Source organism: Variovorax sp. GW823-FHT04B03, assembly GCF_058796495.1.
Map to the genome: position 1 here is coordinate 557,339 of NZ_JBXAIT010000002.1, position 114,877 is coordinate 672,215.

100 protein-coding genes and 1 tRNA gene (2 of these 101 cut by a window edge) are annotated in these 114,877 nt (G+C 68.2%); 59 read left to right on the top strand and 42 right to left on the bottom strand.

What is annotated here, in order from left to right:
• From AC1RAD_RS11410 to AC1RAD_RS11420, 3 genes are all read right to left on the bottom strand, one after another.
• On the bottom strand, positions 1-518 hold the 5' end (the start) of the coding sequence (locus AC1RAD_RS11410) for a propionate--CoA ligase (protein WP_492734841.1). The gene continues 1,396 nt to the left of window position 1, outside the view; 518 of the gene's 1,914 nt are visible here — the first part of the coding sequence; the start codon lies at positions 516-518; its stop codon lies off the left edge, out of view.
• Between the two features lie 149 nt (positions 519-667).
• Positions 668-1,273, bottom strand: a complete 606-nt coding sequence (locus AC1RAD_RS11415) for an isochorismatase family protein (protein WP_492734842.1) — start codon at positions 1,271-1,273, stop codon at positions 668-670.
• 12 nt (positions 1,274-1,285) lie between these two features.
• On the bottom strand, positions 1,286-1,972 hold the full coding sequence (locus AC1RAD_RS11420) for a TetR/AcrR family transcriptional regulator (protein ID WP_492734843.1): 687 nt from the start codon (positions 1,970-1,972) through the stop codon (positions 1,286-1,288).
• Between the two features lie 128 nt (positions 1,973-2,100).
• On the opposite strand from AC1RAD_RS11420, the gene AC1RAD_RS11425 reads away from it, so the two are divergent.
• Both AC1RAD_RS11425 and AC1RAD_RS11430 read left to right on the top strand, forming a co-directional pair.
• Positions 2,101-3,735: a 4-hydroxyphenylacetate 3-hydroxylase family protein gene (locus AC1RAD_RS11425; protein ID WP_492734844.1), complete on the top strand. Its 1,635-nt coding sequence runs from the start codon at positions 2,101-2,103 to the stop codon at positions 3,733-3,735.
• A 10-nt stretch (positions 3,736-3,745) separates the two neighbouring features.
• Positions 3,746-4,546 (top strand): alpha/beta hydrolase, encoded by an 801-nt coding sequence (locus AC1RAD_RS11430; protein ID WP_492734845.1) that lies wholly within the window; start codon positions 3,746-3,748, stop codon positions 4,544-4,546.
• A gap of 8 nt (positions 4,547-4,554) precedes the next feature.
• Here the strand turns inward: AC1RAD_RS11430 and AC1RAD_RS11435 are convergent, their stop codons facing one another.
• The gene (locus AC1RAD_RS11435; RefSeq protein ID WP_492734846.1) at positions 4,555-5,688 is read right to left on the bottom strand and encodes a PQQ-dependent sugar dehydrogenase; all 1,134 of its coding nucleotides are present in this window, start codon (positions 5,686-5,688) and stop codon (positions 4,555-4,557) included.
• A gap of 241 nt (positions 5,689-5,929) precedes the next feature.
• Here AC1RAD_RS11435 and AC1RAD_RS11440 point away from each other — a divergent pair, with 241 nt between their 5' ends.
• Positions 5,930-6,505, top strand: a complete 576-nt coding sequence (locus AC1RAD_RS11440; RefSeq protein WP_492734847.1) for a C40 family peptidase — start codon at positions 5,930-5,932, stop codon at positions 6,503-6,505.
• Positions 6,506-6,593: 88 nt separating this feature from the next.
• Here the strand turns inward: AC1RAD_RS11440 and lpdA are convergent, their stop codons facing one another.
• From lpdA to aceE, 4 genes are read right to left on the bottom strand one after another with little or no spacing between them, the layout of a single operon-like run.
• The gene (lpdA, locus tag AC1RAD_RS11445; protein WP_492734848.1) at positions 6,594-8,420 is read right to left on the bottom strand and encodes a dihydrolipoyl dehydrogenase; all 1,827 of its coding nucleotides are present in this window, start codon (positions 8,418-8,420) and stop codon (positions 6,594-6,596) included.
• A complete protein-coding gene (locus AC1RAD_RS11450) occupies positions 8,417-9,010 on the bottom strand; it encodes an MFS transporter (protein WP_492734849.1) in 594 nt (197 codons plus the stop codon). Before AC1RAD_RS11450 ends, lpdA begins: the two co-directional genes overlap by 4 nt.
• Positions 9,007-10,668, bottom strand: coding sequence for a dihydrolipoyllysine-residue acetyltransferase (aceF, locus tag AC1RAD_RS11455; RefSeq protein WP_492734850.1), 1,662 nt, complete (start codon positions 10,666-10,668; stop codon positions 9,007-9,009). Before aceF ends, AC1RAD_RS11450 begins: the two co-directional genes overlap by 4 nt.
• A 49-nt stretch (positions 10,669-10,717) precedes the next feature.
• Positions 10,718-13,447, bottom strand: a complete 2,730-nt coding sequence (gene aceE, locus AC1RAD_RS11460; protein WP_062479935.1) for a pyruvate dehydrogenase (acetyl-transferring), homodimeric type — start codon at positions 13,445-13,447, stop codon at positions 10,718-10,720.
• Between the two features lie 183 nt (positions 13,448-13,630).
• Between aceE and AC1RAD_RS11465 the strand changes: the two genes are divergently transcribed.
• The 5 genes from AC1RAD_RS11465 (at position 13,631) to AC1RAD_RS11485 (ending at position 20,602) form a co-directional block, all read left to right on the top strand.
• A complete protein-coding gene (locus AC1RAD_RS11465) occupies positions 13,631-16,171 on the top strand; it encodes a PAS domain-containing sensor histidine kinase (protein ID WP_062479933.1) in 2,541 nt (846 codons plus the stop codon).
• Positions 16,168-16,803, top strand: coding sequence for a response regulator transcription factor (locus tag AC1RAD_RS11470; RefSeq protein ID WP_056580071.1), 636 nt, complete (start codon positions 16,168-16,170; stop codon positions 16,801-16,803). Before AC1RAD_RS11465 ends, AC1RAD_RS11470 begins: the two co-directional genes overlap by 4 nt.
• An 80-nt stretch (positions 16,804-16,883) precedes the next feature.
• A complete protein-coding gene (gene folD / locus AC1RAD_RS11475; RefSeq protein ID WP_062479931.1) occupies positions 16,884-17,735 on the top strand; it encodes a bifunctional methylenetetrahydrofolate dehydrogenase/methenyltetrahydrofolate cyclohydrolase FolD in 852 nt (283 codons plus the stop codon).
• Between the two features lie 129 nt (positions 17,736-17,864).
• The gene (locus AC1RAD_RS11480) at positions 17,865-19,913 is read left to right on the top strand and encodes a M3 family metallopeptidase (protein WP_492734851.1); all 2,049 of its coding nucleotides are present in this window, start codon (positions 17,865-17,867) and stop codon (positions 19,911-19,913) included.
• 59 nt (positions 19,914-19,972) lie between these two features.
• Entirely contained in the window at positions 19,973-20,602 is a 630-nt protein-coding gene (locus AC1RAD_RS11485; RefSeq protein WP_307693132.1) for a glutaredoxin family protein, read from the top strand.
• Positions 20,603-20,642: 40 nt separating this feature from the next.
• On the opposite strand, the gene rpiA is transcribed toward AC1RAD_RS11485, so the two are convergent.
• The gene (gene rpiA / locus AC1RAD_RS11490) at positions 20,643-21,347 is read right to left on the bottom strand and encodes a ribose-5-phosphate isomerase RpiA (protein ID WP_070061029.1); all 705 of its coding nucleotides are present in this window, start codon (positions 21,345-21,347) and stop codon (positions 20,643-20,645) included.
• Between the two features lie 40 nt (positions 21,348-21,387).
• Here rpiA and AC1RAD_RS11495 point away from each other — a divergent pair, with 40 nt between their 5' ends.
• Positions 21,388-22,467 carry a quinone-dependent dihydroorotate dehydrogenase gene (locus AC1RAD_RS11495; protein ID WP_319355874.1) on the top strand — a complete coding sequence of 360 codons (1,080 nt, stop codon included), beginning with the start codon at positions 21,388-21,390 and terminating at the stop codon, positions 22,465-22,467.
• 28 nt (positions 22,468-22,495) lie between these two features.
• Here the strand turns inward: AC1RAD_RS11495 and AC1RAD_RS11500 are convergent, their stop codons facing one another.
• The 4 genes from AC1RAD_RS11500 to AC1RAD_RS11515 all read right to left on the bottom strand — a co-directional run bounded on the left by AC1RAD_RS11500 (position 22,496) and on the right by AC1RAD_RS11515 (position 24,973).
• Positions 22,496-23,197: a phage holin family protein gene (locus AC1RAD_RS11500; protein ID WP_062479920.1), complete on the bottom strand. Its 702-nt coding sequence runs from the start codon at positions 23,195-23,197 to the stop codon at positions 22,496-22,498.
• An 84-nt stretch (positions 23,198-23,281) separates the two neighbouring features.
• A complete protein-coding gene (locus AC1RAD_RS11505; protein ID WP_056580064.1) occupies positions 23,282-23,578 on the bottom strand; it encodes a glycine zipper domain-containing protein in 297 nt (98 codons plus the stop codon).
• Between the two features lie 133 nt (positions 23,579-23,711).
• On the bottom strand, positions 23,712-24,815 hold the full coding sequence (locus tag AC1RAD_RS11510; RefSeq protein WP_492734852.1) for an NAD(P)/FAD-dependent oxidoreductase: 1,104 nt from the start codon (positions 24,813-24,815) through the stop codon (positions 23,712-23,714).
• 35 nt (positions 24,816-24,850) lie between these two features.
• Entirely contained in the window at positions 24,851-24,973 is a 123-nt protein-coding gene (locus AC1RAD_RS11515; RefSeq protein ID WP_062479916.1) for a hypothetical protein, read from the bottom strand.
• A gap of 1,247 nt (positions 24,974-26,220) precedes the next feature.
• Here AC1RAD_RS11515 and AC1RAD_RS11520 point away from each other — a divergent pair.
• From AC1RAD_RS11520 to gmd, 19 genes are read left to right on the top strand one after another with little or no spacing between them, the layout of a single operon-like run.
• Positions 26,221-33,432: an amino acid adenylation domain-containing protein gene (locus AC1RAD_RS11520; protein WP_492734853.1), complete on the top strand. Its 7,212-nt coding sequence runs from the start codon at positions 26,221-26,223 to the stop codon at positions 33,430-33,432.
• Complete coding sequence (locus AC1RAD_RS11525; protein WP_492734854.1) at positions 33,429-38,435, top strand: amino acid adenylation domain-containing protein; 5,007 nt, start codon at positions 33,429-33,431, stop codon at positions 38,433-38,435. The genes AC1RAD_RS11520 and AC1RAD_RS11525 overlap by 4 nt, the downstream gene beginning before the upstream one ends.
• Before the next feature lie 2 nt (positions 38,436-38,437).
• Positions 38,438-39,211, top strand: coding sequence for a 4'-phosphopantetheinyl transferase family protein (locus tag AC1RAD_RS11530; protein ID WP_062473277.1), 774 nt, complete (start codon positions 38,438-38,440; stop codon positions 39,209-39,211).
• Positions 39,208-40,029 carry a serine aminopeptidase domain-containing protein gene (locus AC1RAD_RS11535; RefSeq protein ID WP_307693139.1) on the top strand — a complete coding sequence of 274 codons (822 nt, stop codon included), beginning with the start codon at positions 39,208-39,210 and terminating at the stop codon, positions 40,027-40,029. The genes AC1RAD_RS11530 and AC1RAD_RS11535 overlap by 4 nt, the downstream gene beginning before the upstream one ends.
• Entirely contained in the window at positions 40,022-40,945 is a 924-nt protein-coding gene (locus tag AC1RAD_RS11540; protein ID WP_062473263.1) for an alpha/beta hydrolase family protein, read from the top strand. Before AC1RAD_RS11535 ends, AC1RAD_RS11540 begins: the two co-directional genes overlap by 8 nt.
• A 28-nt stretch (positions 40,946-40,973) precedes the next feature.
• Positions 40,974-42,152 carry a polysaccharide biosynthesis/export family protein gene (locus AC1RAD_RS11545; protein WP_062473261.1) on the top strand — a complete coding sequence of 393 codons (1,179 nt, stop codon included), beginning with the start codon at positions 40,974-40,976 and terminating at the stop codon, positions 42,150-42,152.
• 43 nt (positions 42,153-42,195) lie between these two features.
• Positions 42,196-44,475, top strand: a complete 2,280-nt coding sequence (locus AC1RAD_RS11550; RefSeq protein ID WP_492734855.1) for a polysaccharide biosynthesis tyrosine autokinase — start codon at positions 42,196-42,198, stop codon at positions 44,473-44,475.
• Entirely contained in the window at positions 44,472-45,152 is a 681-nt protein-coding gene (locus tag AC1RAD_RS11555) for a sugar transferase (protein WP_492734856.1), read from the top strand. Before AC1RAD_RS11550 ends, AC1RAD_RS11555 begins: the two co-directional genes overlap by 4 nt.
• Before the next feature lie 37 nt (positions 45,153-45,189).
• A complete protein-coding gene (locus AC1RAD_RS11560; protein ID WP_492734857.1) occupies positions 45,190-46,167 on the top strand; it encodes a GDP-L-fucose synthase family protein in 978 nt (325 codons plus the stop codon).
• A gap of 19 nt (positions 46,168-46,186) precedes the next feature.
• Positions 46,187-47,500 (top strand): hypothetical protein, encoded by a 1,314-nt coding sequence (locus AC1RAD_RS11565; RefSeq protein WP_492734858.1) that lies wholly within the window; start codon positions 46,187-46,189, stop codon positions 47,498-47,500.
• Positions 47,501-47,520: 20 nt separating this feature from the next.
• Positions 47,521-48,612, top strand: coding sequence for a glycosyltransferase (locus AC1RAD_RS11570; protein WP_492734859.1), 1,092 nt, complete (start codon positions 47,521-47,523; stop codon positions 48,610-48,612).
• Entirely contained in the window at positions 48,609-49,562 is a 954-nt protein-coding gene (locus tag AC1RAD_RS11575; RefSeq protein ID WP_492734860.1) for a hypothetical protein, read from the top strand. The genes AC1RAD_RS11570 and AC1RAD_RS11575 overlap by 4 nt, the downstream gene beginning before the upstream one ends.
• Before the next feature lie 24 nt (positions 49,563-49,586).
• The gene (locus AC1RAD_RS11580) at positions 49,587-50,543 is read left to right on the top strand and encodes a hypothetical protein (protein WP_492734861.1); all 957 of its coding nucleotides are present in this window, start codon (positions 49,587-49,589) and stop codon (positions 50,541-50,543) included.
• On the top strand, positions 50,540-51,808 hold the full coding sequence (locus AC1RAD_RS11585; protein WP_492734862.1) for a polysaccharide biosynthesis protein: 1,269 nt from the start codon (positions 50,540-50,542) through the stop codon (positions 51,806-51,808). The genes AC1RAD_RS11580 and AC1RAD_RS11585 overlap by 4 nt, the downstream gene beginning before the upstream one ends.
• A complete protein-coding gene (locus AC1RAD_RS11590) occupies positions 51,805-53,076 on the top strand; it encodes a glycosyltransferase WbuB (protein WP_492734863.1) in 1,272 nt (423 codons plus the stop codon). Before AC1RAD_RS11585 ends, AC1RAD_RS11590 begins: the two co-directional genes overlap by 4 nt.
• Positions 53,073-54,182: a UDP-glucose 4-epimerase GalE gene (gene galE / locus AC1RAD_RS11595; protein WP_492734864.1), complete on the top strand. Its 1,110-nt coding sequence runs from the start codon at positions 53,073-53,075 to the stop codon at positions 54,180-54,182. The genes AC1RAD_RS11590 and galE overlap by 4 nt, the downstream gene beginning before the upstream one ends.
• A 40-nt stretch (positions 54,183-54,222) precedes the next feature.
• Complete coding sequence (locus AC1RAD_RS11600) at positions 54,223-54,969, top strand: LuxR C-terminal-related transcriptional regulator (RefSeq protein WP_070061303.1); 747 nt, start codon at positions 54,223-54,225, stop codon at positions 54,967-54,969.
• A gap of 60 nt (positions 54,970-55,029) precedes the next feature.
• The gene (locus tag AC1RAD_RS11605; protein WP_492734865.1) at positions 55,030-56,517 is read left to right on the top strand and encodes a mannose-1-phosphate guanylyltransferase/mannose-6-phosphate isomerase; all 1,488 of its coding nucleotides are present in this window, start codon (positions 55,030-55,032) and stop codon (positions 56,515-56,517) included.
• A 35-nt stretch (positions 56,518-56,552) separates the two neighbouring features.
• Positions 56,553-57,590: a GDP-mannose 4,6-dehydratase gene (gene gmd, locus AC1RAD_RS11610; protein WP_492734866.1), complete on the top strand. Its 1,038-nt coding sequence runs from the start codon at positions 56,553-56,555 to the stop codon at positions 57,588-57,590.
• Between the two features lie 120 nt (positions 57,591-57,710).
• Here gmd and AC1RAD_RS11615 read toward each other — a convergent pair.
• From AC1RAD_RS11615 to uvrB, 10 genes are all read right to left on the bottom strand, one after another.
• Positions 57,711-57,785: transfer RNA gene (locus tag AC1RAD_RS11615), tRNA-Val, on the bottom strand.
• 75 nt (positions 57,786-57,860) lie between these two features.
• Positions 57,861-58,568, bottom strand: coding sequence for a DNA polymerase III subunit epsilon (gene dnaQ, locus AC1RAD_RS11620; protein ID WP_070061050.1), 708 nt, complete (start codon positions 58,566-58,568; stop codon positions 57,861-57,863).
• The gene (gene fdx, locus AC1RAD_RS11625; RefSeq protein ID WP_070061051.1) at positions 58,568-58,906 is read right to left on the bottom strand and encodes an ISC system 2Fe-2S type ferredoxin; all 339 of its coding nucleotides are present in this window, start codon (positions 58,904-58,906) and stop codon (positions 58,568-58,570) included. Before fdx ends, dnaQ begins: the two co-directional genes overlap by 1 nt.
• Before the next feature lie 13 nt (positions 58,907-58,919).
• On the bottom strand, positions 58,920-60,782 hold the full coding sequence (gene hscA / locus AC1RAD_RS11630; RefSeq protein WP_492734867.1) for a Fe-S protein assembly chaperone HscA: 1,863 nt from the start codon (positions 60,780-60,782) through the stop codon (positions 58,920-58,922).
• Positions 60,783-60,788: 6 nt separating this feature from the next.
• A complete protein-coding gene (gene hscB / locus AC1RAD_RS11635; RefSeq protein ID WP_070061053.1) occupies positions 60,789-61,307 on the bottom strand; it encodes a Fe-S protein assembly co-chaperone HscB in 519 nt (172 codons plus the stop codon).
• 63 nt (positions 61,308-61,370) lie between these two features.
• Positions 61,371-61,694: an iron-sulfur cluster assembly protein IscA gene (gene iscA, locus AC1RAD_RS11640; protein WP_007828190.1), complete on the bottom strand. Its 324-nt coding sequence runs from the start codon at positions 61,692-61,694 to the stop codon at positions 61,371-61,373.
• A gap of 1 nt (position 61,695) precedes the next feature.
• Positions 61,696-62,118: a Fe-S cluster assembly scaffold IscU gene (gene iscU, locus AC1RAD_RS11645; RefSeq protein ID WP_062473231.1), complete on the bottom strand. Its 423-nt coding sequence runs from the start codon at positions 62,116-62,118 to the stop codon at positions 61,696-61,698.
• A gap of 50 nt (positions 62,119-62,168) precedes the next feature.
• Positions 62,169-63,389, bottom strand: a complete 1,221-nt coding sequence (locus AC1RAD_RS11650) for an IscS subfamily cysteine desulfurase (RefSeq protein WP_062473230.1) — start codon at positions 63,387-63,389, stop codon at positions 62,169-62,171.
• 88 nt (positions 63,390-63,477) lie between these two features.
• A complete protein-coding gene (gene iscR / locus AC1RAD_RS11655; RefSeq protein ID WP_056580055.1) occupies positions 63,478-64,014 on the bottom strand; it encodes a Fe-S cluster assembly transcriptional regulator IscR in 537 nt (178 codons plus the stop codon).
• 238 nt (positions 64,015-64,252) lie between these two features.
• Complete coding sequence (gene uvrB, locus AC1RAD_RS11660; protein ID WP_492734868.1) at positions 64,253-66,370, bottom strand: excinuclease ABC subunit UvrB; 2,118 nt, start codon at positions 66,368-66,370, stop codon at positions 64,253-64,255.
• A 105-nt stretch (positions 66,371-66,475) separates the two neighbouring features.
• Here uvrB and AC1RAD_RS11665 point away from each other — a divergent pair, with 105 nt between their 5' ends.
• From AC1RAD_RS11665 to AC1RAD_RS11680, 4 genes are all read left to right on the top strand, one after another.
• Positions 66,476-67,672: an amino acid aminotransferase gene (locus AC1RAD_RS11665; protein WP_492727415.1), complete on the top strand. Its 1,197-nt coding sequence runs from the start codon at positions 66,476-66,478 to the stop codon at positions 67,670-67,672.
• A gap of 155 nt (positions 67,673-67,827) precedes the next feature.
• Positions 67,828-69,288, top strand: coding sequence for a polyhydroxyalkanoate depolymerase (locus AC1RAD_RS11670; protein ID WP_492734869.1), 1,461 nt, complete (start codon positions 67,828-67,830; stop codon positions 69,286-69,288).
• A gap of 19 nt (positions 69,289-69,307) precedes the next feature.
• Positions 69,308-69,940, top strand: a complete 633-nt coding sequence (locus AC1RAD_RS11675; RefSeq protein ID WP_492734870.1) for an RnfABCDGE type electron transport complex subunit B — start codon at positions 69,308-69,310, stop codon at positions 69,938-69,940.
• On the top strand, positions 69,937-70,572 hold the full coding sequence (locus AC1RAD_RS11680; RefSeq protein ID WP_492734871.1) for a LysE family translocator: 636 nt from the start codon (positions 69,937-69,939) through the stop codon (positions 70,570-70,572). The genes AC1RAD_RS11675 and AC1RAD_RS11680 overlap by 4 nt, the downstream gene beginning before the upstream one ends.
• A gap of 9 nt (positions 70,573-70,581) precedes the next feature.
• On the opposite strand, the gene yedA is transcribed toward AC1RAD_RS11680, so the two are convergent.
• Positions 70,582-71,505: a drug/metabolite exporter YedA gene (gene yedA / locus AC1RAD_RS11685; RefSeq protein WP_447745005.1), complete on the bottom strand. Its 924-nt coding sequence runs from the start codon at positions 71,503-71,505 to the stop codon at positions 70,582-70,584.
• A 116-nt stretch (positions 71,506-71,621) separates the two neighbouring features.
• Here yedA and AC1RAD_RS11690 point away from each other — a divergent pair, with 116 nt between their 5' ends.
• Positions 71,622-72,119 (top strand): Lrp/AsnC family transcriptional regulator, encoded by a 498-nt coding sequence (locus AC1RAD_RS11690; RefSeq protein ID WP_062473217.1) that lies wholly within the window; start codon positions 71,622-71,624, stop codon positions 72,117-72,119.
• Here the strand turns inward: AC1RAD_RS11690 and AC1RAD_RS11695 are convergent.
• The 7 genes from AC1RAD_RS11695 to scpA are packed head-to-tail and all read right to left on the bottom strand — an operon-like array spanning position 72,109 to position 80,995.
• A complete protein-coding gene (locus tag AC1RAD_RS11695; protein ID WP_056580047.1) occupies positions 72,109-72,594 on the bottom strand; it encodes a VOC family protein in 486 nt (161 codons plus the stop codon). The genes AC1RAD_RS11690 and AC1RAD_RS11695 overlap by 11 nt on opposite strands.
• Complete coding sequence (gene bioB, locus AC1RAD_RS11700; protein WP_062473215.1) at positions 72,591-73,628, bottom strand: biotin synthase BioB; 1,038 nt, start codon at positions 73,626-73,628, stop codon at positions 72,591-72,593. The genes AC1RAD_RS11695 and bioB overlap by 4 nt, the downstream gene beginning before the upstream one ends.
• Positions 73,628-75,676 carry an acetyl-CoA carboxylase biotin carboxylase subunit gene (gene accC / locus AC1RAD_RS11705; protein ID WP_492734874.1) on the bottom strand — a complete coding sequence of 683 codons (2,049 nt, stop codon included), beginning with the start codon at positions 75,674-75,676 and terminating at the stop codon, positions 73,628-73,630. Before accC ends, bioB begins: the two co-directional genes overlap by 1 nt.
• A gap of 21 nt (positions 75,677-75,697) precedes the next feature.
• Positions 75,698-77,242 (bottom strand): acyl-CoA carboxylase subunit beta, encoded by a 1,545-nt coding sequence (locus AC1RAD_RS11710; RefSeq protein WP_062473211.1) that lies wholly within the window; start codon positions 77,240-77,242, stop codon positions 75,698-75,700.
• Between the two features lie 59 nt (positions 77,243-77,301).
• Positions 77,302-78,300 carry a methylmalonyl Co-A mutase-associated GTPase MeaB gene (gene meaB, locus AC1RAD_RS11715; protein ID WP_492735232.1) on the bottom strand — a complete coding sequence of 333 codons (999 nt, stop codon included), beginning with the start codon at positions 78,298-78,300 and terminating at the stop codon, positions 77,302-77,304.
• A gap of 44 nt (positions 78,301-78,344) precedes the next feature.
• On the bottom strand, positions 78,345-78,818 hold the full coding sequence (locus AC1RAD_RS11720; RefSeq protein ID WP_062473207.1) for a GNAT family N-acetyltransferase: 474 nt from the start codon (positions 78,816-78,818) through the stop codon (positions 78,345-78,347).
• A gap of 11 nt (positions 78,819-78,829) precedes the next feature.
• Positions 78,830-80,995, bottom strand: coding sequence for a methylmalonyl-CoA mutase (scpA, locus tag AC1RAD_RS11725; protein ID WP_492734876.1), 2,166 nt, complete (start codon positions 80,993-80,995; stop codon positions 78,830-78,832).
• A 130-nt stretch (positions 80,996-81,125) separates the two neighbouring features.
• On the opposite strand from scpA, the gene AC1RAD_RS11730 reads away from it, so the two are divergent.
• Positions 81,126-81,773, top strand: coding sequence for a GntR family transcriptional regulator (locus AC1RAD_RS11730; RefSeq protein ID WP_095947169.1), 648 nt, complete (start codon positions 81,126-81,128; stop codon positions 81,771-81,773).
• Positions 81,774-81,903: 130 nt separating this feature from the next.
• Here the strand turns inward: AC1RAD_RS11730 and AC1RAD_RS11735 are convergent, their stop codons facing one another.
• From AC1RAD_RS11735 to AC1RAD_RS11750, 4 genes are all read right to left on the bottom strand, one after another.
• Positions 81,904-82,689, bottom strand: coding sequence for an IclR family transcriptional regulator (locus tag AC1RAD_RS11735; RefSeq protein WP_062473201.1), 786 nt, complete (start codon positions 82,687-82,689; stop codon positions 81,904-81,906).
• 164 nt (positions 82,690-82,853) lie between these two features.
• On the bottom strand, positions 82,854-83,849 hold the full coding sequence (dusA, locus tag AC1RAD_RS11740) for a tRNA dihydrouridine(20/20a) synthase DusA (protein WP_492734878.1): 996 nt from the start codon (positions 83,847-83,849) through the stop codon (positions 82,854-82,856).
• 31 nt (positions 83,850-83,880) lie between these two features.
• A complete protein-coding gene (locus tag AC1RAD_RS11745) occupies positions 83,881-84,696 on the bottom strand; it encodes a helix-turn-helix transcriptional regulator (RefSeq protein ID WP_492734880.1) in 816 nt (271 codons plus the stop codon).
• Between the two features lie 46 nt (positions 84,697-84,742).
• A complete protein-coding gene (locus tag AC1RAD_RS11750) occupies positions 84,743-85,537 on the bottom strand; it encodes an acetoacetate decarboxylase family protein (protein ID WP_492734882.1) in 795 nt (264 codons plus the stop codon).
• A gap of 236 nt (positions 85,538-85,773) precedes the next feature.
• On the opposite strand from AC1RAD_RS11750, the gene AC1RAD_RS11755 reads away from it, so the two are divergent.
• Entirely contained in the window at positions 85,774-86,157 is a 384-nt protein-coding gene (locus AC1RAD_RS11755; RefSeq protein ID WP_062473196.1) for a response regulator, read from the top strand.
• Between the two features lie 4 nt (positions 86,158-86,161).
• Here the strand turns inward: AC1RAD_RS11755 and gabT are convergent, their stop codons facing one another.
• The 3 genes from gabT to AC1RAD_RS11770 are packed head-to-tail and all read right to left on the bottom strand — an operon-like array spanning position 86,162 to position 89,686.
• Positions 86,162-87,451, bottom strand: coding sequence for a 4-aminobutyrate--2-oxoglutarate transaminase (gene gabT, locus AC1RAD_RS11760; RefSeq protein WP_492734884.1), 1,290 nt, complete (start codon positions 87,449-87,451; stop codon positions 86,162-86,164).
• A 34-nt stretch (positions 87,452-87,485) separates the two neighbouring features.
• The gene (locus AC1RAD_RS11765; protein ID WP_492734885.1) at positions 87,486-88,724 is read right to left on the bottom strand and encodes a serine hydrolase domain-containing protein; all 1,239 of its coding nucleotides are present in this window, start codon (positions 88,722-88,724) and stop codon (positions 87,486-87,488) included.
• Positions 88,725-88,738: 14 nt separating this feature from the next.
• Positions 88,739-89,686: a GntR family transcriptional regulator gene (locus AC1RAD_RS11770; protein ID WP_307585017.1), complete on the bottom strand. Its 948-nt coding sequence runs from the start codon at positions 89,684-89,686 to the stop codon at positions 88,739-88,741.
• A gap of 164 nt (positions 89,687-89,850) precedes the next feature.
• Between AC1RAD_RS11770 and aptA the strand changes: the two genes are divergently transcribed.
• The 9 genes from aptA to AC1RAD_RS11815 are packed head-to-tail and all read left to right on the top strand — an operon-like array spanning position 89,851 to position 100,807.
• The gene (aptA, locus tag AC1RAD_RS11775; RefSeq protein ID WP_260685262.1) at positions 89,851-91,209 is read left to right on the top strand and encodes an omega-aminotransferase AptA; all 1,359 of its coding nucleotides are present in this window, start codon (positions 89,851-89,853) and stop codon (positions 91,207-91,209) included.
• Between the two features lie 53 nt (positions 91,210-91,262).
• On the top strand, positions 91,263-92,360 hold the full coding sequence (locus tag AC1RAD_RS11780; RefSeq protein ID WP_095745749.1) for a C45 family autoproteolytic acyltransferase/hydrolase: 1,098 nt from the start codon (positions 91,263-91,265) through the stop codon (positions 92,358-92,360).
• 38 nt (positions 92,361-92,398) lie between these two features.
• Positions 92,399-93,997: an ABC transporter substrate-binding protein gene (locus tag AC1RAD_RS11785; protein ID WP_492734888.1), complete on the top strand. Its 1,599-nt coding sequence runs from the start codon at positions 92,399-92,401 to the stop codon at positions 93,995-93,997.
• Between the two features lie 15 nt (positions 93,998-94,012).
• Positions 94,013-94,957, top strand: coding sequence for an ABC transporter permease (locus tag AC1RAD_RS11790; RefSeq protein WP_062473187.1), 945 nt, complete (start codon positions 94,013-94,015; stop codon positions 94,955-94,957).
• Complete coding sequence (locus AC1RAD_RS11795; protein ID WP_062473185.1) at positions 94,954-95,769, top strand: ABC transporter permease; 816 nt, start codon at positions 94,954-94,956, stop codon at positions 95,767-95,769. The genes AC1RAD_RS11790 and AC1RAD_RS11795 overlap by 4 nt, the downstream gene beginning before the upstream one ends.
• Positions 95,766-97,427: an ABC transporter ATP-binding protein gene (locus AC1RAD_RS11800; RefSeq protein WP_492734890.1), complete on the top strand. Its 1,662-nt coding sequence runs from the start codon at positions 95,766-95,768 to the stop codon at positions 97,425-97,427. The genes AC1RAD_RS11795 and AC1RAD_RS11800 overlap by 4 nt, the downstream gene beginning before the upstream one ends.
• A complete protein-coding gene (locus AC1RAD_RS11805; protein ID WP_492734892.1) occupies positions 97,424-98,413 on the top strand; it encodes an alpha/beta hydrolase fold domain-containing protein in 990 nt (329 codons plus the stop codon). The genes AC1RAD_RS11800 and AC1RAD_RS11805 overlap by 4 nt, the downstream gene beginning before the upstream one ends.
• Before the next feature lie 10 nt (positions 98,414-98,423).
• Complete coding sequence (locus AC1RAD_RS11810) at positions 98,424-99,062, top strand: FMN-binding negative transcriptional regulator (RefSeq protein ID WP_492734894.1); 639 nt, start codon at positions 98,424-98,426, stop codon at positions 99,060-99,062.
• A 23-nt stretch (positions 99,063-99,085) separates the two neighbouring features.
• Positions 99,086-100,807 (top strand): hypothetical protein, encoded by a 1,722-nt coding sequence (locus AC1RAD_RS11815; protein ID WP_492734896.1) that lies wholly within the window; start codon positions 99,086-99,088, stop codon positions 100,805-100,807.
• A 25-nt stretch (positions 100,808-100,832) separates the two neighbouring features.
• Here AC1RAD_RS11815 and ilvB read toward each other — a convergent pair whose 3' ends face one another.
• Positions 100,833-102,623: a biosynthetic-type acetolactate synthase large subunit gene (gene ilvB, locus AC1RAD_RS11820; RefSeq protein ID WP_492734898.1), complete on the bottom strand. Its 1,791-nt coding sequence runs from the start codon at positions 102,621-102,623 to the stop codon at positions 100,833-100,835.
• Between the two features lie 65 nt (positions 102,624-102,688).
• Between ilvB and AC1RAD_RS11825 the strand changes: the two genes are divergently transcribed.
• The 15 genes from AC1RAD_RS11825 to AC1RAD_RS11895 all read left to right on the top strand — a co-directional run bounded on the left by AC1RAD_RS11825 (position 102,689) and on the right by AC1RAD_RS11895 (position 112,753).
• Positions 102,689-103,183, top strand: a complete 495-nt coding sequence (locus AC1RAD_RS11825; RefSeq protein WP_307693174.1) for an Lrp/AsnC family transcriptional regulator — start codon at positions 102,689-102,691, stop codon at positions 103,181-103,183.
• Between the two features lie 77 nt (positions 103,184-103,260).
• Positions 103,261-103,788, top strand: coding sequence for a P-loop nucleotide/nucleoside kinase family protein (locus AC1RAD_RS11830; RefSeq protein WP_492734900.1), 528 nt, complete (start codon positions 103,261-103,263; stop codon positions 103,786-103,788).
• A 4-nt stretch (positions 103,789-103,792) separates the two neighbouring features.
• On the top strand, positions 103,793-104,116 hold the full coding sequence (locus AC1RAD_RS11835; protein WP_492734902.1) for a hypothetical protein: 324 nt from the start codon (positions 103,793-103,795) through the stop codon (positions 104,114-104,116).
• Positions 104,117-104,138: 22 nt separating this feature from the next.
• A complete protein-coding gene (locus tag AC1RAD_RS11840; protein ID WP_492734904.1) occupies positions 104,139-104,672 on the top strand; it encodes a GNAT family N-acetyltransferase in 534 nt (177 codons plus the stop codon).
• Positions 104,673-104,795: 123 nt separating this feature from the next.
• Positions 104,796-105,044, top strand: coding sequence for a DUF1272 domain-containing protein (locus AC1RAD_RS11845; protein ID WP_492734906.1), 249 nt, complete (start codon positions 104,796-104,798; stop codon positions 105,042-105,044).
• A 311-nt stretch (positions 105,045-105,355) separates the two neighbouring features.
• On the top strand, positions 105,356-105,769 hold the full coding sequence (locus AC1RAD_RS11850) for a hypothetical protein (RefSeq protein WP_492734908.1): 414 nt from the start codon (positions 105,356-105,358) through the stop codon (positions 105,767-105,769).
• Positions 105,770-105,950: 181 nt separating this feature from the next.
• Complete coding sequence (locus AC1RAD_RS11855) at positions 105,951-106,367, top strand: VOC family protein (protein ID WP_070061082.1); 417 nt, start codon at positions 105,951-105,953, stop codon at positions 106,365-106,367.
• A gap of 55 nt (positions 106,368-106,422) precedes the next feature.
• Positions 106,423-106,632, top strand: coding sequence for a DUF4287 domain-containing protein (locus AC1RAD_RS11860; protein WP_070061083.1), 210 nt, complete (start codon positions 106,423-106,425; stop codon positions 106,630-106,632).
• Between the two features lie 104 nt (positions 106,633-106,736).
• Complete coding sequence (locus tag AC1RAD_RS11865; protein WP_492734910.1) at positions 106,737-107,276, top strand: DUF6886 family protein; 540 nt, start codon at positions 106,737-106,739, stop codon at positions 107,274-107,276.
• 84 nt (positions 107,277-107,360) lie between these two features.
• Entirely contained in the window at positions 107,361-107,732 is a 372-nt protein-coding gene (locus tag AC1RAD_RS11870) for a VOC family protein (protein WP_492734912.1), read from the top strand.
• 73 nt (positions 107,733-107,805) lie between these two features.
• A complete protein-coding gene (locus AC1RAD_RS11875) occupies positions 107,806-108,330 on the top strand; it encodes a sigma-70 family RNA polymerase sigma factor (protein WP_070061085.1) in 525 nt (174 codons plus the stop codon).
• A complete protein-coding gene (locus AC1RAD_RS11880) occupies positions 108,327-109,322 on the top strand; it encodes a FecR domain-containing protein (protein WP_492734914.1) in 996 nt (331 codons plus the stop codon). Before AC1RAD_RS11875 ends, AC1RAD_RS11880 begins: the two co-directional genes overlap by 4 nt.
• 129 nt (positions 109,323-109,451) lie before the next feature.
• A complete protein-coding gene (locus AC1RAD_RS11885) occupies positions 109,452-111,959 on the top strand; it encodes a TonB-dependent siderophore receptor (RefSeq protein WP_492734916.1) in 2,508 nt (835 codons plus the stop codon).
• Between the two features lie 77 nt (positions 111,960-112,036).
• Positions 112,037-112,459 (top strand): GNAT family N-acetyltransferase, encoded by a 423-nt coding sequence (locus tag AC1RAD_RS11890; RefSeq protein ID WP_492734918.1) that lies wholly within the window; start codon positions 112,037-112,039, stop codon positions 112,457-112,459.
• A 102-nt stretch (positions 112,460-112,561) separates the two neighbouring features.
• Positions 112,562-112,753 carry a hypothetical protein gene (locus AC1RAD_RS11895; RefSeq protein ID WP_492734920.1) on the top strand — a complete coding sequence of 64 codons (192 nt, stop codon included), beginning with the start codon at positions 112,562-112,564 and terminating at the stop codon, positions 112,751-112,753.
• A 36-nt stretch (positions 112,754-112,789) separates the two neighbouring features.
• Here AC1RAD_RS11895 and AC1RAD_RS11900 read toward each other — a convergent pair whose 3' ends face one another.
• The 3 genes from AC1RAD_RS11900 to AC1RAD_RS11910 form a co-directional block, all read right to left on the bottom strand.
• A complete protein-coding gene (locus AC1RAD_RS11900) occupies positions 112,790-113,221 on the bottom strand; it encodes a VOC family protein (RefSeq protein ID WP_492734922.1) in 432 nt (143 codons plus the stop codon).
• A gap of 80 nt (positions 113,222-113,301) precedes the next feature.
• A complete protein-coding gene (locus tag AC1RAD_RS11905) occupies positions 113,302-114,783 on the bottom strand; it encodes an ankyrin repeat domain-containing protein (RefSeq protein WP_492734924.1) in 1,482 nt (493 codons plus the stop codon).
• A gap of 59 nt (positions 114,784-114,842) precedes the next feature.
• A protein-coding gene (locus AC1RAD_RS11910) for a hypothetical protein (protein WP_492734926.1) crosses the window boundary here: on the bottom strand, positions 114,843-114,877 show its final stretch. It continues 475 nt past the right edge of the window; 35 of the gene's 510 nt are visible here — the last part of the coding sequence; its start codon lies off the right edge, out of view; it ends in the stop codon at positions 114,843-114,845.

Sequence of the window (114,877 nt, forward strand, 5' to 3'; positions counted from 1 at the left end):
ATGACCTTGCCGCCGCGCGACCCGGCGTCGGCGCTCACGACCACCTTGGGCTCGGCGTCCTCGATGCGGGTGGCCAGCGAACCGCTGGCGAAGCCGCCGAACACCACGCAATGGATGGCGCCGATGCGCGCGCAAGCCAGCATCGCGAAGGCGGCCTCGGGAATCATCGGCATGTAGATGAGCACGCGGTCGCCCTTGCCCACGCCCAGTTCGACGAGGCTGGCGGCGGTGCGCTGCACCTCGGCATGCAGCTCGGCGAAGCTGTAGCTTTTTTCGGTGCCGGTTTCTGTCGACACGAAGATCAGCGCCGGCTGGTCGCCCCGATCGGCCAGGTGCCGGTCGACGGCGTTGTGGCACAGGTTGGTGGTGCCGCCGACGAACCAGCGCGCGAACGGCGGCTGGCTGGCGTCGAGGATCTGCTGCGCGGGCGTGTGCCAGTCGATCAGCTTCGCCTGCTCGGCCCAGAAGGCCTCGGGCGCGTCGACGGACTGGCGGTAGAACTCTTCATAGCGGCTCATCGGGATCTGTCTCCTGTTTTATGGATGCCGTTCCGGACTCGCGCCGAAACTGAATTCATAATTATGGGGACCGATCTTGCGGGAAGCTGACAGCCGCGGCAATCCGGGCGCCCCCTTGCCGGGCCGCCCTTCAACAGCAATTCAGTAGATCAGCGGATCAGCGCCTGCAGGTCGCGGAACGCCGGATGCTCAGCGGTGCGCAGCCACTCGAAGCCGACCATCTCGGTGGTCACGAGCTCCGCGCCCGCGCCAGCCAGGCGGTCGAAGGCCGCGTCGCGGTTGCGCTCGGTGCGCGAACTGCAGGCGTCGGTGACGACCCACACGTCGAACTCGTCCTCGAGCAGGTCGAGCGCGGTCTGCAGCAGGCAGACATGGGCTTCGCAACCGGCGATGACGACGGTGTTGCGCTCTTCGGCCGCGGCCGGGGGCTTCTGCAGGTGCTTGGGCAGGCTGCGGGCATTGCCCTGCGGTGCCGCCTTGGCAGGCGGGCGCAGCCATTCGCCGAGCCCCTCTTCCACGCCGCTGAAATGCATCTTGGCCAGCGTCTTGCGGCAGAAGGCGCGGATCTCGGGCAGGTTCTCGCCCAGCTTGGACGGGTTCTGCTCGGTGCCCCAGACCGGCACGTCGACCCATTGCGCCATCTGGCCCAGGCGCGCCGCGTTGCGCGCTGCCGCCTCGCCTTCGAAGACCGCCGGCATCAGCCGCGCCTGGTAATCGACCAGGACGAGTTGGGATTGCGTGGCGTCGAGCAGCATGGACTTCTTCTTTCAGGTATCGGTTGAACTGGGCTGAACCGTACCACCGAAAAGCGCGGGTTTCGCGGGATCGTCCGCCGTTGCCACAGGGGAAGATCGCTGCACCAGCTGCGCGAGGTAGGTCTTGAACAGCGCATCGGCCGACTGCCTGAACATGCGGATGCGCCCCGTGTGCTGCATCAGCAGCAGGCCGACGCCGTGCGCGAACAGCGCCGTGTTCTCCTGCTGCGCGAGGTCGGCGTCGAGGCCCAAGGCGAGCAGCGCCTCTTCGCAGGGGCGCAGGGCGTCGTAGAGGCGGTCGTTCAGTTCGTGGTCGAGCGCGTGCGTGAGCCCCCGGGGCCGCATGCCGTGCACCAGGTAGAAGCCGAGGTCGAGGTCGCGCGGGTTTGCCGCGTAGAAGTCGAACCAGGCCTGGGCCTTGGCGGCCAGGGTCTGGTCGGGCCGGCGCTCAGACACCGCCACGTCGGCCACCGCGGCCTGCAGGCGCAGCAGCGACTCGTCGAGCAAGGCCGCGTAGATCGCCTCCTTGCTGTCGAAGTACGAATAGATGGCGCCCGGCGTGTAGCCGGCTTTCTTGGCGATTTCCCGGATGCTCGCGCCCTCGATGCCCGCCTCGGCGAACACCGCTCGGGCGGCGTCGAGCACCAGGGCGCGGCGGGCGTCGGTGAGGGTCTGGCGGCGTTGGAGCTTGGCGTGCATGGGCGGGACTATAGCCCTCGATCTGGTCGTCGATCACTTTTTCGAACGTTGATCTAAAAATTGAACAGTGTTTAAATCTTCGCGCCGACGGTCCAAAAAATCCCCACGAGCCCCTGGAGACAACACGCATGAATGCCCCACCTTCCGACGCCCTCCTCATGTCCGGCGCCGACTACCGTGAATCGCTGCGCCGCTACACGCCCACCGTGTTCGTCGACGGCCGCCGCGTCGCCAGCGTGGCCGACGAGCCCGCCTTCCAGCCCGGCATCAACGCCATCGCCCTCACCTACGACCACGCGCTCAAGTCCGAGTACGCGCCGCTCATGACCGCCGTGCAGCACACCAGCGGCAAGCGCGTGAACCGCCTTTCGCACATCAACACGAGTTCGGGCGACCTGCTCAACAAGCTCGAGGCCGTGCGGCTGGTCTGCCAGGAAACCGGCTGCGCCCAGCGCTACCTGACGCACGACGCGCTCAACGCCATCGCGCAGGCGTCGGCGCGCATCGACGACGCGCGCGGCAGCACCGAGCACACCGCGCGCTTCCACAATTACCTGCACCGCATCCAGGACCAGGACCTGACCCTGGGCGTCGCCATGACCGACGCCAAGGGCGACCGCAGCCGCCGTCCGCACGAGCAGGCGAACGTCGACAGCTACCTGCACGTGGTCGAGCGCAACGCGCGCGGCATCGTCATCTCGGGCACCAAGGCCATCGTGACCGGCGCGCCCTACGTGCACGAGTTGCTGGTCATGCCCTGCCGGAACATGGGCAAGGAAGACGCCGACTTCGCCGTCTGCTGCGCCGTGCCGCTCGATGCGCCCGGACTCAGCATCGTCGCGCGGCCGGCCGGTCGACCCGGCGAAAAGCTCGAGCACGGCGATGCGCTCTTCAGCCGCAAGTACGGCCAGAGCACCGGCGTATGCATGTTCGACCGCGTGTTCGTGCCGTGGGAGCGCGTGTTCTATGCCGGCGAATGGGAGCACTCGGGCCACCTGACCTACAGCTACGCCACGCACCACCGCCACAGCTGCATCGCGGCCCGCGCCGGCTTCGGCGACCTGCTGATCGGCGCCGGCGCGCTGATGTGCGAGGCCAACGGCTTCGACCCCGGCAAGGAAAGCCACCTGCGCGAGCAGATGGTCGAGCTCATCACCATCACCGAGAGCTTCTTTGCCTGCGGCGTGGCGGCCAGCGTCTATGGCAAGGTCGATGACCACTGCGAGGTCTTCATGCCCGACCCGGTGTTCAGCAACATCGGCAAGCTGCTGCTCGCGACGAAGATCTACGACATGCACCGCATCGCGCACTACGTGAGCGGTGGCCTCATCGTCACCCTGCCCGGCCCCGACGAAGACCACAACCCCGAGACCGCGGCACGCCTGTCGGACGTGCTGCGCGCCAACCCCGCCATTCCCTACGAACAGCGCATCGAGACGGCGCGCTTCATCGAAGACCTCACGGCCGGCTACCAGGGCGGTTGGTACAGCGTGATCAGCCTGCACGGCGGCGGCTCGCCGGCGGCGATGAAGCAGGAGATCTGGCGCAACTACCCGGTCGGCTCGAAGGTCGAGCTGGTCGAGCGGCTGCTCGAGCGCGGCATCGCGGCCGACGGCACGCCGGCCGCCGCGCCGCACGACCCGCGCCGCGCCATCACGAAGAACCGCCAGCCCGGCAAGTGCTGCGACACCGGCTGCACCGTGCCGGGACAGCCCGCGATGGTCGACCTGCCAATTCCGACCCTCGCTCGCCCAGGCGCCTAGACTCCGGCGGATGCAGACCCTGTCGCTCCTGCGCCGCCGCTTCGCCCTGCTCCTCGGCGCCGCCTCGTTGCTGCTGCTCGCCGGCTGCAGCGGGTTGCGTGCCGCCGAGGCGCCGCTGGCCAGCACACTGGAAAAGAGCAGTTGCACCCGCAGCGCCGACACGCTGGTCGTGCTGCTGCCCGGCGCCTACTCGGCGCCCGAGGAGTTCGTGCGCGAAGGCTTCATCGACGCGCTGAACGAAAACCGGCTCGCGGTCGACACCCTGCGCGTCGATGCCCACATGGGCTACTACCGGAACAAGACCATCCTCGACCGGCTGGATCGGGACGTGATCGCACCGGCGCGCCGCCAGGGCTACAAGGCGATCTGGATCGCAGGCATCTCGGTCGGCGGTTTCGGCGGGCTGCTGTATGCCCAGACGCACCCCGGCGACCTCGCCGGCCTGGTCGTGCTGGCACCCTACCTGGGCGAACGCGTGCTGAGCCAGGACATCGCCAACGCCGGCGGCCTGTCGCGCTGGCGCGGCCCGCTCGAAGCACCACCCGGCAGCGACCCGCGCACGCCCAGCGACACGCAGCTGTGGCAATGGCTGCGCGGCTACGTCGGCCACACCCGCACCTTCGGCGACCGGCCGCCGCTGTACCTGGGCTACGCGCTCGACGACCGCTTCGCCTTCAGCCACCGGCTGCTGGCCGGGGCGTTGCCGGCGGAACGCGTGGTCACGACCGAAGGCGGGCACGACTGGCCCGAGTGGCGGCGGCTCTGGCGCCGCCTGCTGCCGACGCTGCCGCTGCCGGGCTGCCCCGGCTGAGCCGTCGGTCAGTTCGGCCGCAGGCGCAGCAGCTTGCCGTCGGACTCGTCGGTGAGCACGTAGAGGAGGCCGTCCGGCCCCTGCTTCACGTCGCGGATGCGGGCCCGGCCGTCGGCCAGCAGCTTGTGCTCGGCGACGATCTTGTCGTCCTTCAGTTCGATGCGATCGAGATAGCCGAACTTCAGCGAGCCCACGAAGAGGTTGCCCTTCCAGCCGGCACCGTAGCGGTCGCTGGTCAGGAAGGCCATGCCCGAGGGCGCGATCGACGGCACCCAGTAATGCAGCGGCTGTTCCATGCCGTCCTTGCGGGTGATGCCCTCGCCGATCTTGCCGCCGCCGTAGTTCTCGCCATAGGTGATCACCGGCCAGCCGTGGTTGACGCCGGCGCGCGGGATGTTGATCTCGTCGCCGCCCTGCGGGCCGTGTTCGGTCATCCAGAAGCGACCATCGGGCGCTAGCGTCGCGCCCTGGCTGTTGCGATGGCCGTAGCTCCAGATCTCGGGCAGCGCCCCCGGCTTGCCGACGAAGGGGTTGTCTTTCGGCACGCTGCCGTCCTTGGCGATGCGCACCACCTTGCCGTGGTGGTTGTCCAGCGTCTGCGCGTCGTCCTTGCGGCTGAAGCGGTCGCCGAGCGTGAGAAAGAGGTTGCCGTCGCGGGCCTCGACGATGCGGCAGCCGAAGTGCGCGCGGCTCGCGACCTTGGGCTTCTGGCTGAAGATGACCTGCAATGCTTCCAGCTTCGTGCCGTCGGCCGACAGGCGCGCACGCGCGAGCGCGGTGCTGTTGGCCGATCCGCCGGACGCCTCGGGCTCCGAATAGCAGAAGTACAGGGTGCGGTTCTGCGCGAAGCCGCTGTCGGCCAGCACGTCGAGCAGCCCGCCCTGCCCGCCCGCCGCGATGGGCGGCAGGCCCTGGATCGGCGCGCCCAGCTTGCCGTCGGCCGCCACCAGCCGCAGGCGCCCCGGCTTCTCGGTGACCACGAAACGGCCCTCCGGCAGGAAGGCCACGCCCCAGGGGTTCTCAAGACCGGAGGCGACGGTTTCGGTGCGCACCTGCGCCGTGGCCGCGCCAGCCAAGCCACACCCCGCGAGAACCAAGAGGCTTCCCAGGGAGCGAAGAAAGGAGCGATTTCGCAAGTTCATGAAGATTTCCTGAATTTGAGGCAGTCTTGACAACAAATGGAATGCACATATCGACTTTTAAGACTTCGAAGTCATATCAGCCGAGATGTTTACATTCGAATCCTTATGCCGCATAAACGTTCACCGTTACATTTTTTCTTCCGCTGGATCGAAAAAACACATGTAAATCAATGGTTTACGCACGCATTCAACAATTCAGATTAAATTGACATAACTGCGCGTCATCAATATCCTACGCGCCATGCGTTTTTTCGTCCTACCCGTATCCCTCCTGTTCGCCGTGGCCGTCCACGCCGCCCCCCCTCAACAGGATCGATCGGATGAGATGGACCGAATCCTTGCCGAACGCGGCCTGGTCGGCCAGTTCCATCAGGTTCGCCAGACCGTCGCAGAGCGCACGTCCGACCTCGTCGTGACCGCCATCGGTTTCCTCGGCGTTCCTTACCGCCGTGGCGGCAACACCGCCGAATCCGGCTTCGACTGCAGCGGCTTCGTCCGCGCCATGTACAACCAGACGGTGGGCCACGTGCTCCCGCGCCGCGCCGAAGAACAGGCCGCCGCCACCGAGAAGATCGACCGCAGCCAGCTCAAGCCCGGCGACCTCGTGTTCTTCAACACCATGCGCCGCACCTTCAGCCACGTCGGCATCTACGTCGGCGAAGGCAAGTTCATCCATTCCCCCCGCTCCGGTGCCCAGGTCCGTGTCGAAGACATGAACGGCAGCTACTGGCAGCGCCGCTTCGACGGCGCCCGCCGCGTGCTCAGCGGCCAGGGCGACGAGGTCAAGGCTGCGGCCATGTCCAACGCCAGCGACTGAGCCTCCAGCTTCCGCATTCCAGACGAAAAAAATCCCGCCGCGGCGGGATTTTTTGTGGGCGCTCGATAGGCGCCGTAGCGCCTATCGATCAGGCCGCCTTCTTCGCCGGCGGCAGGTCGGTACACGTACCGTGCGCCACTTCCGCCGCCATGCCGATGCTTTCGCCCAGCGTCGGGTGCGGATGGATGGTCTTGCCGATGTCGATCTCGTCCGCGCCCATCTCGATGGCCAGCGCGATCTCGCCGATCATGTCGCCGGCGTGCGTGCCGACGATGCCGCCACCCAGGATGCGGTGCGTCTCGGCGTCGAACAGCAGCTTGGTGAAGCCTTCGTCGCGGCCATTGGCGATGGCGCGGCCCGACGCGGTCCACGGGAAATGGCCCTTCTTGACCTTGATGCCTTCGGCCTTGGCCTGGTCTTCCGTGAGCCCGACCCACGCCACTTCGGGGTCGGTGTAGGCCACGCTGGGGATCACGCGGGCGTTGAAGGCGGCGCTGGACAGCTCCTTGTCGCCCTTCTGCTCGCCGGCGATCACTTCAGCCGCCACATGCGCCTCGTGCACCGCCTTGTGCGCCAGCATGGGCTGGCCCACGATGTCGCCGATGGCGAAGATGTGCGGCACGTTGGTGCGCATCTGGATGTCGACCGGAATGAAGCCGCGATCGCTCACCGTGATGCCGGCCTTCTCGGCGCCGATCTTCTTGCCGTTCGGGCTGCGGCCCACGGCCTGCAGCACGAGGTCGTACACCTGCGGTTCCTTCGGCGCGTTCTCGCCCTCGAAAGTGACCTTGATGCCTTCCTTCGTGGCTTCGGCGCCGACCGTCTTGGTCTTGAGCATGATGTTGTCGAAGCGCGGCGCGTTCATCTTCTGCCAGACCTTCACGAGGTCGCGGTCGGCGCCTTGCATCAGGCCGTCGAGCATTTCGACCACATCGAGGCGCGCACCCAGCGTCGAATACACCGTGCCCATTTCGAGGCCGATGATGCCGCCGCCCAGCACCAGCATGCGCTTGGGGTCGGTGCCCATTTCGAGCGCGCCCGTCGAGTCGACCACGCGCGGGTCCTTCGGCATGAAGGGCAGGCTCACCGACTGCGAGCCGGCCGCGATGATCGCGTTGCGGAACTTGACGGTCTGTTTCTTGCCCGTGGTGTCCCAGCTCGTACCCGACGTCTCTTCGACTTCCAGGTGGTACGGGTCGATGAAGTTGCCCACGCCGCGCAGCACCGTCACCTTGCGCATCTTGGCCATGGCCGTGAGGCCGCCGGTGAGCTTGCCCACCACCTTGTTCTTGTGGCCGAGCAGCTTGGCGCGGTCGACCGTGGGCGCGGCGAAGCTCACGCCCAAGTCGGCGAAATGCTTCACCTCGTCCATGACGGAAGCCACGTGCAGCAGCGCCTTCGAAGGAATGCAGCCGACGTTCAGGCACACGCCGCCGAGCGTGGCGTAGCGTTCGATCAGCACGACCTTCAGGCCGAGGTCGGCCGCGCGGAAGGCAGCCGAGTAGCCACCGGGGCCGGCGCCGAGCACGACCACGTCGCACTCGACATCGACCTTGCCGCCGTAGCTGGACACCACCACGGACGCTGCCGCGGCAGGGGCCGGTGCGGCCGCCTTGGGTGCAGGCGCAGCTGCCGCCGGTGCGGGTGCTGCAGCAGCCGGCGCGGCCGCAGCGGCCCCGTCGACCTCGAGCGTCAGCACGACCGAGCCTTCCTTGACCTTGTCGCCCACCTTCACGGCCAGCGACTTCACCACGCCGGCAGCCGACGAGGGAATCTCCATCGAGGCCTTGTCCGATTCGACCGTGATGAGCGACTGCTCGGCCTTGACCGTGTCGCCGACGTTGACCAGCACCTCGATCACCGCGACTTCGTCGAAGTCGCCGATGTCCGGCACCTTGATGTGTTGTTCGCTCATTTGGACACTTTCAGTTTGAGTGTGAGAACGTCGGCCGGCAGGGCCGAATTGCGATCGAATTCGCAGGCGGCGGCGATGCCTGCCTCCGCCACGTCGCGCGCGTTGCGCGACTTGTTTTCATAGGCCGCGTGCATGGCGCCGAGCGCGAAGCTGCGTCCCGAGCCGATGGCCCAGTACTGCTTGAACTCGAACACCTCGCGGTAGCTGTAGATGCCGTAGATGCCGCTCGGGTTGGCCAGCAGCATGGTGAACTGGCTCGACTCGTAGGGCTCGTGCTCGTCTTCCTTGGTCTGCATGAAGAACGAGTCCTTCAGCACCGGATGCAGCTGCGTGAAGGTGTGGAACACCTCGTGCTTGCTGCCGAACTGGAGCGCCTCGCGCGGCTGGGCCGCCAGCGCATGCTGGAGCACCAGCTGGTGCGCGGCGGCGCCCGCCACCGCGAACAGGCTCTGGCCCGCGGCATCCTCGACGGTGAAGATCTTCTGGTTCGCTTCGGCGTTGTGCGACATGCGCGTGTCGCCGAAGGTCACCAGCGAGTCTGCCGCCATCGTGACCTGGCCGCCTTTGCGGACGGCCACTACGGTGGTCATAGCAGGATGCGGCGGTAGTCTGCGAGCACTTGCCCCAGGTAGGCGTTGAAACGCGCAGCCAGGGCGCCATCGATCACGCGGTGGTCGTACGACAGCGACAGCGGCAACGTGAGACGCGGCACGAACTGCTTGCCGTCCCACACCGGCTTCATCTGGCCTTTGGAGAGGCCGAGGATGGCCACTTCGGGGGCGTTGATGATGGGCGTGAAGTGCGTGCCGCCGATGCCGCCGAGCGAGCTGATCGAGAAGCAGCCGCCCTGCATGTCGGCCGAGCCGAGCTTGCCGTCGCGTGCCTTCTTGGCGAGTTCGCCCATCTCGGCGCTGATCTGCAGGATGCCCTTCTTGTCGGCATCTTTCAGCACCGGCACCACGAGCCCGTTGGGCGTGTCGGCCGCGAAGCCGATGTTGTAGTACTGCTTGTAGACGAGCTGGTCGGCGTCCAGGCTGGTGTTGAAGTCGGGGAATTTCTTCAGCGCCGCGACCACCGCCTTGATCACGAAAGCGAGCATCGTGACCTTGATGCCCGACTTCTCGTTCTCCTTGTTGGTGGAGACGCGGAAGGCCTCGAGCTCGGTGATGTCGGCTTCGTCGTTGTTGGTGACGTGCGGGATCATCACCCAGTTGCGGTGCAGGTTCGCGCCGCTGAGCTTCTTGATGCGCGACAGGTCCTTGCGCTCGACGGTGCCGAACTTCGTGAAGTCGACCTTCGGCCACGGGATGAGGCCCAGCGCCGCGCCGTCGCCACCACCGCCGGCCGGCGCCTTGGCCGCCGAGGCCTTGGTGCTGGCCTGGCCGCTCATCACGGCCTTGGTGAAGTTCTGGACGTCTTCCTGCGTGATGCGGCCCTTGAGGCCGGAACCCTTGACCTCTTCGAGCGGCACGCCGAGTTCGCGCGCGAACTTGCGCACCGAGGGCGAAGCGTGCGGCAGGCTGCCGGTGGGAGCCGAAGTCGGCTGGTGGGCCGGGGCGGCTGCAGCAGGCGCAGCGGCGGCCGGCGCAGGCGCGCTGGCGGTGGCAGCAGCGGGCGCGGCAGCCGCGGCCTGTGCCGGCGCGGGCGACGATGCCGGTGCGGCAGCCCCTGCGGCGCCTTCGAGCACCGCGATCAGATCGCCGATGTTGACGGTGTCGCCCACCTTGACCTTGAGTTCCTTCAGCACGCCGGCGGCCGACGACGGGATTTCCATCGAGGCCTTGTCCGACTCCACCGTGATCAGCGACTGCTCGGCGGCGATGGTGTCACCCACCTTCACCAGCAGCTCGATGACCGCGACGTCCTTGAAGTCGCCGATGTCCGGCACCTTGATGTCGACCGGACCCGAGGCCACCGGCGCGGCTGCGGCGGGCGCAGGCGCTGCAGCAACCGGAGCTGGTGCCGCGGCAGCAGGCGCAGCGGCCGACGCCGGGGCGGCGGCAGCCGCGCCCTCGGCCTCGACCACCAGCACCACCGAGCCTTCCTTGACCTTGTCGCCCACGGCGACCTTGATTTCCTTGACCACACCGGCCGTGGACGACGGGATTTCCATCGACGCCTTGTCCGATTCGACCGTGATGAGCGACTGTTCGGCCTTGACCGTGTCGCCCACCTTCACGAGCACCTCGATCACCGCGACTTCATCGAAATCGCCGATGTCCGGCACCTTCACTTCCACTGCTGCCATATCGTTGTCTCCCGCCGTCAGGCGCCGTTCGTTCGTTGGTTGTTGATGTTCAAGCGTAAAGCGGGTTGACCTTGTCGACATTGATGCCGTACTTCTTGATCGCTTCCACCACCTTGGCCACCGGCACGGTGCCATCTTCGCTCAGCGCCTTGAGCGCAGCCACCACGATGTAGTGACGATTGATCTCAAAGTGTTCGCGCAGCTTGGCGCGGAAGTCGCTGCGGCCGAAACCATCGGTGCCCAGCACCTTGTAGTTGCGGCCCTTCGGCACGAAGGGACGGATCTGCTCGGCGTAGGCCTTCATGTAGTCGGTCGACGCGATCACCGGGCCGGTCGAGGCACCGAGCTGCTCGGCCACGAAAGGCACGCGCGGCGTCTGGTCGGGGTGCAGCAGGTTCCAACGGTCGGCGTCCTGGCCGTCGCGGGTCAGCTCGTTGAAGCTCGGGCAGCTCCACACCGAAGCGGACACGCCCCACTCCTTCTCGAGCAGTTCTTGCGCGGCGAAGCTCTCGCGCAGGATGGTGCCGCTGCCCAGCAGTTGCACGGTCGGCGCTTCCTTGGCGCCCTTGGCGGCCTTGACCACCGGGCCCTGCTTGGACAGGTACATGCCCTTGATGATCTGCTCTTCGGTGCCGGGCTGCAGGCCGGGCATCGCGTAGTTTTCGTTCAGCAGCGTCAGGTAGTAGTAGACGTTGTCCTGCTTCTCGACCATGCGCTTCAAGCCGTGGTGCAGGATCACGCCGACTTCGTGCGCGAAGGTCGGGTCGTAGCTCACGCAGTTCGGGATGGTGTTGGCCAGGATGTGGCTGTGGCCGTCTTCGTGCTGCAGGCCTTCGCCGTTCAGCGTGGTGCGTCCCGAGGTGCCGCCCAGCAGGAAGCCGCGGGCCTGCATGTCGCCGGCCGCCCAGGCCAGGTCGCCGATGCGCTGGAAACCGAACATCGAGTAGTACACGTAGAACGGCACCATGATGCGGTTGTTCGTGCTGTACGACGTGGCCGCAGCGATCCAGCTGGACATGCCGCCGGCTTCGTTGATGCCCTCTTGCAGGATCTGGCCGGCCTTGTCTTCCTTGTAGTACATGACCTGGTCTTTATCGACCGGGGTGTACTGCTGACCGTGCGGGTTGTAGATGCCGATCTGGCGGAACAGGCCTTCCATGCCGAAGGTGCGGGCCTCGTCCACCAGGATAGGTACGACGCGCGGGCCCAGGGCCTTGTCGCGCAGCAACTGCGTGAGGAAGCGCACGTAGGCTTGCGTGGTCGAAATTTCGCGGCCTTCGGCCGTGGGCTCCATCACCGCCTTGAAGGTGTCGAGCGAGGGCACCGTGAAGCTCTCGTCGGCCTTGACACGGCGGTGCGGCAGGTAACCGCCCAGGGCCTTGCGGCGCTCGTGCAGGTAGCGCATTTCCGGCGTGTCGTCGGCCGGCTTGTAGAACGGCAGCTCGGCAATCTGGCTGTCGGGAATCGGGATGTTGAAGCGGTCGCGGAAGGCCTTGATGTCCTCGTCGCCGAGCTTCTTGGTCTGGTGGACCGTGTTCTTGCCTTCGCCGATCTTGCCCATGCCGAAGCCCTTGACGGTCTTGACGAGCAGCACCGAGGGCTGGCCCTTGTGGTTCTGGGCGGCGTGGAAGGCGGCGTACACCTTCTGCGAATCGTGGCCGCCGCGCTGCAGGTTCCAGACCTCGTCGTCGGTCAGGTGCTCGACCATCTTCAGCGTGCGCGGGTCGCGGCCGAAGAAGTTCTTGCGCACGTAGGCGCCGTCGTTGGCCTTGAACGACTGGTAGTCGCCGTCGTTGCACTCCATCATGATCTTGCGCAGCGCGCCGTCATGGTCCTTCTCTAGCAGGGCGTCCCAGCCCTTGCCCCAGATGAGCTTGATGACGTTCCAGTTGGCGCCGCGGAACTCGCCTTCGAGCTCCTGGATGATCTTGCCGTTGCCGCGCACCGGGCCGTCCAGGCGCTGCAGGTTGCAGTTGATGACGAAGATCAGGTTGTCGAGGTTCTCGCGCGCGGCCAGGCCGATGGCGCCGAGCGATTCGACTTCGTCCATTTCGCCGTCGCCGCAGAACACCCAGACCTTGCGGTTCTCGGTGTTGGCGATGCCGCGGGCATGCAGGTACTTCAGGAAGCGCGCCTGGTAGATCGCCATCAGCGGGCCCAGGCCCATCGACACCGTGGGGAACTGCCAGAACTCGGGCATCAGCTTCGGGTGCGGGTAGCTCGACAGGCCCTTGCCGTCGACTTCCTGGCGGAAGTTGAGCAGCTGGTCTTCGGAGAGGCGGCCTTCGAGGTAGGCGCGGGCGTAGATGCCGGGCGACACGTGGCCCTGGATGTACAGCAGGTCGCCGCCGTGGTTTTCGCTCTCGGCGTGCCAGAAGTGGTTGAAGCCGGCGCCGAACATGCTGGCCAGCGAGGCGAAGGAACCGATGTGGCCGCCCAGGTCACCGCCTTCGGGCGGGTGGATGCGGTTGGCCTTGACCACCATGGCCATGGCGTTCCAGCGCATGTAGGCGCGCAGGCGCTGTTCGATCTCGAGGTTACCGGGGCTGCGGGCTTCCACGCCCGGCTCGATGGTGTTCACGTAGCCGGTGTTGGCCGAGAACGGCATGTCGACGCTGTTCTGGCGCGCATGTTCGAGCAGTTGTTCGAGCAGGAAGTGCGCCCGCTCGGGCCCTTCGCTCTGGATGACGGAAGACAGTGCATCCATCCATTCACGCGTCTCCTGGGCGTCCGCATCGTTTGCGGCCGAGCCGAACAGGTTCTCGGGATTTGCCGACATGCTTGTCTCTCCTTTTAGGGCTGTGGCTGTAATTTAGTGCGCTGGGCACCGAGCGCGCCGGAGTTTCGCATAGAAGTTTCCCTATTTCAAATAGTGCTTGTTGATTTCTTATTATGAAATATCAAGGAGGCACGTCCCCGGCAGGGCCTCTTCGCCGGGAGGGCCATCACCTAAACTCCGCCCATGCCCCTTTCCTCCCCGCTCGCGGTCGCCCGCAGTGCCGTCAAAGCCTCGCCGCTGTCCTGGTGGCGCACGTGGTGGCGCAAGCAGACACCCGTGCTGCAGGACGCCGTCGCGATGCTCGCGCCGATGGCGGCCGTGCTGTTGTTTCTCGCGGCCATCGTGTCGGCGTTCTGGTACCTGCGCTCCGAAGAAGTCGAGCGCGAGCAGGAGTCGGTGCGGCGCGATGTCGAGTACGCGCAACAGCGCATGCGCCTGCGTTTGCTGGAGCGGCAGGAACAGCTGATGCGCATCGCGCGCGATGCTTCCAACCGCGAGATCGACCCGGTCGAATTCACGAGCCGCGCCGAGTCGCTGGTGAGCCAGTTCCCCGAGCTGCAGACCATCAGCTGGATCGACGACCGCCGCCGTTTCAAGGCCGGCTATGCCGCGCCCAGCGTGCATCCGGCGCAACAACACCTGATCGGCGACGTGCTGCGTCCCGGCGACATCGAAAGCAACTACGCGCTGGCGCGCGAGCTGCGCCAGCCGGTGTACTCGCAGCCCGTGGCCGGCGGTGAACCCGCCGCGATGCTGCAGCTGCACATCCCGCTGTTCGACCAGGGCCTGTTCGCGGGCGTCGTGCTCGGCGAGTTCTCCATCGACGGCCTGCTGCGCTATGGCATGCCCTCCGAGGTGCAGGCGCGCTACGCCGTCTCGCTGCTCGACGCCAAGGGCAACGTCATCGCCGGCAACACCACGCCGCTGAAGAACAGCGGCACCCGCCTGCTGCCCTGGACCGAAGCCACCAACGAATACGAAGTGCCGGTGTCGCCCGTGGGCAACGCGCTGATGCTGCGCGCGCAGGCCTACCGCACCTCGCAGGGCGTGGTGGGCAACGGCCTCTTCTGGCTCGTGTGCGCCCTCAGCGTGATGACCAGCTGGATGCTGATCGGCACCTGGCGCCACACGCGCCGCCGCCTGCAGGCGCAGCAGCGGCTGGTCGCCGAGACCAACTTCCGCCGCGCGATGGAAAACTCCATGCTCACCGGCATGCGCGTGCTCGACCTGCAAGGCCGCATCACCTACGTGAACGCCGCGTTCTGCGCCATGACGGGCTGGAGCGAAGACGAGCTGGTCGGCCAGACGCCGCCCTTCCCCTATTGGCTCGAATCCGACCGCGAGGTGATGAACGAGCGCCTCGAAGAAGAACTGCACGGTCGCGCCCTGCCCGGCGGCTTCCAGGTGCGCGTGAAGCGCAAGAACGGCAGCGTGTTCAACGCGCGCCTGTATGTGTCGCCGCTGATCGACGCGCGCGGCCACCAGACCGGCTGGATGACGTCGATGACAGACATCACCGAGCCGACGCGCATCCGCGAGCAGCTGTCCGCCTCGTACGAACGCTTCACCACCGTGCTCGAAGCACTCGACGCCGCCGTGTCGGTGGCGCCCATCGGCAGCGAAGAACTGCTGTTCGCCAACAAGCTGTACCGCCTGTGGTTCGGCTCCGATACCGTGGGCCACCTGGGCATGGTGGCGCAGGCCGGCGTGCCGCCGTCGAACGCGCACGACGAAGGCCTGGACGACGTCGACCCCTACGCCGGCCTGCCGATCGACACACTCACCGCCGCCCAGACCGCGAACAACGAGATCTTCGTGCCGCACCTGGGCAAGTGGCTCGAGGTGCGCTCGCGCTACCTGACCTGGGTCGACGGGCGCCTGGCGCAGCTGGTGATCGCCACCGACATCACGCCGCGCCGCGACGCCGAAGAGCAAGCCGCCGCGCAGGCCGACAAGGCCCAGGCCGCGAGCCGCCTGATCACCATGGGCGAAATGGCCTCCAGCGTGGCGCACGAGCTCAACCAGCCGCTCACGGCCATCGCCAACTACTGCAACGGGATGATGTCGCGCATCAAGGGCCAGACGATCGACAACGACGCCCTGCTCGCCGCGCTCGAAAAAACCTCGAAGCAGGCGCAGCGCGCGGGCCAGATCATCCAGCGCATCCGCTCCTTCGTGAAGCGCAGCGAGCCCAACCGCACGCCGGCCGACGTCGCCACCATGGTGAGCGAGGCGGTCGAACTCGCGGGCATCGAGCTGCGCCGGCGCAACGTGCGCCTGAACCACTACGTGGCCGCGCGGCTGCCGGTGGTGCGCGTCGACCCGATCCTCATCGAGCAGGTGATGGTCAACCTGCTGAAGAACGCGGCCGAATCCATCGACATCGCCGACCGCCCGCTGGCGCGCCGCAGCGTCGAGTTGCGCGTGCTGCCCAAGGTGATCGAGGGGCACAATGCCATCGAGTTCTCGGTGCAGGACACGGGCAAAGGGCTCTCGCCCGAGGTCATGGACCGGCTCTACGAGGCCTTCTTCTCCACCAAGCCCGAGGGCATGGGCATCGGGCTCAACCTGTGCCGCACCATCGTCGAGTCGCACCGCGGCCGGATGCAGGCGGAGAACATCTACAATGGCCCGGATGTGATCGGATGCCGTTTTTCCTTCTGGATTCCGGTGTTGGACGCTATCAGTTCCGTAGCAAGCGACGAGGCAAAGGTACCTGCATGAGTTTGATTCCGAAGAAGGGCACGGTCTATGTCGTCGATGACGACGAAGCCGTACGCGATTCGCTGCAATGGCTGCTCGAAGGCAAGGACTACAGAGTCCGCTGTTTCGAGTCCGCCGAATCCTTTCTCTCCCGATACGACCCGCGCGAAGTCGCCTGTCTGATCGTCGATATCCGCATGGCCGGCATGACCGGCCTCGAATTGCAGGATCGGCTGATCGAACGGCGCTCTCCGTTGCCGATCGTGGTCATCACCGGCCACGGCGACGTGCCGATGGCGGTCGACAGCATGAAGAAGGGCGCGATGGATTTCATCCAGAAGCCCTTCAACGACGAAGAGCTGGTGTCGCTGGTCGAGCGCATGCTCGAACACGCACGCGGCGCCTTCACGCAGCACCAGCAGTCGGCCAGCCGCGACGCGCTGCTGTCCAAGCTCACGGGCCGCGAAGCCCAGGTGCTCGAGCGCATCGTCGCCGGCCGCCTGAACAAGCAGATCGCCGACGACCTGGGCATCAGCATCAAGACGGTGGAGGCGCACCGCGCCAACATCATGGAAAAGCTCAACGCCAACACCGTGGCCGATCTGCTCAAGATCGCGCTCGGGCAAGCGGCCCCAGCCGCCAAGGCCTCCTGAGCTGCAGCTATCCCTGCGATAGCCACGCACCTTCCCCACGCCTGCGCAAGCGGGCGTTTTTACTTGGAAAATCAAAACCGATGACCGCCCAACTGATCGACGGCAACGCCCTCGCCAAAACCATCCGCGCCGAGGTGTCCGGCCGCACCGCTGCGCTGAAGGCCCGCGGCGTGAATCCGGCCCTGTCCATCATCCTGGTGGGCAGCGATCCGGCGAGCCAGGTTTACACCAAGCACAAGGTCAACGACAGTACCGAGACCGGCCTCTCGGCCACGCTCGAGACCTACCCCGCCGACCTGAGCGAGGCCGACCTGCTGGCGCGCATCCGCGCCCTCAACGACGACCCCAAGGTGCACGGCATCCTCGTTCAATTGCCGCTGCCCAAGCACATGGACAGCCAGAAGGTCATCGAGACCATCTCGCCCGCCAAGGACGTCGACGGCTTCCACGTGGCCAGCGCCGGCGCGCTGATGACCGGTGCCCCGGGCTTCTGGCCCTGCACGCCGCACGGCTGCATGAAGATGCTCGAATCGATCGGCTATGACCTGCGCGGCAAGCACGCCGTGGTCATCGGCCGCAGCAACATCGTCGGCAAGCCCATGGCCATGATGCTGCTGGCCAAGAGCGCCACCGTCACCATCTGCCACAGCGCCACGAAAGACCTGGGAGCCCTCACGCGCCAGGCCGACGTGGTCGTCGCCGCCGTGGGCAAGCTCGACCTGCTGACCGCCGACATGGTGAAGCCCGGCGCGGTCGTCATCGACGTGGGCATGAACCGCAAGGCCGACGGCAAGCTGGCCGGCGACGTCGATTTCGACGGCGTGAAGGAAGTGGCCGGCTGGATCACCCCCGTGCCTGGCGGCGTCGGCCCGATGACGCGCGCCATGCTTCTGGTCAACACCCTTGAAGCGGCCGAACGCGCCGCAAGATAAGAACCACCCCGTTGTTGGCTCACTGCGTGTAGCCGCCTCCCCCTCAACGGGCACCACCAGCGGCCCGGCAAAGCCGGTTCCGCGGTGGTTCCCGAAATGGCTTCGCTACGCTCGCCCAGGATCTTTCACATGACCAATCCGCTCCTCGACTTCACCGACCTCCCCCTGTTCGATCGCATCAAGCCCGAACACGTGTCGCCCGCGGTCGACGCGCTGCTGGCCGATGCCGAGGCCGCGCTGCAGACGGTGACGGCGCCCGAATTCCCGGCCGACTGGATCGCGATCTCGAAGGTGCTCGACGTGGCCTCCGAACGTTTCAGCCGCGCCTGGGGCGCCGTGGGCCATCTCAACGCCGTGGCCGACACGCCCGAGCTGCGCGCCGCCTACAACGAGGCCATGCCGCGCGTCACCGCCTTCTGGACGCGCCTGGGTTCCGACGAGCGCCTGTATGCCAAGTACAAGGCCATCGACCCGGCCACGCTCAACCCCGAACAGCGCCAGGCGCACAAGAACGCCGTGCGCAACTTCGTGCTCGGCGGCGCCGAGCTGCAGGGCGAGGCCAAGCAGCGCTTTGCCGACATCCAGGAACGCCAGGCCGAGCTGAGCCAGAAGTTCAGCGAGAACGCCCTCGACGCCACCGACGCCTTCGCGCACTACGCGCAGCTCGGTGAGCTCGACGGCGTGCCCGAAGACGTGGTGAGCGCCGCACGCGCGGCCGCCGAGGCCGAAGGCAAGAAGGGCTACAAGCTCACGCTCAAGATGCCGTGCTACCTGCCGGTGATGCAGTTCGCCAAGAGCAGCGCGCTGCGCGAAACCCTGTACCGCGCCTACGTCACGCGCGCCAGCGAACTCGGCGATCCGAAGTTCGACAACACCGCGCTCATCACCGAGATCCTCGCGCTGCGCGAGGAAGAATCGAAGCTGCTGGGCTACAAGAACTACGGCGAACTCTCGGTCGTGCCCAAGATGGCCGAATCGCCCGAGCAGGTCGTCAAGTTCCTGCGCGACCTCGCCGCCAAGGCCAAGCCCTACGGCGAGCGCGACCTGGCCGACCTGCGCGCCTTCGCGGCCGAGCAGCTGAACCTCCTCGACCCGCAGGCCTGGGACTGGACCTACGTCGGCGAGAAGCTCAAGGAAGCACGCTACGCCTTCAGCGAACAGGAGGTGAAGCAGTACTTCCCAGCGCCGAAGGTGATGGCGGGCCTGTTCAAGATCGTCGAGACGCTGTTCGAGGTGTCGATCCGTCGCGACAGCGCGCCCACCTGGCACCCGAGCGTCGAGTTCTACCGCATCGAGCGCGCCGGCCAGAAGGTCGGCCAGTTCTACCTCGATCCCTCCGCCCGCGCCGCCAAGCGCGGCGGCGCCTGGATGGACGACGTGCGCGCCCGCTGGCTGCGCCCCGACGATGGCGTGCTCCAGACGCCGGTCGCGCAGCTGGTCTGCAACTTCGCCAGCGGCGTCGACGGCAAGCCGCCACTGCTCACGCACGACGACGTGACCACCCTCTTCCACGAGTTCGGCCACGGCCTGCACCACATGCTCACGCAGGTGAACGAGCGCGACGTGTCGGGCATCAGCGGCGTCGAGTGGGACGCGGTCGAGCTGCCGAGCCAGTTCATGGAAAACTTCTGCTGGGAGTGGGACGTGCTCGCCCACATGACGGCCCACGTCGACACCGGCGAGCCGCTGCCGCGCGCGCTCTTCGACAAGATGACCGCCGCCAAGAACTTCCAGAGCGGGCTGCAGACGCTGCGCCAGATCGAGTTCTCGCTGTTCGACATGCTGCTGCACACCGAGCACCAGGCTGCTGCTGCCGCCCCGGGCGCCGTGATGGCGCTGCTCGGCCAGGTGCGCGCGGAAGTGGCCGTGATGCCCTCGCCGCCCTTCAGCCGAACGCCGAACACCTTCAGCCACATCTTCTCGGGCGGCTACGCGGCCGGCTACTACAGCTACAAGTGGGCCGAGGTGCTGAGCGCCGACGCCTACGCGGCCTTCGAGGAAACCGTGGGCGCCGACGGCGAGCCCAACATCGAGACCGGCCGCCGATACCGTCAGGCCATCCTGGAGGCCGGCGGCAGCCGCAGCGCCATGGATTCGTTCAAGGCCTTCCGGGGCCGCGAGCCGCAGCTTGATGCGCTGCTGCGACATCAGGGCATGGCTCAGGCCCAGCCCGCTTGATACGGCGCTGAAGCTTGCGATACTCGGGAGATATGTATCCGACTTTTTACAAACTCCCGATGCGCGGCCTGATCGGCCTGGTCCTCGTGCTGTCGACCGCCAGCGTGCTGGCCCAGGCGGTCTACCGCCAGGTCGACAAGAACGGCAAGGTCACGTTCTCGGACCAGCCCCCCGTCGTCACCAACGCGCCGACGGGCGGGCCCCAGCCCGCTGGCGTCAACGCGCCGACGAACAGCGGGCTTCCCTACGAACTGCGCCAGGTGGCACAGCGCTACCCCGTCACGCTGTACAGCGGCGAAGGCTGCGGCCCCTGCAACGAGGCGCGCACGCTGCTCACCACGCGCGGCATTCCCTTCGAGGAACGCACCATCAAGAGCAACGAGGACGTCGACGCCCTGCAGCGCCTGAGCGGACAGAACGCATTGCCGCTGCTGACCGTCGGATCGCAACAGCTCAAGGGCTTCTCGGATGTGGAATGGTCGCGCTACCTCGACGCGGCCGGCTATCCCAAGAGCAACAGCCTGCCTCCAGGCTACCGCCCGCCCGCAGCGCGTCCGCTCGTTGCGCAGCAGGCACCGGCGGCGGCCGCGCCCCGTGCGACCGACACGCCCCTGCAGCCGCCGAACCCCGCGCCGGCACCGCCCTCGAACGCGCCGGGCCCGAACAACCCGGCCGGCATCAAGTTCTAGGAACGACGGGGGCCCCGCCCCCGTGCTGCATCGCCGCCGTTCAGCCGGCGAACTGCAACGTCTTCACGCCCGACGCCGTGCCCAGCAGGCACACGTCGGCCTTCTGGTGGGCGAAGACCCCCACCGTCACCACGCCGGGCCACTGGCTCACTTCGGATTCGAAGGCGCGCGGGTCGGTGATCCGCAGGCCGGTCACGTCGACGATGTGCTGGCCGTTGTCGGTCACCAGCGGCAGGCCGTCTTTCTCGCGCACCTGGGCGATGCCGCCCAGGCCGGCGAACTGGCGCATCACGCGGCGCACGGCCATCGGGATCACCTCCACCGGCAGCGGAAAGGCGCCGAGCGTCTCGACCAGCTTGGAGGCATCGGCGATGCAGATGAAGCGCTTGGACTGCGCCGCGACGATCTTCTCGCGCGTGAGCGCCGCGCCGCCGCCCTTCACCATGAAGCCCCGGTGGTCGATCTCGTCGGCGCCGTCGATGTAGACGGCCAGTTCTTCCACCTCGTTGCTGTCGAACACCGGGATGCCCAGTGCGCGCAGGCGCTCGGTGGACGCGACCGAGCTGGAGACGGCACCCTTGATCTCGTCCTTGATCGTGGCCAGCGCGTCGATGAACTTGTTGACCGTGGAGCCGGTGCCCACGCCGACGATCTCGCCCTTGACCACGTAGGCCAGCGCGGCAAGGCCGACCTGGGCCTTGAGTTCATCCTGGGAAAGAGGGGTTGGGGAGGCGGGTGCGGTCATCGCGGAGAATCCTTGGCTCATTGAAGTCGAGAATTATCCGATGCCCTTGCTGCTGCCCTCTTCGCTCTATGGCCTGGCCCGCCCTTTTCTGTTCGGTTTCGACCCCGAGCACGCCCATGAAATCACCCTCGACGGCCTGGCCCGCACCCAGAACACGCCCTTGGCCTGCGCCTACGCGGCGACGCGCGTCGAAGACCCCATCCAGCTCGCAGGCCTGAATTTCCCCAACCGCGTCGGCCTGGCCGCCGGGCTGGACAAGAACGCACGCTGCATCGATGCCTTCGCAGCCATGGGCTTCGGTTTCGTCGAGGTCGGCACCGTCACGCCCAAGGGCCAGCCCGGCAACCCGAAGCCGCGCATGTTCCGCCTGCCGCAGCGCGACGCGCTGATCAACCGCCTGGGCTTCAACAACGAAGGGCTCGACGCCTTCCTGGCCAACGTGCAGAAGGCGCGCTTTCGCAAGCAGGCCGGCGGCGGCAAGTCGCCCATGCTGCTGGGCCTGAACATCGGCAAGAACGCGGCCACGCCGATCGAGCGCGCGGTGGACGACTACCTGGCCTGCCTGGACGGCGTCTACCCGCACGCGGACTACGTGACGATCAACATCTCCAGCCCCAACACGGCCAACCTGCGCTCGCTGCAGAGCGACGAAGCGCTCGATGCGCTGCTGGGCGCCGTGGCCGAGCGGCGCGAAGCGCTGGCCACGCGCCACGGCAAGCGCGCGCCGCTGTTCGTGAAGATCGCCCCCGACCTCGACGACGCGCAGGTCGCGGTGATTGCCGCCACGCTGCAGCGCCACGGCATGGACGGCGTGATCGCCACCAACACCACGCTCGCACGCGACGCCGTGGCCGGCCTGCCACACGCGCAGGAAGCCGGAGGCCTCTCGGGCGCGCCGGTGCGCGAAGCCAGCAACCGCGTCATCGCGCAACTGCGCGCGGCGCTGGGCAAGGACTTTCCGATCATCGGGGTGGGCGGCATCCTGAGTGCGGCCGATGCCAAGGCCAAGATCGCCGCGGGCGCGGACGTGGTGCAGATCTACACCGGCCTGATCTATCGCGGCCCCGGGCTGGTCCGCGAAACGGCCCAGGCGTTGCAGCAGGATCGCCGCAAGGCCTGAGCCGGTTCTTCTTTTTGCTGCCGGTGGCTCAGCGCATGCGCCAGAGCACCGGCGCAATGACCGTGGCCCAGCGCAGCAGCCGCTTCGGGCGAATCACCGCCACAGCGGCGGCAGCGACCACCCCGGCGGCCACCGGATGCTCGCGCGCAATGCGCAACGCGGTTGCCGCGGCCGATTCGTTGACGGGCTCGCCCGAGGCCGGCTGCGTCTCGCGACCGCCCTGCAGGGTGGCGATGCGCTCGCGCTGGCGGTCCATGCGGGCCAGCAGCTCTTCGCGCGTAGCGGGGCGCGGCGGGCGCGGCGCTTCGTCGTCCAGCTCCGGGTCCTTGCCGAGGTTGAAGCGGTCCTGGACCCAGGCCCAGTCGCGCTCGAACTCCTGAAAGGTCGGAACGAAGCTGTTGGAAGCGTTGCTCAGGCTGCGCATCAGGCCGATGACGGCCGCCAGCCACAGCACCGCCCAGACACCGGCCACCACCCAGGCGGCGGTGACGCGGTACGGCGTGTCCCAGTAATGCACGACCACCGCCATCGAGAGCAGCGCCACCGCGACGGTGGTCAGCCCCAGTACGGCGACGACCAGGACGAGGGTCAGCTTCAGGCGCTGCTTCTCGTCCTCCCAGGCCATGCGCAGCAACTGCACCCGGTCCTCGGCCGCCAGCGCACCTTCGGCGGCGGCGATGCGCAACCGGCGGATGCGGGCATCGAGCCCGAACAGGGACAGCAGTCTCATGCGCCGCCTCCGCCCTCACCGGCCACAGCGTGGCGACGGCGAACGAAGGGACGGCGGTGCGCGCTCAGGCCGGTGCAGTGACGCTCAGCGGCGGCCAAGCAACAGACCCACCAGCACGCCGACGGCCAGTGCGGCGCCGGCAACCTGCCAAGGTTCGTCGTGGGCGTAGGTGTTGGTGGCGGTGGCCGCCTGGCGCGCCTTCTTGGCGGCCAGCTTGCTCTTTTCGGAAGCCAGCTCGCGCGCGATGGCGAGCTTGGTGTCGATGCGTTGGCGCAGCGCCTTGATGTGGGGAACCGAATCCAGGTCCTTGCTGGCCAGCACGCCGCGCACGTCGCTTGCGATGTCTTCGGCTGCTGCTTCAAGATTGTTGGATGCACTCATTGGAATCTTTCCTCCGTGATGACACCGGCACCGCGCCGGCGGCTTCACGCCAGCATATGGCGTGCTGTCATGTTACAGGCTCGAAAGCCCCTCATGCGCGACAGATGTGCTCAGTTGTGCCCGAGTGCATGCATCAGGCGTCGGCGAGCAGGTCCGCCACGTGCTGTCCGATGGCCAGGCAACTGGTGAGTCCGGGCGACTCGATGCCGAACAGGTGGACCAGCCCCGGCACCCCGTGCGACGCCGGCCCCGCGATCACGAAGTCGGCCGCGGGCGCGTCCGGCCCCGAGATCTTCGGACGCATGCCCGCATAGCCCGGAATCAACGCACCGTCGGGCAACGCCGGCCAGTACCTGCGCACCTCATCGTAGAAGCGCTCGCCGCGTGCGGGATCGACCACGAGATCGTCGACCGCCTCGACCCATTGCACGTCGGGCCCGAACTTGGCCTGCCCGCCGAGGTCGAGCGTCAGGTGCACGCCGAGCCCGCCCGGTTCCGGCACGGGATAGATGAGCCGACCGAAAGGCGCGCGGCCCGCGAGCGTGAAGTAGCTGCCCTTGGCGAAGTACTCGCGCGGCACCACCGACGCCGGCATGCCTTCGAAGCGCCGCGCCAGCGCCGGCGCGCCCAGCCCGGCGGCATTGACCACGGTGCGGCAGCGCAGCGCCGTGCCGTCGGCGGCGATCAGCACGACGGCCCCGTCCACGCATTCGGCCCGTTCGATGGGCGACTTGAGCGCCAGCATGCCGCCCGCGTTCTCAAGATCGCCGAGCAGGCCCAGCATCAACGCGTGGCTGTCGACGATGCCCGTGCTCGGCGAATGCAGCGCCGCCACGCAATGCAGCTGCGGCTCCATCGCGTTGGCTTGCTGCGCGGTGAGCAGCACCAGATCGTCCACGCCGTTGGCCGCGGCCTTGGCGCGGATCGCGTCGAGCTGGCCCACCTGTTCGGCCGAGGTCGCCACGATGAGCTTGCCGCAGCGGCTGTGCGGCACGCCGCGTGCCTGCGCGTAGCTGTAGAGCGCGTCGCGTCCTTCCACGCACAGCGTCGCTTTCAGCGACCCCTGCGGGTAGTAGATGCCCGCGTGGATCACCTCGCTGTTGCGCGAACTCGTTCCCGTGCCGATGGCCCCTTCGGACTCCAGCACCAGCACCTCCCGGCCCGCGAGCGCCAATGCGCGCGCCACGGCCAGACCCACCACGCCGGCACCGATGACGGCGCAATCGATTTCATCCATCGCGCGAGCTTAGCGCGGCGCGACGGGCGCTCTGCCTACCTCGCGCTGGGTGGCGGCTCGGGGTCGGTGGGCTCGTCGGGCGCGTGCTCCGGCCCTTCGTCGGGCTCGACCGGCAGGTCGGGCGTGATCGGAGACGGAAGATCGGGTTGGGTGGCCATGGCTGCACTCCTTCGTTCCATCTCTTCGTTCTAGCGCGTTCTCACGCGCCTGCAAGCGGCCCGTGGCGGAAGGCGTCGTCGGTGCGCACCGACAACAGGCCTTCGCCCAGGCGTTCCAGCAACAGGGCCACGCACGCTGCTGTGTCCTCGCCCCTCCCACACCACACAGGGAGGATCACAGTGGACGATGCATGGCAGGGCCAGTCTAGGCATCGCCGCGCCTTCGCACATGAGCGAAGCGCCCTTTGGTGAGGGAGCCAGGCGCCCTGCCCGGCGTGCATGCGAGCGTGACAAAGCGCCTGCCTGGGACCGGGTACCCGGCGCGGCCCCCACGATCCGCCGGTCGCGTCGAGAAAAACGCCGTCCGTCCGGCCTGAAAAACCCGTGCCCGTAAAGCATTCGCGCCGCGGTCCGACGGTGAATTGCGGACGAAATGACGGGCCCGCTGCGTCGATGCCCCGACCCGGCTCAGGCCTTCCCGCCGGCGCGACGGAAATCAACCGGGATCAATGCCGGTACCCATGGCGCGACCGCCTTTCCGAAATTTGCCGGCGATTGTCGCAATGCATCCCCGCTCTCCGTGCGCTGACAGAGGGGAAAGTACCTCGATCCCCATTGTTCTCTATTTCATTAAAACAATGGACATCATTTGAATTTCAATGATCGCCAATAATCAATAAAAAATTGCATCCCAGGCACCAAAAATCAGATGACAAGTAACATTTTTCATTAGATCTTTTAGGCCTTTTGAGAATTTTCAGATTCACCCTCGAATTAACCAAAAGACGAAAAACCATTTCACAGAAGAAAAATATCTACCCCATTCTGAGTGCTCAGCGCTCGAATGCCGATGCCTTCCAACTGTCTCAATTCGCGAAAAATTTCTTGTCAACCGTTAAAACTTGTCTGACTTTAGAAATCTTCGTCGAAACGATACTGAAACTCAGACTCGCAGGTCTGCAGACATAGCGAAGAAGAATGGCCATTTTTTTGAATCGACGTTCCATCATGGCTTCCTACAGGGGTGACAAAACGCCCACCACAAATGGCCTTGGTACCTCAAATGTCATGGCTTAGGTAGTTCGATTCGGAAATATTTATATCCAAATGTAAACATGGAGAAAAGAGCCAAACAGAAGGCTCACCAAGTTCATAGGATCGCGACAAACCAAGAACCAAATCCAATTGAAATCAATTCGATTCCTTCAATTGAATTTTCCATTCACAGTCTGCAGCCGGGTAATTGCATGGAAACCCACATTGCTTCGTCGCCGGAGGCCGCCGTGGCTTCGCAGGCCGCGCTGGGCGATCTGTTCGTGTCGCCGCCCGCGCGCGCAGCGGCAGGCGAACGGCTTGGCGTCTCGCTGGCCCTCGAAGCCGGGTTCGCGCAGCGCTGGCTCGCGTCGCTGGGCACCACAGGGTACCTGCCGGACACGCTCTTCGTGGGTGCCTGGCTGCTGCTGCAATCGCGCTGGCTGGGCGCGGCCCTGCCGGGGTCTCACGGCATGCCGACGTCGCTGCCCGGCACCGCGAGCGCGTGGCTGACCCAGCTCGACCTCGACCGGCGGGCCACGCCGCACACCGCCGACACCCTGCCGCCCCTGCGGCTCGAAGCCCGGACAGAACTCCCCGCCAGCCTGCATCTGGACGTCGACGCGAGCCTGATGGACGCGCCCTGCGCCAGCCGCCTGCTCGCAGCCATCGCCGACACCGCCGCCGATCTGCTGGCGCATCCCGGTGCGGCGCTCCACAACATCCGCGCCCTGCCCGACACCGACCGCCGCGACCAGCTCGCCGCCTGGGCCACGCCGCCCGCCGCGCCCGACCTGTCGCTCACCGTGCCCGCCGTGTTCGGCCGCCGGGCCGCGGCCACGCCCGACGCGGTGGCGATGGTGGAAGGCGACGAAACGATGACCTACGCCGAGCTCGACGCGCGCAGCGACCGGCTCGCACAGCGCCTGCAGCGCGCGGGCGTGCAACCGGGCGCCCCCGTCGGGATGGTGTTCGAGCGCTCGATGGCTGCCATCGTCGCCATGCTCGGCATCCTCAAGGCGGGCGCGGCCTACGTGCCGGTACCCACCGACTTTCCGCCCGAACGCGTCGCCACGATGTTCGACCAGGCCGGCGTGACCCGGGTCGTGACGATCGAGGCACTGGCCTCTCTCGTGCCAGCCCACTGCACCGCCGTGCGGATCGACGCGCCCGAAGACGGCGCGGCCCCCGCGCCGTGGACACCGCCGGCCGTCGACGGCGAATCGCTGGCGTACCTCATGTACACCTCGGGCTCGACCGGCGTACCCAAGGGCATCGAGATCAGCCATCGCGCCATCCTTCGGCTCGTGGTCGATGTCGACTACATCGAACTGGCACCCGGGCGCGCGATGCTGCACGCGGCGCCGCTTGCCTTCGACGCCTCGACGCTCGAAGTCTGGGGGCCGTTGCTCAACGGCGGGCGCTGCGTGATCCACGGCGAACGGGTACCCACCGGCGCCGGCCTCGCACGCACCATCGCCCGCCACGAGGTCCACACCGCCTGGCTCACGGCCTCGCTCTTCAACGCCGTGGTCGACGGCGATCCGCAGCACCTCGCGGGCCTGGCGCACCTGTTCACGGGCGGCGAGGCGCTGTCGGTACCCCATGTGCGGCGCGCACTCGACGCGCTCCCCGGGCTCACGCTCAGCAACGGCTACGGGCCGACCGAGTGCACGACCTTCGCGACCACCCACCGCATCGAGCGCGCCGCGATCGCAGCGGGCCCGCGCTCGGTGCCGCTCGGGCGCCCGATCAAGGACACCGTGCTGCGCGTGCTGAGCCCGACGCTCGAGTTGCTGCCCAGCGGACTCGTGGGCGAGCTGTGCATCGGCGGACACGGCCTGGCGCGCGGCTATTTGGGCCAACCCGAACTCACGGCCGCGCGCTTCGTGCCCGACCCCTTCGGCGCGCCGGGCGAGCGGCTCTACCGCACCGGCGACCTCGCCCGCTGGCTGCCCGACGGCACCGTCGAATTCATCGGCCGCATCGACGGCCAGATCAAGATCCACGGCCACCGCATCGAGACCGGCGAGGTCGAGGCGGCCATCCTCGCGCACCCCGCGGTGCAGTCCTGCGCGGTGGTCGCGCGGCCCGGTCGCGACGGCCAGCTGCGCCTGGTCGCGTACCTGGTCGCCCGCACGCAGAAGCTGGCGTGGGACACGCTGCGCGCGCACCTGGCGACCCGCCTGCCCGCGGTGATGCTTCCGTCGGCGCAGGTGTGGCTTGCGCAACTCCCCGTCACGCCCAACGGCAAGCTCGACCGCAACGCCCTGCCCGAGCCGGCCGCCGAGCGCCCCGAACTCGCGCAGCCTTTCGAGGCCGCGCGCGACGCGCTCGAGCAGCAGGTGTGCGACGCCTTCGCGCGCGCCCTGGGCATCGACAAGGCCGGGCGCCAAGACAACTTCTTCGACCTGGGCGGCAGCTCGCTGCTGGTGCTGCAGGTGCTGGCCGACCTGCAGCGCGAAGGCGCGCCGCCGCTGTCGACCAACCTCTTCTTCCGCCACCCGACGCCGGGCGCCATCGCGGCGCAGTTGCAGTCCGCTGGCGAGGCGCCACAGGCGCCACAACCCGTGCCCGTGCGCGAGGACGCCGCCAGCGTCCCCGAGCCCATCGCTCTCATCGCCACCGCCGGTCGCTTCCCCGGCGCGGGCGATGTGGAGCAGTTCTGGGACAACCTCGTCGCCGGGCGCGACACCATCAGCTTCTTCGATGACGCCAGCCTGGACGCCGGCGTCGGCGAGTCGCTGCGCCGTGACCCGGCCTACGTGCGGGCGCGCGGCGTGATCGACGGCATCGAAGGCTTCGATGCCGCCTTCTTCGGCATCGGCCCGAAGGAAGCCGCGCTCATGGACCCGCAGCACCGCGTGTTCCTCGAGATCTGCTGGGAGTGCCTGGAGCGCGCGGGCTACGTGCCCGACGAGGCGCCGGGCCCGGTGGGCGTGTACGCGGGCACGTACAACGCGACCTACTTCCAGCGCCACGTCGCCTCGCGCCCCGACCTCGTGGAGGCCGTCGGCGAGTTCCAGGTGATGCTGGCCAACGAGAAGGACTACATCACCACGCGCGTGGCCAACCGGCTCAACCTGCGCGGGCCGGCGGTGAGCGTCAACACCGCGTGCTCGACCTCGCTGGTCGCGGTGGCCCAGGCCTTCCATGCGCTGCGCACGGGCCAGTGCTACATGGCGCTGGCGGGCGGCGCCTCGGTCACCTGCCCGCCGCGCAGCGGCTACCTCTACAACGAGGGCTCGATGCTCTCGCCCGACGGCCACACGCGCAGCTTCGACGCGCAGGCCAAGGGCACCGTGTTCAGCGACGGCGCCGCCGTGGTGCTGCTCAAGCGGCTGTCCGACGCGCAGGCCGACGGCGACACCGTCTATGCCGTGCTGCGCAGCGCCTGCGTCAACAACGACGGCGGCGCCAAGGCCAGCTTCACCGCGCCCAGCGTGGACGGCCAGGCGGCGGTGATCCGCGCCGCGCTGGCCGCGGCGGACGTGGACGCGCGCAGCATTTCCTACGTGGAAGCACATGGCACGGCCACGCCGATGGGCGACCCGGTCGAGGTCGAGGCGCTGGCCGTCGCGTACGCCGAACACACCGACGCGCGGGGCTACTGCACGCTGGGTTCGCTCAAGAGCAACGTGGGCCACATGGTCACGGCCGCGGGCGCCGCCGGCCTCATCAAGACGGCGCTGTCGCTGCACCACGAACTCATTCCGCCCACCGCGCACTTCACGGCGCCGAACCCGGCGATCGACTTCGCGCGCACGCCGTTCCACGTCAGCAACCAGCTGCAGCCGTGGCCGCGGGCCGGGCTGCCGCGCCGCGCGGGCGTCAGCTCGTTCGGTGTCGGGGGCACCAACGCGCACGTCGTGCTCGAGGAAGCGCCGGCGCGGCAGGCACGCACCACGCAGCCGGGCGTCCATGTGCTGGCGCTGTCGGCCCGCTCGGAGGCCGCGCTGGCGGTCGCGACGCAGCAGCTGGCAACGCACCTGGAGGAACAGCCCGAACTCTGCCTGGGCGACGCGGCATTCACCCTGTGCGTCGGCCGCAAGGCCCATGCCTTCCGCCGCGCCGTGGTGGCCGGCGATGCGGCGCAGGCCATCGAGGCCTTGCGCTCGGAGAACACGGCGTGGCGCGTAAGCGACCGGATCGCCGAGCGCGCACCGCAGCCCGTGCTGATGTTCCCGGGCCAGGGCGCACAGTACCCGGGCATGGGCCGCGCGCTGCATGCGGGCGACCCGGTGTTCGCGGCCGCGTTCGACAACTGCCTGCGCGCCTTCGAGGGCGCACTCGACTTCGACCTGCGCGAGCGCCTGTTCGCAGACGACCCGCAGGCGCTCGCGCCGACGGCCGTCACGCAGCCCGCGCTCTTCACGCTCGAGTACGCGCTCGCACGGCGGCTGCTGTCGCTGGGCCTGCGCCCGCACGCGCTGATCGGCCACAGCGTCGGCGAATTCGTCGCGGCCGTGATCGCCGGCGTGATGCGCCTGGAAGATGCCGCCCGGCTCATTGCCCGCCGCGGCGCGCTCATGCAGGCACAGCCCGCCGGGACGATGCTGTCGGTGCGCTTGAGCGCAGACGCGCTGGCCTCGCGGCTCGCGTCCTCGCCCCAGGTCTCGCTCGCCGCGGAGAACGCCCCCGGCGCCTGCGTGGCCGCCGGCCCCACCGAGGCGATCGCCGAACTCCAGGCCGCGCTCGAAGCCGAGGGCGTCGCCTGCCGGCTGCTGCAGACCTCGCACGCCTTTCACTCCGCCATGATGGACGCCGCGGTGGCGCCCTTCGAGGCGCTCGTGAGCCAGGTCACGCTGCACGCACCGCAGATCCCCCTCTACTCCACGTTCACCGGTCGCCTGCTCGAAGACGCACAGGCCACGAGCCCGGCCTACTGGGCGCAGCACCTGCGCGGCACCGTGCGCTTCTCGCCCGCATTGCAGAGTGCGGCGGACGACGCCACCCATCCGGTGTTCGTGGAAGTTGGTCCTCGCAACACGCTGGCCGCGCTGGTGCGCCAGCACCGCCTGCCGGGCCTGGCCCCGGCGTCGAAGGCCGGCGCGGTGGCGGTGTCGCTGCTGCACGGCGAACCGGCCGACGAGACCCGGACCTTGCGTCTGGCCACCGCGCGCCTGTGGACCTGCGGCGCCGAGGTCGACCTCGCCCTGCTGGCACCGCGCGCCGGCGCCCGGCGCGTGTGCCTGCCCACCTACCCGTTCGAACGCAAGCGTCTCTGGGTCGACATCGCGCCCACCGCGCCGGTGTCGCCGGCCCTTGCGCCCGCCCTGCCTGTTTCATTGGAGCCGATCGTGACCGCTGCAGCGCCCTCGCCTGACCTTCCTCTGCCTTCTTCCCCACCGCCCGAGGCGTCGCGCGCGGCGTCGGTCGACGCCCGATTGCGGGCCCTGTTCGAAGACATCTCGGGCATCGACATGGCCCAGGCCGAGGGCCAGGCCCCGTTCGGCGAGATCGGGATGGACTCGCTCACGCTGACCCAGGCAGCCACGCAGATCAAGAAACGCTTCAAGGTCGAGCTGAGCTTCCGTCAGCTGATGGAGAACTACCGCAGCTTCGACGCACTGGCCGCGTACCTGCTGAAGAGCCTGCCGCCCGAGGCCGAGCCGGTGGCCGTGCCCCCCACGCCCGCCATGCCTGCGGCCTCCGCCGTGCAGGTGTCGATGCCAACGCCACCGCCAGGGCTTGCGCAGCCCACCGGCCTGCTGAACCAGGTGATCGCGCAGCAAATGGAGCTGATGCGCCAGCAGCTCGCGCTCCTGTCCGGCGCGGCCGCGCCAGTGGCGGTGGCGGTGGCGGCGATACCCGTGTCGGCCGAGGCCGCACCCGCCGCGCAGCCGCAGCCGCCCGCCGAAGCCCCGCTTCGCTACGACGTCAACAAGGCCTTCGGCGCCATCGCCCGCATCCACACACAGCGCACCGCCGAACCCAGCGCGCGGCAGAAGGCGCGGCTGGCGACCTTCGTGCGGCGCTATGTCGAGCGCACGCCAAAAAGCAAGCGCTTCACCGAGGACAACCGCGCCCACATGGCGGACCCGCGCGTGGTCAACGGCTTCCGTCCGCTGACCAAGGAGATCACCTACCAGATCGTGATCGAGCGCTCCAAGGGTTCCAGGCTGTGGGACCTCGACGGCAACGAGTACGTCGACGCACTCAATGGCTTCGGGCTGAACCTGTTCGGCTGGCAACCCGATTTCGTGCAGGACGCCGTGCGGGCCCAGCTCGATGCGGGCTACGAGATCGGACCGCAGCATCCGCTCGCGGCCGACGTGACCCGCCTCATCTGCGAACTCACGGGCAGCGAGCGCGCCGGCCTGTGCAACACCGGCTCCGAAGCCGTGATGGCGGCGCTGCGCATCGCGCGCACCGTCACCGGCCGCAGCACGGTGGTGGCCTTCACGGGCTCCTACCACGGCACCTTCGACGAAGTGCTGGTGCGCGCCGGCAAGGGCGGCAAGGGCCTGTCGGCCGCGCCCGGCGTGATGAGCGGCATGTTCGGCGACATCCGCGTGCTCGACTACGGCACGCCCGAGGCGCTGGCCTTCATCCGCGACAACGCCGCCGACCTGGCGGCCGTGCTGGTCGAGCCGGTGCAAAGCCGCCGCCCCGACTTCCAGCCGCGCGAGTTCCTGCACGACGTGCGCGACGTCACCGCGAAGAACGGCTGCTGCCTCATCTTCGACGAGGTCATCACCGGCTTTCGCAGCGCGCTGGGCGGCGCGCAGGAACTGTTCGGCGTGCGCGCCGACCTGGCCACCTACGGCAAGGTGATCGGCGGCGGCTTTCCGGTCGGCGTGATCGCCGGCAAGCGCGAGTTCATGGACGCGCTCGACGGCGGCGCCTGGCAGTACGGCGACGACTCGATCCCGGGCGTGGGCGTGACCTACTTCGCCGGCACCTTCGTGCGCCACCCGCTTGCGCTCGCCGCGGCCAAGGCCTCGCTCACGCACCTGAAGGAGGCCGGGCCCGCGCTGCAGGCCGGGCTCACTGCGAGCACGACCGCCATGGCCACGGAACTCTCGGGCTGGTGCCAGGAGGTCGGCGCGCCGATCGAGATCCGCCATTTCGCGTCGCTGTGGCGCGTGAGCTGGCTCGAGGACCAGCCGCTGCAGGACCTGCTGTTCGCCATGATGCGCAGCCGCGGCGTGCACATCCTGGACAACTTCCCGTGCTTCCTCACGAGCGCGCACAGCGCCGAGGACATCGCCTTCCTGCAGCGCGCCTTCAAGGAATCGGTCGCCGAGATGCAGGAATCCGGCTTCCTTCCGCGCCGCGCTCCCGCCCCCACCCGCTTCGACGCGCGCAAGCCCGTCGAGGACGGCAGCGTGCTGGCCCGCGACAGCGACGGCCAGCCGTACTGGTACGTACCCGAAGACGCCGCCTTGCACGAGCGCCTCATCAACGGAAAGGCCGCAGCATGAACGCCGCACTCAAGCCCACCGCGAGCGGTGGCCTCGTCGAATGCATCATCGCGACCACCGAGTCGCAGCGCGAAATCTGGCTCGGCGCCACGCTGAGCCCCGAGGCCTCGATGGCCTACAACGAGTCGGTCGTGCTGCGCCTGCGCGGCGCGCTGAACGGCGACGCCTTGGCGCGCGCCACCGACCGGCTGCTCGAACGCCACCAGGCGCTGCGCGCCACGATCTCGCCGGACGGCACCTTCATGCTGGTCAGCCCGCCGGCCGGGAACCACCTGGTCCGCCACGACCTGGGCGGGCTCGCGCCCGAAGCCCTCGCGCAGGCGCTGCACGCGGCCCACGACGAGGCGGTCTGCACGCCGTTCTCGCTCGAACACGGGCCGCTGTTCCGGGCGGTGCTGTACCGCCTGGGCGATGACGAGCACGAGCTCGTGATGTCGGCGCACCACGTGGTCTGCGACGGCTGGTCGTGGGCGGTCATCACCGAGCAGCTGGGCCACCTCTATGCCGAGGAAACCGGCATCGGGCTCAAGCTCAAGGCCGCGCCGCTCTTCGCGGACTTCGCCGCCGAGGAAGCCGTCGCGGCCGCGAGCCCCGACATGCAGGCGCACATCGACTACTGGCTGGAGCGCTTTGCCGGCAACACGCAGCCCGTGCTCGACCTGCCGCTGGACCGCCCCCGCCCGGCCGCCCGCACCTTCAACTCGCGCCGCGCCGAGCGCCTGCTCGATCGGCGCGTGGTCGGCGCCGTGCGCATCGCGAGCACCAAGGCCGGCGTCAGCCTGTTCACGGGCCTGCTCAGCGGCTTCGTGGCGACGCTGCACCGCCTCACGGGGCAGGAAGACATCGTGGTCGGCATCCCGACCTCCGGCCAGCTCGCGCACGACGTGCCCGGCCTGGTCGGCCATTGCGTGAACCTGCTGCCGCTGCGCATCGCCGCGCATCCGGCCATGCGCTTCGACGCGCTGATGGACGAATGCAGCACCGCCGTGCTCGATGCCTTCGATCACCAGGCCCTGACCTATGGCGCGCTGCTGGGCCAGCTGTCGCTCGAGCGCGACCCGAGCCGGCTGCCGCTGGTGAGCGTGACCTTCAACGTCGACCCCGACGTGGCGAGCAGCGCGCAGGCCTTCACCACCCTCGACGTGGTGCAGGACACTATCGCCCGCCGCTACGAGAACTTCGAACTCTTCGTGAACCTGCGCCCGCATGCCGGCAGCCTGCAGGTCGAGGCGCAATACAACACCGACCTGTTCGACGACGTGAGCGTGCAACGCTGGCTCGACATGTTCGAGTGCGTGCTGCAGTCGGCCGCGCACAAGCCCGAGGACACCATCGGCGGGCTCGACGTGCTGTCCGCCGGCGCCGCGCGTGCGCTGCTGGCGCTGCAGCCCGCGCGCGTGCCGTTGCGCGGCGCGCCGCTGGCGCACGCCGGCTTCGTGGCGCGCGTGCCGCAGCAGCCCCACCGCCCGGCGGTGCGCGACGGCGCGCGCAGCTGCAGCTACGGCGAACTCGACGCGCTGTCCAACCGCCTGGCGCGTGCGCTGCGCGCGCGCGGCGTGGGCCGCGGCCAGCGCGTGGGCCTGTGCCTGGAACGCAGCCTGGAGATGGTCGTCGCCATGCTGGGCATCCTCAAGGCGGGGGCGTCCTACGTGCCGATGGACACCTCATTTCCGCAGGCGCGGCTGGACCACTACGCCAGCGACGCCACCCTCAGCCTGATGCTGACCTCGTCCGACATCGCGGTGGCGCCGCGCGACTGGCGCGCCGACGCCGACCAGCGCGTCTTCGAGATCGATCGCGACACCGCCTGGCGCCAGCTCTCGGGCGACGCGCTGCCGCCGAGCAGCGACGACCCGGGCTCCGAAGACGCGGCCTACGTGATCTACACCTCGGGCTCGACCGGCCTGCCCAAGGGCGTCATTGCGCACCACCGGGGCGTGGCGCACCTGCTGCAGTGGATGCAGCGCGAATCGGGCATCGGCCCGTCCGACCGCATCGCCGCCGTCACCACGCTGTCGTTCGACATGGCCGTGCCCGACCTGCTGCTGCCGCTGGCGGCGGGCGCCGAACTCGTGATGGTGCAGCGCGAGGTCGCCATGGACGGCAACCGCCTGTCGCAGGCGCTCGACGACGAACAGATCACGCTGCTGCAGGCCACGCCCGGCATGTGGCAACTGCTGCTCGATGCCCAGTGGGCCGGCGGCACGCCCGGCTTTCGCGGCTGGACCGGCGGCGAGGCGCTGCGCCCGAGCATGGCGCTGGCGCTGTGCGAGCGCATGGAAGGCCTGTGGAACGGCTACGGCCCGACCGAGACGACGGTGTATTCCACGGCCTGGCATGTGCGTCCCGAAGAGATCGCCTCGCGCGGCATCTCGATCGGCAGGCCCGTCGACAACACCGAGATCTGGATCCTCGATGCCGACCTGCAACCCTGCCCGATCGGCGTGCCCGGCGAAATCTGCATCGCAGGCGAAGGCGTCTCGCTGGGCTACCTCGACCGCCCCGCGCTGACCGCCGAGCGCTTCGTCACGGTGCGCATCTTCGGCGCCACGAAGAAGGTCTACCGCTCCGGCGACCGCGGCCGCTGGCGCAACGACGGGCTGCTCGACCACCTCGGCCGGCTCGACTTCCAGGTCAAGGTGCGCGGCTACCGCATCGAGCCCGGCGAGATCGAGGTGCGCTGCTGCGAAGTGGCCGGCGTCTCGCGCAGCGTGGTCGTGGCCCGCGAGGACAACCCCGGCGACGTGCGCCTGGTGGCCTACCTGGCGCTGCTGCCCGGCGGCGGCTTCGACCTCGATGCACTGATGGTGCACCTGCGCAAGCACCTGCCGGCCTTCATGCTGCCGCAGCACGTGGTGACGCTCGACGCCCTGCCCACGCTGGCCAACGGCAAGGTCGACCGCGTCTCGCTGCCGCCGCCGCAGGCGGTGGCGCGCAACGAAGTGCGGCGCGGCGCCGGTCCGCGCAACGCGCACGAACGCAAGGTGCTCGCGGTCATGGAGAAGGTGCTGAGCCTGCCGGGCCTGGACATGCACGACAACTTCTTCACCATGGGCGGCCACTCGCTGCTGGCCGCGCGGCTCACCACGCTGCTGAGCCGCGAGTTCCAGGTCACGCTGCCGCTGCGGGCGCTGTTCGAAGCGCCCACGGCCGAGAAGCTGACCGCGGTCATCGAGGCCCTGCAGGGCGCGGGCGTCGGCCTGCAGGCGCCGATTGCCTGCCACCCCGATCGCCGCAGCGCACCGCTCACGCCTTCGCAGGAACGCATCCGCTTCATGGAGCAGCTGTACACGGGCCGTTCGGTCTACAACGCGCCCTCGGCGCAGCGGCTCACAGGCAAGCTCGACGCCGCGCGCTTCGAAGGCGCGCTGCGCGAAATGATCCGCCGCCAGCCGTCGCTGCGCACGCGCATCGGCTTCGACGAGGACACAGGTCGCCCGATCCAGTCGATCGCAGAGTCGGTGGAATTCGCCCTGCCGCTGGTCGACCTGCGCGGCCTGCCCGCGGACCAGCGCGAGGCCGAGCTGGCCGAGCAGATGCAGGAGCTGGCAGACCGGCCTATCGACATCCACAGCGCACCGATGATGCGCGCGACCCTGTTCCAGCTCGATGACAACGAACACGTCTTCCTGTTCGTGCCGCATCACCTGATCTGGGACGGCTGGTCCTTCGACCTGATGCAGCGCGAGCTGGGTGCGTTCTACGACGCCGCCGAACGCGGCCGTCCGCACAACCTGCCCGCGCTCGCCACCACCCACGGCGACTACGCCGAGTGGCTCGAGAAATGGCTGACCGAGCCTGCCTGCGAGGAGCAACTCGCGTTCTGGCGCGGCCGGCTCGCAAGCGCCAGGGCCGTGCGGCCGCCAAAGACCGACATGCCGCGCCGCGCGGGCAAGAGCGGCCAGGGCGGCGCGCACTGGATCCACATCGACCTGCAGAGCACGCAGCGGCTGCGCGAGGTGGCGCGCGACATGGACGTGACGCTCAGCATGCTGACCTTCGGCATCTACGCGCTGACCATGGCCCAGGCGACCGGCAACGACGCCATCGTCATCGCGAACCCGGTGCGCGGGCGCCAGCAGGCCGAGACGGAAGACGTCATGGGCTTCTTCAACAACGTGCTGCCGGTCTCGCTCGCGGTCGACATGGCGCTGCCGCTGCCCGACTTCATGCGCTACGTGAAGCAGGAGCTGCTGTCGATGATGAACCACCAGCAGGTGCCGTTCGAGCGCCTGATGGCCGAGCCCGGCTATGCGGGGCAGATCAAGGCCTCGGGGCCCTACCAGGCGATGTTCTCGTTCCAGGACGCCCGCGAGCGCGCGCGCACCGTCGGCAGCCTGCAGACCCGCCAGGTGCACGTGATGCAGCACGGCGCCACCGACGACGTCGGCGTGTGGCTGATGGACAAGCCGCACGGCCTGGAAGGCGCGCTGCTCTACAACGCCGACGTCTACCTGCGCGAGACCGGCGCCCAGTTGCGCGAGCGTTATCTCGAGGTGCTGGGTCGCGTCGCCGACCACCCCAATGCCACGCTCGCCGAGATCGCCAGCGCCGAAGGCTCGGCCAGCGCGCGCTATCTGCGCAAGCTGGCGGCCGAGGATGCGGACAAGGGCGCGCCGGCCGAGGCCGCCAACGGCCTCGACGGCGCCGCGCGCGAAGCCAAGCCCGGGCTGCTCAGCCCCGAGCACGCCCAGCTGGCCCAGATCTGGGCCGACGTGATCGGCATCGATGTCGACGAGATCCGCGCCAGCGACAACTTTTTCGACCTCGGCGGCGACTCGCTGCTGGTGCTGCGCGCCGTGCAGCAGGCGGCGCAGACGCTGGGGCACCGCGTGGAGCCGCGCCGCTATCTGTTCGAGAACCTCGGGCAGATCGCGTCCTCGGCGCATGGCACACCGCACGGCGTGCCCTCGGACCTCGCCGACCTGGCCGCCGGCACGGCCGCGCATGCACAGCGCGGCGGGCTGCTCGGCGCACTCGGCAGCTGGCTGCGCAAGGGGTGACCATGACCGGCGCCGCCAACGCACTGTCCATCGACGCACCGGTCTGCCGGTACGTCGAGCTGGACAGCTTCACCGACACCCTGCCCGCCCAGGTGCTGTCGGAGGAAGAGCGCGCACGCGCCGAGAACCTGCGCTTTCCCGTCGACCGGCAGCGCTTCGTGGCGGCCCATGTCGCGCTGCGCCAGGCGCTGTGCGCGTACACGGGCCTGGCCCCCGACGCGCTGACGCTGGCCATCGGCGCCTTCGGCAAGCCGTCGCTGGCGGGGCATCCGCGCACCCAGTTCTCGCTGAGCCACAGCCAGGGCCTGGCATTGATCGCCATCGGCGGGCGCGGCCCGCTGGGCGCCGACGTCGAGCTGCTGCGCCCGATGCCGGACGCGGCCGACCTGGCGGCGGCGCATTTCACGCGGCGCGAACAGGAGGCGCTGGCCGCCTTGCCCGCCGACGAACGCGACCGCGCCTTCCTGACCTGCTGGACCCGCAAGGAAGCCTGCCTGAAGGCCATCGGCGTGGGCCTGCTGGTGTCGCCGCAGAGTTTCGACGTGGGCCTGGCACCGGACAGTCGCAGCGTCGAGCTGCCGGTGGCCGGCCGCATCCTGGTGCTGGCGCTGGGGCCGGCGCCCGCGCGGGCGGACAGCGTGGGCTCGCTCGCCGAATGGCGCCATACCGAAGCCCGCGCCCGGCCCTCGCAGGCCGACCCCGAAGGCCGCCGCATGCGCCCCCTGAATCCGCGCAAGGGGATGAGCGAAGCGCGATGCGCAGGGGGTGTCGCATGACCCTCTTCACGCCGCTCATGTTCGGGCCGGCCTCGCGCCAGGTCTTCGGCGCGTTCCACGCCGCCGACGACCACCGGGGCGAGCCCACCGCGGTGCTGCTGTGCCCGCCTTTCGGGCAGGAGGGCCTGCGCACCCACCGCTTCTTCAAGGTGCTGGCCGAACGCCTCGCGCGCGCCGGCATCGCCACGCTGCGCTTCGACTTCTACGGCTCCGGCGACTCGCCGGGCGACGAGAGCGAGGGCGAGCTCGACGGCTGGCGCCGCGACCTGTGCGCGGCGCACGAGGAGCTGCGGCGGCACGCACCCCATGCCGCCATCGTGTGGATCGGCGCGCGGCTGGGTGCCACGCTGGCCGTGCTGGCCGCGCGCAACGGGCGCTGCGACCCGGCGCGGCTGGTGCTCTGGGAGCCGGTGATCGACGGGCCGGGCTACGCGCGCCTGCTGCGCGAACGCCACGTCGAGGCGATCGACACGACCTTCTGCATTCCCGACCTGTCCTGGCGCCGTCACCTCGCGCGGGACCCGGACGCGCTACCCGAGGAGGCGCTGGGCGTGCGTCTCTCGCCGGCGCTGCAGGCGCAGCTGCGCGCCCTCACGCCGCAGTCGCTGCCGCTCACGGCCCTGCACGACACCCTGGTGCTGGCCCCGCCCGACGACACGTCCACCGCGCAATGGGCGGCCGAGCAGCAGTCGCGCCACATGCCGGTGCGCCTGGCCTACCTGAGCCACCCGCTGGACTGGACGTCCGACCCCTTTCCCCACAGCGCGATGGTGCCGGCCGATGCGCTCAACCGCCTGCAGGGAGCGATCCATGAATGACATGACGCAGACCCCGGTGTGCTTCGGCCCCGGCAACGCACTGATGGGCATGCTCACCCTCCCCGCGCAGCGCGTGCCGGCGCCCGTCGCCTGCCTGATGTTCAACATGGGCGCGAACCACCGCGTCGGGCCGCGCCGCATCAACGTGAAGCTGGCGCACCTGCTGGCCGCGCGCGGCGTGGGCAGCCTGCGCTTCGACCTGGGCGGCATCGGCGACAGCGAGGCGCTGGACACCGGGCCCGACCTGCAGACGCGCGCGGTGCACAGCCTGCAGGCCGCCATGGACCTCGTGCAGCGCATGCAGGGCATCGGCCAGTTCGCGACCGTGGCCATGTGCTCGGGCGTGGAGCACGCCATGTCGGCCGCCGCGGTGGACGCGCGCATGGTGGCGCTCTCGCTGTTCGACGGCTTTGCCTTCCCCCAGCGGCGCACGCGCTGGGAGCTCACGGTGCGCCGCGCGCTCGCGGCGCCGCTGCACCCGTCGTTCCCCGGCAAGGCGCGGCGCTGGGTGCTGCGCCATCTGCCGGGCAGCACGGTGGGCAAGCCGCTGCCGGGCTACTTCGTGGACCGGCGGCCGCCCAACGTCAACGCGATCTGGTTCGAAGCCACGATGAAGCGGCTGGTCGAACGCGAGGTGGCGGTGCAGCTGCTGTATTCGGGATCGCTGCATGTCTGCGACCGCGACCGCGACCAGCTCGGCGCCCTGCGCCGCGAACCGTTCATGCAGGGCCTGCAGTACGAGTTCATGCGGGACGTGGACCACACCGTCTGCACGGTGAAGGGCCAGCAGCTCTTCCTGCAGTCCGTCGGCGACTGGGTCGTCGAGCACTGTCTAGCCACCGGCAGCCCGCAGCGGCAGGACCGTCCGGCGACAGGCACCCCGCGCGCGATCCCGGCCACGCTCGCCGCGCCCTGAAACAACAACCGAAGCCAAGGAGATTGCCATGACATCCGCAACCCCAGCGAACCCGCGCGGCGAGCGCCTCCTCGCCACCGAGGGCGCCCGCGCCCTTCCCGGTGGCCGCTTCCGGTCGCGTGCCATGGCGCTGCTGCTGTCGCTCGGCTTGTGCGGCTGCGCACCCGGCTTCGGCACGCCGGGCCCGCTGCAGTCGGCCGACGGCACGGCCGGCGGCAGGATCGCGGCCATCACGCCGGAGCTGGTCCGCGCGCAGCTCGCCGGGAACACGGGCATCCCGCCCGACGTGAAGGCGCTGTTCGGCCGCCCCGCGCCCTACACCATCGGGCCGGGGGACGTGGTGGGCATCACCGTCTACAACAACCCCGAGCTGCAGCCCAACCTGGGCGCGGTGATCGCGCAGCAGAGCGACCCGACCGGCGTCACCGTGGCGCCGGGCTTCATCGTCGATGCCGCGGGCGAGATCAGCTTTCCCTACATCGGCCGCACCCGGCTGCAGGGCCTGACGGAAAGCGGTGCGTCCGAGCTGATCGCCAAGCGCATCGGCAGCATCATCAAGGCACCGCTGGTGAGCGTGCGCATCCAGTCGTTCCGCAGCCAGCGCGCCTATGTCGAGGGCGAGGTCCGCACGCCCGGGCTGCAGATCTTCACGGACATTCCGATGACGCTGTCCGAGGCGCTCAACCGGGCGGGCAGCATCACCGCCGGGGGCGACCGTTCGCATGTGACGCTCACGCGCGGCGACCGCACGGTGGTCATCGACCTGATGCAGCTCAAGCGCTTCGGCGCCGACGCCAACAACATCCCGCTGCGCAACGGCGACATCGTGTACGTCGGCAGCCGCGACGACAGCCGCATCTACGTGATGGGCGAGATCCTGCGGCCCTCGGCGCTGCTGATGCGCAACGGCCGCATGAGCCTGAACGAGGCCCTCGGCGATGCGGGCGGGCCCGACCTGCTCACGGCCGACCCCGGGCAGATCTACGTGATCCGCAACTCGCCGCAGACGCCCGACACGCCGCAGATCTTCAGCCTGAACGCGAAGAACCCGGCCGCGCTCGCACTGGCCGACCGCTTCGAGCTGCGGCCGCGCGACGTCGTCTATGTCGACCGCGTGCCGCTGGTCTCGTGGAACCGGGTCGCCAACTTGATCCTTCCCGCCGCCCAGGTGATCAACCTCGCGCGCGACACCGCCCGCAGCAGGTAGGCCGCGCAGCCCCGGCCCGAACACGACAAAGAAGGTGAAGCCCATGAATGCGCGTTGGTACCCCCCGCTTCCCGCACCGTACAGCCCGGAACCCGAGCGCCCGCACTCGCGGTTCAAGGAATACGTCGACCTGATGCTGGACAACCGATGGCTGATCGCCTCGGTCACCGCCGCGGTGCTGGTGCTGGGCGCGGGCTACGCGCTCTTCGGGCCGCGCGTGTACGAAGCGAACGTGCTGATCCAGCTCGAGGATGCCGAACGCTCGCCCGGCGGCGCGGGCGATGCCGCGGTCAACGGCGTGGGCGTGAAGACGCCGACCTCGGGCGAGGCCGAGATCCTGAAGTCGCGCATGGTGCTCGGCCAGGCGATCGAGAACACCAAGCTGTTCATCAAGGCACGGCCGCACTACATCCCGGTCGTGGGCGCCTTCATCGCACGGCATTCGAAGACGCTGTCCAGGCCGGGCTTCCTCGGCATGCGCGGCTATGTGTCGGGCACCGAGCGGATCGCGGTCGCGCAGATGGACGTGCCGCCGGCCCTCGAGGGCAAGAAGTTCCTGCTGACCGCCGGCAAGGACGGCACCTACACCCTGACGCACCCCGACCTCGACACCCCGCTGCACGGCCGGGTCGGCGAGCCGCAGGACAGCTCGGTGCCGGGCGGCACGGTCCACCTGCTCGTGGCCTCGATCGACGCCCGGCCCGGCGGCGCCTTCGAGCTGACGCGGCATTCCACGCAGCTCACCATGCTCGAGCTGCAGCGCGAGCTGCGCGTGATCGAGAAGGGCAAGCAGTCCAGCGTGATCGACGTGAGCTGGCAGACCGACGATCGCGAGCACCTGGCGAACCTGCTCAACGAAGTGGCGCGCCTGTACATGCGCCAGAACATCGACCAGAAAACCGCGCAGGCCGAGCGCACGCTGAACTTCCTGGGCACCGAGCTGCCCAAGTTCAAGCAGCAGCTGGAACAGTCGGAAGAGGCCTACAACCAGTACCGCAACCAGAACGGAACCATCAGCCTGGACGACGAGGCGCGCAACGCGCTGTCGCAGAACGTCGACCTGCAGGCCAAGCTGCTCGACGCGCGCCAGAAGCGCCTGGACCTGGCAAGCCGCTTCACCAGCCAGCACCCGATGCTGATCACGCTCGACGCGCAGATCGCCTCGTTGCGCAAGGAGCTGGGCGGCGTGGACAACCGCATCCGCCGCATGCCGATGCTGCAGCAGAACTCGCTGCGCATGCAGCGCGACATCAAGGTCAACACCGAGCTCTATTCGTCGCTCTTGAACAGCTCGCTGCAGATGCGCCTGGCCCGCGAAGGCCGCATCGGCAACGTGCGCGTGCTCGACCAGGCGCTGTCGCCCGAGAAGCCGGTGCGGCCCAAGGCGGTGATCGTGATGGCGCTGGCGCTGGTCGTGGGGCTGTTCCTGGGCGCGGTCACGTCGGTGCTTCGCAAGGTGCTCAAGAACACGGTCGCCACCCCCGACGAGATCGAGATGCGCACCGGCCTGAACGTCTACAGCACGATCGCGCTCAGCACGCGGCAGGGCGCGCTCGACCGCGCCATCCGCCAGGGCAAGCCCGGCGTGAAGCTGCTGGCGGCCTCGCACCCGGACGACCCGGCGCTCGAAGGCGTGCGCAGGCTGCGCACCGCGCTGGGCTTCCTGATGGCGGGCGCGCAGAACAACCGCATCCTGCTGACCAGCGCCACGCCGGGCGCGGGCAAGACCTTCCTGTCGGCGAACTTCTCGGCCGTGCTGGCGGCCTCCGGCAGGCGCGTGCTACTGATCGACGCCGACATGCGCCGCGGCAAGCTGGCGAGCCAGTTCGGGCTCAAGACGACCACCGGCCTGTCGGAGCTGATCGCCGGCACTGCCACGCTCGCGCAAGCGGTGCATGCGCAGGTGCTGCCGCACCTGGACGTGATCACCACCGGCAAGCTGCCGCTCGATCCGGCCACGATGATGGGTTCCACTGCGTTCACGCGGTTGCTGGAGACCCTCTCGGCGCTGTACGACGCCGTGGTCATCGATGCGCCGCCGATCCTGCTGGCGACCGAGACCGTGGCGATGTCACCGGACGTGGGCACCCTGATGCTCGTGGCCCGCGCGGGCGACAGCGAGCTGGGCGACCTGGTGGAGAGTGCCAAGCGGCTGGCGCACGTGGGCGCGGCGTTCCACGGCGTGGTGCTCAACGCGCAGGACGCGCGGCAACGCCACAACGCCTACGGCTACGACTACGGGCCCTACGGCCTGCCGCCGAACATCTATCCGCCCGCGCTGGGGCACACCCCCCGCGCCGAACCGGAGCGCGCGACATCATGAGCACGCACCTTTCACGCACGCCGCACCGCACCGCCGCGCGCCCCGTGCCGGTGGGCGGCTCGCGGCTCCTGCAGGCCGCCAAGCGCGCCATGGACATCCTCCTGGCGGGCGCCTTCTTCCTGTTCCTGGGCTGGGCCTACGCGCTGATCGCCCTCGGCGTGCTGCTGACCTCGGGCGGCCCGGCCATCTACGTGCAGCCGCGCTACGGCCGCGACGGACGGATCTTCCGCTTCTACAAGTTCCGCACCATGGCGCCCGACGCCGATGCCCTGCTGGCCCGCCACCTGCGCGAGAACGATGCGGCGCGGCGCGAATGGGAGAAGTTCCAGAAGCTCGAGCACGACCCGCGGATCACCCGCTTCGGCGCCTTCCTGCGCCGCTACAGCATCGACGAATTTCCGCAGTTCTGGAACGTGCTCAAGGGCGACATGAGCATGGTCGGCCCGCGCCCCTGCATGTTTGCGCAGAAGGAGCTGTACGGCCCGTACTGGGCGTACTACTGCGCGGTGCGCCCGGGCATCACGGGCCTGTGGCAGATCAGCGGACGCAACGAGGTGAGCTACCGCCGCCGCGCCGCCATGGACGCCGAGTACGTCGCCACGCTCTCGCTGCGGCGCGACGTCGTGATCCTGCTGAAGACCTTCCGCGTCGTGCTCGGGGCGCGCGGTTCGCGCTGAGACCCGCAGTCCCCTCTTCCTTCACTGAAAGAACGCCATGCGAATCTATGTTGCAGGTCATCGCGGAATGGTCGGCCAGACGCTCACGAGGCGCCTGGGCGAACTCGGCCACGAGGTCGTGACGCGCAGCCACGCCGAGCTCGACCTGCTCGACCAGGCCGCCGTCGCGCGCTTCTTCGCGACCGAGCGCATCGACCAGGTCTACGTGGCGGCGGCCAAGGTCGGCGGCATCCACGCCAACATGACCTACCCCGCGCAGTTCATCTACGAGAACCTGCTGATCGCGGCCAACCTCACGCACCAGGCCTTTCTCGCCGGCGTCAAGCGGCTGCTGTTCCTCGGCTCGAGCTGCATCTACCCGCGCCTGGCCGAACAGCCGATCCGCGAAGAGGCCCTGCTCACCGGCAAGCTCGAGCCCACCAACGAGCCCTACGCGATCGCCAAGATCGCGGGCATCAAGCTGTGCGAGAGCTACAACCGGCAGTACGGCGCCACGCACGGCGTCGACTTCCGCAGCGTGATGCCGAGCAACCTCTACGGGCCCGGCGACAACTACCACCTGGAGAACAGCCACGTGGTGCCCGCGCTGATCCAGCGCTTTCACCTGGCCAAGATCAGCCGCACGCCGAGCGTGCTGATCTGGGGCAGCGGCCGGGCGCGGCGCGAGTTCCTGTACGTGGACGACATGGTCGAAGGCTGCCTGGACGTGATGAACCTGTCGCGCGCCGCCTACGACCAGCACACCGATCCGATGCGCGGCCACATCAACCTCGGCACGGGCGAGGACGTCTCGATCGCCGAGCTGGTGGAGCACATCCGCGAGGTCGTGGGCTACGAGGGCAGCATCCACTACGACCTGGCCCAGCCCGACGGCGCCCCGCGAAAGCTGCTGGACGTGTCGCGCGCGGCCAGCTTCGGGTGGCACGCCACCGTGCCGCTGGCCGAAGGGCTGCGCCGCACCTATGCGGACTACCAGACGGCGCGCCGGACCGCCGCCGAGGCCGAGCACGCCTGAAGCAGAAACGGACCTCGCCATGAGAACCCTCGTCTTCTGGTCCGGCATCGTCTGCGCCGCGCTGTGCGGGCTGATCGATTCTGTCTGGGGCTACGGGGTGGTGTTCGTGCTGACGGTGGTGCAGCTGTCGATGCTGGGCACCGCCGGCGACAGCGTGTTCCTGCTGATCCACTACACGGCGGTTCTCATCTACTTCTCGCTGGCGCCGGCGATGCAGATCGCGACCGACACCGACTTCTGGGAGGTCGGCATCGTCGGGCAGGCCGCGCACACGCAGGGGCTGATGCTCGTGCTGCTGTACATGGCCGGCGTGGAAGCCGCACGGCTGGGCCTGCCCGAGCCGTCTGCCGCGCCCCGGCTGGCGCGCCGCGCGCTCGGCGCCGGCGTCGCCCACCCCTTCCTGCTGCTGGCCTGCCTGGAGGTGGCGTTCGCCATGCTCTTCCTGCGCCCCGACATGAACTTCACGGCGCGCGGCGTGATTTCCGAAGAGGAGGCCGCGCCGGTCCAGTACATCGTCTATTCCACGCTGCCCAAGCTCATGGTGCTGCTGTGCTGCGTGGCGCTCGCGATCCACGCCACACGCCAGCGCACGCTGTGGGCCTGGTGCGTCGCGGGCCTCGCGTTCGCACTGGCCGCCATCGCCGCCAACCCGGTCAACACGGCGCGCCAGGTCATCCTGATCGGGCTGCTGCCGCTGCTCATCCATGCCCTGGGGCGGCGCCACCGGTGGACGCTCGCCGCCGTGATCTTCGGCGCCATCGCGGGCCTGGGGCCGGTGCTGAACCTGATCTCGCGGGACGCCATGTGGGGCGCGGAGCTGGCGTCGTACCCCTTCAGCCAGGACTTCGACGCGATGTTCGTCGTCGCGGGCATCCTGGAGCGCGCGCCCTCGCCCGATCTGGGCTACGGGCGCTACCTGCTCTCGGCCTTCTCCTTCATCCTGCCGCGCGAACTGAAGATGTTCCCGGGCTACGACCCGCTCGGCTGGCCGGCCGTGCTGGGCAACTTCTCGCAAAGCAACCTGTCGCTGCCGCCCTTCACCACCGCCTACTTCGACTTCGGTCTGGCGGGCCCGGCCCTGCTGGGCTTCGCGGTCTCGGCGCTCTTTCGCCTCGTCGACAAGGCCATCGACCCGCAACACACGCTGACGGCCGGCTACCTGTGCGCGCTGGTGCTGCTGGCGGCCTACGTGCCGTTCCTGCGCGGGCCGATCCTGGGCTGGGGACCGTTCGCCGTCTCGGGGCTGGTCGCGGCCGTCGTCGCCGGCAGCCTCGCGGCGCGGTTCCGCAGGCCGCCCCCCCGCCCGGCACGCGCCAGCCTGCCAACCGCATGAGAACGCACGCAGGAGCGACCATGGCCACCTACCTCTTCTACGACACGATCCGGCTCAACGCGTCGGCGGGCGGGGTGCTGAACGTGTCCGAGGTGTTGCTCGAGAGCATGCGCGACGCGCCGGGCCACGAGGTGCAGCCGGTCAGCGAGCGCCATCCGCACCTGTACGCGGCCGCACGGCGGCTGAAGATCAGCCGCTTCATCCTCGACACGCTGCTCTACAACGTCCACCTGGTGCGCGGGTGGCTGCGCGGGGAGCGCGTGTACTCGCTGTTCCCGAACTACTTCCTGCCCTTCTCGCTGCTGGCGCCCTTCGGCCGCCACCGGGATTCGATCGTGGTGGTGCACGACGTGCAGTACAAGTCGTACCCGCAGTACTTCAGCGCGCGCAAGCGCCTCTGGCTCGACTGGAACCTGCACCGCGTCGCGCGCAGCGCCGCCGACGTGGTCTTCATCAGCCGCAGCAGCCAGGAAGATTTCGAGCGGCACTTCAGGCGCTGCGAGCACCCGGCGGTGATCTTCAATCCCGTGGATGCGGGCGCCGTCGCCGCTCACGCCGACCACACGGCAGCGCCTGACGGGCGCTACCTGATCGCGGCCTACCACTACTACCCGCACAAGAACTTCGAAGGCATCCTGAAGCTCTTCGTGCGCATGAAGCGCCAGGGCCTGGTCGACTACCTCGACATCACCGGCAACGGCGCCAAGGAGGTCGAACGCATGATCTCGGCCATGGCGCCCGCGTTCCGCGGCTGCGTGCGGCACCGGGGGCTGGTGTCGCGGGACGAGCTCCTGCGGCTGTACCGGGGTGCGACGGCCTTCATCTCGCTGTCCACCTTCGAGGGCTTCAACCTGTCGGCCGCCGAGGCGGCCACGCTGGGCGTGCCGCTGCTGCTCTCGGACCTTCCGGTGCACCGCGAGCTCTTCGCGGGCTACGCGTTCTTCATCGGCAACGAATTCGTCGGCCTCGGCGGCATCGAGCGCTACCTCGCCGCGCACCAGCGCACGCGCCCCGCATGGTCGCTCTCGCGGGCCTGCACGCCGGGCGCGGTGGCCGCGAGTTACCTCAGGCTGAAACGCGGCGACGCGTCGCTGGCGAGGGCCACGCCATGACGAGGCGCGCACGCTCCCTGCTTCGCGCGCTCGCGGTGCTGGCGCTCGGTCTGGCCGCGTGGGCGCGGCCGGCCGTCGCCGCAGCGCCCGAAACGCAGGGCGCCCCGGGCTTCGGCGTGATGGTGCATTACCTGCCCGACAGGCAGTCCATCGCCGGCATCGGGCGCTTCGACGTCGACGCCTTCGCCGCCTCGCTCGCGGAGATGCGCGCCAGCCATCTCATCCTGACGCTCGGGCAGAACAACGGCCAGTTCATCGCACCGAATGCCGCCCTCGAAGCACTGTGCCCGCGCAGCGCCGCGCACCGCTCGCCGCGCGACCTGCCGATGGAGATCGGCCGCGCGCTGCGCCGCCACGGCATCGCGCTGATCCTCTACCTGCCCTTCCGCGCGCCGCAAGGGGATGCCTACCTGATGGAATGCCTGGGCGATATCTCCGAACAGCAGCCACCGCCGCAGCGCTTCATCGCGGCCTGGTCGGCGGTGATCGACAGCTGGTCGCAGCACTACGGCCCACTCGCCACAGGCTGGTGGTTCGACGGTGTCTACAACACGACGGGCATGACGACGCGCGACTGGGACCGGTTCTGCGCGGCCGCGCGCAGCGGCGCACCCACCCGGTGGCTGGCCTTCAATGCCGGCGAAGGCGCGGCGCGCTTCAGCCTCAAGAACGCGCCGTGCCAGAACCTCATGGCGGGCGAGTACCTGCAGCCCGCCGCACGCCTGGCCTCGCCGCCCTCCGAACTCCGGCTGCATGTGCTGACGCCGCTGGGCGCTTCCTGGGCCCAGCCGAGCGCGCCGCGCTTCTCGGCCGCGCAGCTGCGCAGCTGGATCGGCGACGCGAGCGCCCGGGGCGGAATGCTCACGCTCGACATGCCGCTGGACGCCGACTTCCACTTTCTTCCCGCCCACGTCGCGCTGGTGCGCAGCGCCACCGCGCCGCGGCCCTGACCCGTACCAACCACCTGCCCGACCATGGACCACGCCCTCCCCTTCATCGTTGTGGAAGACCGCCAGAACACGGCCCTGCGCCTGTGCTGCGAATCCGCGGCCATGGCGCAGGAGCAGCTGGTCGTCCTGTCGGACACCGACGCCGGACCGGCATACGACCGCTTCTGCCAGGCCTACGTGCACCTGTCGAGCAACACGCCGGCGTTCGAGAAGATCTGCTTCCGGCGCTACTTCCTCCTGGCGAACCATCTCGCAGCGCACCCCGATTGCCGCGCCTTCGTGCTGATCGACAGCGACGTGCTGCTGTTCAACGGCGTCGGCGCCCACATTGCGCGCCTGGTGGGCCACGCCGACTTCTCCGGCTCCAGCATCCTGCCCACGGACGGCTGGAACCCCTGCCAGATCTCGCCGCACGTGAGCTACTGGACGGCGGCCGGCCTGCAGGACTTCGTCGCCTGCCTCCTGCGCATGTACAGCACGCCCACGGGCCTGCACCAGCTGCGCGACATTGCCGAGCGCTTCGCGACCCGCAGCGTGCGCGGCGGGGTGTCCGACATGACGCTGCTGTACCTGTGGGCGCAGGCCAGCGGCAACACCGTGCCGATCAACCGGGTGTTCGACGGCCAGGTGATCGACCACAACGTCAACGGCGGCACCAACCACTTCGTGCGCGAGTTCCGCGTGCGCGGCGGCGCCAAGCGCCTGGCCTTCGTCGACGGCCAACCCTGCCTGCGGACGCCGGCGGGCGACACGGTGCGCGTGCTCGCGCTGCACTTCCAGGGCGCCGCCAAGCTGGCGATGCAGCCCGCGCTGCATCGCCGCGTGTACACGGTCGCTGCGCTCACCTGGGCATTGCAGATGGCGCGCCGGGCCAAGAACAACGCGCACCGGATCGCGTCGCGCGCGCGCCGCATGGCCGACACCCTGGGCGTCGCGCAGGCGCCAACGCCGAAGCACCCCGCGGACGGGAGCACGCCATGAAGCACGCCGCCGGCACCTCGTTCGCCCTGCCCGGCATCCGCCTGGCGCAGCGCCTGGGGCTGGGGGCGCTCGCGTCGCGGCTGTATGTGTACCTGTCGGGCTTCCTGGCGATCTTCCTGATCGCGGCGCAGGTGGCGCCCGCGCGCTTCGGCGAGTACTCCGTCTACCAGTCGGTGCTCGAAGTGGCGCTGGTCGTGGGCACGCTGGGCAGTTCGCTGCTGTTCTCGCGCAATGCCGCGAGCGTGCCGCCCCGGGTGACGCGCGGCGACCTGGTGCGCACGCTGGCGATCGGGCTGCCGCTGGCCGCGCTGCTCGCGGCCGGCGTCGTGGGCGCGCAGCGCCTGCCGGTGGCCGGCGCGCCCTTCGTGCTGATCGTGCTGTCGCTCGCGGTCTTCGCCTTCAACAGCCTGCGCCTGTCGTACAGCCGGGGCCTGGGCCATGCGGGCCTGCTCAACCTGGAGTCGGGCGTGCGCGCGACCGTGCTGGTGCTGGGCGTGGCGACGCTCGCGGCGCTCGGCCTGGAGATCGGCGTGGCGCACCTGCTCGCCATCAATCTGCTGGCCTTGGTGCTCGTGGGCGCGGCCATCTTCCTGCCGGCGAACGGCGCGGCGCCACCGGCCGGACCACCCGTGCTTGCGCTCGCGTCGCAGGCCAGCGCCACGGTGTATGCGCTGCTGACCTTCCTGCTGCGCAAGTCGGACCTGCTGCTCGTGGCGCTCTTCATGCCGCTGGGCTACGTGGGCGCGTTCAAGCTGGCCTTTCTTCTCGCGGAGGCACCCTCGCAGTTCGTGCAGGCCTTTCTCATCACGAAAACGCCGGCGATGCTGGACGCCAACGCGGCCAACCTGACGATCGAGAAGCTGCGGCTGGCGCGGCATTCGTTCCTGCTCGGCTGCGTGCTCTTCGTGGGGCTGGCGGGCCTGATGGCGGTGGCCGCGCCGCTGCTGAAGCTCGGTCCCGAGGCGCGCGACATCTTCGTGTGCATCGCACCGTACTTCCTGCTGAGGACCTACACGGTCCATCACGAAACGATGCTCGCGCTGAACGCCACGATGGGCTCGCTCGGGTGGTGGACGCTGCTGGAGTTCGCGCTGCGGCTGGCCTCGTATGGCGTCGTGATCTCGCTCTTTCCCGACAAGCCGCATTACGTCTTCTTCATCGCCTTCGTCACCGACTTCGTGCTGTACGAGCTGCGCATGCGCGCGCTGTTCGGCTTCTTTCCGATCGTGCGCCTGCTGCGCCCGGCCCTGGGGAGATCGCCGTGAAGATCCTGCTGTACTCGATGAACTTCGCGCCCGAGCTGGCCGGCATCGGCAAGTACTCGGGCGAGATGGCCGACTGGCTCCAGGCCCAGGGCCATGACGTGCGCGTGATCGCGGCGCCGCCCTTCTTCCCGCACTGGGCGGTGTTCGAGGGCCATTCGGCCTGGGCCTATCGCAAGACCACCGGGCGCAACGGCCTCACGGTCTGGCGCGCGCCCACCTGGGTGCCTTCGCAGCCGCGTGCGCTGGCGCGCGTGGCGCACCTGTGCTCGTTCATGCTGTCGAGCATGCCGCTGCTGCTGGCGCAGGCGCGCTGGAAGCCCGATCTTGTGTTCGTCGTGGAGCCGCCGCTTTTCTGCGCGCCCGCGGTGCTGTGCTTCGCGAAGCTGCTCGGCATCAGGTCGTGGCTGCACATCCAGGACTTCGAAGTCGATGCGGCGTTCGGCCTGGGCCTCGTGCGCGGCGCGGGCGTGCGGCGTGTCGCGCTGTCGCTGGAGCGATGGCTGCTGGCGAGGTTCGACCGCGTGTCGACCATTTCGGCAGCCATGGTCGACAAGGCCAGGAGCAAGGGCATCGGCGAAGGCCGGCTCGTTCTCTTTCCGAACTGGGTGGACGTCTCGGCGATTCGTCCCGCTCCCCGCGCGGCCGATGGCTACAGAGCCGAGCTGGGCATTGCGCCCGATGCCGTGGTCGTGCTCTATGCGGGCAGCCTGGGCGCCAAGCAGGGCATCGAACTGCTGGCCGAGGCGGCGGGCCTTCTAGCCGACCAGCAGAGCATTCACTTCGTCATCTGCGGCAACGGCCCAAGCCGCGCCCCGCTGATGTCGGCCTGCGCCGGCCTGGACCGCGTGCACTTTCTCGAGCTACAGCCCGCCGAACGGCTCAACGAATTGCTGGGCATGGCCGACATCCACTTGCTGCCGCAGCGCGCCGATGCCGCCGACCTCGTGATGCCCTCGAAGCTGGCCGGCATGTTCGCGAGCGGCAAGGCCGTGATCGCCACGGCGCACCCCGGCACCGAACTCGCCCGCGTGGTCGCGGACCGTGGCTTCGTGGTGCCCCCGGGCGATGCGGCCGTGCTGGCCGACGCGATCGCGCAGCTCGCGTGCTCGCCGGGCCTGCGCCAGGCGCTCGGTGCGGCGGGCCGCGCGTTCGCGCAGACGGAGCTCGACCAGGACGCCATCCTGTCGCGCCTCGAACAAGAGCTGCTTCGCTGCGTGGCAGACCAAGGCACGGCCACGCCAACCCCACTGCGCGAGTCCCAACCATGACCCACTCAAAGATTCTGGTGACGGGTGGTGCCGGCTTCGTCGGAAGCCACGCCTGCGTGGCGTTGATCGCGGCCGGCTACCTGCCGGTGGTGCTGGACACGCTGGTCAACAGCGACCCGCGTTCGCTGGAGCGCGTGGCACGCATCTGCGGCGTGCAGCCGCAGCTCGTGCGCGGCGACGTGCGCGACGCGGCGGTGCTCGACCGCGTGTTCGCCGAGCACGGGGTCGACGCGGTGCTGCATCTCGCGGGGCTGAAGGCGGTGAGCCGCTCGGTGAGCGACCCGCTCGGCTACTACGACGTCAACGTGGCGGGCAGCCTCGCGCTGGCGCGGGCCATGGAGCGTGCCGGCGTGCGCACGCTGATCTTCTCGTCCTCGGCCACGGTCTACGGCGACATCCCGCGCTCGCCGATACGGGAAAGCGCGTCGTACGCGGCCGTCAACCCCTACGGGCGCTCCAAGGTGATGGTGGAGCGCATGCTCGCGGACCTCGCCCGCTCCGATCCGCGCTGGGGCATCGCATGCCTGCGCTTCTTCAACCCCATCGGCGCGCACGAGAGCGGCCTGCTGGGCGAACACCCGCAGGGGCCGCCCGACAACCTGGTGCCGTATGTCTCGCAGGTCGCGGTGGGCGAGCGCGGGCACGTCGTCGTGCACGGCAACGACTACGAGACGCACGACGGCACCGGTGTGCGCGACTACGTGCATGTGATGGACGTGGCCGAAGGCCATGTGGCGGCCCTGCGGTACGCGACGCTGCATCGGGGCCTGCTCACGGTGAACCTGGGCACGGGGCACGGCGCGTCGGTGCTCGACGTGATCGCGGCCTTCGAACGCGCGTGCGGGCACCGCATCGCGGTGCACATCGGTCCGCGCCGTCCCGGCGATGCCCCGGCCTACTGGGCGGACGTGCAGCACGCCCAGGACCGGCTCGGCTGGCGCGCGCAGCGCAGCCTGGACCAGATGTGCGCCGACAGCTGGCGCTGGCAGCTGGCGAACCCGCGCGGCTTCGACGAACCGGTGCCGGGCTTCCCGGTCCGCGCCGCCGACGGCACCGCACTGACCGCCGTCACTCACTCACTTCAACCGGGGCAAGAACATGGCTGAAAACACGCTCACACCCTCTGGCGACCCCACCCCCGCCGTGATGGCGCCGCGCCGCCCGGGCCCGTCCGCCCCCGTGTGCGCGCCCGCCGCGAGGCTGTGGCCGGACTTCATGACGGGCCAGGAAAAATCGCCGGTGCGCGTGCTGCTCATCGACGACGACGAGTACATGCGCCGGGTGATCGCGCAGGAGTTGCTGTCGGACCTTCGCATCCAGCTCGAAGGCCAGGCCGACAGCATCCGCGAGGGGCGCAAGCTCTTGGCCACGCATGCGTTCGACGTGCTGATGGTCGACCTGCGGCTCAGCGACGGCATGGGCTTCGAGCTGATCGCCGAGGCGCGCCGTCACCATGGCAACGGCGAGATCATCGTGATCTCCGCGCTCGAGGACGATGCCCACGTGCTGCGCGCCTTCGAGCTGGGCGCCACGGGCTATCTGCTGAAGAACGCCTGGCTGCAGAGCTTTGCCGACGCCGTGCTGCACGTGGTGAACGGCGGCGCCGTCATCACGCCGCGGCTCGCGCGGCGCCTGCTGCACCGCCTGAACCACCAGCCCCGCGAGCCGCAGCCCGCCGACGACGCGTCGCCGCCGCGCGACACGACGCTGACACCGCGCGAGAGCCAGGTCCTTCGCCACGTGGCGTCGGGCTACGTCTCGGCGGAGATCGGCGCCAAGCTCGGCATCACCGGCCAGACGGTCAACGTGCACATCAAGAGCATCTACAAGAAGCTGCATGTGCATTCGCGCGCCCAGGCGGTGAACCTCGCCGTTCACACGGGCCTGATCTGAGCAGCACGCCCTCGAAGCGATCCGGTTCATCACCCACTGCACACACAAAGGCTGGTCACCATGAACACCCCCACCATTCATCCCGTGGTCCTGTGCGGCGGCAGCGGCACGCGGCTGTGGCCGCTGTCGCGCAAGGCCTTTCCCAAGCAGTTCGCACCGATCGTGGGCAACAAGAGCCTGCTGCACCTTACGCTCGAACGGCTCGCAACGCTGAACCGGACGATCACCTGCGTCGCGTCGGAAGAGCACCGCTTCCTGGTGCGCGAGGCGATCGAGAACGCGCACGCGCAGGGCCGCCAGATCCTCGAGCCCGTGCCCCGCAACACGGCCGCCGCGATGGCCGCGGCGGCCCTGCTGGCCGAGCCCGACGACCTGCTGCTCTTTGCGCCCGCGGACCACCACATTCCCGACGTGGCGCTGTTCGAGGCCACGATGCGCAGCGGCGTCGAAGCAGCGCTGGCAGGCAAGATCGTCACCTTCGGCATCGCGCCCAGCTTTCCGAGCACGGCCTACGGGTACATCGAGGCGGCCGGGGCCACAGGACATGGCCCCAGCCACGCGGTGGCGCGCTTCGTCGAGAAGCCGACGGCGGCGGTGGCGCAAACGCTGATCCTGCAGGGCAACTACTGCTGGAACGCGGGCATCTTCCTGGTCCAGGCGCGCACGCTGGTCGCGGCACTGCGCACGCATGCGCCCGACATCCTCGCCACCTGCGAACGCGCGACCGCCGCGGTGTCGGTCGACGGCAGCTTCGTGCGGCTGGACCGCGAAACCTTCGAAGGCTGCCGCAGCGACAGCATCGACTACGCGGTGCTCGAAAAGCACGCCGAAGTCGCGGTGGTGCGCTTCGAGGGTGCCTGGAGCGACGTGGGCAGCTGGAACGCCGTGGCCCAGCTGCACCCGGCCGACGAGGCGGGCAACCGCGTGAGCGGCGCGGGCAGCGTGCTGAACTCGCGCAACACCTTCGTCCATGCGCCGCACCGGCCGGTGGTGGCGCTCGGCACCGAAGACCTGATCATCGTGGACACGCCGGACGCGGTGCTGGTCGCGGGCGCGGACTGCGCCGAACAGGTGGCCGAGGTGGTGCGCATGCTGGCGCGCGAGGGCACGGTCGAAGCCACCGAGCATCGCCGCGTGGTGCGGCCCTGGGGCGCCTACGACAGCATCGACACCGGCGAGCGCTTCCAGGTGAAGCACCTGACCGTCAAGCCCGGCGGCAAGCTGTCGCTGCAGATGCACCACCACCGCGCCGAACACTGGATCGTCGTCAAGGGCACGGCCAAGGCCACGCGCGGCGGCGAAGTGCTGCTGGTGCGGGAGAACGAGTCGATCTACCTGCCCTCGGGCACCATCCACCGGCTGGAGAACCCCGGCAAGACGATGCTGGAAGTGATCGAGGTACAGACCGGCAGCTATCTCGGCGAAGACGACATCGTGCGCTTCGATGACACCTACGGCCGCTGCCCCGCGGCCGAGAAGCGCGAGGCGCTCGCGCTGCAAGCGGCCCTGCAGCCCGCGGCCGAGCGCGGCGTCGATGCGCCGGCCTGACCCGTCCCTTCCCTTCCTCTCACCTCATTGAAGCCATGAAAAAACGTGCTGTCGTCACTGGCATTACCGGACAGGACGGGGCGTACCTGACCGAGCTGCTGCTGGGCAAGGGCTACACCGTCTACGGAACCTTCCGCCGAACCAGTTCGGTGAACTTCTGGCGCATCGAGTCGCTCGGCATCCAGGACCATCCGGAGCTTCATCTCGTGGAGTACGACCTGACGGACCTGGGCAGTTCGATCACGCTCATTCGCGATGCGCAGCCCGACGAGGTCTACAACCTGGCAGCACAGAGCTACGTGGGCGCGAGCTTCAACCAGCCCGAAGCCACCACGAACATCAACGGGCTGGGCACCCTCCACCTGCTCGACGCGATCCGCCTGACGGACCGCAGCATCAGGTACTACCAGGCCTCGACGTCGGAGATGTTCGGCAACGTCCAGGCCATTCCGCAAAAGGAAGACACGCCCTTCTATCCCCGCAGCCCGTACGGCGTCTCCAAGCTCTTCGCCCACTGGATGACGATGAACTACCGCGAGAGCTACGGGCTCTTCGCTTGCTGCGGCATCCTGTTCAATCACGAGAGCCCGTTGCGCGGCCGCGAATTCGTGACACGCAAGGTCACCGACGCGGCGGCCAAGATCCGGCTCGGCAAGCTCGATGTGCTCACGCTGGGCAACATGGACGCCAAGCGCGACTGGGGCTATGCGAAGGAATACGTCGATGGCATGTGGCGCATGCTGCAGGCCGACAAGCCGGACAACTACGTGCTCGCCACCAACCGCACGGAAACCGTGCGGGATTTCGTCGACATGGCGTTCAGGGCCGCGGGCTACGAACTCCGCTTCGAAGGGACGGCGCAGGAAGAGGTCGCCATCGACCGCGAGAGCGGCAAGGTCCTCGTGAGGATCGATCCGAAGTTCTATCGGCCGGCGGAGGTGGAACTGCTCATCGGCGATGCGTCGCATGCCAGGAAAACGCTGGGCTGGGAGCCCCGGACGACGCTGGAGGAACTGTGCGCGATGATGGTGGAGGCCGACCTGCGGCGCAACCGCGAAGGCCGCGCCTTCTGAGCGCGGCAGACCCGTCCCGAATGGCATCGGGATTTGTGCGGGACCCACAAAAACGGCACCCGAAGGTGCCGCCTGAAACGAAAACGGCACCTGATGGTGCCGTCTGTCGTAGGTCTGAAATGGTGGGCGGTGGAGGCTTCGAACCTCCGACCCCAGCAGTGTGAATGCTGTGCTCTACCCCTGAGCTAACCGCCCTGAGACACTGCTTTTGAGTTCAGTGTCTTGAACACGTATCGCGTTGTGCGAAGCCTCAGATTATGCCATAGCTTTTCAGCCGTTTTGGCGAAATAAAGTTTTTCCGCCGCTGGATTTGTCGAGTTGCGACAACACGGCCTCGTGCGCGCTGAGTTCGTGCTCGGCCGCCGCGATCACCGGCAGCTCGAACTGGCTCAGGTCGATAGCCACGACCGTCGTGCCCTGCGCGGGCTCGTTCGAGGCCACGTCGATCAGCAGTGCGTCCTGCCCGCGCGTGAGGTTGATGTAGACGTCGGCGAGCAGCTGCGCGTCGAGCTTGGCGCCGTGGAAGGTGCGGTTCGAGCGGTCGACGCCGAAGCGGTCGCACAGCGCATCGAGCGAATTGCGCTTGCCCGGGTAGACCAGCTTGGCCATGGCCAGCGTGTCGGTCACCTCGCTCACGAAGGTCTTGAGCGGCGGCAGGCCGGCGCGCTCGAATTCCTTGTTGAGAAAGCCGACGTCGAAGGCCGCGTTGTGGATGATGAGCTCGGCGTCGCGCAGGTACTCGATGATGTCCTTGCCCAGCGTGGCGAACTTCGGCTTGTCGCGCAGGAAGTCGGTGGTCAGGCCGTGGACCTTGAGCGCGTCCTCGTGACTCTCGCGCTCCGGGTTGAAGTAGATGTGCAGGTCGTTGCCGGTGAGCTTGCGCGCGAACAGCTCCACGCAGCCCAGCTCGATGATGCGGTCGCCGTTTTCGGCAGAGAGCCCCGTGGTTTCCGTATCGAGAACGATCTGGCGCGACATCAGTGGTTTTCCTTGGCGTGGTTGATCGAGTACTTAGGAATCTCGATCGTCACATTTTCCTGCGCCAGGATCGACTGGCAACTCAGGCGCGATTGCGGCTCCAGGCCCCAGGCGCGGTCGAGCAAATCTTCTTCGCCCTCTTCCGCTTCGTTCAGCGAGTCGAAGCCCGCGCGCACGATCACGTGGCAGGTGGTGCAGGCGCAGCTCATCTCGCAGGCGTGCTCGATGTTGATGTCGTGGTCGAGCAGGGCCTCGCAGATCGAGGTGCCGGCCGGCGCGGTGATCTCGGCGCCTTGCGGGCAGTACTCGGGATGCGGGTAGATCTTGATCGTGGGCATGAAATGGTTCTGTCTACAGGGATTCGACCTTGCGGCCCGCGAGCGCGCGTGCAATGCCCGCGTTCATGCGCTGGGCGGCGAAGGCTTCGGTGTCGTTGGCCAGCGCCTTCGTGGCGGCTTCGATCGCGGCAGCTTCGTTGCTGCTCTTGGCGGTTTCGCGCAGCCGCGCCATCGAGGCATCGATGGCGGCGCGTTCTTCGGCGCTCAGCAGGTCGCCGTCGGCATCGAGCGCGCTCTGCGTGGCCAGCAGCATGCGGTCGGCATCGACGCGCGATTCCACCAGCGCACGGGCCTGCATGTCCTGCTGGGCGGTGGAGAAGCTCTCCTGCAGCATGGTCGCGATCTGGTCGTCCGACAGGCCGTACGACGGCTTGACCGCCACGCTGGCCTCGACGCCGCTGCCCTGCTCCTTGGCGCTCACGCTCAGCAGGCCGTCGGCGTCGACGGTGAAGGTCACGCGGATGCGCGCCGCGCCGGCCGCCATCGGCGGGATGCCGCGCAGCGTGAAGCGCGCGAGGCTGCGGCAGTCGGACACGAGGTCGCGCTCGCCCTGCACCACATGCAGCGCCAACGCGGTCTGGCCGTCCTGGTAGGTCGTGAAGTCCTGCGCCATCGCGGTGGGGATGGTCTGGTTGCGCGGCACGATGCGCTCGACCAAGCCGCCCATGGTCTCGATGCCGAGCGACAGCGGGATCACGTCGAGCAGCAGCAGTTCGCCCGCGCCGTTGTTGCCGGCCAGCTGGTTGGCCTGGATGGCGGCGCCGAGCGCGACGACCTCGTCGGGGTTCAGGTTGATCAGCGGTTCGCGGCCGAAATAGGCGGCCACCGCGCTGCGGATCTGCGGCATGCGCGTGGAGCCGCCGACGAGCACGATGCCCTGCAACGCTTCGGGCTTGAGCTTCGCGTCGCGCAACGCCTTGCGCACGGCCGCGAGGGTGCGGTCGGTGAGCGCCTGCGTGGCGGCGAAGAACTGCGCGCGCGTCAGCGTGAACTCGGCATGGCCACCTGCCAGCGCGGCGCTGAAGAGGGTCGACTCGGCATCGGTCAGTGCTTCCTTGGCGGCACGCGCGGCCACGAGCAACGCGGCGCGGTCGTTGTCGCTGCCGGCCTGGCGGCCTGTCTGCGCGAGCACGAAGTCGGCGATGGCATGGTCGTAGTCGTCGCCGCCCAGGGCCGAATCGCCACCCGTGGCGATCACTTCGAACACGCCCTGCGTGAGCCGCAGGATCGAGATGTCGAAGGTGCCACCGCCCAGGTCGTAGACCGCGTAGACGCCTTCGCTCGCGTTGTCCAGGCCGTAGGCAATGGCGGCGGCGGTCGGCTCGCTGATGAGGCGCAGCACGTTCAGGCCCGCGAGCTGCGCCGCATCCTTGGTCGCTTGGCGCTGGCCTTCGTCGAAGTAGGCCGGCACGGTGATGACGGCACCGTAGAGCTCGTCGTCGAAGGTGTCTTCGGCGCGGTAGCGCAGCGTGGCCAGGATCTCGGCGCTGATCTCGACGGGCGACTTCTCGCCGGCCGAGGTCTGCACCTTGACCATGCCGCCGTCGTCACCGCCGATGCGGTACGACATGGCATCGCGGTTCGCGATGTCGGCCAGGCCGCGGCCCATGAGCCGCTTGACCGAGGTGATGGTGTTGGCGGGGTCCTGCGCGCGCGCGGCCACGGCGTCGAAGCCGATCTGGCGGCGGTCGCCGTCGAGGTAGCGCACGGCCGAGGGCAGCAGCACGCGGCCCTGGTCGTCGGGCAGGCATTCGGCCACGCCGTTGCGCACCGAGGCCACCAGCGAATGCGTGGTGCCCAGGTCGATGCCCACGGCAATGCGGCGCTGGTGCGGGTCGGGCGCCTGGCCGGGTTCGGAAATCTGAAGAAGAGCCATAAGGGCTTATTGTCCCAACTGATCGAATTTTTTCTCGACGTCCTCGCCGAAGCGCTCAATGAACATGAGGGCTCTCACTTGCTGAACGGCACCGGGGTAGTCGCCCTTCTCGTCGATCAGCCAGTCGAGTGACGAGAGTGCGCGGGCGCGCGTGGTTTCGACGTCCTCCTGCAGCACCTCGACAGCAGCGATGTCGCGGGCGTCGTCGAGCGCTTCGCGCCATTCCATCTGCTGCATGAGAAAGGCACCCGGCATCGCCGTGTTGTTCTCCGCATTCAGCGGTGCGCCGTTGAGTTCGCAGATGTAGCTCGCGCGGCGGATCGGGTCTTTCAACCGCTGGTAGGCCTCGTTGATGCGCACCGACCACTGCATGGCCACGCGCTGCGCGGCGGCGCCCTGCGCGGCAAAGCGGTCCGGGTGCGCCTCGCGCTGCAGCTCCTTCCAGCGCGCGTCGAGCACGGCGCGGTCCTGCGCGAAGGTCGCCGGGACGGCGAACAGTTGGAAGTCGGTGTCGTTCAGATTCATGGCAAGAAAAAACCGCCAGCACATGACATGGTGGCGGCTGTGGTCGCGGTCAGCGACGACGCATCAGATGCGAAAACTTTCGCCGCAGCCGCAGCGGTCGCGTTCGTTCGGGTTGATGAACTTGAAGCCCTCGTTCAGGCCTTCGCGCACGAAGTCGAGCTGCGTGCCATCGATATAGGCCAGGCTCTTCGGGTCGACCAGTACCTTCACACCGTGGTCTTCGAACACCACGTCTTCAGGCGTGAACTCGTCGACGTACTCAAGCTTGTAGGCCAGGCCCGAGCAGCCGGTGGTCTTCACGCCCAGCCGCACGCCCACGCCCTTGCCCCGTTTGCCGAGGTAGCGGGTGACGTGGCGCGCAGCGGCTTCGGTCAGCGTGACGGCCATCTCAGTGAACAGCAGCTTCGGCGGTCGACTCGGGGGTCTTGGCGCCGTGCTTGGCCTTGTAGTCGCTCACAGCCGCCTTGATGGCGTCTTCCGCGAGGATCGAGCAGTGAATCTTGACCGGCGGCAGTGCCAGTTCTTCGGCAATTTGCGCGTTCTTGAGGGCCGCCGCTTCGTCGAGCGTCTTGCCCTTGACCCACTCGGTCACGAGCGACGACGAGGCGATGGCCGAGCCGCAGCCGTAGGTCTTGAAGCGCGCGTCTTCGATCACGCCGGTTTCGGGGTTGACCTTGATCTGCAGCTTCATCACGTCGCCGCAAGCCGGTGCGCCGACCATGCCGGTGCCCACCGAGTCGTCGCCCTTTTCGAAGGAGCCGACGTTGCGGGGATTTTCGTAGTGGTCGATGACCTTGGAAGAATATGCCATGGTGTACCTCTCAAACTTTGTTCAATCGTGGAGCCTTGGGCTGGCCTGGGTCAGTGGGCCGACCACTGGATCGTGCTGATGTCGACGCCGTCCTGAAACATCTCCCACAGGGGGCTCAGCTCGCGCAGCTTGGCGACGTTGTGCTTGATGGTCGAGATGGCGTAGTCGATTTCTTCTTCGGTCGTGAAACGGCCGATGGTCATGCGCAGGCTGCTGTGGGCCAGCTCGTCGCTGCGGCCCAGGGCGCGCAGCACATAGCTGGGCTCAAGGCTGGCCGAGGTGCAGGCCGAACCCGACGACACCGCCAGGCCCTTGATGCCCATGATCAGCGACTCGCCTTCGACGTAGTTGAAGCTCATGTTCAGGTTGTGCGGCACGCGGCGCTCGAGGTCGCCGTTGATGAAGACCTGTTCGACATCCTTCAGGCCGTCGAGCAGGCGCTTCTGCAGGCGGGCCGCATGGGCGATGTCGTCCTTCATCTCGAGCTTGGCGATGCGGTAGGCCTCGCCCATGCCGACGATCTGGTGCGTGGGCAGCGTGCCCGAGCGCATGCCGCGCTCATGGCCACCGCCGTGCATCTGCGCTTCGAGGCGGATGCGCGGCTTGCGGCGCACGTACAACGCGCCGATGCCCTTGGGGCCGTAGGTCTTGTGCGAAGCCAGGCTCATCAGGTCGATGGGCAGCTTCGTGATGTCGATGTCGATCTTGCCGGTGGCCTGGGCCGAGTCGACGTGGAAGATCACGCCCTTTTCGCGGCAGGCGTTGCCCAGCGCGACCACGTCCTGGATCACGCCGATTTCGTTGTTCACGAACAGCACGCTGGCCAGGATGGTGTCGGGGCGGATGGCCGCCTTGAACTTCTCGAGATCGACGAGGCCGTTTTCCTCGACGTCGAGGTAGGTCACTTCGAAGCCCTGGCGCTCGAGTTCGCGCATGGTGTCGAGCACGGCCTTGTGCTCGGTCTTCAGGGTGATCAGGTGCTTGCCCTTGCCCTTGTAGAAGTGGGCCGCGCCCTTGAGCGCCAGGTTGATCGACTCGGTGGCGCCCGACGACCAGACGATCTCACGCGGGTCGGCGTTGATCAGGTCGGCCACCTGGCCGCGCGCCTTCTCGACCGCCTCTTCGGCTTCCCAGCCCCAGGCGTGGCTGCGCGATGCCGGGTTGCCGAAATGTTCGCGCAACCAGGGAATCATGGCGTCGACCACACGCGGGTCAACCGGCGTGGTGGCGCCGTAATCGAGATAGATCGGGAAATGAGGAGTGACGTCCATGGCTGGCTCGGGCTGGCGTGGGGGGTTGTGTTCTGGGATCAGGGCAAACTCAGGGCGATGCCCGCAGGCATCGCCGGACTCATCGGGGTCAGGACTTCGCGAAGACGTTGCCGAGGGCGAAGACCGAATTCGGCGCATTCACGCGGATGGGCTTGACCACCGGCTGGGCCGAGATGGCGCGCTTGACGACCGGCTTGTTCTCGATCTGCACGCCCTTGGCGATCTGGTCGTCGACCAGCTTCTGCAGCGTGACGGAGTCGAGGAACTCGACCATGCGCTGGTTCAGCGAGGCCCAGAGTTCGTGGGTCATGCAGCGACCCTGCTCACCGAGGCAGTTTTCCTTGCCGCCGCACTGCGTGGCATCGATCGGCTCGTCGACGGACACGATGATGTCGGCGACCGTGATGTCCGCCGCCTTGCGTCCGAGGCTGTAGCCGCCGCCGGGGCCGCGGGTCGACTCGACCAGCTCGTGGCGGCGCAATTTGCCGAACAGCTGTTCGAGGTACGACAACGAAATCTGCTGCCGCTGGCTGATCGCAGCCAGCGTGACCGGACCGGTGTTCTGACGCAACGCCAGATCGATCATTGCTGTGACCGCAAAACGGCCTTTGGTAGTGAGACGCATCGCAAGCTCCTTCAAGTGCTTACCGTTGAAATGACACCACAGCCTTGGGCCGCGGTGACTTCGTCTCCGCCCTGCCCGACCCCGACGCTGGTGAACCAGCCGGTAGGAGTCGGTCCTTCATCGCGAAGTTCTTTGTTGTTGAGTATTTCGGTCAAGTATAGCAGAAGCCCCTGAGATCTGCTCGGGTAAACCCCAGCGCGGCTCGCTTGAAGAAAGCGAACTTATGACCTAACCGAAATCAGGACGCCAAACCGGCGATGTTGTCGCCGCCCGACGCCCCGAACGCCTGCTCGCGCAGCAGCGCCAGCTGGTCGCGCACCCGGGCCGCCTTTTCGAACTCGAGGTTGCGGGCGTGCTCCAGCATCTGCTTCTCGAGCCGCTTGATTTCCCGGGCGATGTCCTTCTCGCTCATGTCCTCGACCTTGGCGCGCTCCAGGTCGAGCTTGGCCATTTCCTTGCCAGTCTTCTCGCTGTAGACGCCGTCGATCAGGTCGCGCACCTGCTTCACGATGCTGCGCGGCGTGATGCCGTTCGCCTCGTTGTGGGCGATCTGCCGGTTGCGGCGGCGCTCGGTCTCGCCCATGGCCTTCTTCATCGACTCGGTCATCCGGTCGGCATAAAGAATGGCCTTGCCGTTCAGGTTGCGCGCCGCGCGGCCGATGGTCTGGATCAGCGAGCGCTCCGCGCGCAGGAAGCCTTCCTTGTCCGCATCGAGGATCGCCACCAGCGACACCTCGGGAATGTCCAGCCCCTCGCGCAGCAGGTTGATGCCCACCAGCACGTCGAAGGTGCCCAGGCGCAGGTCGCGCAGGATCTCGACCCGCTCGACCGTGTCGACGTCGCTGTGCAAGTAGCGCACCTTCACGCCGTTGTCGCCCAGGTAGTCGGTGAGCTGCTCGGCCATGCGCTTGGTCAGCGTGGTGATCAGCACGCGCTCGTTCTTGTCGACCCGGATGCGGATCTCGCCCAGCACGTCGTCCACCTGGTGCGTGGCGGGACGCACCTCGACCTCGGGGTCGATCAGCCCGGTGGGCCGCACCAGCTGCTCGACGACGTTGCCGGCGTGGTCCTTCTCGTACTGCGCGGGCGTGGCCGACACGAAGATGCACTGGCGCACCCGCTGCTCGAACTCCTCGAGCTTGAGCGGCCGGTTGTCCAGCGCGCTCGGCAGCCGAAAGCCGTACTCGACCAGCGTGACCTTGCGCGCCCGGTCGCCGTTGTACATGGCGCTGAGCTGGCCGACCATCTGGTGGCTCTCGTCGAGGAACATCAGCGCGTCCTTCGGCATGTAGTCGGTGAGCGTGGGCGGCGGGTCGCCGGGCTGCGCGCCCGAGAGGTGCCGCGTGTAGTTCTCGATGCCCTTGCAGTGGCCGATCTCGGCCAGCATTTCGAGGTCGAAGCGCGTGCGCTGCTCCAGCCGCTGCGCCTCGACCAGCTTGCCCGCGCCGGTCAACTCCTTGAGCCGGCCGGCCAGCTCGATCTTGATGGTTTCGACCGCCGCCAGCACCTTGTCGCGCGGCGTCACGTAGTGGCTCGACGGGTACACCGTGAAGCGCGGCACCTTCTGGCGGATGCGCCCGGTGAGCGGGTCGAACAGCTGCAGCGACTCGATCTCGTCGTCGAACAGCTCGAAGCGGATCGCCAGCTCGCTGTGCTCGGCCGGAAACACGTCGATGGTGTCGCCGCGCACCCGGAACGTGCCCCGCGCAAAGTCCTGCTCGTTGCGCGTGTACTGCATGCGGATGAGCCGCGAGATCAGATCGCGCTGACCAACCTTGTCGCCGACGCGGGCAATCAGCCGCATCTCCATGTAGTCCTCGGGCGTGCCGATGCCGTAGATGGCGCTCACCGTGGCCACGATGACCGTGTCGCGCCGCTCCAGCACGCTCTTGGTGGCCGACAGGCGCATCTGCTCGATGTGCTCGTTGATCGAGGAGTCCTTCTCGATGAACAGATCGCGCTGCGGCACGTAGGCTTCGGGCTGGTAGTAGTCGTAGTAGCTCACGAAGTACTCGACGGCGTTCTTCGGGAAGAACTCGCGGAATTCGCTGTACAGCTGCGCCGCCAGTGTCTTGTTGGGCGCGAACACGATGGCTGGGCGCCCCAGCCGGGCGATCACGTTGGCCATGGTGAAGGTCTTGCCCGAGCCGGTCACGCCCAGCAGGGTCTGGAACACCTCGCCGTCGAGCACCCCGGCCACCAGGCCGTCGATGGCCGCGGGCTGGTCGCCTGCCGGCGGATAAGGCTGGAACAGCTCGAACGGCGAGTCGGGATAGCGGATGAATTCGCCCTGTTTCGCCGGCCCGATCGGGTCGACTTTCTTCAGGTCTGCTATGGCTTCGGTGTTCTCTGGCATGGCTGTTCCCGACAGGTGGCGTGGCGCCGGTAAAATTCAAGGCAACCGGAAAGGATAAAGCCTCCTCCGGTTGCCAGCGAAGCTTTCATCCCAAAGGACCTTTCCATGTCTATGTTCACCGCGGTCGAAATGGCGCCGCGCGACCCGATCCTCGGCCTCAACGAGCAATTTGCAGCCGACACCAACCCCAACAAGGTCAATCTCGGCGTCGGCGTGTATTACGACGACAACGGCAAGCTGCCCCTGCTCCAGTGCGTGCAGGCCGCAGAGCAGAACATGATGAAGGCCCCCTCGGCCCGCGGCTACCTGCCGATCGACGGCATCGTGGCCTACGACAACGCCGTCAAGGGCCTGGTCTTCGGCCCCGACAGCGAGCCCGTCACCTCGGGCCGCGTGGCCACCATCCAGGCCATCGGCGGCACCGGCGGCCTGAAGGTCGGCGCCGACTTCCTCAAGAAGCTCAACCCCAACGCCACCGTGCTGATCAGCGACCCGAGCTGGGAAAACCACCGTGCGCTGTTCACCAACGCCGGCTTCACGGTCGAGAGCTACCCCTACTACGACGCCGCCCAGCGCGGCATCAACTTCGACGGCATGCTGGCCGCCCTGAACGCGGCACCGGCCGGCACCATCGTCGTGCTGCACGCCTGCTGCCACAACCCGACCGGCTACGACATCACGCCCGAGCAATGGGACCAGGTCGTTGCGGCCGTCAAGGCCAAGGGCCTGGTGCCCTTCCTCGACATGGCCTACCAAGGCTTCGGCTACGGCCTGAAGGAAGACGGCGCGGCGGTCGCCAAGTTCGTCGACGCCGGCCTGACCTTCTTCGTGTCGACCTCGTTCTCCAAGAGCTTCAGCCTGTACGGCGAGCGCGTCGGCGCCCTGTCGGTGCTGTGCGAGAACAAGGAAGAAGCCGGCCGCGTGCTGTCGCAACTCAAGATCGCGATCCGCACCAACTACAGCAACCCGCCGATCCACGGTGGCGCCGTGGTGGCCGCGGTGCTCGGCACCCCCGAGCTGCGCGCCCTGTGGGAAAAAGAACTGGGCGAGATGCGCGTGCGCATCAAGGCCATGCGCCAGAAGCTGGTCGACGGCCTGAAGGCCGCCGGCGTGAAGGAAGACATGAGCTTCATCACCACCCAGATCGGCATGTTCAGCTACTCGGGCCTGACCAAGGACCAGATGGTGCGCCTGCGCAACGAGTTCGGCGTGTACGGCACCGACACCGGCCGCATGTGCGTCGCCGCGCTCAACAGCAAGAACATCGACTACGTCTGCGCGTCGATTGCGAAGGTCATCTAGGTGACAACCGGGTGTGAGTGAATCGACTTTTTGACGATTCGTTCACATTCGGCCACAGAAGGCGAATCCAGCCCGCTGCGGGCTAGGGTTCGGCCCCCTGCGCCGCGGCAAATGCACTGATATATTGCACTGCAACATCCACTCAAAGACCCGCGATGCTCTATCAACTCTACGAAGCCCAGCGTTCCCTGATGGAGCCCTTTTCGGACTTCGCCCAGGCCGCCTCCAAGCTCTACGGCCCCGGCGCCGTCTGGAGCCAACTGCCGATGGCACAGCGCATGGCCGCCGGCTATGACCTGCTGTATCGGCTGGGCAAGGACTACGAGAAGCCCGAGTTCAACATCAAGTCCGTCAAGGTCGACGGCGAAGACGTCGTGATCCAGGAGGCCGTCGAGCTCGACAAGCCCTTCTGCGAACTGCGCCGCTTCAAGCGCTTCACCGACGAACCGCACATCCTCAAGACGCTCAAGAGCCAGCCCGTGGTGCTGATCGTGGCGCCGCTGTCGGGCCACTACGCCACGCTGCTGCGCGACACCGTGCGCACCATGCTGCAGGACCACAAGGTCTACATCACCGACTGGAAGAACGCGCGCCTGGTACCGCTGTCGGACGGCGAGTTCCACCTGGACGACTACATCAACTACGTGCAGGAGTTCATCCGCCGCCTGCAGGCCGAGTACGGCAACTGCCACGTGGTGAGCGTGTGCCAGCCCACCGTGCCGGTGCTGGCGGCCGTGTCGCTCATGGCCAGCCGCGGCGAGCCGCTGCCCCTCACGATGACCATGATGGGCGGCCCGATCGACGCGCGCAAATCGCCCACGGCCGTGAACAACCTCGCGACCAACAAGAGCTTCGAGTGGTTCGAGAACAACGTGATCTACCGCGTGCCGCAAGGCTTCCCGGGCGCGGGCCGCAAGGTCTACCCGGGCTTCCTGCAGCACACGGGCTTCGTGGCCATGAACCCCGACCGCCACGCCAGCAGCCACTACGACTACTTCAAGGACCTGATCAAGGGTGACGACGCCAGCGCCGAAGCCCACCGCAAGTTCTACGACGAGTACAACGCCGTGCTCGACATGGACGCGGACTACTACCTCGAAACCATCCGCACCGTGTTCCAGGACTTCGACCTGGTCAACGGCACTTGGGACGTGAAGAGCCCCGCCGGCCAGGTGGAGCGTGTGCGTCCGCAGGACATCCACGCCACCGCCCTGCTCACCGTCGAAGGCGAACTCGACGACATCTCCGGCTCGGGCCAGACCCAGGCCGCGCACAGCCTGTGCACCGGCATCGCCGATGCCAAGCGCGAGCACTACGAAGTCAAGGGCGCGGGCCACTACGGCATCTTCAGCGGCCGCCGCTGGCGCGATCTGGTCTACCCGAAGGTGCGCAACTTCATCGCCGCCAGCGACGAGCCCCAGCGCCGTGCCGGTGCCCGCGAAGAGCTGCCGGCCGAAGACCGCATCAAGCCGGGCCAGAAGCTGAAGGCCGTGGCAACCGCCGCGGCCCGCAAGACGCCGGTCGCCGCCAAGAAGGCCGTCGCCGTGAAGGTTGCGCCGGCCGTCAAGAAGCCGGTCGCAGCGGCAAAGAAGCCCCGCGCCAGCGCCGCGCGCTGAGCCGCGCGCATCACCCACCGTGAACGGGCTGGCCGCACGCATCAACGACGCACTGCCTCAAACGCAGTGCACACGGTGCGGCTACCCCGATTGCGCGGGTTATGCGCAGGCCATCGCCGACGGCGAGGCCGACATCAACCAGTGCCCGCCCGGCGGCGCCGAGGGCATCGAGCGCCTCGCGCTGCTCACGGGCCGCCCCACGCTGCCACTCGATCCGCAGTTCGGCACCGAAGGCCCACGCGCCATGGCCGTCATCGACGAGGCCTGGTGCATCGGCTGCACGCTCTGTCTCGACGCCTGCCCGACCGACGCGATCATCGGCATCCACAAGCGCATGCACACGGTGGTCGAGACGCACTGCACGGGCTGCGAGCTGTGCATTCCGGTCTGCCCGGTCGATTGCATCTCGCTCGAGGTTGAAACCCCCGGCCGCAGCGGCTGGCAGGCGTGGTCGCAGGCACAGGCCGAGGCCGCCCTGCAGCGCTACAAGCTGCACGCCCAACATCGCGCGACCGCGAAGCGTGAGGCCGAACCCGCGCCTGCCGCCACCGAACCGCAAGCCGCCGACACGCGCAAGCGCTCCATCGTCGAAGCCGCCCTGGCGCGTGCCCGCGCCGCCGCCGAACAGCGCCAGGGAGCAACGAAACCATGACCCTCGACACCCTGCTGATCTACGCCGTCGCCTCACTCGCCCTGGCGGTGATCCCCGGCCCGACCATGCTGTTGGCGCTGTCCAACGGCATCGACGGCGGCATGCGCCGCGCCAGTTGGGGCATCGCGGGCGCGTCGCTCGGCAGCGTCTCGCTGATCGCGGTCGTGGCGCTCGGGCTGGGCTCGCTGCTTGCGGCCTCGGAATGGCTCTTCAACGCGATCCGCGTCGCGGGCGTGGCCTACCTGGTGTGGCTCGGCATCAAGCTGTGGCGCAGCGAGGCGACCGACCTGGGCACCGCGCTGGCCAGGTCGGCCATCGAGGTCCGTCCGCACGGTCGCATCGCGCTCGTGCGCAGCCTGATGGTGGCGCTCTCGAATCCGAAGACGGTGCTGTTCTTCGCGGCCTTCCTGCCCCAGTTCATCGACACCGCCAAGCCCCAGGGCATACAGTACCTGGTGCTGGGCGCGATCTTCGTGGTGCTCGACACCTGCGTGATGCTGGCCTATGCCGGCGCCGGCACGCAGGCCGTGCGCTGGCTCTCGCGCCGCGGCCTCAAGGTGCTCAACCGCAGCTGCGCGGTCGGCATGTGGCTGCTGGCGGCCACCCTCGCCTTCTGGCGCCGCCCGGCCTGAGCTGCCCGATCAGCCCTTCTGCGGGCGCTTGAAAAGCAACAGCAGCACGCCCGCCAGCACCACACCCACGGCGTACCACTCGAAGCGCGTGACCGTCTCGTGGGCGATCCACACGCCCAGCAGCATCGCGATCACCGGATTGACGAAGGTGTAGCTCGCCGCCAGCCCCGCCGGCGCCTGCGCGAGCAGCACCATGTAGGCGTTGAAGGCGATCAGCGAGCCGAACACCACGAGGTAGACCCACGCCCCCAGCGCCACCGGCTGCGGCGGCCAGCTCATCGTTTCGCCCGACACCGCGGCCAGCACCATCAGCACCACGCCGCCGCACAGCATCTCGCTCGCGAAGCCCATCGCGCCGGGTGCCAGTGGCAGCTTGCGCTGGCTCAGCACGCTGCCGAGCGACCAGCAGATGCAGGCCACGCAGATCGCCACCAGCCCTTCGGGCGAGGCCTTGAAGCCGCTGCCCTGCGTGAGCATCAGCACGCCGACGAGCCCCAGCGCAATGCCCGCCGCTTCGAGCCGCGCCGGCTTCACGCCCCAGATCAGGTTCAACAGAGCAATCAGCAACGGAATGACGGCAATGAACGCCACCACCAGCCCCGAGCCGATCGACACCTCGGCCAGCGCCGTGCCGCCCATGCCGCCGCCGAGCATCAGCGCGCCGACGACCAGCGCATTGCGCCACTGCAGGCGCGTCGGCCAGGGCGTGCCGCGCCAGCGCATCCACGCCGCCAGCAGCACGCCCGCGACCAGGAAGCGCGAGCCCATCTGCAGGAACGGCGGAAAGCTGATCAGCGCGTACTTGATGGCCAGGTAGGTCGAGCCCCAGACCACCCAGGTGGCGGCCAGGCACAGCCACAACAGCGGCGTCAGCCGGGGGCGCGAGGAGGAAGCGGCAGGCGCGGCCTGCGCGGGCGTGGCGAGTGTCGACATATCGAGGGTGTCTCTTCTTGGTATGGAATGCCCGTCATGGTATGAAAGCCATGGGCCGGCAGCCATGCGAAATTCATGGTTCTGCTCGCACCGCACCGTCGAATTAAAGGACTTCCATGGACTTCACCTTGACCCCCACGCTGGACGCCCACGACACCCGCATCCTGGCCGAACTGCAGGCCGACGCCCGCCTGAGCATGGCCGAGCTGGGCCGCCGCGTGCACCTGAGCCAGCCGGCCGTGACCGAGCGCGTGAAAAAGCTGGAAGCTGCCGGCGTCATCACCGGCTACCGCGCCACCGTGAACCTCACGCGGCTGGGCTACGGCATTCGCGGGATCATCCGCGTCGGTCGCGCCGACTACGACCTCGTGGTGAAGCTGGTGCAGGAGACGCCCGAATGCGTCAATGCCTACAACGTGACCGGCGAGGACAGCTGGATCCTCGAGATCGCCGTGATTGACGTGCCGCACCTCGACGCGGTGCTCGCCAAGTTCTGCATCCTGACCGAGACCGCAACCTCGATCATTTTGAACCCGGCGCGCGAACACCAGCCGATGCTGCCGCCGCAGCGCGCCGACGTGAAGCCGCCGGTGCGCAAGGCACTCAGCGCGTAGCGGCGAGCGCGTTGAAGGCCGTCACCACCTCGGGCGGCGCCTGCACCATCTCGACCAGCACGCCCTCGCCCGAAATCGGGAACTCGTCGTTGGCCTTGGGGTGCAAGAAGCAGATGTCGAAACCGGCCGCGCCCTTGCGGATGCCGCCCGGCGCAAAGCGCACGCCCTGCGCCGTGAGCCATTCGACGGCCTTGGGCAGGTCGTCGATCCACAGGCCGACGTGGTTCAGCGGCGTGGTGTGCACCGCCGGCTTCTTCTCGGGGTCCAGCGGCTGCATCAGGTCGACCTCGACCTTGAACGGGCCGCTGCCCATCGAGCAGATGTCTTCGTCGACGTTCTCGCGCTCGCTGCGGAAGGTGCCCGTGACCTCGAGCCCCAGCATGTCGACCCACAGCTTCTGCAGGCGCAGCTTGTCGGGGCCGCCGATGGCGATCTGCTGGATGCCCAGCACCTTGAAGGGACGCGGCGTGGTCATGCGCAGCCGCCTTCTTCTGCCTGCTCCTGCGTGCGGTGCGAGCGCAGGCCGAGCTTGCGCAGCAGCTGCACGTCGGCATCGACGTCGGGGTTGCCGGTGACCAGCAGCTTGTCGCCGTAGAAGATCGAGTTGGCGCCGGCCATGAAGCACAGGGCCTGCACCGCCTCGCCCATCTGCTGGCGGCCGGCCGACAGGCGCACGCGCGCGGTCGGCATGGTGATGCGGGCCACGGCGATCATGCGCACGAAGTCGAAGGGATCGACCGGCTCCGAGTCGGCCAGTGGCGTGCCGGGCACGCGCACCAGGCTGTTGATCGGCACCGACTCGGGGTACGGGTCCATGTTCGCGAGCTGCGCGATCAGCCCGGCGCGGTGCACCGGCTGCTCGCCCATGCCCACGATGCCGCCGCAGCACACGCTGATGCCGGCGCTGCGCACGGCCGCCAGCGTGTCCAGGCGGTCCTGGTAGGTGCGCGTGTCGACCACGTCGGTGTAGTACTCGGGCGCGGTGTCCAGGTTGTGGTTGTAGTAGTCCAGGCCTGCGGCCTTGAGCTGCTGCGCGTGGTGCGGCTCCAGCATGCCCAGCGTGGCGCAGGTCTGCAGGCCCAGGCCCTTCACGGCCTCGACCAGCACCGCCACCTTCTCGACGTCGCGGTCCTTGGGCGCGCGCCAGGCGGCGCCCATGCAGAAGCGCGTGGCACCGGCGTCCTTGGCGGCCTGCGCGGCGCGCACCACCTCGTCCACCTCCATCAGCTTTTGCGCCTTCACGCCGGTGTCGAACTCGGCCGACTGCGGGCAGTAGCCGCAGTTCTCGGGGCAGCCGCCGGTCTTCACCGACAGCAGCGTGGCCAGCTCGATGTCGCCCTCGGGGAAATGCCGGCGGTGCACGGTCTGCGCCTCGAACAGCAGTTCCATGAAGGGCTTGTCCAGCAGCGCCTGGATGGCCTCGACGGACCAGGGGCCCTGGGGCGTCGCCACGGCCTTGGCCGGGCGGTGCAGCGTGATTGCCGCTTGTTGCAGGTCGTTGGCACCCATCAGTTGAACTCCAGAATGATTTGGTCGACGGCGAGCGATTCGCCCTTGGCCGCCGAGATCTTGCCCACCACGCCGTCCTGCGTGGCGAACAGCACGTTTTCCATCTTCATGGCCTCGATCACGGCCAGCTTCTCGCCGGCCTGGACCTGCTGCCCCGGCTGCACCGACACCTCGACCAGCAGGCCCGGCATCGGCGACATCAGGAACTTGCTCAGGTCGGGCGGTGCCTTGTAGGGCATCAGCTCGAGCAGGCGCGCGCCCAGCGGCGACAGCACCATGGTCTCGATCTGCGTGCCGTCGTGCGACACGCGCAGCGCCAGCGGGTTCTTGCCCGCGCCGCGCTCCACCTGCGCCGTGAAGGGCTTGCCGTTGGCCGTGCCCTGCACGCGCACCGCGCCCAGCGCGAAGTCGCTCTCGATCTGGTAGCGCTTGTCGCCCACCGTGACGGCGCTGGCGCCGGTCTTGTCCTGGAAGTCGCTCACCGACACCGCGTGGTGCACGTGCTTGCCCTCGGGGCCAAGCTCGACCACCACGAACTGCTCGCCCACCTTCACGCCGTGGCCCGCCAGCTGCCCGCTGATGCCCGAGGCGCGCGCGCGGTAGCGGCGGTTGACGAAGGCGGCCAGCGCCACCAGGAACGCCGGATCGGCGTGCGGCACGTCTTCCGCGTGGAAGCCCTTGCCGTAGTGCTCGGCGATGAAGCCGGTGTTGAAATCGCCCGCCACGAACTTCGGATGCGCCAGCAGCGCGGCCTGGAACGGGATGTTGCTGCTGATGCCGCGGATCACGAAGCCGTTGAGCGCCTCGCGCATGAGCGCGATGGCTTCGTTGCGGTCCTTGCCGTGCACGATGAGCTTGGCGATCATCGAGTCGTAGTACATCGGGATCTCGCCGCCGTCGTACACGCCGGTGTCCACGCGCACGCCGTGCAGGTGGTCCGTGTCGCTCGCGAACATGCTCTCGGCCGGCGGCTGGAACTTCACCAGGCGGCCCGTTGACGGCAGGAAGTTGCGGAACGGGTCTTCGGCGTTGATACGGCACTCGATGGCCCAGCCGTCGCGCTTCACGTCGGCCTGCGCCAGCGGCAGCTTCTCGCCGGCCGCCACGCGGATCATCAGCTCGACGAGGTCCAGGCCGGTGATGCACTCCGTCACCGGGTGCTCCACCTGCAGGCGCGTGTTCATCTCCAGGAAGTAGAAGCTCTGGTCCTTGCCGACCACGAACTCCACCGTGCCCGCGCTCTGGTACTTCACGGCCTTGGCCAGCGCCACGGCCTGCTCGCCCATCGCCTTGCGCGTGGCGTCGGTGATGAAGGGCGACGGCGCCTCCTCGATCACCTTCTGATGGCGACGCTGAATGGAGCACTCGCGCTCGTTCAGGTAGATGACGTTGCCGTGCGAATCGCCCAGCACCTGGATCTCGATGTGGCGCGGCTCCTCGACGAACTTCTCGATGAACACGCGGTCGTCGCCGAAGGAATTGCGCGCTTCATTGCGGCAAGAAGTGAAACCCTCGAAGGCTTCCTTGTCGTTGAAGGCCACGCGCAGGCCCTTGCCGCCGCCGCCGGCCGAGGCCTTGATCATCACCGGGTAGCCGATGTCCTTGGCGATCTCGACCGCGCGCTCGGCCGTCTCGATGGCGTCGTTCCAGCCCGGGATGGTGTTGACCTGGGCTTCGTTCGCGAGCTTCTTCGAGGCGATCTTGTCGCCCATGGCCGCGATCGAATAGTGCTTCGGGCCGATGAAGGCAATGCCCTCTTCCTCGACCTTGCGCGCAAAGGCTTCGTTCTCCGACAGGAAGCCGTAGCCCGGGTGCACGGCCTCGGCGCCGGTCTTCTTGCAGGCCGCGATGATGCGGTCGGCCTGCAAGTAGCTCTCACGGCTGGGTGCGGCGCCGATGTGCACGGCCTCGTCGGCCAGCTCGACGTGGCGGGCTTCCTTGTCGGCGTCGGAGTAGACGGCGACGGTGAGGATGCCCATCTTCTTGGCCGTTTGAATCACGCGGCAGGCGATTTCGCCACGGTTGGCGATCAGGATCTTCTTGAACATGTTCTTCTTTCTCCGTGCGGCTCAGAGCGGAATGTTGCCGTGCTTGCGCCACGGGTTCTCGAGCTTCTTCTCGCGCAGCATCACGAGCGAGCGGCAGATGCGCTTGCGCGTCTCGTGCGGCAGGATCACGTCGTCGATGTAGCCGCGCGCGCCGGCCACGTACGGGTTGGCGAAGCGGGCCTTGTACTCGGCCTCGCGGGCAGCGAGCTTCTCGGGGTCGTTCTTGTCTTCGCGGAAGATGATCTCCACCGCGCCCTTGGCGCCCATCACCGCGATCTCGGCGCGCGGCCAGGCCAGGTTGACGTCGCCGCGCAGGTGCTTGGAGGCCATCACGTCGTACGCGCCGCCGTAGGCCTTGCGCGTGATGACGGTGATCTTGGGCACCGTGCACTCCGCGTACGCGTACAGCAGCTTGGCGCCATGCTTGATGATGCCGCCGTACTCCTGGCCGGTGCCGGGCATGAAGCCGGGCACATCGACGAAGGTAATGACGGGGATGTTGAAGGCATCGCAAAAGCGCACGAAGCGCGCCGCCTTGATGCTGCTCTTGATGTCCAGGCAGCCCGCCAGCACCAGCGGCTGGTTGGCCACGATGCCGACCGTCTGACCCTCCATGCGCGCAAAGCCGATCACGATGTTCTTCGCGTAGTCGGGCTGCAGCTCGAAGAAGTCGCCGTCGTCCACCACCTTCAGGATCAGTTCCTTGATGTCGTAGGGCTTGTTCGGGTTGTCGGGCACCAGCGTGTCCAGCGAGTAGTCGGGCCGGTCGGCCGGGTCGCCCTGGCCGTCGTTGCCCAGGCGCACCGGCGGCTTCTCGCGGTTGTTCAGCGGCAGGTAGTTGTACAGGCGGCGCAGCATCATCAGCGCCTCGACGTCGTTCTCGAACGCCATGTCGGCCACGCCGCTGCGCGTGGTGTGGGTGATGGCGCCGCCCAGTTCCTCGGCCGTCACGCTCTCGTGCGTCACGGTCTTCACCACCTCGGGGCCGGTGACGAACATGTAGCTGCTGTCCTTCACCATGAAGATGAAGTCGGTCATGGCGGGCGAATACACCGCGCCGCCCGCGCACGGGCCCATGATCATGCTGATCTGCGGCACCACGCCCGAGGCCATCACGTTGCGCTGGAACACATCGGCATAGCCACCCAGCGAGGCCACGCCTTCCTGGATGCGGGCGCCGCCCGAGTCGTTCAGGCCGATGACCGGTGCGCCGACCTTCATGGCCTGGTCCATCACCTTGCAGATCTTCTCGGCATGGGCTTCGCTGAGCGCGCCGCCGAAGACCGTGAAGTCCTGGCTGAACACGAACACGAGGCGGCCGTTGATCATGCCGTAGCCCGTGACCACGCCGTCGCCGGGGATCTTCTGCTCGGCCATGCCGAAGTCGACCGAGCGGTGCTCGACGAACATGTCCCACTCTTCAAACGTGCCGTCGTCGAGCAGCAGCTCGATGCGCTCGCGCGCCGTGAGCTTGCCCTTGGCGTGCTGCGCGTCGATGCGCTTCTGCCCGCCGCCGAGTCGCGCCTGGGCGCGCTTCTTTTCGAGTTGTTCGATCAGTTCTTGCATGGTGTGCTTCCGAAGCTGTGGTTCTGGATTGCTGGGAGAGACTTGTGGGGGCCGGGGTGTCACACCCGGGCGGTGATGGCGGCCGCGGCGAGCAGCTGGCGCGCCGCCGTCGAGGCCGGCAGGCTGCCCTGGGCCACCTGCTGCGTGAGTTGCGGCAGCAGCTCGCGCACCTGCGCATGGTGGCGGAACGCCTGCTTGAGCCCGGCGTCGATGCGTTCCCACATCCACGCGGTGGCCTGTTTTTCGCGGCGCTTGGCGAGCTTGCCGTTGGCGGTCTGCAGCGCCTTGAATTCGAGCACGGCGTCCCAGAAGGCGTCGACGCCGGTGCCGGCGAGCGCGCTCAGCTGCAGCACCTTGGGCAGCCAGAAGCGGCGCTCCACGCCGCTGTGGGCGTCGTGCACGGCGTGTGCATGGTCGGGGTTGCCCTGGTGGCCGAAGAGGCGCAGTGCCGAGGTGATCTGGGCCTGCGCGCGCGTGGCGGCGTCGCGGTCGATGTCGGCCTTGTTGATGGCGACCAGGTCGGCCAGCTCCATCACGCCCTTCTTGATCGCCTGCAGGTCGTCACCCGCGTTGGGCAGCTGCAGCAGCACGAACATGTCGGTCATGCCGGCCACCGCCGTTTCGCTCTGGCCCACGCCCACGGTCTCGACGATGACGATGTCGTAACCCGCGGCCTCGCAGACCAGCATGGCCTCGCGCGTCTTCTCGGCCACGCCGCCGAGCGTGCCGCTCGAGGGGCTGGGCCGGATGTAGGCGCGCTCGTGCACCGACAGGCGCTCCATGCGCGTCTTGTCGCCCAGGATGGAGCCGCCCGACACGGTGGATGAGGGGTCGATGGTGAGCACCGCCACGCGGTGGCCCTTGCCGATCAGCAGCAGGCCCAGCGTTTCGATGAAGGTCGACTTGCCCACGCCGGGCACGCCCGAGATGCCCAGGCGAAACGACGCGCCGGTGCGCGGCAGCAAGGCCGTGAGCAGCTCGTCGGCCTGCGCGCGATGGTCGGTGCGCGTCGATTCGAGCAGCGTGATCGCCTTGGCGATGGCACGCCGCTGCGCCATGCCCGGCGCATCGGCCAGCGCGCGTTCGAGCGCGCCGACGGTGTTCAGCACGCGGCCTCCGACGCCACGCGCCAGCGGTAGTGCAGGTCGACGCCCTCCTCGCCTTCGAGCACGAAGCCGTGCCGCTGGTAGAAGCGGTTGGCGTCGCTCTGCACGAGCGCGGTGAGCTTGATGTCCAGCTTCTGTTCGCGCGCCTGCGCCTTGGCCCAGCGCAGCGCCCATTCGCCGATGCCGCGCCCCTGGAAACCGGTGCGCAGGTACAGGTGATCGAGGCGCAGCGCATCCGCGTCCTCGGGCTTGAGCGTGATGAAGCCCAGGCGCTGCTCACCGTCGAGCACGATGTGGTGCATGTACGGCACCACGAAACCGGCCGACAGGCGCTCGCGCGAGCGCGTGAGGTCGAAACGGCCGACGCGCTCCAGGCTCGGACGCATCGCATCGATGCGCACGGCCAGCATGTCTTCGAAATCGCTGGAATCCACGGGCTGCAGCGACAGCCGCGACAAGAGATCGCCCACGTCGCTTCGTCTCAGACTGCGACGGCCGCGCGGATCTGCTCCAGCACGTCCTTGGCGCTGGCCGGGATGGGCGTGCCCGGGCCGTAGATGCCCTTGACGCCGGCTTCGTACAGGAAGTCGTAGTCCTGGCGCGGAATCACGCCGCCGACGAAGACGATGATGTCGTCCGCGCCCTGCTTGCGCAGCTCTTCGATGATGGCCGGCACGAGGGTCTTGTGGCCGGCGGCGAGCGTGCTCACGCCCACGGCATGCACGTCGTTCTCGATGGCCTGGCGCGCGCACTCTTCGGGCGTCTGGAACAGCGGGCCCATGTCGACGTCGAAGCCCAGGTCGGCGAACGCGGTGGCCACCACCTTCGCGCCGCGGTCGTGCCCATCCTGGCCCAGCTTGGAAATCATCACGCGCGGGCGACGGCCCTGCGCCTCGGCGAACGCGTTGATCTCGGTCTTGAGGTTTTCCCAGCCTTCGGCCGAGTCGTAGGCGGCAGCGTACACACCGGTCACCTTCTGCGTGTCGGCGCGATGGCGGCCGAAGGATTTTTCGAGGGCATCGGAAATTTCGCCGACGGTGGCGCGCGCACGCACCGCGTCGATGCTCAGCGCCAGCAGGTTGCCGGTATTGCTTTCGGCGGCTTCGGTGAGCGCGTCGAGCGCGGCCTGCACCTTGGCGTTGTCGCGCGAAGCGCGGATGCTCTGCAGGCGCGCCACCTGCTGCTCGCGCACCTTGACGTTGTCGATCGACAGGCTGTCGATCGCGTCCTCGTTCTTGAGCTTGTACTTGTTGACGCCGACGATCACGTCCTTGCCCGAGTCGATGCGCGCCTGCTTCTCGGCGGCGGCGGCCTCGATCTTGAGCTTGGCCCAGCCGCTGTCCACGGCCTTGGTCATGCCACCCATCGCCTCGACCTCTTCGATGATGGTCCAGGCGGCATCGGCCATGTCCTGCGTGAGCTTCTCCATCATGTAGCTGCCGGCCCAGGGATCGATCACGTTCGTGATGTGCGTCTCTTCCTGGATGATGAGCTGCGTGTTGCGCGCGATGCGGGCGCTGAACTCGGTGGGCAGCGCAATGGCTTCGTCGAGCGCGTTGGTGTGCAGGCTCTGCGTGCCGCCGAACACCGCGGCCATCGCCTCGATGGTGGTGCGCACCACGTTGTTGTACGGGTCCTGCTCGGTGAGCGACCAGCCAGACGTTTGGCAGTGCGTGCGCAGCATCAGGCTCTTGGGGTTCTTGGGGTTGAACTCCTTCATGATGCGGCACCACAGCAGACGCGCCGCGCGCATCTTGGCCACTTCCAAGTAGAAGTTCATGCCGATGGCCCAGAAGAAGCTCAGGCGGCCGGCAAAGCCGTCGACGTCGAGGCCCTTGGCCAGCGCGGTCTTCACGTACTCCTTGCCGTCGGCCAGCGTGAAGGCGAGCTCCAGCGCCTGGTTGGCGCCGGCTTCCTGCATGTGATAACCGCTGATCGAGATCGAGTTGAACTTCGGCATCTTCTGCGCCGTGTACTCGATGATGTCGCCAATGATCCGCATGCTCGGCGCCGGCGGAAAGATGTACGTGTTGCGGACCATGAACTCCTTGAGGATGTCGTTCTGGATGGTTCCGCTCAGTTGATCTTGCGCCACGCCCTGCTCTTCGGCCGCGACCACGTAACCCGCGAGCACCGGCAGCACGGCGCCGTTCATCGTCATGGACACGCTCACCTTGTCGAGCGGGATCTGGTCGAACAGGATCTTCATGTCCTCGACCGAGTCGATCGCCACGCCGGCCTTGCCGACGTCGCCGGTCACGCGCGGATGGTCGCTGTCGTAGCCGCGGTGGGTGGCCAGGTCGAAGGCCACGCTCACGCCCTGGCCGCCGGCGGCCAGCGCCTTGCGGTAGAACGCGTTCGATTCTTCGGCCGTAGAGAAGCCGGCGTACTGGCGGATGGTCCAGGGGCGCACCGCGTACATGGTGGCCTGCGGGCCGCGCAGGTAGGGCTCGAAGCCGGGCAGCGTGTCGGTGTACTTCAGGCCTTGCAGGTCGGCCGCGGTGTACAGCGGCTTCACGCTGATGCCGTCGGGCGTGATCCAGTTCAGCGCATTCACGTCGCCGCCGGGCGCCGACTTGGCGGCGGACTTGGCCCAGGCGTCGAGATCGGCCGGCTTGTAGGTGGGTTCGGGTGTGCTGCTGCTCATGGAAGGCGCCGCTCCAGGCGGTGGTCTGACGGGATTCGCAAGGTCGCTTGCACGGATTTGCAAGCCGTTCACAAGTCTAACCCATCTGTAATTATTAATTCAAACGCGATTTTGAAGTACAGTTCAGCCCATGTCCGCCGTCACCCTGACCCCCCGCGCCCTCTATGAAGAGGTGGCCGAGCTCCTGCGCCAGCGGATCTTCCGCCGCGAGCTGGAGCCGGGCAGCTGGATCGACGAGCTCAAGCTGGCCGAGGAATACGGCATCAGCCGCACGCCCCTGCGCGAGGCGCTGAAGGTGCTGGCCGCCGAGGGCCTGGTGACGATGAAGGTGCGCCGCGGCGCGTACGTCACCGAGGTGTCGGAGCAAGACCTGGCCGACGTGTACCACCTGCTCTCGCTGCTGGAAAGCGACGCCGCCGGCGTGGTGGCCGAACGCGCCACCGACGCCCAGCGCGCCGAGCTGAAGGCGCTGCACGCCGAGCTGGAAGCCGCCGCCGCCCCCGGCAAGGAAGACCGCGAGCACTTCTTTGCGGTGAACGAGCGCTTTCACATGAGCCTGCTGGCCATTGCCAACAACAAATGGCGCGACCAGATGGTGGCCGACCTGCGCAAGGTGATGAAGCTCAATCGCCACAACTCGCTGCTGAAGGCGGGGCGCATTGCCGAGTCGCTCGCGGAGCACCGCGCGGTGATGGCGGCCATCGAGGCGCGCGACGCGGCCACGGCCATGGCGCGCATGCGCGAGCACTTCCTCAACGGCCTGGAAGCCGCTGTATAGGGCTCTCCCCCAGGCTGCGCGCACTTCGTGTCGCTTCGCCAACCCCCTTCCGGGGGCGACGCCTGCGGCCCGGCAGAGCCGGTTCCGCGGCGTCTCACGAAAGGGCCTGCGCCTCTGGGCGCGGCCTCGTTCAGCCTAGTGTGAGGGTCCCTGCCTCTGTCGCGATGCGCTGGGCGATTTCCAGCATGCGCGGGGCGACACGGCTGAGCATGGCTTCCCTCGGCAGCAGGTAGGCGGGGCCGCCACAGCTCACGCCGTAGCGTTCGCCGCGCGGGCCTTCGAGCGCGAAGCCCAGGGCGTGGATCTGGGGGTTCCATTCGCCGAAGGAGGTGCAGTAGCCCAGGCGGGCGTGCTCTTCGAGGCTGGCGATGAGGCGCGGCTCGATGGCGTGCCAGTTCTCACCGGTTTCGAGGCGGATCTGCTCCAGCAATGCCGACTGCTCGGGCCCGGGCAAGGCGCCGATGTAGGCGCGGCCGGAGGCCGAGGTGGCGATGGACATGCGCGAGCCGACGTCGATGCGGGAGCTGATGAGCGCCGAGCGCGGGCGCAGCGAATCGATGACCAGCATGTCCAGGTCGTCGCGCACCGCCATGTGGATGCTGGCGCCCGACAGTTCGGCCAGGTTGCTCAGATGGGGACGCGCCAGCGCCCTCAGGTCGAAATTGCGCAGGTAGCGGCTGCTCATGTCGAGCAACACCGGCCCCAGGCTGAAACGCTCGCTGTCTTGCGACTGCCGCAGATACCCCGCCCCCACCAACGTCGCCGTGAGGCGCGACACCGTGGCCTTCGGAATGCCGGTCGTGTCGGCCAGCTCCCGGTTTCCGACGGGCGCTGCCGCCATCCCGATGACCTTCAGCAGCGACAACCCCCTGGCAAGCGCACTGACTTCTTCCTTGCTGCCTGCAGCTTCACTCATAAGACAGAACCTTTTTCTTGTTTCCCTGACCGCCTTATTCTTGAGCAAAAACAGGTGCTTCGCTCACACTTGTTGTTGCATTGTCATGAAACTGTGTTCCATCGAGCGCCAACTTCGCTCAATTGTGTTGACTGTCTACAAAGTCGGGGCGACGAGGCCGGAATTCAGGCGGCCTGGGCGGCAGGTTCGTGCGCCAGCGCCATCACTTCGTGCGGCGGACGGGTCTTCAGGCGGTGGTCGCTCCAGACCTGGCGCCAGCGGCGCGCGCCGGGCAGGCCGTTGCGCAGGCCCAGCATGTGGCGCGCGATCGACCACCAGTTCGTGCCGTGTTCGGCCGCCTCGCGCACCATGTAGTCGCACATCCGCGCCTCGATGTCCTCGCGCGTGAGCGTCTGCGGGGTGTCGCCGTAGAACTCGGCGTCCCATTCGGCCAGCCACCAGGGGTTGTGGTACGCCTCGCGGCCGATCATGGCGCCGTCGAGCAGCCGCAGGTGCTCGTGCACCTGCGCGTTGGTGGCGATGCCGCCGTTGATCGAAAACTGCAGCGCCGGAAAGTCGTGCTTTAGACGGTGCACCAGCGCATAGCGCAGCGGTGGAATCTCGCGGTTCTGCTTCGGGCTCAGGCCCTGCAGCCAGGCGTTGCGCGCATGCACGATGAAGGTGCCGCAACCGGCCTCGCTCACCGCACCGACGAAATCGCGCACGAACTCGTAGCTCTCGATCTTGTCGATGCCGATGCGGTGCTTCACCGTGACCGGCACATCGACCACGTCGACCATCGCCTTCACGCAATCGGCCACCAGTTGCGGCTCGTTCATGAGGCAGGCCCCGAACGCGCCGCGCTGCACGCGCTCGCTCGGGCAGCCGCAGTTCAGGTTGATCTCGTCGTAGCCCCATTCTTCGCCGAGCTTCGCGCAATGCGCCAGGTCGTGCGGCTCGCTGCCGCCGAGCTGCAGCGCCACGGGGTGTTCTTCCTCATGAAAGCGCAGGTGGCGCGGCACGTCGCCGTGGATCAGCGCGCCGGTGGTCACCATCTCCGTGTAGAGCAGCGCGTGGCGCGTCATGAGGCGGTGGAAGACGCGGCAATGCCTGTCGGTCCAGTCCATCATGGGCGCGACGGAGATGATTTTTTCTTTCAGATTCAAGGACTTGTCGTTCATACGCGGGGCGCTCGCTCGGGGGCGTAGTTTCTCACGCGACGGTTTTTGGCGAGCCGCCCGCCTGGTAGTTCCCCGGCGTCACGCCGAAGCAGCGGCGGAACCAGCGCGAGAAATGCGCCTGGTCGGCAAAGCCGCATTGCGCGGCCACCTCGGCGGGCGCATGGCCTTCGCGCAGCAGCACCTTGGCGCGGGCGATGCGCGCCAGCCGCGCGTACTGCGCCGGCGCCATGCCGACCGCCGCGCGGAACAAGCGATGGAAGTGTTCGCGCGACACGCCGAGCCGTTCGGCCAGCGACGTGGGTTCGATGCAGCAGGCGTCCTCGGTCGCGAGCAGGTCGCACACCGCCTCGACGCGCGCATCGCCCGCGGCCCGCGCGACCGCCGCGAGCGGGTCGGTCGTCTGCGTGCGGAAAATGCCGTCGAGCAGCGCGCCGATGCGCGCACCGTCCTTCGCCGATGCCGCCTGCGCGAGCGCATCGACGCTCGCCTCGTCGCGCCAGACCTCCTGGCGCAGCGTCCCGCGCCGACCCGCCGGCCACTCCATTCGCGCCGCCACCCAGGCGTGCGGCACGTACAGCATCACCATGCGAAAGCCCTGCGCGCTCACGCCGGCCGTGTGCAGCGCGAACGGCGGCATCAGCACCAGCTCGCCGGCCTGCGCGGTGCGGGGCGCGCCGGCGCAGACGAACTCGCAGCGGCCTTCGATGATCGCGCCCACGCTCCACTCCGCATGCCAGTGCAGCGCGAAGTGCGCCTTGGGATCGCCCGCGAACATCACCTCGACCGGCGTGCCGTCGGCCAGCGGCAGGCCGATCACGTGCGAGGTCGTCGGGGCGGGGAGCGTCATGGCCCGCCGAGGGTAGCGCAGCCACCCGCCGGAGGCAGCGCCCTCCTCACACCGCGATCGCGCCGCGCACCGTGAGGCCCATCCAGCCCGCGCTGGCCTGCGTCGTCTGCACGGGGCCGAGCAATGCGAGCTCCTCCACCGGATGCTCGTGGAAACGCAGCGTGGCCTCGCCCCGCACCCAGCTCGTCTCGACACGGTCGATGATGTCGGCACGCAGGTAGCGCGGCACCGCCACGCTGCCGGCTTGCGTCAGGTCGGGCCAGCCGATGGCGCCGATGGTGGGCGCGGCCAGGAAGCCGAGCGGCCCGCTCGCCTCGCCCGACAGCGTGACCGTGGCATCCACCAGCCGCCGCTCCTTCACGCTGAGGCTCGCGCCGAGCCGGCTGCCGGCCGCCATCGGCGCGGCGGCCGGATGGATCAACGGCAGGCTGCGCGTGAGCCAGGTCTGGCCGATCTTCTTGGGCCAGCCCTGCAGCCAGCCGCGCAGCATCGAGATGTCCTGGTCGACGTAGATGAGCGGACAGTAGAAACAGTGACGCAACGTATCGCCGCGCGCCGGCTCGATCTCGAGCACCACGATGGTCTCGCGGTACTGCGCGTACACCGGGTCGAGCATTTCGCGCCCGTCGTCGCCGCACGATTGCCAGTCGGCGAAATGCACGCAGCCATGGCCCGTGGCCACGCCGACCTCTGGCGGCACCAGCGCGGCGCCGCGTGCAGCATCGAACGAGAAGCCCACGTTGACCAGCCACCCGGCGTAGTGCCATGGCGGCGCCTGCACGAGCGCGCTGCGGCCCGAGGCGGTGAAGGGTGGAGCGAAGCAAGACGAAGAACGCGGCATCGAAGAACCTGTCGTGACGGAGTCAAAGAAGCCCCGCACGATAGGCACGCCCCGCGCCCGCGTCTTGTACGCCAGTGATGCAATGCACAAACAGCGCTTTCGCGTGCGCGGGGGACGCCATGTGGCGGCGTTGTCCGACTCCGCCCCGCCCTCGCCTCGTGACAATGGACCGGCCCGGCAGACCCGCGCCACAAGCGCAGACGAGCCGTTGCATTTCATTTCCAGGCTACGCACCGATGACCCGCATCTACCTCATAGAAGACAACCCCCTGATCGCCACCACCCTGACCGATGGACTGAGGGAATTCTCCGGATGCGAAGTCGTCGCCACCGCCAGCAGCAGCGACGAAGCCATCGACTGGCTCGACGCGAACCCCGACGCCTGGGACGCCGCCGTGATCGACGTGTTCCTCGCGCAGGGCAACGGCCTGACGGTTGCGAACCACCTGAGGGAACGCAAGTCGCCCGCGCAGCGCACCGTGGTGTTCATGAACCACGCGACCTCCGAGGTGCGTGAAGGCGCGCTGTCGGCAGGCGTCGACGCGGTGTTCGACAAGTCGCTGCAGCTCGAAGATTTCTACGACTTCTGCCGCACGCTCGGCATTGCGCCGCGCCGTTAGTCGTTCAGACGTTGGCCGCCCGAATCGATTCGGCCAGCAGCCCCAGTCCTTCTTCAAAAACCGCTTCCGGAATGGTGAGCGGAAACAGGAAGCGCACCACGTTGCCGTGCACGCCGCAGGTCAGCAGCAGCAGGCCGCGCTCGAGCCCGGCCGCATGCACGCGCTTCGTGAACTCGGCGTCGGCCTCGCCGCTGTGCGGATCGCGAAACTCCACCGCCACCATCGCGCCCAGGCCGCGCACATCGCAGATGCGCGGCACCTCGGTGCGTAGCGCCGACAGGCACGCCGTCAATCGCTCACCGAGCATGCGGGCGCGGGCGACCAGCCCTTCGTCCTCGATCACGCGCATCGTCTCCAGCGCCGCGGCCACTGCCAGCGGGTTGCCCGCGTAGGTGCCGCCGAGGCTGCCGACGCGCGTGGCGTCCATGAGTTCGGAGCGTCCCGTGAGCGCCGACAGCGGAAAGCCGCCGGCCAGGCTCTTGGCGGTCGTGACCAGGTCGGCCTCGATGCCGTAGTGCTCCAGCGCGAACAGCTTGCCCGTGCGCCCGAAGCCGGTCTGGATTTCGTCGACGACCAGCAGGATGCCGTGGCGGTCGCACTCCGCGCGCAGGTGTTCCATGAGCGCGGGCGGCGCCACGTAGAAGCCGCCCTCGCCCTGCACCAGCTCGATGACGATCGCGGCCACGCGCAGCGGATCGACGTCGGTCTTGAACAACCGGTCGAGCGCCGCGATGCTGTCGTCCACCGTCACGCCCAGCGGCGCAGCGGGGAACGGCACATGCCACACGTCACCCGGCATCGGACCAAAGCCCGCCTTGTACGGCGCGACCTTGCCGGTGAGCGCCATGCCCATGAAGGTGCGGCCGTGGAAGGCGCCCGAAAACGCCACCACGCCGCTGCGGCCCGTGGCAGCGCGCGCAACCTTCATCGCGTTCTCGATGGCCTCGGCACCGGTCGTGAAGAGCGCGCTCTTCTTCGCGCTGGGGCCGGGCACGAGGCGGTTCAGCTGCTCGCACAGCGCCACGTACTCCTCGTAGGGCGTGACGTGGAAGCAGGTGTGATGAAAGTCGTCGAGCTGCGCACGCACCACCGCCACGATGCGCGGGTGGCGATGACCGGTGGCGAGCGTGGCGATGCCGCTGGCAAAGTCGACAAGGCGCCGGCCTTCCACGTCCCACAGCTCGGCGTTGTCGGCGCGGGCGGTGAAGTGCGGCGTGAGCGTGCCGATGCCCTGCGCGCAGGCGGCGTTCTTGCGGGCCTGCAGGCTCGCGTTGGTCGTGACTTGGGTGAGCATGAAGAAGAAAAAATAGAAAGAGAAGAGACGGAAATCAGCCGCGCATCAGGTGCTCGGCCAGCGCGCGAAAGGCGTGCATCGAGGTCGGCAGGTGCGCGTTGGCGGCCAGCGGGTGGGAGGCAAAGCGCGCCACCACCATCTCGGCCTCGGGGTCGATGTGCAGCGCTTGGCCGTGAATGCCTTGCGCGGTGAAGGTGCGGCGCGCGTCGTGCGCCACCCACCACATGTTGCGATAGCTCCAGCCGGCCAGCCGCGTGTAGCCCGCGAGCGCGAAGCGCGCCGGATCGGCGCCGCGGCGGATGTCGGCCACCACGGCCTCGGGCACGATCTGCGTGCCATTGAAGGCTCCGCCCAGCCGCATCATCTCGCCCAGCCGCGCCAAGTCGCGCAGGCCGGTGCACAGACCGCCGCCCGCGAACTCGGCGCCCTGCCCGTCCACGGCAAAGGCCGCGTCCTGCTCGGCACCCAGGCGCGACCAGATGCGCTCGCCCAGCACCCGCGCCAGCGGCTGGCCCGCCACGCGGCTGATGAGCCAGCCCAGCACGTCGGTGTTGACGGTGCGGTAGGCAAAGGCCTCGCCGTGCGTGCCCTGCCCCTGCACGGTCTGCAGGAACTGGCGGTAGCCCTCGGCGCCCGCGTAGCCCGCAGGGCGCGGCAACAACTGGCCGGCGCGTGCGTGCTTCCACACGCCGGCCTCGGGGTCGGTGTAGTCCTCCGAGTAGTCGATGCCCGTCGTCATGTCCATCACCTGGCGCACGGTGGCGTGGCCGAAGGCGCTCGTCGCCAGCTCGGGGATGTAGTGCCGCACCTGCGCGTGTTCGTCGAGCGCGCCCTCGGCCGCGAGCATCGCGCCGACCGTGCCGACGACCGACTTGGTGACCGACATCGCCATGTGCTGCCCGTGTTCGTCGAGCGCGCCGAAGTAGCGCTCATAGACGATGCGCCCGCGGTGCAGCACCACCGCACCGTCGGCGCAGATCGTTGTGAGCGCGCTGTGCCAGTCGGTGCGCGAGCCGTCGGCGGGCAAGGTGAAGGCCAGCGTGTCGAGCTCCGGCCGCTCGGCGCGCGGCAGCACCGACACCGGGCCGGTGCCGCGCGACACGTTGCGCGTCGGCTGCAGTTCGCGCAGGTGCGAGAAGGCCCAGCGGTTCTCGGGGGCCTGGAAGATCGGGCGTTCGCGCGGGCGCTGCACCGCCGTGCCGGCCGTGGGAAAACCATCGCGCCAGCCGTCGGCCAGCGCGGCATCGGGAGCCGTCGTTTCTTGAGTGGTCATAAAAGGGTGGCGGCTCATTCGCCGAGCGCATCCAGGTCGCCCATCACGCGGCGTTCCAGGATGTCGCTGGCACGGCTCAGGTGGGCGTGCATGTGTTTCGCGGCGACTTCGAGCTTGTTCTCCTCGACCGCGTCGAGGATCTGCAAATGCTCGCGACACGACTTGCGCAGCAGGTCGATGTTCACCAGCGGGTAGTCCGACAAGTCGGAGATGCGGCGCAGCCGGTTCTGCTGCTTCACGGCATCGAGGATGAAACGGTTGCCCGAGGCGCTGGCCAGCAGTTCGTGGAACTGCGCGTTGGCCTCGAAGAACTCCATCCACGAATGGCGCGAGGCGTGCGTGAGCAAGGTCTGCTGCTGTTCGCGGCAGGCGAGCAGCCGCTCGTGCTCGACCTTGAAGCCCGGCTCGCGCAGCGCCGCGCATTCCACCACCAGGCGAAAGCGGTAGCTCTCGCGCTCGCTCTCGACCGAGTCGAGGGTTTCGGTGAACTCCCAGCGCTGGTAGTGGCGACCGCGCAGCACGCCGTCCTGCAGCAGCGTGGTCATCACGTTGCGCAGCAGCGGGCGCGGCACGCCGTAGGTCTGGGCCAGCTCGAGCTCGTTGACGCGCGTCGGCAGCTTGCCCGCGAGGCGGTCGCGCAGCACGCGGTAGTACAGCGTCTTCTCCTCGTCTTCCGGCATCTCGCGGCGTGCGCGGTCGAGCGCCTCGCGGTCGGCCACCAGCGTGTAGCCGCGGTTGGGCACATGCGCCAGCAACTCACGCTCGTGCAAGAGGCGCAGCGCAGCGCGCACCGGCGTGCGCGAAATGCCGAGCCGGCCGGCCAGGTCGGTCTCGGTCATGTGGCGGCCGTTCTCGTAGCCGCCGGCCAGGGCCTGGTCGAGGATGTAGCGGCTCACGCGCTGGGTGAGCGGCGGGACCGACTTGTTGTCCATCTGCGTCTGCATCTGCTGCTGCGGGGCCATCCATGGGTCTCCGGAAACACGGGCTGGGTGCCGATCATCGCGGGTTCTTTGTATTTTTGGCCCCAAAAATCCATGTACATCTCACGCCAAAAATACAATTTGGATTCCAAGATCGGCCCCACGCCGACCCGGACGACGGGTCGTTTCCCAAGGAGAAAAACACCGTGGCTTCCGCCGATACCCTGACAACGCCGCCCGGTTCGCTCGACGCGTTCTGGATGCCCTTCACGCCCAACCGCAAGTTCAAGCAAGCGCCGCGCCTCATCGTCGGCAGCGAGGGCCTGTACTACGACCTGGCCGACGGCCGCCGCGTGCTCGACGCCATCGCCGGCCTGTGGTGCGTGAACGCCGGGCACCGCAACCCGCGGGTCAGCGCGGCGATGAAGGCGCAGATCGACGTGCTCGACTACGCCTCCAACTTCCAGATCGGCCACCCCGCCGCCTTCACGCTGGCGCAGCGCCTCACGCAGATGGCGCCGGCCGGCATGGACCACGTGTTCTTCACCAACTCGGGCTCCGAGTCGGTCGACACCGCGCTGAAGATCGCCGTGGCCTACCACCGGGCGCGCGGCGACGCGGGCCGCTACCGGCTCATCGGGCGCGAGCGCTCGTACCACGGCGTGGGCTTCGGCGGCATCTCGGTGGGCGGCATCGGGCGCCAGCGCAGCACCTTCGGGCCGCTGCTCAACGGCGTGGACCACCTGCCGCACACGCTCGACCTGGCGCGCAACGCCTTCTCGCGCGGCGAGCCGCCGCACGGCATCGACAAGGCCGACGCGCTCGAGGCGCTGGTCTCGCTGCACGACGCCTCGACCATCGCCGCCGTGATCGTCGAGCCCGTGGCCGGCTCCACCGGCGTGCTGCCGCCGCCGCGCGGCTACCTGAAGCGCCTGCGCGAGATCTGCGACAGGCACGGCATCCTGCTGATCTTCGACGAGGTCATCACCGGCTTCGGCCGCGTGGGCAGCAACTTCGCGTCCGACCTGTTCGGCGTGACGCCCGACCTCATCACCACCGCCAAGGGCCTGACCAACGGCGCCGTGCCGATGGGCGCGGTGCTCATGCGCGGCGCGGTGCACGACGCCTTCATGCACGGCAGCGTGAGCGCGGTCGAGCTGTCGCACGGCTACACCTACTCGGGCCACCCGCTGGCCTGCGCCGCCGCCATGGCCACGCTCGACGCCTACACCGAAGACGGCCTCATCGCCCGCGCCGCCGAGCTGTCGCCCTACTTCGAAGACGGCCTGCACAGCCTGCGCGGCCTGCCGGGCGTGATCGACGTGCGCAATGTCGGCCTCCTGGCCGGCATCGAGCTGCAAGGCTGGGCCTCGGGCCCCGGCACGCATGCGCAGGCGGTGGCGCAACATTGCCTGGACGAAAGCGGCGTGCTGGTGCGCTCGGTGGGCGACACCATTGCGCTGTCGCCGCCGTTCACGCTGGAGCGCCGGCACATCGACCAGATCATCGACAGCCTGCGCGCCGCCATCGCGCAGACCGCACAAGCCACCGACACGGCAGCCTGAGCACCTCAGGCTGCATCGCACACACAAGACAAGCCCCGGAGACAAGACACACCATGGACATCGAATCGTTCCCCCTGTACGACATCGAAGGCGACGCACAGCAGCGCGGGCGCCAGTACGGCCGCGCCGCCGGCGACCGCATCGACCTGAGCCTGCGCACCTACCGCGCCGCCTTCGAGCGCGTGGGCCTGAGCTGGGAGCGCACGCGCGCGCTGGCGCGCCGCTTCATGCCGATGGTCGAGGCCTTCGACGCCGGCATGCTGCGCGAGATCGAGGGCGTGGGCGAAGGCGCGGGCGTGCCGGCCGAGGACATCGTGGCGCTCAACGCGCGCAGCGAAATGCTCTACGCTTTCCAGCAGCTCGAAGCCACCGAGCCGCCCGACGGCTGCACCGGCGTGGTCGTCATGCCCTCGGCCGCGCGCGACGGCAAGCTCATCCATGCGCAGAACTGGGACTGGCGCGTCGAAAGCCTCGAGCTCGGCGTGGTGCTGCGCATCCAGCCCGACGAAGGCCCGGCCATGCTCACCTTCGCCGAGGCCGGCACGCTGGCACGCGCGGGGCTCAACAGCGCGGGCATCGCCGTCACCGGCAACTTCATCAAGGCCGACAACGACGGCAAGCAGCAAGGCGTGCCGCTGGCGCTGATCCGTCGCGGCATTCTGCAGTCGACGCTGTACGCCAACGCGCTGGGCGTGGTGTGCCGCAGCGCGCGCTCGATCTCCAACAACATGATCATCACGCACGCCGAGGGCGAGGCCGTGAGCCTGGAGACCTGCCCCGAGCAGGTGTTCTGGCAGCAGCCCGAAGGCGGCATCCTGGTGCACGCCAACCACTTCAAGACCCCGGCCGCGCTGGCGCGCGTGGTCGACCGCAGCCTGGAGACCACGCCCGATTCGCTCTACCGCGACCGCCGCGTGACCGAGGCGCTGCACAACAAGCGCGCGGCAGGTTTGCTCACCGAGCAGGACGTGCTCGACGCACTGCAGGACCGCTTCGGCGCGCCGCGCGCCGTGTGCCGCAGCCCGAGCGCGGGCCCCGGCGGTGCCTCGTCGGCCACCGTGGCGACCATCGTCATGGACCCGGCGGCACGAAAGATGCGCATCGCGCCGGCGCCCTTCAAGGCGCACCGCTTCACCGAGTATTCCCTCTGATCCGCCCGCCCCGCCCAGCCATCGCCAGGAGTGTTGCCATGAACCTGCCCACGCCCCCGTCCCTCCCTCCCGCTGCGCGCACCGCCGCCGCGCTGGTCCTCGGCCTCGGCCTGGCCGCCAGCGCGGCCTTCGCCCAGGCTCCGGCCGGCCAGACGATGCGGATCCAGATCAACTCCGACATCCGCTCCACCGACCCCGGCGGCAACCGCGACGACAACACCGACAACGTGCTCATCCATGTGGTCGAAGGCCTGGTCGCGCTGCGCGAAGACACCTCCGTCGGCCCGATGCTCGCGAGCAAGGTCGACACCTCGGCCGACGGCCTGACCTACACCTTCACCCTGCGCGACGGCGTGAAGTTCCAGAACGGCGCGGTGCTCACGGCCGACGACGTGGTGTGGAGCTGGCAGCGTTACCTGAAGCCCACCAGCGGCTGGCGCTGCCTGCCCGAGTTCGACGGCAAGGGCATGACCAAGGTGCTCGCGGTGGAAGCGCCCACGCCCAAGACGGTGGTCTTCAAGATCGAGCGCCCGAGCGCGCTGTTTCTCACCATGATGGCGCGCCCCGACTGCGGCGGCGCCGCCATCCTGCACCGCAGCTCGCTCGGCGCCGACGGCCAGTGGAAGGAGCCCGTGGGCACCGGCCCCTACAAGATCAAGGAGTGGAAGCGCGGCCAGTACATCGAGCTCACGCGCTTCGACGGCTACAGCTCGCGCCCCGAGGCGCGCGACGGCCTCACGGGCGGCAAGAAGGCCGAGATCGAGAACCTGCGCTTCGTCGTCATTCCCGACTCGGCCGCGGCCAAGGCCGCGCTCTACAGCGGCGGCATCGACGCCTTCATCAGCCCCAGCCCGGCCGACGTGGTCGAGATGCGCGGGCGCAGCGACGTGCGCGTCGACACCACGCCGGTCATGACCATGGTGGCGCTGCTGCTGCAGACCACCGACCCGCTGCTGAAAGACGTGCGCATCCGCCGCGCGCTGGCACTGGCGCTGGACACGCCCGAAATCGCCAAGTCGGTCACCGAGGGCCTGTCGGCCGTCAACAACTCGGTCGTGCCTTCGTCCAGCCCGTTCTACAGCCCCGTGCAGGCCGGCGGCTACAAGCGCGACATCGCCGGTGCCAAGAAGCTGCTGGGCGAAGCCGGCTACCGCGGCCAGCCGATCAAGCTCGTCGCCAACAAGCGCTACGAGGCGCTGTACTCGGCCGCCGTGCTGGTGCAGGCCATGGCCTCCGAGGCCGGCATCAACATCGAACTCGAAGTGCTCGACTGGGCCACGCAGCTCGACCGCTACACCAAGGGCCAGTACCAGAGCATGGCCTTCATCTACTCGGCACGCATCGACCCCTCGCTCAACTACGAGATGGTGTCCGGCGACAAGGCCACGCAGCCGCGCAAGGTGTGGGACAACGCCGCCGCGCAGACCCGGCTCACCGAAAGCATGGTCTCGCGCGACAAGGCGCGCCGCCAGGTGCTGTTCGACGAGCTGCACAAGCAGATGCTGCAGGACGTGCCGATGGTCGTGCTCTTCAACGCCAGCGACGCCACCGCCATGCGCAAGAGCGTGACCGGCTTCAAGGGCTGGGCGCCGGCCAAGCCGCGGTTCTGGAACGTCCGGCTCGACGCGCGCGGCTGACGGGGCGCCGCCGCCATGCTTGCCTACCTCTTGCGCCGGATCGCCATGACGGTCCCGACGCTGCTGCTGGTGTCGATTGCCGTCTTCACGCTCATGCGGCTGATTCCGGGCGACCCGGTGCAGCTCATGCTCGGCGAAGGCGCCGACCCCGCGCAGCTCGAACTCGCCCGCCAGCAGATGGGGCTGGACCAGCCCCTGGTCACCCAGTACGTCGTGTGGCTGCGCCACGCGCTCACCGGCGACCTGGGCGTGTCGACCACCAACGGCCTGGCCGTGCTGCCGCTGATCTGGGAGCGCTTTCACGTGAGCGCCGTGATCGTGCTCACCGCCGTGGCGCTGGCCTCGCTGATCGCCGTGCCCGCCGGCCTCGTCGCCGCCTGGCGCAAAGACCGGCCGACCGACCTCGCCATCATCGGCGCGGCCACGCTCATGCTGTCGGTGCCGAGCTTCTGGCTCGGCCTGCTGCTGCTGATGTTCTTCGGCCAGTACCTGCACTGGCTGCCGGTGGTGGGCTACGTGCCCATGTCGGAAGACTTCTCGCAGGGCCTGCTCTACGTAATCCTGCCGATCGTCACGCTGGTGCTGGTCGAGACCGGCGTGCTCACGCGCATGTCGCGCGCCAGCACCATCGAGGTGCTGAGGCTCGAATACGTGACGCACGCGCGCGCCAAGGGCGTGCCCGAGTCGCAGGTGCTGCGCCGCCATGTGCTGCCCAACGCCTTCAACCCCACGCTCACCATGATCGGCCTCATCCTGGGCCATCTGCTGAGCGGCATCGCGGTGCTCGAAACGGTGTTCACCCTGCCCGGCCTGGGCCGCCTGATGATCGATTCGATCTTCGCGCGCGACTACCCGGTGCTGCAGGGCTGCCTGCTGTTCACGGCCTGCATCTACGTGGTCATCAACCTGATCGTGGACATGTGCTATCCCCTCTTCGATCCCCGGGTGTCGGTGCAGTGAAAAAGATCAAGACCCATACCCTCGTGGGCGGCGTGCTCATCGGCGTGCTGCTGGTCCTGGCGCTGGTGGCCGCGCTGTGGACGCCCTACAACCCGCTGGGCATCGACCTGCGCGGCAAGCTGCAGCCGCCCTCGGCCGCGCACTGGCTGGGCACCGACGAGTTCGGGCGCGACGTGGCCAGCCGCGCCATGCGCGCGGCCTCCACCAGCTGCCTCATCGCACTGCTCACGGTGGCGCTGGCGACCGCCGTCGGCCTCGTGGTGGGCGTGCTCGCCGGCTTCGTGCGCGGCTGGACCGACCGCGTGCTCATGGCCTTCAACGACACGCTGCTGGCCTTTCCGGGCCTGCTGCTGGCGCTGGGCGTGATGGTGATCGTGGGCGCCAACCAGTGGGGCATCGTGCTCGCGCTGAGCATGGCGTATGCGCCCTCGGTGGTGCGCGTGGTGCGCGGCACCGTGCTGTCGCTGCGCGAGCGCGAGTACGTCGAGGCCTCGCGCATGATCGGCAACGGCGAGATCTACACCATGTGGCGCCACATCCTGCCCAACTGCGTGGCACCCGTCGCCGTGCTGGCCACCAGCATGTTCGGCTGGGTGCTGCTGTCGGAAAGCGCCCTGAGCTTCCTCGGCCTGGGCGTGCCACCGCCCGCGCCCACCTGGGGCAACATGCTCTCCAGCGCACGCCCTTACATGGCCTCGGCCGTGTGGCTGTGCCTGGTGCCGGGCCTGTGCATCGCGCTCACGCTGCTGGGCATCAACCTCCTGGGCGAATCGCTGCGCGACCGGCTCGACCCGCGCACGGAGAAGTCATGACCCATTCCTCCTCTTCCGCAGCGCCCGTGCTTTCCGTGCGGCACCTGAAGATCGACCTGCACGGCGGCGCCCAGACGCTGGTGCACGACCTCTCGTTCGACGTGCGCCCCGGCGAGTTCCTTGCCGTGGTGGGCGAATCGGGCAGCGGCAAGACCATGGCCGCGCGCGCCATCCTGCAGCTGCTGCCGCCCGGCATCGCGCAAAGCGGCGGGCAGATCGTGTTCGACGGCGAAGACCTGAGCACCCGCGACGTGAAGGCCATGCGCCCCATCCGCGGGCCCGGCATCGGCATGGTGTTCCAGGAGCCGATGGTCTCGCTCAACCCGGTGCACCGCATCGGCGAGCAGATGGCCGAAGGCCTGCGCATGCACACGAAGCTGTCGGCCACCGAGATTCGCGCACGCTGCCTCGACATGCTGCGCCGCGTGCAAATCGCCGACCCCGAGCGCTGCCTGCACGCCTACCCGCACGAGTTCTCGGGCGGCATGCGCCAGCGCATCATGCTGGCCAGCGTGATGCTGCTCCAGCCGCGCCTGCTGATTGCCGACGAGCCGACCACCGCGCTCGACACGCTGAGCCAGCGCGAAGTGCTCGACCTCATGGTCGGCCTCGCGAAGGACCAGGGCACGGCCGTGCTGCTCATCACGCACAACCTCGGGCTGGTCGGGCGCTATGCGCAGCGCGCCATCGTGCTGGAGAAAGGCAAGCTCGTGGAGACGGGCGACGTGCCCGCCATCCTCGTCGACCCGAAGCAGCCCTACACCCGCAAGCTGGTCGACGCCCTGCCGCGCCGCCAGGCCGCGAAGCCGGCCCCGGTCGCGGCGCAGCAGCCACTGGTGCAGGTGCGCGGCCTGTGCGTGAGCTACCCCGGCCCGCGCGCCGGCTTCTTCAAGCGCCATGCGCCGGTGCAGGTCATCGACCAGCTCGACCTGGACATCCACCCTGGCGAGATGGTCGCGCTGGTGGGTGGCAGCGGCTCGGGCAAGACCACGCTGGGCCGCGCCATCCTGCGGCTCGCGCCGTCGCACGCGGGGCAGATTCTGTTTCGCGGCGACGACGTGCGCAGCGCCGACCGCGCCGCGCTGCACCGCTTCCGGCTCGCCTGCCAACTCGTGTTCCAAGACCCGTTCTCGTCGCTCGACCCGCGCATGCGCGTGCAGGACATCGTGGCCGAACCGCTGCGCCACCTGCCCGCGCTCGATGCCGCCGCGCGCGTGAAGCGCGTGCACGAAACGCTCGACGAAGTCGGCCTGGACGGCCTGGGCGCGCGCTACCCGCACGAACTCTCGGGCGGCCAGCGCCAGCGCGTGGCGATTGCGCGCGCGCTGGTGCGCCGGCCGGCCTTCGTGGTGGCCGACGAGCCCGTGTCCGCGCTCGACATGACCATCCAGGCGCAGGTGCTGCGGCTCTTTCAGAGCCTGCAGGCGCACCACGGCTTTGCGTGCCTGTTCATCAGCCACGACCTCGCGGCCGTCGAGCAGATCGCCGACCGCGTGGTCGTGATGGAGCGCGGCCGCATCGTCGAGCAAGGCCCGCGCGACGCCGTGTTCGACCAGCCGAGCCATGCCTACACGCAGGCGCTGCTGGCGGCCACGCCTCGGCCGCTCGCGTCACTGGCCGAATCTGTCTCCTGCCCTCCCGAGAAAGTGTTTGCGTGACTGCCAACCCCTTGCCCGCCACCTGGCTGAACCCTACCGCCCCGCCCCCGCTCGATCCGCAGATCGTCGAGTTCATGCGCCTCATGGCGGCCGAGGGCAGCCGCTATCCGAAGCGCCACACCATCCCGATTGCCGAAGGCCGCGCCAACGCCGAGAAGGTGCGCGCCCCGTGGACCGAAGGCGGCCCGACGATGGCGCGCACCGTCGAACAGCAGGTGCCCACGCGCCACGGCAACGTGCGCATCCGCGTGCACTACCCCCCGACGCGCAGGCTGCAGGGCGCGCTGGTCTACATCCACGGCGGCGGCTTCGTGCTGTTCAGCCTCGACACCCACGACCGCGTGATGCGCGAGTACGCGGGCCGCGCGGGCATCGCCGTCATCGGCATCGACTACACGCGGGCGCCCGAGGCGCAGTTTCCGCAGCCGCACGACGAGTGCGTCGACGTGATACGCTGGCTCGCGACGAACGCTGGCACGCTCGACATCGACCCCGCGCAGCTCTTCATCGGCGGCGACTCGGCGGGCGCCAACCTGTCGGTGGGCGCCTGCCTCGTGCTGCGCGACGCGGGCGAGGCGCTGCCGCTGGGCATGCTGCTGAACTACGGCGCCTACAGCACCGAGCTGTACCGCGAGTCGGTGGTGCGCTACGGCGCGGGCGAGTACGGCCTGTCGCTGCACATGATGGTGTGGTTCTATGGCCTGTATCTGCGCCGGCCCGAAGACTTTCGCGACCCGCGCCTGGCCAGCCTCACGGCGCGACTCGAGGGCCTGCCGCCCGCGTGCCTCGCGATCACCGAGTGCGACCCACTGCACGACGACAGCGTGCTCATGGCCGCACGGCTGCGCGAAGCCGGCGTGGCCGTGACCGACGTGCTCTACCCCGGCACGATCCACGGTTTTCTCGAAGCGGTTTCGATCGCCGACGTGGCAGGCCGCGCCTTCGACGACGCCGCCCGCTGGATGCACACGCTGGCCGCGCGCTGAAGCCCTCGCCATGTACACGCCCAAGCCGTACATCGAAGACGACCTCGCGACGCTGCACGCCGGCATCCGCGCCTGGAGCTTCGGCACGCTCATCACCGTCGGCCCGTCGGGCGCCAGCGCCACGCACCTGCCCTTCCTGCTCGACGCGCAGGACGACGGCCCCGGCCTGCTCACCACGCACCTGTCGAAGAAGAACCCGCAGTTCGACGAGTTGCGTGCGGGCGCCGAGGTGCTCGCCATCTTCCAGGGGCCACATGCCTTCGTCACGCCCAGTTGGTACGTGAAGCAGAGCACCTTCCCGACCTGGAACTACACCGCGATCCACGCGCGCGGCACGCCCCGCGTGATCGAGGAGCGCACGGCCATCCATGCCGTGCTGCGCCGCACTGTCGCGCTGTACGACACGCCGCTGGGCGGCAACTGGGACTTCGATGCCATGCCCTTCGACTTCGTGGCGCCACGCCTGGACATGATCGCGGCGGTCGAGATTCCGGTGCGCGTGCTCGAAGGCAAGTTCAAGCTCAACCAGGACCGGTCGGAAGACGATCGCAAGGGCGTGATCGCCGCGCTGGAACGGCTGGGCGATCCGCAGGGCGTGGCCGTGGCCGGGCTCATGCGGCAGCAGATGGCGTTGACGGTGGCGGGCTGACTCGCGGCGGCACAATCGTCCGCGTGCCACGCCTACTTCACCTTCTGACCGCCGGCCTCGCGCTCGCATCCTCCCTCGCCCACGCGGCCGACCCGGTACTGCTCGTCACCTCGCCCGTCGCGCTGCAGGCCGCCGAGAAAGCCGGCGCCGGTTTCGGCCGCTGGTTCGACGTGCCCTCTGCGGCCAGCGGCATCGCCACCAACCAGGCACTCGCTCGTTCGCCCGCCTGGCAATCGATTGCCGACCCGCTGAAGGCCAGCCTCGCCGCCCTGCAGCGCCGCGACCCGCAGGCCGGCGTCGGCATTGCGCGCTACCCGCACCGGATCTTCGACGCGCGCTGGCTCGCCAGCCCCGACGCCTTCTTCGAGCTGGTCGGCGTCGCCAACCGCATGGACCGCCGCCCGTTCCAGCCCGGCGCCTGCGGCGAGACGCGGCTCGTGTACCGGCTGGCGTATCGCTCGGCCGCGATGCAGTCGCGCCTGCCGATGACCGTCGCCGTCGAGTTGCGCGGCGACGCGCCCGATGCCGACGGCAGCTGCGCCAGCGCCGCGCGGCGCTGGCAACCGCCGCAGGCGTCGATGAAAGACGAAGCGCTCGGCCGCTGGCTCGTGTCGGCCGACGGCCCGCTCGCGCCGCCGCGGCTCGCGCAGGCCCGCATCGCGCAGGTCACGACCAACCTGCAGAGCGTGCGCTGGCCCTCGGCCGTGCGGCCCGACCTCGGCGGCCATGCCGAGTACCTGCTGCGCGCCTTCCGCTGGAACGCGGGCACGCAGCGCTTCGACGCGGGTCCGCTCGAGAACACGCCCGACGTCGCGAAGCTCAAGGCCGACGCCCCGCTGCGCAAGGCGCTGCTGCAGTGGCTGCAGCAACCCGACACGCTGCGCGCGCTCGACAGCGCCACCGTGCGCATCCCCGATCGCTTCCTGGCCACCGAGTCGGTCTCCGTGGCGCCGCGCGGCCTCGAGCGCCTGGCGAACCGCCCCTTCGAACAGCTGTTCGCGCCCGGCGACTGGCAGCCCGTGCCCGGCAGCCGCACGCTGCAGTCACCGCAGGCCGTGCTGCGCCGTCTCGACGACCTGAGCTGCGCCGGCTGCCACCAGAGCCGCGCGGTCGCGGGCTTTCACCTGTTGGGCGTGGACCGGCGCGGCGCCTCGCGCACCTTCACGACCGGCAACGCGCTCGCGCTGCCGCACTCGCCGCACTTGCAGGATGAGTTGGCGCGACGCGAACGCTATGTGAAGGCCGCGTTGACGACGCCCGTGCCCGACCCGTTCCGCCCGCTGGCCTCGCCGGACGATGCGAACGCCTTGCCCGACAAAGCCACCGTCGGCGCCAGCTGCGAGCCCACGCGAATCACCGTCTCGGCCGACCCGTGGCGCGACCGCGCGCAGAAGCTGCCGCGCACCGCCGCCACGACCTGCGAAGGCGCGGACTCTGTGTGCGAGAAAACCTCGGTCGGCTTCCCCGGCGGCATGTGCTCGGGCCGCTGCGATCCGAAGGACCCGAACGGCACCTGCGGCGGCATCGCCATCCTCAGCGACTTCAACCAGTGCCTGGCAGCCAAGCAGCCCTTCGGCGATTGCCTGAGCAAGCACACGCGGCCCGGCAATCTGCGCAGCTGCTCGGCGCAACAGCCTTGCCGCGAGGACTACATCTGCGCGCAGGCCGAAGGCCAGCCCGAAGGACGCGGGGCGTGCATTCCGCCCTACTTCCTGTTCCAGATGCGGGTGGACGGGCACTCGTGATGTGAGCGAGTGCGAGGACCGGCCCTCAGCTTTCTTCTTCGTACCACCGGTCCTTCGCCAGCATCACCCGGTGGTGCCCACACCCCGACGGCATCATCGGGAAGCAGTTCTCCTGCGCCGCCACCTGCACGTCCAGAAAGAACGGTCCCTTGCTCGCCAGGCATTCGGCCAGCGCTTCTTCCAGCTCCGCAGGGTCCGACACCCGCCGCGCCCCCCACCCAAAAGCCTTCGCCAGCGCCACGAAATCCGGCAGCGCCTCGTTCCAGCTGTGGCTCAGGCGGTTGCCGTGGTTCAGCTCCTGCCATTGCCGCACCATGCCCATGTAGCCGTTGTTGCTCAGCACCAGCTTCACCGGGGTGCGATGCTGCATGGCGGTCGACAGCTCCTGGATGTTCATCAGCACCGAGGCGTCGCCGCTCACGCACACCGTGAGCGCGTCGGGGTGGCCGATCTGCGCGCCGATGGCCGCGGGCAACCCGTAGCCCATGGTGCCGGCGCCGCCCGAGGTGAGCCAGTGGCGCGGGCTGTCGAAGCGCAGGTACTGCGCGGCCCACATCTGGTGCTGGCCCACATCGGTCGAGACGATCGCATCACGGCCCGCGATGGCCCGCTGCAGCGACGACATCAGCTGCTGCGGCAGGATCTCTTCCGTCGACGGGGTGAAGGCCAGGCAGTCTTCGGCGCGCCAGCGCTCGATGCGCGCCCACCACGGCGCCAGCCGCTCGGGCGCAAACTCGTCGGGCAGCAGCCCCAGCAGCGCTTCGACGATGGCGCCGCAGTCGCCCACCATCGGCACGTCGACGTGCACCACCTTGTTGATGCTGCCGGGGTCGATGTCGATGTGGATCTTGCGGGCGTGCGGACAGAACTCGTCGAGCTTGCCCGTCACGCGGTCGTCGAAACGCGCGCCCACGCACACCACCAGGTCGGCCTCGTGCATCGCGAGGTTGGCTTCGAGCATGCCGTGCATGCCCAGCATGCCGACGAACTTCGGGTCGGACGCGGGGAACGCGCCCAGCCCCATCAGCGTGAGCGTGCATGGCGCGTGCAGCCGGTGCACGAGTTGCGTGAACGCCTCGCAGGCCGCCGGCCCCGAGTTGATGAGCCCGCCGCCGCCGTAGAGCACCGGCCGGCGCGCGGTCGAGATCAGGTCGGCGGCGCGCTGCAGCATCGCCCGCGGCGGCAGCGGCGCGCGGCCCGTGCGCAGCGCGCGCAGCGGGGCCGGCGCGGCGCCGTGCGTGAGGCGCATGAGCTGGATGTCCTTCGGCACGTCGAGCAGCACCGGGCCGGGGCGGCCGGTGGTGGCGATGTCGAGCGCGCGGCGCACCAGCGCGGGCACGTCGTCGGCCGCGCGCACCTGCCGGTTCCACTTGGTCACCGGGCGTGACATGCCCAGCGCGTCGCTTTCCTGGAAAGCCTGCGTGCCGATCACCGCCGTCGACACCTGCCCGCTGATGCACAGCACCGGCACCGAATCGCTCATCGCGTCGAGCAGCCCCGTGATCGTGTTGCCCACGCCCGGCCCCGACGTGACCAGCACCACGCCGACGCGGCCCGTGCTGCGCGCATAGCCCTCGGCCGCATGCACCGCCGCCTGTTCGTGGCGCACCAGCACATGGCGCAGCCGGGGTTCGCCGTGCAGCGCGTCGTACAGCGGCAGCGCCGCGCCGCCGGGGTAGCCGAAGATCGTGTCGACGCCGCACTCGACCAGCGTGTCGAGCAGCGCTTCGGCGCCGTTGCGCACGCGGGGTGGGGTCTCGGGCATGGCCGGCGAGAGGGAGGGCGAGGATGTGGGGGGAAGGTCGAGCAGTCGCATGCCGTCAATTCTTCCGCTCTTGAGGCAGAATTTGCTTCTTTCTTTTGGCTATTTAAGCTCGAAACATGAAAACCAATCGCCAAACATCGTCAGACAGCGAAGGATCTTTCGACAAGACCGATCTGGCGATCCTGCGGGTGCTGCTGCTCGACTCGCGCAAGACCCTGCAGGAGATCGGCAACGAGGTCGGCCTGTCGCCCACCAGCTGCTGGACGCGCATCAAGAAACTCGAGGCCTCGGGCGTCATCAAGCGCTACACCGTCGACGTCGACCCGGCCAAGCTGGGGTACCACGACTCGGTCATCGTGCAGGTCACCCTCGAGAGCCACACCGACGAAACCCTGTACGACTTCGGCCGCACCCTCGCCACCATTCCCGAGATCCAGGAGGCCTACCTCGTGTCGGGCGACTACGACTACTACATCCGCATCGCCGTGCGCGACACGCGCGACTACGAGCGACTGCTGCGCGAGAAGCTCTACAAGATTCCCGGCATTCGCCATAGCAAGTCGCACTTCGTGCTGCGCGTGCTGAAGGAAGCGACAGTGCCGCTGATCTGACGGGTCGACGGGCCCGCATGAACGAATGGTGGGTACGATCGCCGACGAACGGCCTTTCGCAGACGCCATCCCCTTCCATGAGATCGACTTCGGAACATCGAACCCTGATCGTCCTGAGTGGACTGCCAGGCACAGGCAAGACCACCATCGCGCGCGAACTCGTGGCGCGTGCCCCGTCGGTGTACCTGCGCATCGACGCCATCGAGCACGCACTGAAGACCGCAAGCGGGCGCACTGACGACGTGGGCCCGGCGGGCTACGTCGTGGCCTACGCGCTGGCTCGGTCCAACCTTGCGCTCGGCATGTCCGTGGTTGCTGATTGCGTCAACCCGCTGCCGGTCACGCGTGAGGCGTGGCGGGCTGTGGCCGCCGAGACGTCGTCGCATGTGGTGGAGGTGGAGTTCGTGTGCTCTGACGTTGTTGAACACCGCCGACGCGTGGAGAGCCGGGAAGCCGACATTGCGGGCTTTGCGTTGCCGAGTTGGGAGGCTGTGCTTGGGCACGACTACGAGGCTTGGGTCACGAGCCGCCTGGTCATCGACTCGGCGCTGGTGAGTGCGAGCGAGGCGGCGGACCTGATCTGGCGGCGCATGCGTGAGCGGTAAATCGATGCGCTCCCGTTTCATCGACACCTTCCTGGGCGCCATCGTGCTCGGCCCCTGGGCGGCGATGTTTGCCTATCTGGGCCTTGCACCGTTGGCCGCCTACTGGCTCGACGGCACCAAGCATCGCACGGGCGCCAGCCGCGGCTCTTCCTATTGGTGGAGCTTCCCGGACGCCGTGGCGGCGCAGTACCCGATGCTCACCTGGCTGCTCGAACTCAAGAGCCATGTCGTTGTGTGGAGCTGCCTGGCTGGGATGGTGATCGGGCCGGTGGTTGCGTGGATCATGAGCAGCCGGTTGAACCGCATGCGTCGCGACATCCGCCAATGAATTCAGGAATGAACGATCGTCCATGAACCCGACCGCAGATATCTCGGTGCAACCAGCGAAACCCGATGAATGGAAGACCTATCGAGACCTGCGCCTGCGGGCGTTGCTCGACTCGCCGGACGCCTTCGGAAGCACGTACGAGGCAGAGGCCACGAGAACCGATGCGATGTGGTCCGCTCGCATTGCCGCGGCGACTTCATCCGGGAAAGACCGTGTGCTTTTCGCGTTCAACCGCACCGATGCCTGCGGCCTGATCTGGTGCAAGGTGTCCGGCGATGAACCGGCTGTCGCTCATCTGTTTCAGATGTGGGTCGACCCCGCCTCACGAGGCATCGGGGCCGGTCGCGCTTTGCTCGAAGCGGCGGTTTCCTGGGCCGCGCGTGCAGGGATGAAACGCGTGGGCCTGGGAGTCACTGTCGCAGACACGCCCGCGATGCGCCTGTACACGGCGTGCAGCTTCCGCCCCGATGGTGCGTTGGAGCCGCTGCGGGAACACTCACCCCTGATGGTGCAGCCGATGAGCCTGGCACTCGGACCCGCCGGGCCGACAGCCTGACTATCGCGATGCCCGCACGCGGCCTCGTCGTGCGGCAACACGCGCCAGCCTCCCGTGCTCGCCATGCATCGGCGAGCACACCTTCGTTTAAGCTCGACCGACTCAACTCTCTGAGGCTTCGCCATGCTCCAAATGCGCCCCGGGTGTGAATGCTGCGACCGAGACTTGCCGCCGGATTCGGCCGATGCCCGCATCTGTTCTTTCGAGTGCACGTTCTGCAGTGATTGCGCGAACCAACGCCTCGCAGGCACATGTCCGAACTGCGGCGGAGAGTTGGTCCCGCGCCCGTCGCGGCCAACGGCAAAACTTGAAAAGTTTCCGGGTTCGACCACACGGATTTTCAAGCCCGAAGGTTGCGCAGCGGCACCGTGAAGTGCGCGTCGCGGGCCCTGTCGCTTCGACGCTTTCTAACGACCGGAGACGACCTCCAATCTCAGAGAATTCTTGCGCCGCAAGATAAAGATCTACGCACCTTCAGGTGCGGCAAGACAGGCGATGATCCGATAAGAAAGCGATCGACCGCATCGCACACTTGGAGTTGCTACGGATCGAAAATTCGCGGCTCACGAAATGAACAACTGGAGCTAACAATGCGATTTTTCTGGCGGCGGGATGCCTTGACAGATTCGCCATACCTTCGGGATGCCAATCGACTAGGCGACGTCATTGCAGCTCTGCAAGCAATGGCCGTCTATAAGTTCTACAAGCTCTCATTTGAAGATTGGGCGGACCGCCTGACTGCAGACAAGACTCAGGCTGAGAAGTGGAAGACCGTGTTTGCCGAGCACCCGGAGTTCTTTCGCCTAGACGGAGCCAAGGAGAGGGCTTCACTGGTTTGGCGCCGACAGTTTCCTAGGCGCTACGACGTAGATAACGAGCGAGTTCTTACGGCCGAGGAATACCGAGCGCTCCCGGCGGAGAGGAGCGCTCGCATGTCGCGCAACCCCTTGTCGTCATCCGATATTAAGGCTCTCGTGGACACCGCAGTAAGCATGCACTCGAGGGCTCTTGAGCATCAGAAGGACAAACGCTGGTGGGTCGCTCTTTCAAGCGCGGCAGGCGCACTCTTAGGTGCACTTATCGGGAAGCTTCTTTGATATGGCGGGATTCCTTTGCAACGCTGATTGAATGTCAGCGATAAAACCACGCCGTGACACGCGCCGCATCCGGCCACAGGTGCTCGACAGCTCGGCGTGCGATCGGGCAAGCGCAGACCATCTTCCCTGTCGCAGGTCGACTTGATCGCCTTACCATCCCCGATTTTTCCGACCAGACCCCATGCACCAATCACTCGGCCTCGTCTCCTTGGTGGTCCCCGACTACGACAAGGCGCTCGAATTCTTCGTCGGCACACTGGGCTTCGAACTCGTCGAAGACACGCCCGTGCCTGCGCAAGGAAAGCGCTGGGTCGTGGTCAAACCTCAGGGTGGACAAGGGGCCTGCCTTCTCCTGGCGCAGGCGTCGGCGCCAGAACAGCAGCGCGCCATCGGCGACCAGGCCGGCGGCCGCGTGTTCCTGTTCCTGTACACGGACGACTTCTGGCGCGACTACGAAAAGTACAAGGCCGCAGGCGTCGAGTTCGTCCGCCCGCCGGAGGAGCAACCGCACGGGGTCGTGGCTGTCTTCAAGGACCTGTGCGGGAACATGTGGGACCTGATCCAGCCCAATGCCAGCAACAGGAGCTGGCAGCTGTAAGAATGGCCTCGCTCCCTTTCACGAACCTCACTCTTCACCCGCGAAAGAACCGCCCATGACCGAGACCGCCAAGGTAAAAGGACCCGCCTCGTACTTCCCCTCCATCGAGAAGACCTACGGCCAGCCGATCGCGCATTGGATGGACATTCTTCAGGCGGCGGGTCCGCTGAAGCACATGGAGCTCGTGAGCCAGCTCAAGACCCAGCACCAGATGGGTCATGGGCATGCGAATGCGTTGGTTGCAGCGTTTCTTGCGAAGAAGTAGCACGCGCCATCGGCGCCGAGAACGCATGCCTTCGGCCCACGGCGGTGCGAACGGCTGACGACGCGTTTCCTTTTCGTCGCAACTGTCATCTTCGACGCCCCGACATGCGCCTCTTTCACTTCAGCGAAGACGGTCAGATCGACCAGTTCACGCCACGCTCTGTACGCCAGCCGGCACTTCGCAAACCCGGTCAGGAATGGCTCAACAGCCCGCTCGTGTGGGCCATCGATGCCGATCACCAGCGGCTGTATCTCTTTCCGCGAGAGTGCCCGCGCATCGTTGTCTGGGCGCACTCGGCATCGAGCCACGATGATCGAATGGTGTGGATGGGCGATCTTCCGTGCGGCGTACAGGCCGTTGCTTTCATAGAGCGAGCCTGGGTGGATCGCCATCGATCTGGCTCGATCTTCCGCTACGAGTTTCCCGTCCACTCGTTCGAGTGCATTGAAGACGCAGGCATGTTCGTCAGTCGAAACGTGGTGCGTCCGCTGGGCTGCGAGAGAATCGCGAATCTTCCCCTGGCCTTGAACGACAGCCACACCGAGTTGCGGGTTGTCGACTCGTTGCTGCCCTTGCGTGGCGTCTGGAACAGCACGCTGCATGCCAGTGGCATACGCTTGCGCAATGCGTCGGGTTGGGCCTGACCTCAATGCCCAACCGAGGGCAAATAAGCGTCTCGGTCAATCGCCTTTCGGTAGTACGCGCCTAACCCCCAGCCAGGAGAGCCCATGCAGCTTCACACCGCCCGCATCTTCGTCCAGGACCTCGCCCTCGCCTCCCGCTTCTATGAAGAGATCCTCGGCCTGCCCCTGAAGGCCGACGGCCGCGACCAGGGCTTTTGCGTGTTCGACGCAGGACCCATGAGCCTGGTGGTCGAAAGTGTCGAAGCAGATGCCCCACCGGAAGACCTGGCCTTGGTGGGCCGCTTCACAGGCCTGTCTTTCGACGTGGAAAACATCCAGTCGAAGTACACCGAACTCTCGTCACGCGGCGTCGCCTTCAGCGGCCTCCCCGAGCCGCAGTCATGGGGCGGCATCCTCGCCACAGTGCGCGACCCCGCCGGCAACGAGCTTCAACTGGTGCCGCAGCCCCGAACGTAGCCATTGGTGCACATTCGCCATACAATGAGAATAATTCTTATTTGGATGGCCTGGCCACCGCACTACGTCCGCCATGGCCGCCGATCCCGCTCTGCACCCGCACATCCACACCCTCTATAGCGAGCACCACGGGTGGCTGCAGGGCTGGTTGCGCAGGAAGCTCGGCAATGCTTTCGATGCGGCAGACCTGGCACAAGACACCTTCCTACGCATCCTCACCGCGCCAGACCACACGCCCGAGAAGCAGTGCGACTGGCAATTGAGGGAGCCGCGCGCCTACCTGACGGTGGTTGCCAAGCGGCTGCTGGCCAACCTGTACCGACGGCGTTCGCTGGAGCAGGCCTACCTCGAGGCCTTGAGCGCATTGCCCGAGCCGCTCGCGCCCTCGCCCGAGCAGCAGGCGATCATTCTCGAAACCCTGCAGGAGATCGACGCCATGCTCGACGGCCTGGCGCCGCCGGTGCGCCAGGCCTTCCTGATGGCGCAGCTCGAAGGGCTGGGCTATGCGGAGATCGCCGCGAAGCTGGGCGTGAGCGAGCGCACCGTCAAGCGCTACATGGCCGAGGCCATGGCCCGCTGCATCCTGCTCGTCGCGTGACGGTGCAACGCACGATGGCGGTCGGGGTCGACAAGGCCGTCGCCCTACAGGCAGCGCAATGGTTCGTCCTGCTGCAGTCGGGCGAGGCCACGGCGGCCGATCGCACGCAATGGGCGCGCTGGCGGGCGGCCGACCCCGCGCACGAAGCGGCCTGGCAGCGCGCCGAGCAGGTCAGCGGCAAGTTCGGCAGGCTGCCGGGCGCGCTGTCGATGCCGGTGCTGGGCCGAGCGGTGCGAAGCGACCGCCGCACAGCCGTCAAGGCACTCGCTGTGTTGCTGACTGCGGCACCTGCCGGCTGGCTGGCCTGGCGCGCGTCGCCGGCACGCGAATGGCTGGCCGACCACCGCACCGCCACGGGCGAACGCCGCGAACTGCGTCTGGCCGACGGCACGCGTCTGCAGCTCAACACCGCGACCGCGATCGATGTGGCCTATGGCGCGACGCAGCGCGTGGTGCGGCTCCATGCGGGCGAAATACTCATCGAGACGGCACCCGATGCCGTGCCCTCTTCCGACCCCGCCTACCGCCCCTTCATCGTCGAGACCGCGCAGGGGCGCCTGCGTGCGCTGGGCACGCGCTTCGTGGTCCGGCAGCACGAAGGCGATCGCAGCCATCTGACGGTGCTCGACGGCGCGGTCGAGATTCGCCCCGACAGCGCACGCAGCCTGGCGACGGTGGTGCGTGCCGGCGAGCAGGCCATGTTCTCTTCGACGGCCATCAGCGAGATCACGGCGGCAGCCGCCGATGCCGACGATTGGTCGCGCGGTGTCCTGCGCGCCAGGAGCATGCGGCTGCACGACTTCCTCGCCGAGCTGGGCCGCTACCGGCCCGGCGTGCTGCGCTGCGATCCGGCTGTGGCCGACCTGCGCGTGTCGGGCGTGTTCCAGCTGCGCGACACCGGCCCGGTGCTCGACAGCCTGCCACAGGCCTTGCCGGTGGACGTGCTCTTTCGCACGCGCTACTGGGTCACGGTGGTGGCGCCGGGCGGTTGAGGCGTCGGGTGCTGGCAGCGATTTCGGCCGCTGCGATTTTTCTGTCGCGGCCTGTCCCCTTTTCTTTCCTCGCGTGTGAAGCCTTGAGGAACAGCAACTTCACACCCCTTGCAGGAGAGAGAGAAATCCATGGCCCGTCGCCGACCGTCCCCCCTTGATTCCGACGCCGTCTCGTTGCGTGCGCTGTCGCTCGCCGTGCACGGCGCGTTGTTCGCCATGGCGTGCGCCGCCGCCGGGCCGGTCGCCGCGCAGACGTCGGGCGTGCCCAACGCACAGGCCACGCAGGCCGAAGCACGCAAGGCCTACAACATCGCACCCGGCCCGCTCGACGAGGCACTGTCGAGCTTCGCCGCCTCTGCCGGTGTGAGCATCACGATTCCGCCTGCCCTCACGCAGGGCAAGCGGTCGCCCGGCCTGCAGGGCCAGCACGCCGTGGCCGAAGGCTTCGCGCGGCTGCTGGCCGGCTCGGGCCTCGAGGCGGCGGGTGGCGCGGGCGGCGCGTATGCGCTGCGCCGCTCGAGCATCGGCGGCCCTGCAGACACCGGCGCCGACGGCAGCACCACGCTCGCGCCGGTCACCGTCACGGCCGAGGCCGAACGCAGCGCCACCACCGAAGGCACGCGCTCGTACACGGCGCGCGCGCTGACGCTCGGCAAGGGCGAGCAGGCGCTCAAGGACATTCCCCAATCGGTCAGCGTGATCACGCGCCAGCGCATGGACGACCAGGGCCTCGTCGACCTGCGCGATGCGGTCAACAACGTCACGGGCGTGGTGGGCGTCAAGGGCGTGGGGCCGGGCATGGTCCTCACGTCGCGCGGCTTCCAGATCGACGCCTGGCAATACGACGGCGTGCCCGTGCCGCGCAACATGTACTCGCTGGGCAACTGGGCCACCGAAGACACGGTGTTCTTCGACCGCGTGGAAGTGCTGCGCGGCGCCTCGGGCCTGCTGCAAGGCACCGGCAGCCCGGGCGGCGCAATCAACCTCGTGCGCAAGCGCGGTCAGCCCGAGAAGACGCTCACGCTCACCGGCAAGGCGGGCTCGTGGGACCACTACGGCGCGCAACTCGACGCCGGCGGTCCGCTCAATGCCGAAGGCACGCTGCGCGGCCGCGTGGTGGTCGACGAAGACCGCAGCCACTCGTTCACCGACTACGTGTGGCGCAAGACGCGCTCGCTCTACGGCGCCATCGACTACGACATTTCCCCCGACACCACCGTCGGCTTCGGCGTGAGCCACTCGCACGCCAAGGGGCGTCCGATGCTGCGCGGTTTTCCGCGCTACCCGGACGGCACCGACATCGGCCTGCCGCGCTCCGTGTTCACGGGCGCCCTGTGGAACCACAGCGACATCGAGCAGACCACGGTGTATGTCGACGCCGAGCACCGCTTCAACGACAAGTGGAAGCTGAAGTTCTCCGCGCTCGGCATGAACGAGAAGAACAGCGCGCAGCACCAGCGCATGCACGGCGACGTGCAAGCCGACGGCAGCGGGCTGAACTTCGCCGACTGGGACACCCGCTTCGATTCGCGCAAGCTCGGCTTCGACGTCTACCTGCGCGGACGCTTCGACGCGCTGTCGATGCAGCACGACCTGACCATCGGCGCCAACTACTCGAAGTTCGAGTCGACCGACCGGTATGCGCGCCGGTTCAGCGGCGGCGGCAACATCTTCGCCATCGACCACAACCGCCCGGCGCAGAACTACGACACCATCATGGCGGCGGGCGGCGGGAAGAGCCACACGCACTACGACGTGCGGCAAAAGGGCATCTACGGCAGCTGGCGGGCCCAGTTGGCCGAGCCGCTCACGGCCATCGTCGGCGCGCGCCTGAGCTGGTACGACTACCTCTACTCGAGCCAGTCCGCGGGCTTCACGAGCACCGTCAGCACGTCGGGCGAAGTGACGCCGTACGTCGGCCTCGTGTTCGCGCTCAACAAGCAATGGTCGGCCTACGCGAGCTACACCGACGTGTTCGAGCCGCAGACCGAGCGCACCGTCTCGGGCGACGGGCTCAAGCCCATCATCGGCAGCAACTACGAGGTGGGCCTGAAGGGCGAACTGATGGATGGCCGCCTGAACACCTCGCTGGCCGTGTTCCGCTACAACCACACCAACCGCGCCGTGACCGACCGCGACGGCGGCTTTGCCTGCGACGGCTGGTACTGCTCCAAGTCGTCGGGCAAGGTGCGCAGCCAGGGCTTCGAAGCCGAGGTCAGCGGCGAGGTCGCGCCGCGGCTGCAGCTCACGGCGGGCTACACCTACAACACCACCCGATTCCTCGAAGACCCCGACAACAAGGGCAAGATCTTCAGCCAGTGGACGCCCAAGCACATGCTGCGCGTGTGGACCAACTACCAGTTGCCCGGCGACTGGAGCCGGCTCAGCGTGGGCGGCGGCTTCAGCATCCAGAGCCACACGCTGGGCTACGACCGCACGTACAAGGTGCCCGGCTTCGCCGTGTGGAGCGCACGCCTGGCCTACCAGCTGACGCCGGAGGTGGCGCTGGCCGTCAACATCAACAACGTCTTCGACAAGCGCTACTACATCCCGGCCTACAGCGAGGCCAACGGGAACAACAACTACGGCGATCCGCGCAACGTGCTGTTCACGGTGAAGTACACGCCGAAGCTGTGAGTTGTGGGGAAGGGGCGCGTGGGTGGCGTGGCCCTTTTTCGTTCTCTCGCTGCCAAAGCGCGGAAAATCGCCTCGGCATGAACTACACGATTTCGAACGAACGAACCGTCACCTGGCAGGAGTTTGGCCATCTGATGGCGTTGGTCGGTTGGGGCAGCGGGTACGACGAAGCATCGTTCGAACGCTCCCATCGGGCCTACCCGCTCGTCGTCCACGCACGTGCAGACAGCGGCGCACTTCTCGGCTATGTCTCAGCCTTCAGCGACGGGGCATTCACGACAATGCTCGGTGAACTGGTTGTCCACCCGGACGCCCAGGGCTCGGGCATCGGCCGGGCGCTACTGAGCGCCGTTGAAGCGGAGTTTCCTGGTGTCCCTGTCTACGTCAAGGCGCTGGGCAATGCGAAGCGATTCTTCGAGGCATGCGGCTATCGCAGCCCGAGCGAAGAAATGACAGTGCTGTTCAAAAAGGCTCGTCCTCGCTCCGCGCAGGCTCTTTGATCAGTGCATGGCCCCGAAGCGAGAGACACAACGAACGCCTCCTGATGATGAGTAACCCCGAAACGACTGCGTGGGTACGGGCGAACGCTGGACGCGTCATGCATGAGTGAAAAGCTGAACTTCGTAGGGGGTGCCATCGGCCTCCTGCTCCTGCTGGGCGGCACGGTTTTCTGGCTCCGACGCGACCTGAAGCGCCTGCGCAACCTCAAGCGAAAGCTGCGGCTCGGCGCCCTGCTCACGCAGGCAGAAAAGGACGAGCTGGCGTCGCTGCTGGGAAGGTACCCCTGGGCCTGACGACCGCCCCGGCCTTCACGACGCAACTCGAACGGATCAGAACCTGATCCGCACCGAAGCCGCACTGCGATCGGCCTCGCCATGAAACACGGCCTCGATGTTGTTGCCGTCCGGGTCCAGCACGAACGCCGCGTAGTAGCCCGGGTGGTAGGCGCGCTCCCCTGGCAGACCGTTGTCCCGGCCTCCGTGCGCCAATGCGGCCTTGTAGAAGGCGTCCACCATGGCCCGGTCTTGCGCCTGGAATGCGATGTGGTGGCGCCCGGTGAGTTCGCCCTGCACTTCGTCGCTGTCGCGCGTCGACACGAACAGTTCGTCGGCCCAGAAGTTGCGCGCGTCGGAGCCGCCCATCGGGATCTTCAGCGCTTCGAAGACGGCGCTGTAGAAGGCCTTGCTGGCCGCCAGATCGCGAACGACCAGTCCGATGTGGTCGATCAGGCGGCCGCGATGCAGTTCTTTTTGCGTACTCATGAAGCGCTCCTGTCAGTGGAGATCGGAGTGGCGGAATCTACCAAAGCCAACCTCGGATATCGAGCGACAGGGTTTGCATCTCAGGGCCGACTCAGCTTCAGCAATTTCTTCCATGCGGCCAGCGACGCGCCATGCGATGGCGGGTGCGTCTGCAGCCATGCTTGCGCCGAGGCATGCGGCGCGTAGTGGCTTCGCAGCGCCGGATCGGCACCCGCGGCCACCAGCAGCCGCGCGATCTCGAGGTTGTCGCGCTCCACGGCGCGCATCAAGGCGTTGCCCGTCCAGAACCCCGCTTGCGGCAAGGCGCTTTCAGTGCCGGGCACGGGTGCGAACGGCAACCGGCCGACAGGCAGCGTGGCCTGCGGCAACGTCGGTGAACCTGCGTGCGGTGCGAGCGAAGCGTTGTCGCAAGGAGGCGGCAGCACATGGACAAGGCGAGGCAGCCCCGACGAGGTCTGTGGCTGCGGCACCAGTTCGCTGCGCAGCGGCGCGGGGGTCTGGTGGTTCACGTCGACGCCCAGGGCCAGCAAGGCGCGCACGGCCTCCACGTTGCCGGCATCGACCGCCGACGCCAACGGCGTCATGCGTCCGCAGGCGACGGTTTCGAGGGCGCGGTAGGCGGCCAACGCTTCGTGCGGCTTCTGCTGCAGGATCAGCAGGTAGACCCGTGCCTCGGCCGGTGCCCCCGCTTCGAGGGACGGCCATTGCGGCGGGTCCATGGCCCGGTGCAGCAGGCGGGCTGCCTGCAGATGCCCCTGCGTCGCCACTGCGCGCACGGCGCGCTCGGTCGCCGGCAGGCCCTGCGCCAGCAGCAGGCGAACGACCCTCGCATCGCCGCCCCTGGCCGCTGCATCGAGCGCGTTGTGCCCATCTGCATCGGTGCCCCGCACCGCATCCGGCGCCATGGCCGCTAGGAGCTGCCGGACGCTTTCGAGGCGGCCCTTCTCCGCCGCCACCGCCAGCGCCGACACGCCCTGCGCATCGCGCACATCCGGCCGCGCGCCGGCGGCCAGCAGCAGCCGCACGCGCGCAGGGTCATGCGCGTGCTCGATCAGCGGTGGGTTACTGGTCGCAGCATTGGGGTCCGCGCCCGCAGCCAGCAGCGCCTGGATGACCCAGGTCGTGGGCGCGAAGAACAACGGAAGACCGCCGTTGCGATCGGGCGTGTCGGGGTTCGCGCCCGCCTTCAGCAGCAGCGCCAGGGTCTGGCGGAAGTTGATGGCGTGCGTGTCGCTGATACCGCCGGAGCCCGCGAACTTGGCGGCGCGCAGCAGCGCGGTCTCGCCGTCGTTGGCATTGCGGTAGTTCACATCGGCATGGCGGCGCAGCAGGAACTTCACCATCTGCGCGTTGCCTTGCTGCGCGGCCTTCATCAGCGGCGAGTCGCCCACATTGAAACCGTAGCCCTGCACATCGTTGGCACCGAAGCCCTGTGCAAGAAATGCCTCGACCTCGCGCAGGCGACCGCGCTCCACGGCATCGAAGAACGCGATCTGCGCTTGCGCGGACGTCGTGTCGCGAGCGGGTTCGGCCTCGGCCGGGTACGCCAGCATGTGGAGCATGAGAGCTGATGCGAGGGCGATGCACCAATGAAAGGATGGGTTTCGTGTGAACACTGCGGTCAGGCCTCGCTGGCCTGTCGATCGATGCCCGCCA

Coding starts and splice junctions, on each gene's coding strand:
- AC1RAD_RS11850 (WP_492734908.1), top strand. CDS start 105,356: ATGGCCGTCTATAAGTTCTACAAGCTCTCATTTGAAGATTGGGCGGAC.
- AC1RAD_RS11710 (WP_062473211.1), bottom strand. CDS start 77,242: ATGCAAGAACTGATCGAACAACTCGAAAAGAAGCGCGCCCAGGCGCGA.
- AC1RAD_RS11680 (WP_492734871.1), top strand. CDS start 69,937: ATGACCCTCGACACCCTGCTGATCTACGCCGTCGCCTCACTCGCCCTG.
- scpA (WP_492734876.1), bottom strand. CDS start 80,995: ATGAGCAGCAGCACACCCGAACCCACCTACAAGCCGGCCGATCTCGAC.
- AC1RAD_RS11780 (WP_095745749.1), top strand. CDS start 91,263: ATGGACATCGAATCGTTCCCCCTGTACGACATCGAAGGCGACGCACAG.
- AC1RAD_RS11835 (WP_492734902.1), top strand. CDS start 103,793: ATGCGCTCCCGTTTCATCGACACCTTCCTGGGCGCCATCGTGCTCGGC.
- ilvB (WP_492734898.1), bottom strand. CDS start 102,623: ATGCGACTGCTCGACCTTCCCCCCACATCCTCGCCCTCCCTCTCGCCG.
- AC1RAD_RS11690 (WP_062473217.1), top strand. CDS start 71,622: ATGGACTTCACCTTGACCCCCACGCTGGACGCCCACGACACCCGCATC.
- AC1RAD_RS11435 (WP_492734846.1), bottom strand. CDS start 5,688: ATGAACTTGCGAAATCGCTCCTTTCTTCGCTCCCTGGGAAGCCTCTTG.
- AC1RAD_RS11885 (WP_492734916.1), top strand. CDS start 109,452: ATGGCCCGTCGCCGACCGTCCCCCCTTGATTCCGACGCCGTCTCGTTG.
- lpdA (WP_492734848.1), bottom strand. CDS start 8,420: ATGAGCGAACAACACATCAAGGTGCCGGACATCGGCGACTTCGACGAA.
- AC1RAD_RS11430 (WP_492734845.1), top strand. CDS start 3,746: ATGCAGACCCTGTCGCTCCTGCGCCGCCGCTTCGCCCTGCTCCTCGGC.
- AC1RAD_RS11650 (WP_062473230.1), bottom strand. CDS start 63,389: ATGGACGTCACTCCTCATTTCCCGATCTATCTCGATTACGGCGCCACC.
- AC1RAD_RS11670 (WP_492734869.1), top strand. CDS start 67,828: ATGCTCTATCAACTCTACGAAGCCCAGCGTTCCCTGATGGAGCCCTTT.
- AC1RAD_RS11745 (WP_492734880.1), bottom strand. CDS start 84,696: ATGACGCTCCCCGCCCCGACGACCTCGCACGTGATCGGCCTGCCGCTG.
- AC1RAD_RS11485 (WP_307693132.1), top strand. CDS start 19,973: ATGCGCGGCCTGATCGGCCTGGTCCTCGTGCTGTCGACCGCCAGCGTG.
- dusA (WP_492734878.1), bottom strand. CDS start 83,849: ATGAACGACAAGTCCTTGAATCTGAAAGAAAAAATCATCTCCGTCGCG.
- AC1RAD_RS11555 (WP_492734856.1), top strand. CDS start 44,472: ATGAGCACGCACCTTTCACGCACGCCGCACCGCACCGCCGCGCGCCCC.
- AC1RAD_RS11450 (WP_492734849.1), bottom strand. CDS start 9,010: ATGACCACCGTAGTGGCCGTCCGCAAAGGCGGCCAGGTCACGATGGCG.
- AC1RAD_RS11570 (WP_492734859.1), top strand. CDS start 47,521: ATGGCCACCTACCTCTTCTACGACACGATCCGGCTCAACGCGTCGGCG.
- AC1RAD_RS11860 (WP_070061083.1), top strand. CDS start 106,423: ATGACCGAGACCGCCAAGGTAAAAGGACCCGCCTCGTACTTCCCCTCC.
- gmd (WP_492734866.1), top strand. CDS start 56,553: ATGAAAAAACGTGCTGTCGTCACTGGCATTACCGGACAGGACGGGGCG.
- hscB (WP_070061053.1), bottom strand. CDS start 61,307: ATGAATCTGAACGACACCGACTTCCAACTGTTCGCCGTCCCGGCGACC.
- AC1RAD_RS11870 (WP_492734912.1), top strand. CDS start 107,361: ATGCAGCTTCACACCGCCCGCATCTTCGTCCAGGACCTCGCCCTCGCC.
- AC1RAD_RS11895 (WP_492734920.1), top strand. CDS start 112,562: ATGAGTGAAAAGCTGAACTTCGTAGGGGGTGCCATCGGCCTCCTGCTC.
- AC1RAD_RS11470 (WP_056580071.1), top strand. CDS start 16,168: ATGAGTTTGATTCCGAAGAAGGGCACGGTCTATGTCGTCGATGACGAC.
- AC1RAD_RS11785 (WP_492734888.1), top strand. CDS start 92,399: ATGAACCTGCCCACGCCCCCGTCCCTCCCTCCCGCTGCGCGCACCGCC.
- AC1RAD_RS11865 (WP_492734910.1), top strand. CDS start 106,737: ATGCGCCTCTTTCACTTCAGCGAAGACGGTCAGATCGACCAGTTCACG.
- galE (WP_492734864.1), top strand. CDS start 53,073: ATGACCCACTCAAAGATTCTGGTGACGGGTGGTGCCGGCTTCGTCGGA.
- AC1RAD_RS11585 (WP_492734862.1), top strand. CDS start 50,540: ATGAAGCACGCCGCCGGCACCTCGTTCGCCCTGCCCGGCATCCGCCTG.
- AC1RAD_RS11905 (WP_492734924.1), bottom strand. CDS start 114,783: ATGCTCCACATGCTGGCGTACCCGGCCGAGGCCGAACCCGCTCGCGAC.
- AC1RAD_RS11810 (WP_492734894.1), top strand. CDS start 98,424: ATGTACACGCCCAAGCCGTACATCGAAGACGACCTCGCGACGCTGCAC.
- AC1RAD_RS11560 (WP_492734857.1), top strand. CDS start 45,190: ATGCGAATCTATGTTGCAGGTCATCGCGGAATGGTCGGCCAGACGCTC.
- folD (WP_062479931.1), top strand. CDS start 16,884: ATGACCGCCCAACTGATCGACGGCAACGCCCTCGCCAAAACCATCCGC.
- AC1RAD_RS11730 (WP_095947169.1), top strand. CDS start 81,126: ATGTCCGCCGTCACCCTGACCCCCCGCGCCCTCTATGAAGAGGTGGCC.
- AC1RAD_RS11755 (WP_062473196.1), top strand. CDS start 85,774: ATGACCCGCATCTACCTCATAGAAGACAACCCCCTGATCGCCACCACC.
- AC1RAD_RS11540 (WP_062473263.1), top strand. CDS start 40,022: ATGAATGACATGACGCAGACCCCGGTGTGCTTCGGCCCCGGCAACGCA.
- AC1RAD_RS11900 (WP_492734922.1), bottom strand. CDS start 113,221: ATGAGTACGCAAAAAGAACTGCATCGCGGCCGCCTGATCGACCACATC.
- AC1RAD_RS11845 (WP_492734906.1), top strand. CDS start 104,796: ATGCTCCAAATGCGCCCCGGGTGTGAATGCTGCGACCGAGACTTGCCG.
- AC1RAD_RS11695 (WP_056580047.1), bottom strand. CDS start 72,594: ATGACCACGCCGCGTCCCTTCAAGGTGCTGGGCATCCAGCAGATCGCC.
- AC1RAD_RS11480 (WP_492734851.1), top strand. CDS start 17,865: ATGACCAATCCGCTCCTCGACTTCACCGACCTCCCCCTGTTCGATCGC.
- dnaQ (WP_070061050.1), bottom strand. CDS start 58,568: ATGTCGCGCCAGATCGTTCTCGATACGGAAACCACGGGGCTCTCTGCC.
- AC1RAD_RS11415 (WP_492734842.1), bottom strand. CDS start 1,273: ATGCTGCTCGACGCCACGCAATCCCAACTCGTCCTGGTCGATTACCAG.
- fdx (WP_070061051.1), bottom strand. CDS start 58,906: ATGCCCACGATCAAGATCTACCCGCATCCCGAGTACTGCCCGCAAGGC.
- AC1RAD_RS11515 (WP_062479916.1), bottom strand. CDS start 24,973: ATGGCCACCCAACCCGATCTTCCGTCTCCGATCACGCCCGACCTGCCG.
- AC1RAD_RS11520 (WP_492734853.1), top strand. CDS start 26,221: ATGGAAACCCACATTGCTTCGTCGCCGGAGGCCGCCGTGGCTTCGCAG.
- AC1RAD_RS11750 (WP_492734882.1), bottom strand. CDS start 85,537: ATGCCGCGTTCTTCGTCTTGCTTCGCTCCACCCTTCACCGCCTCGGGC.
- AC1RAD_RS11890 (WP_492734918.1), top strand. CDS start 112,037: ATGAACTACACGATTTCGAACGAACGAACCGTCACCTGGCAGGAGTTT.
- AC1RAD_RS11575 (WP_492734860.1), top strand. CDS start 48,609: ATGACGAGGCGCGCACGCTCCCTGCTTCGCGCGCTCGCGGTGCTGGCG.
- AC1RAD_RS11580 (WP_492734861.1), top strand. CDS start 49,587: ATGGACCACGCCCTCCCCTTCATCGTTGTGGAAGACCGCCAGAACACG.
- aceE (WP_062479935.1), bottom strand. CDS start 13,447: ATGTCGGCAAATCCCGAGAACCTGTTCGGCTCGGCCGCAAACGATGCG.
- iscA (WP_007828190.1), bottom strand. CDS start 61,694: ATGGCCGTCACGCTGACCGAAGCCGCTGCGCGCCACGTCACCCGCTAC.
- AC1RAD_RS11550 (WP_492734855.1), top strand. CDS start 42,196: ATGAATGCGCGTTGGTACCCCCCGCTTCCCGCACCGTACAGCCCGGAA.
- AC1RAD_RS11770 (WP_307585017.1), bottom strand. CDS start 89,686: ATGGCCCCGCAGCAGCAGATGCAGACGCAGATGGACAACAAGTCGGTC.
- accC (WP_492734874.1), bottom strand. CDS start 75,676: ATGTTCAAGAAGATCCTGATCGCCAACCGTGGCGAAATCGCCTGCCGC.
- AC1RAD_RS11525 (WP_492734854.1), top strand. CDS start 33,429: ATGAACGCCGCACTCAAGCCCACCGCGAGCGGTGGCCTCGTCGAATGC.
- AC1RAD_RS11440 (WP_492734847.1), top strand. CDS start 5,930: ATGCGTTTTTTCGTCCTACCCGTATCCCTCCTGTTCGCCGTGGCCGTC.
- AC1RAD_RS11605 (WP_492734865.1), top strand. CDS start 55,030: ATGAACACCCCCACCATTCATCCCGTGGTCCTGTGCGGCGGCAGCGGC.
- AC1RAD_RS11535 (WP_307693139.1), top strand. CDS start 39,208: ATGACCCTCTTCACGCCGCTCATGTTCGGGCCGGCCTCGCGCCAGGTC.
- AC1RAD_RS11790 (WP_062473187.1), top strand. CDS start 94,013: ATGCTTGCCTACCTCTTGCGCCGGATCGCCATGACGGTCCCGACGCTG.
- AC1RAD_RS11840 (WP_492734904.1), top strand. CDS start 104,139: ATGAACCCGACCGCAGATATCTCGGTGCAACCAGCGAAACCCGATGAA.
- gabT (WP_492734884.1), bottom strand. CDS start 87,451: ATGCTCACCCAAGTCACGACCAACGCGAGCCTGCAGGCCCGCAAGAAC.
- AC1RAD_RS11765 (WP_492734885.1), bottom strand. CDS start 88,724: ATGACCACTCAAGAAACGACGGCTCCCGATGCCGCGCTGGCCGACGGC.
- bioB (WP_062473215.1), bottom strand. CDS start 73,628: ATGGGTGCCAACGACCTGCAACAAGCGGCAATCACGCTGCACCGCCCG.
- yedA (WP_447745005.1), bottom strand. CDS start 71,505: ATGTCGACACTCGCCACGCCCGCGCAGGCCGCGCCTGCCGCTTCCTCC.
- hscA (WP_492734867.1), bottom strand. CDS start 60,782: ATGGCTCTTCTTCAGATTTCCGAACCCGGCCAGGCGCCCGACCCGCAC.
- AC1RAD_RS11830 (WP_492734900.1), top strand. CDS start 103,261: ATGAGATCGACTTCGGAACATCGAACCCTGATCGTCCTGAGTGGACTG.
- AC1RAD_RS11855 (WP_070061082.1), top strand. CDS start 105,951: ATGCACCAATCACTCGGCCTCGTCTCCTTGGTGGTCCCCGACTACGAC.
- AC1RAD_RS11875 (WP_070061085.1), top strand. CDS start 107,806: ATGGCCGCCGATCCCGCTCTGCACCCGCACATCCACACCCTCTATAGC.
- iscR (WP_056580055.1), bottom strand. CDS start 64,014: ATGCGTCTCACTACCAAAGGCCGTTTTGCGGTCACAGCAATGATCGAT.
- uvrB (WP_492734868.1), bottom strand. CDS start 66,370: ATGCCAGAGAACACCGAAGCCATAGCAGACCTGAAGAAAGTCGACCCG.
- AC1RAD_RS11425 (WP_492734844.1), top strand. CDS start 2,101: ATGAATGCCCCACCTTCCGACGCCCTCCTCATGTCCGGCGCCGACTAC.
- AC1RAD_RS11665 (WP_492727415.1), top strand. CDS start 66,476: ATGTCTATGTTCACCGCGGTCGAAATGGCGCCGCGCGACCCGATCCTC.
- AC1RAD_RS11420 (WP_492734843.1), bottom strand. CDS start 1,972: ATGCACGCCAAGCTCCAACGCCGCCAGACCCTCACCGACGCCCGCCGC.
- AC1RAD_RS11825 (WP_307693174.1), top strand. CDS start 102,689: ATGAAAACCAATCGCCAAACATCGTCAGACAGCGAAGGATCTTTCGAC.
- AC1RAD_RS11500 (WP_062479920.1), bottom strand. CDS start 23,197: ATGAGACTGCTGTCCCTGTTCGGGCTCGATGCCCGCATCCGCCGGTTG.
- rpiA (WP_070061029.1), bottom strand. CDS start 21,347: ATGACCGCACCCGCCTCCCCAACCCCTCTTTCCCAGGATGAACTCAAG.
- AC1RAD_RS11465 (WP_062479933.1), top strand. CDS start 13,631: ATGCCCCTTTCCTCCCCGCTCGCGGTCGCCCGCAGTGCCGTCAAAGCC.
- AC1RAD_RS11510 (WP_492734852.1), bottom strand. CDS start 24,815: ATGGATGAAATCGATTGCGCCGTCATCGGTGCCGGCGTGGTGGGTCTG.
- aceF (WP_492734850.1), bottom strand. CDS start 10,668: ATGGCAGCAGTGGAAGTGAAGGTGCCGGACATCGGCGATTTCGATGAA.
- AC1RAD_RS11530 (WP_062473277.1), top strand. CDS start 38,438: ATGACCGGCGCCGCCAACGCACTGTCCATCGACGCACCGGTCTGCCGG.
- AC1RAD_RS11800 (WP_492734890.1), top strand. CDS start 95,766: ATGACCCATTCCTCCTCTTCCGCAGCGCCCGTGCTTTCCGTGCGGCAC.
- meaB (WP_492735232.1), bottom strand. CDS start 78,300: ATGGCGCAGCGGCGTGCCATCGCCAAGGCGATCACGCTGCTCGAATCG.
- AC1RAD_RS11495 (WP_319355874.1), top strand. CDS start 21,388: ATGCCCTTGCTGCTGCCCTCTTCGCTCTATGGCCTGGCCCGCCCTTTT.
- AC1RAD_RS11600 (WP_070061303.1), top strand. CDS start 54,223: ATGGCGCCGCGCCGCCCGGGCCCGTCCGCCCCCGTGTGCGCGCCCGCC.
- AC1RAD_RS11735 (WP_062473201.1), bottom strand. CDS start 82,689: ATGAGTGAAGCTGCAGGCAGCAAGGAAGAAGTCAGTGCGCTTGCCAGG.
- AC1RAD_RS11505 (WP_056580064.1), bottom strand. CDS start 23,578: ATGAGTGCATCCAACAATCTTGAAGCAGCAGCCGAAGACATCGCAAGC.
- AC1RAD_RS11565 (WP_492734858.1), top strand. CDS start 46,187: ATGAGAACCCTCGTCTTCTGGTCCGGCATCGTCTGCGCCGCGCTGTGC.
- AC1RAD_RS11545 (WP_062473261.1), top strand. CDS start 40,974: ATGACATCCGCAACCCCAGCGAACCCGCGCGGCGAGCGCCTCCTCGCC.
- iscU (WP_062473231.1), bottom strand. CDS start 62,118: ATGGCATATTCTTCCAAGGTCATCGACCACTACGAAAATCCCCGCAAC.